This window comes from Myxococcus sp. MH1 (assembly GCF_059738865.1).
Window position 1 is genome coordinate 5,662,416 of sequence record NZ_AP026947.1, and the last position, 115,343, is coordinate 5,777,758.

90 protein-coding genes and 1 riboswitch (2 of these 91 cut by a window edge) are annotated in these 115,343 nt (G+C 69.8%); of the genes, 33 read left to right on the forward strand and 57 right to left on the reverse strand.

The features are described 5' to 3' along the window. The 8 genes from asd to AC6JA9_RS22230 form a co-directional block, all read right to left on the reverse strand. On the reverse strand, positions 1–574 hold the 5' portion of the coding sequence (asd, locus tag AC6JA9_RS22195; protein ID WP_141330837.1) for an archaetidylserine decarboxylase. The gene continues 269 nt to the left of window position 1, outside the view; the window shows 574 of its 843 coding nt (coding positions 1–574); the start codon lies at positions 572–574; the stop codon falls past the left edge of the window. A 13-nt stretch (positions 575–587) separates the two neighbouring features. Next, positions 588–1,283, reverse strand: coding sequence for a hypothetical protein (locus AC6JA9_RS22200; RefSeq protein WP_223749021.1), 696 nt, complete (start codon positions 1,281–1,283; stop codon positions 588–590). 77 nt (positions 1,284–1,360) lie between these two features. After that, positions 1,361–2,092: a metallophosphoesterase family protein gene (locus AC6JA9_RS22205; RefSeq protein ID WP_141330841.1), complete on the reverse strand. Its 732-nt coding sequence runs from the start codon at positions 2,090–2,092 to the stop codon at positions 1,361–1,363. 29 nt (positions 2,093–2,121) lie between these two features. After that, positions 2,122–2,475 carry a TIGR02266 family protein gene (locus AC6JA9_RS22210; protein WP_223749022.1) on the reverse strand — a complete coding sequence of 118 codons (354 nt, stop codon included), beginning with the start codon at positions 2,473–2,475 and terminating at the stop codon, positions 2,122–2,124. A gap of 105 nt (positions 2,476–2,580) precedes the next feature. Then, positions 2,581–3,507, reverse strand: a complete 927-nt coding sequence (locus AC6JA9_RS22215) for a PfkB family carbohydrate kinase (protein ID WP_223749023.1) — start codon at positions 3,505–3,507, stop codon at positions 2,581–2,583. 111 nt (positions 3,508–3,618) lie between these two features. Then, positions 3,619–5,148, reverse strand: a complete 1,530-nt coding sequence (locus AC6JA9_RS22220; RefSeq protein ID WP_046713871.1) for an MlaD family protein — start codon at positions 5,146–5,148, stop codon at positions 3,619–3,621. Positions 5,149–5,248: 100 nt separating this feature from the next. After that, positions 5,249–6,040: an ABC transporter ATP-binding protein gene (locus AC6JA9_RS22225; RefSeq protein ID WP_370640380.1), complete on the reverse strand. Its 792-nt coding sequence runs from the start codon at positions 6,038–6,040 to the stop codon at positions 5,249–5,251. Next, positions 6,040–6,855: an MlaE family ABC transporter permease gene (locus AC6JA9_RS22230; protein ID WP_223749024.1), complete on the reverse strand. Its 816-nt coding sequence runs from the start codon at positions 6,853–6,855 to the stop codon at positions 6,040–6,042. Before AC6JA9_RS22230 ends, AC6JA9_RS22225 begins: the two co-directional genes overlap by 1 nt. A 175-nt stretch (positions 6,856–7,030) precedes the next feature. On the opposite strand from AC6JA9_RS22230, the gene AC6JA9_RS22235 reads away from it, so the two are divergent. The 3 genes from AC6JA9_RS22235 to AC6JA9_RS22245 all read left to right on the forward strand — a co-directional run bounded on the left by AC6JA9_RS22235 (position 7,031) and on the right by AC6JA9_RS22245 (position 9,790). Continuing rightward, positions 7,031–7,594 (forward strand): hypothetical protein, encoded by a 564-nt coding sequence (locus AC6JA9_RS22235; RefSeq protein WP_426746343.1) that lies wholly within the window; start codon positions 7,031–7,033, stop codon positions 7,592–7,594. A 103-nt stretch (positions 7,595–7,697) separates the two neighbouring features. Beyond that, positions 7,698–9,020: a hypothetical protein gene (locus AC6JA9_RS22240; protein WP_267700908.1), complete on the forward strand. Its 1,323-nt coding sequence runs from the start codon at positions 7,698–7,700 to the stop codon at positions 9,018–9,020. Beyond that, on the forward strand, positions 9,017–9,790 hold the full coding sequence (locus tag AC6JA9_RS22245; RefSeq protein WP_497957785.1) for a hypothetical protein: 774 nt from the start codon (positions 9,017–9,019) through the stop codon (positions 9,788–9,790). The genes AC6JA9_RS22240 and AC6JA9_RS22245 overlap by 4 nt, the downstream gene beginning before the upstream one ends. 139 nt (positions 9,791–9,929) lie before the next feature. On the opposite strand, the gene AC6JA9_RS22250 is transcribed toward AC6JA9_RS22245, so the two are convergent. From AC6JA9_RS22250 to AC6JA9_RS22270, 5 genes are read right to left on the reverse strand one after another with little or no spacing between them, the layout of a single operon-like run. After that, positions 9,930–10,628 carry an RluA family pseudouridine synthase gene (locus AC6JA9_RS22250; protein ID WP_497957786.1) on the reverse strand — a complete coding sequence of 233 codons (699 nt, stop codon included), beginning with the start codon at positions 10,626–10,628 and terminating at the stop codon, positions 9,930–9,932. Further along, positions 10,625–12,076: a M16 family metallopeptidase gene (locus AC6JA9_RS22255; protein WP_223783336.1), complete on the reverse strand. Its 1,452-nt coding sequence runs from the start codon at positions 12,074–12,076 to the stop codon at positions 10,625–10,627. Before AC6JA9_RS22255 ends, AC6JA9_RS22250 begins: the two co-directional genes overlap by 4 nt. 26 nt (positions 12,077–12,102) lie before the next feature. Next, positions 12,103–13,419 (reverse strand): M16 family metallopeptidase, encoded by a 1,317-nt coding sequence (locus AC6JA9_RS22260; RefSeq protein WP_223749030.1) that lies wholly within the window; start codon positions 13,417–13,419, stop codon positions 12,103–12,105. 26 nt (positions 13,420–13,445) lie between these two features. After that, on the reverse strand, positions 13,446–14,111 hold the full coding sequence (locus AC6JA9_RS22265) for a response regulator (RefSeq protein WP_223749031.1): 666 nt from the start codon (positions 14,109–14,111) through the stop codon (positions 13,446–13,448). Between the two features lie 8 nt (positions 14,112–14,119). Then, positions 14,120–16,189, reverse strand: a complete 2,070-nt coding sequence (locus AC6JA9_RS22270) for a serine/threonine protein kinase (protein ID WP_497957787.1) — start codon at positions 16,187–16,189, stop codon at positions 14,120–14,122. Between the two features lie 383 nt (positions 16,190–16,572). On the opposite strand from AC6JA9_RS22270, the gene AC6JA9_RS22275 reads away from it, so the two are divergent. Beyond that, on the forward strand, positions 16,573–18,282 hold the full coding sequence (locus AC6JA9_RS22275; RefSeq protein ID WP_223749033.1) for an HAD-IG family 5'-nucleotidase: 1,710 nt from the start codon (positions 16,573–16,575) through the stop codon (positions 18,280–18,282). 3 nt (positions 18,283–18,285) lie between these two features. Here AC6JA9_RS22275 and AC6JA9_RS22280 read toward each other — a convergent pair whose 3' ends face one another. After that, positions 18,286–19,074 carry a class I SAM-dependent methyltransferase gene (locus AC6JA9_RS22280; protein ID WP_223749034.1) on the reverse strand — a complete coding sequence of 263 codons (789 nt, stop codon included), beginning with the start codon at positions 19,072–19,074 and terminating at the stop codon, positions 18,286–18,288. A gap of 229 nt (positions 19,075–19,303) precedes the next feature. Here AC6JA9_RS22280 and AC6JA9_RS22285 point away from each other — a divergent pair, with 229 nt between their 5' ends. After that, complete coding sequence (locus tag AC6JA9_RS22285) at positions 19,304–21,532, forward strand: di-heme oxidoreductase family protein (RefSeq protein ID WP_473565302.1); 2,229 nt, start codon at positions 19,304–19,306, stop codon at positions 21,530–21,532. 61 nt (positions 21,533–21,593) lie between these two features. Here the strand turns inward: AC6JA9_RS22285 and AC6JA9_RS22290 are convergent, their stop codons facing one another. The 4 genes from AC6JA9_RS22290 to AC6JA9_RS22305 form a co-directional block, all read right to left on the reverse strand. Continuing rightward, the gene (locus tag AC6JA9_RS22290) at positions 21,594–23,759 is read right to left on the reverse strand and encodes a sensor domain-containing diguanylate cyclase (protein WP_223749036.1); all 2,166 of its coding nucleotides are present in this window, start codon (positions 23,757–23,759) and stop codon (positions 21,594–21,596) included. Further along, entirely contained in the window at positions 23,756–24,037 is a 282-nt protein-coding gene (locus AC6JA9_RS22295; RefSeq protein ID WP_046718030.1) for an FtsB family cell division protein, read from the reverse strand. The genes AC6JA9_RS22290 and AC6JA9_RS22295 overlap by 4 nt, the downstream gene beginning before the upstream one ends. Before the next feature lie 113 nt (positions 24,038–24,150). After that, complete coding sequence (locus AC6JA9_RS22300; RefSeq protein ID WP_223749037.1) at positions 24,151–24,669, reverse strand: TlpA family protein disulfide reductase; 519 nt, start codon at positions 24,667–24,669, stop codon at positions 24,151–24,153. Position 24,670: 1 nt separating this feature from the next. Next, the gene (locus tag AC6JA9_RS22305; RefSeq protein ID WP_194869482.1) at positions 24,671–25,141 is read right to left on the reverse strand and encodes a Fur family transcriptional regulator; all 471 of its coding nucleotides are present in this window, start codon (positions 25,139–25,141) and stop codon (positions 24,671–24,673) included. 483 nt (positions 25,142–25,624) lie between these two features. Between AC6JA9_RS22305 and AC6JA9_RS22310 the strand changes: the two genes are divergently transcribed. From AC6JA9_RS22310 to AC6JA9_RS22320, 3 genes are all read left to right on the forward strand, one after another. Continuing rightward, positions 25,625–26,716: a hypothetical protein gene (locus AC6JA9_RS22310; protein ID WP_324289177.1), complete on the forward strand. Its 1,092-nt coding sequence runs from the start codon at positions 25,625–25,627 to the stop codon at positions 26,714–26,716. 15 nt (positions 26,717–26,731) lie between these two features. Then, the gene (locus AC6JA9_RS22315) at positions 26,732–27,079 is read left to right on the forward strand and encodes an FmdB family zinc ribbon protein (RefSeq protein WP_497957788.1); all 348 of its coding nucleotides are present in this window, start codon (positions 26,732–26,734) and stop codon (positions 27,077–27,079) included. 312 nt (positions 27,080–27,391) lie between these two features. Continuing rightward, entirely contained in the window at positions 27,392–28,141 is a 750-nt protein-coding gene (locus AC6JA9_RS22320) for a hypothetical protein (RefSeq protein WP_497957789.1), read from the forward strand. Positions 28,142–28,183: 42 nt separating this feature from the next. Here the strand turns inward: AC6JA9_RS22320 and AC6JA9_RS22325 are convergent, their stop codons facing one another. Further along, on the reverse strand, positions 28,184–28,921 hold the full coding sequence (locus tag AC6JA9_RS22325; protein WP_223749041.1) for a PHP-associated domain-containing protein: 738 nt from the start codon (positions 28,919–28,921) through the stop codon (positions 28,184–28,186). Between the two features lie 63 nt (positions 28,922–28,984). Continuing rightward, positions 28,985–29,260: a hypothetical protein gene (locus AC6JA9_RS22330; protein ID WP_046713894.1), complete on the reverse strand. Its 276-nt coding sequence runs from the start codon at positions 29,258–29,260 to the stop codon at positions 28,985–28,987. 225 nt (positions 29,261–29,485) lie between these two features. On the opposite strand from AC6JA9_RS22330, the gene AC6JA9_RS22335 reads away from it, so the two are divergent. After that, positions 29,486–29,692, forward strand: coding sequence for a hypothetical protein (locus AC6JA9_RS22335; RefSeq protein ID WP_141330411.1), 207 nt, complete (start codon positions 29,486–29,488; stop codon positions 29,690–29,692). A gap of 79 nt (positions 29,693–29,771) precedes the next feature. Here the strand turns inward: AC6JA9_RS22335 and AC6JA9_RS22340 are convergent, their stop codons facing one another. The 5 genes from AC6JA9_RS22340 to AC6JA9_RS22360 form a co-directional block, all read right to left on the reverse strand. Next, positions 29,772–31,928 (reverse strand): alpha-amylase family glycosyl hydrolase, encoded by a 2,157-nt coding sequence (locus AC6JA9_RS22340; protein WP_426746335.1) that lies wholly within the window; start codon positions 31,926–31,928, stop codon positions 29,772–29,774. Positions 31,929–32,049: 121 nt separating this feature from the next. After that, positions 32,050–34,596, reverse strand: coding sequence for a protein kinase domain-containing protein (locus AC6JA9_RS22345; protein ID WP_497957790.1), 2,547 nt, complete (start codon positions 34,594–34,596; stop codon positions 32,050–32,052). Between the two features lie 64 nt (positions 34,597–34,660). After that, positions 34,661–38,944, reverse strand: coding sequence for a serine/threonine-protein kinase (locus tag AC6JA9_RS22350; RefSeq protein ID WP_497957791.1), 4,284 nt, complete (start codon positions 38,942–38,944; stop codon positions 34,661–34,663). A 52-nt stretch (positions 38,945–38,996) separates the two neighbouring features. Continuing rightward, the gene (locus AC6JA9_RS22355) at positions 38,997–41,396 is read right to left on the reverse strand and encodes a protein kinase domain-containing protein (protein ID WP_497957792.1); all 2,400 of its coding nucleotides are present in this window, start codon (positions 41,394–41,396) and stop codon (positions 38,997–38,999) included. A 27-nt stretch (positions 41,397–41,423) separates the two neighbouring features. Then, positions 41,424–43,484 carry a serine/threonine protein kinase gene (locus AC6JA9_RS22360; protein ID WP_473565290.1) on the reverse strand — a complete coding sequence of 687 codons (2,061 nt, stop codon included), beginning with the start codon at positions 43,482–43,484 and terminating at the stop codon, positions 41,424–41,426. 62 nt (positions 43,485–43,546) lie between these two features. Between AC6JA9_RS22360 and AC6JA9_RS22365 the strand changes: the two genes are divergently transcribed. Continuing rightward, positions 43,547–44,944 carry a sigma 54-interacting transcriptional regulator gene (locus AC6JA9_RS22365; protein WP_497957793.1) on the forward strand — a complete coding sequence of 466 codons (1,398 nt, stop codon included), beginning with the start codon at positions 43,547–43,549 and terminating at the stop codon, positions 44,942–44,944. Positions 44,945–45,102: 158 nt separating this feature from the next. Next, positions 45,103–46,038, forward strand: coding sequence for a DUF4382 domain-containing protein (locus AC6JA9_RS22370; protein ID WP_223749047.1), 936 nt, complete (start codon positions 45,103–45,105; stop codon positions 46,036–46,038). A 241-nt stretch (positions 46,039–46,279) separates the two neighbouring features. Here AC6JA9_RS22370 and AC6JA9_RS22375 read toward each other — a convergent pair whose 3' ends face one another. The 3 genes from AC6JA9_RS22375 to AC6JA9_RS22385 all read right to left on the reverse strand — a co-directional run bounded on the left by AC6JA9_RS22375 (position 46,280) and on the right by AC6JA9_RS22385 (position 48,208). Next, positions 46,280–47,233, reverse strand: coding sequence for a hypothetical protein (locus tag AC6JA9_RS22375; protein ID WP_223749048.1), 954 nt, complete (start codon positions 47,231–47,233; stop codon positions 46,280–46,282). 11 nt (positions 47,234–47,244) lie between these two features. Further along, positions 47,245–47,925: a hypothetical protein gene (locus AC6JA9_RS22380; RefSeq protein WP_223783347.1), complete on the reverse strand. Its 681-nt coding sequence runs from the start codon at positions 47,923–47,925 to the stop codon at positions 47,245–47,247. Positions 47,926–48,049: 124 nt separating this feature from the next. Further along, on the reverse strand, positions 48,050–48,208 hold the full coding sequence (locus AC6JA9_RS22385; protein ID WP_223749049.1) for a hypothetical protein: 159 nt from the start codon (positions 48,206–48,208) through the stop codon (positions 48,050–48,052). 401 nt (positions 48,209–48,609) lie between these two features. On the opposite strand from AC6JA9_RS22385, the gene AC6JA9_RS22390 reads away from it, so the two are divergent. Beyond that, on the forward strand, positions 48,610–48,960 hold the full coding sequence (locus tag AC6JA9_RS22390) for a hypothetical protein (RefSeq protein WP_483577950.1): 351 nt from the start codon (positions 48,610–48,612) through the stop codon (positions 48,958–48,960). A gap of 72 nt (positions 48,961–49,032) precedes the next feature. Continuing rightward, positions 49,033–50,568, forward strand: a complete 1,536-nt coding sequence (locus AC6JA9_RS22395; protein ID WP_483577951.1) for an ankyrin repeat domain-containing protein — start codon at positions 49,033–49,035, stop codon at positions 50,566–50,568. 16 nt (positions 50,569–50,584) lie between these two features. On the opposite strand, the gene AC6JA9_RS22400 is transcribed toward AC6JA9_RS22395, so the two are convergent. The 3 genes from AC6JA9_RS22400 to AC6JA9_RS22410 form a co-directional block, all read right to left on the reverse strand. Further along, positions 50,585–51,709, reverse strand: coding sequence for a HAMP domain-containing sensor histidine kinase (locus AC6JA9_RS22400; protein WP_497957794.1), 1,125 nt, complete (start codon positions 51,707–51,709; stop codon positions 50,585–50,587). 752 nt (positions 51,710–52,461) lie between these two features. Beyond that, entirely contained in the window at positions 52,462–53,136 is a 675-nt protein-coding gene (locus tag AC6JA9_RS22405) for a response regulator transcription factor (RefSeq protein ID WP_223749053.1), read from the reverse strand. 106 nt (positions 53,137–53,242) lie between these two features. After that, the gene (locus tag AC6JA9_RS22410; RefSeq protein WP_223749054.1) at positions 53,243–53,833 is read right to left on the reverse strand and encodes an RNA polymerase sigma factor; all 591 of its coding nucleotides are present in this window, start codon (positions 53,831–53,833) and stop codon (positions 53,243–53,245) included. A 220-nt stretch (positions 53,834–54,053) separates the two neighbouring features. Between AC6JA9_RS22410 and AC6JA9_RS22415 the strand changes: the two genes are divergently transcribed. The 7 genes from AC6JA9_RS22415 to AC6JA9_RS22445 all read left to right on the forward strand — a co-directional run bounded on the left by AC6JA9_RS22415 (position 54,054) and on the right by AC6JA9_RS22445 (position 64,308). Beyond that, entirely contained in the window at positions 54,054–56,048 is a 1,995-nt protein-coding gene (locus AC6JA9_RS22415) for an alpha-1,4-glucan--maltose-1-phosphate maltosyltransferase (protein ID WP_497957795.1), read from the forward strand. 15 nt (positions 56,049–56,063) lie between these two features. After that, complete coding sequence (treS, locus tag AC6JA9_RS22420; RefSeq protein ID WP_141331174.1) at positions 56,064–57,719, forward strand: maltose alpha-D-glucosyltransferase; 1,656 nt, start codon at positions 56,064–56,066, stop codon at positions 57,717–57,719. Next, complete coding sequence (locus tag AC6JA9_RS22425; protein ID WP_483577954.1) at positions 57,716–59,050, forward strand: phosphotransferase; 1,335 nt, start codon at positions 57,716–57,718, stop codon at positions 59,048–59,050. Before treS ends, AC6JA9_RS22425 begins: the two co-directional genes overlap by 4 nt. After that, the gene (gene glgB / locus AC6JA9_RS22430; RefSeq protein ID WP_223783351.1) at positions 59,047–61,251 is read left to right on the forward strand and encodes a 1,4-alpha-glucan branching protein GlgB; all 2,205 of its coding nucleotides are present in this window, start codon (positions 59,047–59,049) and stop codon (positions 61,249–61,251) included. The genes AC6JA9_RS22425 and glgB overlap by 4 nt, the downstream gene beginning before the upstream one ends. A 602-nt stretch (positions 61,252–61,853) precedes the next feature. After that, positions 61,854–62,468 carry an NAD(P)H-dependent oxidoreductase gene (locus tag AC6JA9_RS22435; RefSeq protein ID WP_223783352.1) on the forward strand — a complete coding sequence of 205 codons (615 nt, stop codon included), beginning with the start codon at positions 61,854–61,856 and terminating at the stop codon, positions 62,466–62,468. Between the two features lie 137 nt (positions 62,469–62,605). Then, on the forward strand, positions 62,606–63,958 hold the full coding sequence (sitA5, locus tag AC6JA9_RS22440) for a SitA5 family polymorphic toxin (RefSeq protein ID WP_223783353.1): 1,353 nt from the start codon (positions 62,606–62,608) through the stop codon (positions 63,956–63,958). Beyond that, complete coding sequence (locus AC6JA9_RS22445) at positions 63,958–64,308, forward strand: DUF2019 domain-containing protein (protein WP_223749060.1); 351 nt, start codon at positions 63,958–63,960, stop codon at positions 64,306–64,308. Before sitA5 ends, AC6JA9_RS22445 begins: the two co-directional genes overlap by 1 nt. A gap of 91 nt (positions 64,309–64,399) precedes the next feature. Here the strand turns inward: AC6JA9_RS22445 and AC6JA9_RS22450 are convergent, their stop codons facing one another. Beyond that, the gene (locus AC6JA9_RS22450) at positions 64,400–65,596 is read right to left on the reverse strand and encodes a lanthionine synthetase C family protein (RefSeq protein ID WP_497957796.1); all 1,197 of its coding nucleotides are present in this window, start codon (positions 65,594–65,596) and stop codon (positions 64,400–64,402) included. A 190-nt stretch (positions 65,597–65,786) separates the two neighbouring features. Next, positions 65,787–65,993, reverse strand: coding sequence for a hypothetical protein (locus AC6JA9_RS22455; protein ID WP_223749062.1), 207 nt, complete (start codon positions 65,991–65,993; stop codon positions 65,787–65,789). A gap of 255 nt (positions 65,994–66,248) precedes the next feature. On the opposite strand from AC6JA9_RS22455, the gene AC6JA9_RS22460 reads away from it, so the two are divergent. From AC6JA9_RS22460 to AC6JA9_RS22475, 4 genes are read left to right on the forward strand one after another with little or no spacing between them, the layout of a single operon-like run. Then, entirely contained in the window at positions 66,249–69,455 is a 3,207-nt protein-coding gene (locus tag AC6JA9_RS22460) for a lantibiotic dehydratase (RefSeq protein WP_497957797.1), read from the forward strand. Next, positions 69,452–70,408, forward strand: coding sequence for an efflux RND transporter periplasmic adaptor subunit (locus tag AC6JA9_RS22465; RefSeq protein ID WP_223749064.1), 957 nt, complete (start codon positions 69,452–69,454; stop codon positions 70,406–70,408). The genes AC6JA9_RS22460 and AC6JA9_RS22465 overlap by 4 nt, the downstream gene beginning before the upstream one ends. Continuing rightward, entirely contained in the window at positions 70,401–72,620 is a 2,220-nt protein-coding gene (locus AC6JA9_RS22470) for a peptidase domain-containing ABC transporter (protein WP_223783357.1), read from the forward strand. Before AC6JA9_RS22465 ends, AC6JA9_RS22470 begins: the two co-directional genes overlap by 8 nt. A gap of 4 nt (positions 72,621–72,624) precedes the next feature. Beyond that, positions 72,625–74,019: an MBL fold metallo-hydrolase gene (locus tag AC6JA9_RS22475; RefSeq protein WP_497957798.1), complete on the forward strand. Its 1,395-nt coding sequence runs from the start codon at positions 72,625–72,627 to the stop codon at positions 74,017–74,019. A gap of 9 nt (positions 74,020–74,028) precedes the next feature. Here the strand turns inward: AC6JA9_RS22475 and AC6JA9_RS22480 are convergent, their stop codons facing one another. From AC6JA9_RS22480 to AC6JA9_RS22490, 3 genes are all read right to left on the reverse strand, one after another. After that, the gene (locus AC6JA9_RS22480; RefSeq protein WP_223749067.1) at positions 74,029–74,913 is read right to left on the reverse strand and encodes an efflux RND transporter periplasmic adaptor subunit; all 885 of its coding nucleotides are present in this window, start codon (positions 74,911–74,913) and stop codon (positions 74,029–74,031) included. A 76-nt stretch (positions 74,914–74,989) separates the two neighbouring features. Continuing rightward, a complete protein-coding gene (locus AC6JA9_RS22485) occupies positions 74,990–76,489 on the reverse strand; it encodes a methyl-accepting chemotaxis protein (RefSeq protein ID WP_426746316.1) in 1,500 nt (499 codons plus the stop codon). After that, on the reverse strand, positions 76,486–77,145 hold the full coding sequence (locus tag AC6JA9_RS22490; protein ID WP_223749069.1) for a thioredoxin domain-containing protein: 660 nt from the start codon (positions 77,143–77,145) through the stop codon (positions 76,486–76,488). The genes AC6JA9_RS22485 and AC6JA9_RS22490 overlap by 4 nt, the downstream gene beginning before the upstream one ends. A 437-nt stretch (positions 77,146–77,582) precedes the next feature. On the opposite strand from AC6JA9_RS22490, the gene AC6JA9_RS22495 reads away from it, so the two are divergent. Then, positions 77,583–78,344: a hypothetical protein gene (locus AC6JA9_RS22495; protein ID WP_497957799.1), complete on the forward strand. Its 762-nt coding sequence runs from the start codon at positions 77,583–77,585 to the stop codon at positions 78,342–78,344. A 184-nt stretch (positions 78,345–78,528) separates the two neighbouring features. Here AC6JA9_RS22495 and AC6JA9_RS22500 read toward each other — a convergent pair whose 3' ends face one another. From AC6JA9_RS22500 to AC6JA9_RS22510, 3 genes are read right to left on the reverse strand one after another with little or no spacing between them, the layout of a single operon-like run. Continuing rightward, the gene (locus tag AC6JA9_RS22500; protein WP_267700880.1) at positions 78,529–79,050 is read right to left on the reverse strand and encodes a gamma-glutamylcyclotransferase; all 522 of its coding nucleotides are present in this window, start codon (positions 79,048–79,050) and stop codon (positions 78,529–78,531) included. Between the two features lie 10 nt (positions 79,051–79,060). Further along, positions 79,061–79,651 carry a GbsR/MarR family transcriptional regulator gene (locus AC6JA9_RS22505; RefSeq protein WP_141332387.1) on the reverse strand — a complete coding sequence of 197 codons (591 nt, stop codon included), beginning with the start codon at positions 79,649–79,651 and terminating at the stop codon, positions 79,061–79,063. Further along, on the reverse strand, positions 79,648–80,646 hold the full coding sequence (locus tag AC6JA9_RS22510; protein ID WP_223783361.1) for a polyprenyl synthetase family protein: 999 nt from the start codon (positions 80,644–80,646) through the stop codon (positions 79,648–79,650). Before AC6JA9_RS22510 ends, AC6JA9_RS22505 begins: the two co-directional genes overlap by 4 nt. Positions 80,647–80,854: 208 nt before the next feature. Here AC6JA9_RS22510 and AC6JA9_RS22515 point away from each other — a divergent pair, with 208 nt between their 5' ends. Continuing rightward, the gene (locus AC6JA9_RS22515) at positions 80,855–82,357 is read left to right on the forward strand and encodes an MFS transporter (RefSeq protein ID WP_497957800.1); all 1,503 of its coding nucleotides are present in this window, start codon (positions 80,855–80,857) and stop codon (positions 82,355–82,357) included. Between the two features lie 24 nt (positions 82,358–82,381). Here AC6JA9_RS22515 and AC6JA9_RS22520 read toward each other — a convergent pair whose 3' ends face one another. From AC6JA9_RS22520 to AC6JA9_RS22530, 3 genes are all read right to left on the reverse strand, one after another. Continuing rightward, positions 82,382–82,735 (reverse strand): DUF2019 domain-containing protein, encoded by a 354-nt coding sequence (locus AC6JA9_RS22520; RefSeq protein ID WP_141330877.1) that lies wholly within the window; start codon positions 82,733–82,735, stop codon positions 82,382–82,384. Between the two features lie 34 nt (positions 82,736–82,769). Then, a complete protein-coding gene (locus AC6JA9_RS22525) occupies positions 82,770–83,525 on the reverse strand; it encodes a hypothetical protein (RefSeq protein ID WP_223749075.1) in 756 nt (251 codons plus the stop codon). Positions 83,526–84,062: 537 nt separating this feature from the next. Further along, complete coding sequence (locus AC6JA9_RS22530) at positions 84,063–85,595, reverse strand: methyl-accepting chemotaxis protein (RefSeq protein ID WP_497957801.1); 1,533 nt, start codon at positions 85,593–85,595, stop codon at positions 84,063–84,065. A gap of 269 nt (positions 85,596–85,864) precedes the next feature. Between AC6JA9_RS22530 and AC6JA9_RS22535 the strand changes: the two genes are divergently transcribed. After that, on the forward strand, positions 85,865–86,128 hold the full coding sequence (locus AC6JA9_RS22535; RefSeq protein ID WP_141330881.1) for a hypothetical protein: 264 nt from the start codon (positions 85,865–85,867) through the stop codon (positions 86,126–86,128). Between the two features lie 15 nt (positions 86,129–86,143). Here the strand turns inward: AC6JA9_RS22535 and AC6JA9_RS22540 are convergent, their stop codons facing one another. From AC6JA9_RS22540 to AC6JA9_RS22550, 3 genes are all read right to left on the reverse strand, one after another. After that, a complete protein-coding gene (locus AC6JA9_RS22540) occupies positions 86,144–86,914 on the reverse strand; it encodes an ATP-binding protein (RefSeq protein ID WP_267700877.1) in 771 nt (256 codons plus the stop codon). A 51-nt stretch (positions 86,915–86,965) separates the two neighbouring features. Next, the gene (locus AC6JA9_RS22545; protein ID WP_141330885.1) at positions 86,966–87,265 is read right to left on the reverse strand and encodes a hypothetical protein; all 300 of its coding nucleotides are present in this window, start codon (positions 87,263–87,265) and stop codon (positions 86,966–86,968) included. Between the two features lie 116 nt (positions 87,266–87,381). Next, positions 87,382–88,749 carry an amidohydrolase gene (locus AC6JA9_RS22550; protein ID WP_483577962.1) on the reverse strand — a complete coding sequence of 456 codons (1,368 nt, stop codon included), beginning with the start codon at positions 88,747–88,749 and terminating at the stop codon, positions 87,382–87,384. Between the two features lie 200 nt (positions 88,750–88,949). On the opposite strand from AC6JA9_RS22550, the gene AC6JA9_RS22555 reads away from it, so the two are divergent. Next, positions 88,950–90,011: a hypothetical protein gene (locus AC6JA9_RS22555; RefSeq protein WP_223749080.1), complete on the forward strand. Its 1,062-nt coding sequence runs from the start codon at positions 88,950–88,952 to the stop codon at positions 90,009–90,011. A gap of 6 nt (positions 90,012–90,017) precedes the next feature. On the opposite strand, the gene sugE is transcribed toward AC6JA9_RS22555, so the two are convergent. Together sugE and AC6JA9_RS22565 are read right to left on the reverse strand one after the other, a co-directional pair. Beyond that, complete coding sequence (gene sugE, locus AC6JA9_RS22560; RefSeq protein WP_223749081.1) at positions 90,018–90,344, reverse strand: quaternary ammonium compound efflux SMR transporter SugE; 327 nt, start codon at positions 90,342–90,344, stop codon at positions 90,018–90,020. An 18-nt stretch (positions 90,345–90,362) separates the two neighbouring features. Then, a riboswitch (guanidine-III (ykkC-III) riboswitch) is annotated at positions 90,363–90,422 on the reverse strand. 104 nt (positions 90,423–90,526) lie between these two features. Beyond that, positions 90,527–92,233 carry a SulP family inorganic anion transporter gene (locus AC6JA9_RS22565; RefSeq protein WP_497957802.1) on the reverse strand — a complete coding sequence of 569 codons (1,707 nt, stop codon included), beginning with the start codon at positions 92,231–92,233 and terminating at the stop codon, positions 90,527–90,529. Between the two features lie 179 nt (positions 92,234–92,412). On the opposite strand from AC6JA9_RS22565, the gene AC6JA9_RS22570 reads away from it, so the two are divergent. The 3 genes from AC6JA9_RS22570 to AC6JA9_RS22580 all read left to right on the forward strand — a co-directional run bounded on the left by AC6JA9_RS22570 (position 92,413) and on the right by AC6JA9_RS22580 (position 96,280). Next, entirely contained in the window at positions 92,413–93,132 is a 720-nt protein-coding gene (locus tag AC6JA9_RS22570; protein WP_223749082.1) for an outer membrane beta-barrel protein, read from the forward strand. 108 nt (positions 93,133–93,240) lie between these two features. After that, complete coding sequence (locus tag AC6JA9_RS22575) at positions 93,241–95,064, forward strand: aspartate:alanine exchanger family transporter (protein ID WP_497957803.1); 1,824 nt, start codon at positions 93,241–93,243, stop codon at positions 95,062–95,064. Between the two features lie 358 nt (positions 95,065–95,422). Continuing rightward, positions 95,423–96,280 (forward strand): SMI1/KNR4 family protein, encoded by an 858-nt coding sequence (locus tag AC6JA9_RS22580; RefSeq protein WP_223749084.1) that lies wholly within the window; start codon positions 95,423–95,425, stop codon positions 96,278–96,280. 218 nt (positions 96,281–96,498) lie between these two features. Here AC6JA9_RS22580 and AC6JA9_RS22585 read toward each other — a convergent pair whose 3' ends face one another. The 5 genes from AC6JA9_RS22585 to aspD all read right to left on the reverse strand — a co-directional run bounded on the left by AC6JA9_RS22585 (position 96,499) and on the right by aspD (position 102,974). Continuing rightward, the gene (locus AC6JA9_RS22585; RefSeq protein WP_426746306.1) at positions 96,499–97,827 is read right to left on the reverse strand and encodes a DUF1254 domain-containing protein; all 1,329 of its coding nucleotides are present in this window, start codon (positions 97,825–97,827) and stop codon (positions 96,499–96,501) included. A gap of 111 nt (positions 97,828–97,938) precedes the next feature. After that, positions 97,939–98,829 (reverse strand): hypothetical protein, encoded by an 891-nt coding sequence (locus tag AC6JA9_RS22590; protein ID WP_223749086.1) that lies wholly within the window; start codon positions 98,827–98,829, stop codon positions 97,939–97,941. 110 nt (positions 98,830–98,939) lie between these two features. Continuing rightward, on the reverse strand, positions 98,940–100,079 hold the full coding sequence (locus tag AC6JA9_RS22595; RefSeq protein ID WP_497957804.1) for a hypothetical protein: 1,140 nt from the start codon (positions 100,077–100,079) through the stop codon (positions 98,940–98,942). Positions 100,080–100,103: 24 nt separating this feature from the next. Then, positions 100,104–101,270 (reverse strand): type II asparaginase, encoded by a 1,167-nt coding sequence (locus AC6JA9_RS22600; RefSeq protein WP_223783367.1) that lies wholly within the window; start codon positions 101,268–101,270, stop codon positions 100,104–100,106. A gap of 36 nt (positions 101,271–101,306) precedes the next feature. Next, complete coding sequence (gene aspD, locus AC6JA9_RS22605; protein WP_223749089.1) at positions 101,307–102,974, reverse strand: aspartate 4-decarboxylase; 1,668 nt, start codon at positions 102,972–102,974, stop codon at positions 101,307–101,309. A gap of 236 nt (positions 102,975–103,210) precedes the next feature. On the opposite strand from aspD, the gene AC6JA9_RS22610 reads away from it, so the two are divergent. Next, positions 103,211–104,224, forward strand: a complete 1,014-nt coding sequence (locus AC6JA9_RS22610) for a formylglycine-generating enzyme family protein (protein ID WP_223749090.1) — start codon at positions 103,211–103,213, stop codon at positions 104,222–104,224. A gap of 202 nt (positions 104,225–104,426) precedes the next feature. After that, entirely contained in the window at positions 104,427–105,497 is a 1,071-nt protein-coding gene (locus AC6JA9_RS22615; protein WP_223749091.1) for an ornithine cyclodeaminase family protein, read from the forward strand. A gap of 10 nt (positions 105,498–105,507) precedes the next feature. Here the strand turns inward: AC6JA9_RS22615 and AC6JA9_RS22620 are convergent, their stop codons facing one another. The 5 genes in view from AC6JA9_RS22620 to AC6JA9_RS22640 are tightly spaced (at most 6 nt apart) and all read right to left on the reverse strand, a layout consistent with a single transcriptional unit that may run on beyond the window. Continuing rightward, a complete protein-coding gene (locus AC6JA9_RS22620; protein ID WP_497957805.1) occupies positions 105,508–106,506 on the reverse strand; it encodes an NAD(P)H-quinone oxidoreductase in 999 nt (332 codons plus the stop codon). Next, positions 106,493–107,020, reverse strand: coding sequence for a MaoC/PaaZ C-terminal domain-containing protein (locus AC6JA9_RS22625; protein WP_223749093.1), 528 nt, complete (start codon positions 107,018–107,020; stop codon positions 106,493–106,495). Before AC6JA9_RS22625 ends, AC6JA9_RS22620 begins: the two co-directional genes overlap by 14 nt. After that, positions 107,017–107,907 (reverse strand): aldolase/citrate lyase family protein, encoded by an 891-nt coding sequence (locus AC6JA9_RS22630; protein WP_141331190.1) that lies wholly within the window; start codon positions 107,905–107,907, stop codon positions 107,017–107,019. The genes AC6JA9_RS22625 and AC6JA9_RS22630 overlap by 4 nt, the downstream gene beginning before the upstream one ends. After that, on the reverse strand, positions 107,904–109,136 hold the full coding sequence (locus tag AC6JA9_RS22635; protein WP_141331188.1) for an aminotransferase class I/II-fold pyridoxal phosphate-dependent enzyme: 1,233 nt from the start codon (positions 109,134–109,136) through the stop codon (positions 107,904–107,906). The genes AC6JA9_RS22630 and AC6JA9_RS22635 overlap by 4 nt, the downstream gene beginning before the upstream one ends. A 6-nt stretch (positions 109,137–109,142) precedes the next feature. Further along, positions 109,143–115,343, reverse strand: the 3' portion of a protein-coding gene (locus AC6JA9_RS22640) for an amino acid adenylation domain-containing protein (RefSeq protein ID WP_497957806.1). 1,935 nt of this gene lie beyond the right edge of the window; the window shows 6,201 of its 8,136 coding nt (coding positions 1,936–8,136); its start codon lies beyond the right edge, outside the window; the stop codon is at positions 109,143–109,145.

The window sequence follows — 115,343 nt, forward strand, 5'->3', positions numbered from 1 at the left end:
CGGCCGTCTCCAGGTACGTCACCAGCCGCTCGTTGACGCAGAACAGGGACTGCTTGTTGAGCACCGACGCCGGGTTCACCGGCCAGAACTCACCGGGGATGTACGCGTAGCCGGTGATGGTGCCCGCCAGCGGCGAGTGGATGCGGTGATAGTCCCTGGGCGACAGGTAGATGGTCGTCCAGGCGCCACCGTGAAACGGCTTCGCCGCCTCCGCGTCCCCCAACAGCTCGTCCACCGTGTACTCGATGCCCTTGGCCTGCAGGCACCGCCCCAGGTCGGAGTAGCCCACCTGCGACACACGCCCGTCCACCGGCGACACCACGGACTTCGCGTCCGCGTCGATGGGACGCAGGCCCGTCTTCAGGCCGCGCGTGAAGAACTGGGCGAACGTCGGGTAGTGCTCGATGGGGTGCTCGGCCTCCGCCATGTCCACGTTGTAGGAGCGGGCGAACGCGCGCATGGCCGCCTGGTGCACGGGCGCGGGCAGCGGGGCTCGAGTGGCCATGCCCACCACCGTCGACAGGGCCGACTTGGGCAACAGGCGCATCAACTTCATGAAGGTCTGGTCGTTCATGGGGCGTCTTTGATTAACGGCCGGCGTCCGTCGCCGCGGGGGGCACGGTCCCGGCATCCAGCGTCCGCGTCACCGTCGTCACGGAGCTCTTGGGCAACAACATCAGGACCCGGCCTTGTTCGGTCAGCAGCACCGTGCCCACGTGGCCCGGGTACTCCAGGCGGCAGGCCGTGCTGTCGGTCATCTCCCACGCGTCCCGGATGCCCCGCCCCTCCACGTCGATGGGCGTGCCGCGCTTGAAGCAGCCGCGGAAGCCGGCCACCAGCTCGCTCGCCGGAGAACCGACCTGGGGACCGTTGACGGGGCCCGCGTCCGGAGGCCCCGCGTCCACGGGCTCGGCGCGAGGAGGCGGCGGCGGGGGCGCGAGCGTGGTGGAGGGCGCGCCGGGCGGAATCTCGCGGGCGCTGGCCACGGCCTTCTGGCGCGCGGCGAGCTCCGACTGCATGCGGGTGCGCTCGCGCTGGATGCGCTGGAGCAGCTCCTGCGCGGAAGGGGCATCCAGGCTGTCCTGCGGCACGCGCTGGAGCTGCGCCTCGATGGGGCCCATCTTCGGGTCCAGGTAGGCCTCATCCAGCTTCTGCGCGTACAGCTCGCGGAACTGGCGCGTGGCCTGCTGGTACTCCGGCGACGACGGTTGCGGCTCGCGGCGGCAGGCCGACAGCAGCAGCAACAGGGAGGACAGCAGGGCCGCGAAGGGCCGGAGGGACACTCGGAGGACCTGGGGGCGCACGGACCCGGTTTATTTCATGTCCCCCGGCCCGTGCACAGTTTTCCGAAGGCGGCGCGTCAAACCCCGAGGAACAGGCGCTTGCCGAAGTTGAGCGCCAGGTCCGCGTCGAAGATCTTCTGCGCCGCCGTCTCGATGTCGTACTCCACCCGCAGGTACTCCACCGTGCGAGCGTCCGTGTCGCAGATGACGAAGCAGGCCCGGTTGTCGTAGTCGCGCGGCTGGCCCACGCTGCCCACGGAGATGATGTACTTGTAGCCCCGGCGGATACCGAACTTCTGGGCCACCACGTCGTTCACCTCGCCATTGCCGATGGCGAACGCGCGGCACAGGTGGCTGTGCCCGATGAACGTCACCTCGGGCAGCTCCTCCACGTACGGCGTCAGCTCCCGCGCCTGCTCGAGCGCGAAGATGTACTCGTACGCCTTCGGGTCGATGGGCGAGCCGTGGCAGAAGCCCACCTCGCCGATGCGGTACGTGTACGGCAGGCTGCGCAGCCACGCCATGTTCTCGTCCGTGAGGACGTTGGCGGACCAGTCCAGCGCGTGCCGGGCGGCGTCGTAGTAGTACGAGTAGTCCATCCGCCCCGCCACCGCGGCGTCGTGGTTGCCCAAGAGCGTCACCTCCGCCACCGAGCGCACCAGCTCACAGCAGGGATTCGGCGACGCGCCGTACCCGACGATGTCACCCAGGGAGACGATGCGGTCCACCTTCTGCTGCTCGCAGACCCGCAGCACCTCGGTGAGCGCCTCGATGTTGGAGTGGATGTCGGAGATGACGGCGATGCGCATGGATGCCTCGGCTGGTGGGAGCCCGGCGCTCAGCCGGCCCAGACCGCCTTCACGGGGTTCTTCTGCTGCTGGGAGATAATCCGCCGGAGCCGCCCCAGGGTTTCCGCGTCCAGCGACTCGAACCGCAACCCCATCCCCGGCGGATAGGCCCGGTCCTCCTCCTCCCGCAGCCATACCACCGTGGCCGCGGTCTGCACCTCGGGATCATCCCCCGGGGTCAGCCGGAGCACCGCCTTCGCCCCTCGCTTCAGCGGCGTGCTCGTCCGCAGGAACAGGCCGCCCTCGCTCAGGTTGGTGATGCGCGCGTACAGGGTGACATTGTCGGTCTCGCACCAACAGCGAAGCAAGGTCGGCACCCGCGCGGACTTTCGGTTATCGCTCAACCCTCTTCCTTCCCCGAGCACCCAAAAGGAGGAAAGCCTAGGGACGGCCTGAATCCACCGTCAAGTTCATGGGTGGGGCCGGACCCCACCCTGCCCGCCCGGCACTCAGCGCTCCAGCGGCCCCAGGTCCTCGAAGTGGGTCAGCTTCTTGAATTCCGCGAAGCGGGCGTGGATCTCCGGGCGCGTCACCTCGCGCAGGCGCTCCAGGCTGAACTTCTCCACGGTGAAGGAGGCCATGACGCTGCCCATGACCATGGCGCGGCGCAGGACGGCCGAGTCCACCCCGGACGCCGCGGTGGCCACGGTGCCCATGAAGCCACCCGCGAAGGTATCTCCGGCGCCCGTGGGGTCGAAGACCTCGGCCAGGGGGAAGGCCGGGCAGGCGAAGATGTGGTCCTTCTCGAAGAGGAGCGCGCCGTACTCACCGCGCTTGACCACCACGCGCTGGGGCCCCATGCCGAGGATGGCGCGGGCGGCCTTCACCACGTTGTGCTCGCCGGCCAGCTGCCGCGCCTCCGCGTCGTTGACGAAGAGCAGGTTGACCCGCTGGAGCGTCTTGAGCAGCGCGTCGCGGCTGCCCTGGATCCAGAAGTTCATGGTGTCCGCGGCCACCAGCTTGGGGTTGCGGACCTGGTCCACCACGCGCGCCTGGAGCTCCGGGTGGATGTTGCCCAGGAAGACGTAGGGCGTGTCGCGGTAGGACGCGGGCAGGTCCGGCGAGAACGCCTGGAAGACGTTGAGCTGGGTGTCGAGCGTCTTCGCCTCGTTCAGCTCGTAGCCGTAGCGGCCCTTCCAGCGGAACGTGCGGCCGGACTCGCGGGTGAGGCCCTCCAGGTCGATGCCCCGGCCCTTCAGGAAGCTGACATGGGCCTCGGGGAAGTCCTCCCCCACCACGGCGACGACGCGCACGGGGGAGAAGAACGACGCCGACGTGGAGAAGAACGTGGCGGACCCGCCGAGGACGTCCTCCTTCTGTCCGAAGGGGGTTTCCACCGAGTCCAATGCGACGGAGCCGACGACGAGCAGGGACATGCGAGCTTCCTGGAAATGGCCGAGAAAGCACGGCTTCCTACCAGGACCCCGTGCCCGTGCCGGGTACGCGGTTTCACGGCCGGCGTCAAGCTCGCCGCGCTCCGGCGACGCTCAGGGCGAGGGGATGCCGGTGGCCGTGATGATGGCCTTGAGGTCGTCGTCGGTGAAGAACAGGCCGCCGCCCACGAAGAAGTCGCGGCCGGCGATGAGCCGCTGGGTGACGACGTCGCGCTGCTGCGCGTTGAGCATGTCGTCCATGCCCGCGACGACGAACAGGTGGTCGAAGGCCTGGGCCCGCAGCGTGGCGCGCAGCCGGGGGTAGCGCAGCTCGTCCGCGGCGAAGTTGAACGCGTCCATCTTCAGGGTCAGCGCGTCGTCGAACAGGTGCAGGTCCGCGCCCACGCCGCCGGTGGACTCGATGAGGCCCACGCGCAGGGTGGTGAAGTACCAGCGCTTGGCGAACTGCGCGCTGATCTTCAGGCTCTCCTTGGTCACCTTCTGCGTCTGGATGACCGGATCTCCCTCCGAGGGAGGGTTGGTCTGCACCACCTGGGTGGTGACGGTGCCGCGCGGGTCGTCGACGATCTCCAGCAGGTAGTACTTGTCCGGCCGGGGGATGAGGCGCAGGGACAGCATGTTCTTCGAGCGGCCCTGCGCGGCCAGGTAGGTGCTCTGGATGCCCACCTCCGTCTGGAGCTCCGTGAGGCGGGAGACCAGGCTGGACACGTCGCGCACCGTCTCGCGCACCTCGCGGCCCACGCTCTCGTCGGTGAGCAGCATGCCGGCGGTGCTCTCGCCGTCCTTCACCTTGCGGGTGATCTCCTCCAGGTTGCCCAGGGAGTTGTCCAGCTTGGTGAGCGTCTGCTTGAGGCTGGCGACGCTCTCCTTGAAGTCCCCTTCCCCGCTGCCGACGATGTTCTTGACGCTGGCGAGCACCTCGCGCACGTCGCGGGTGATGAACTCGATGTTGTCGACGATGCGGCCCACGTCGGCCTGGTTGCTCTGCGTAATCGTCCGCACGTCGGACGACACGCCCTCGAAGTTGGCCAGGATGACGTCCAGGCGGTCCGCGTTGCGGCGCACGGTGGCGTCCACCGAGTCCGACAGCCGCACCAGGTTCTCGACGATGCGCTGGAGCGAGCCCGCCCCGCGCTCGCCGCCGAGCACCTCTCGCAGCGCGCCCGTCACCTGCTGGATGTCGGAGGTGATCTGCGACAGCGACTCGAAGATGGCCTCCATGCCCTGGCTGTCGATGACGCGGCGGATCTGCCCGTTCGTCTCCAGCTTGGGGGCGTTCTCCGTGCCCGGGTTCAGGTCCAGCAGGTAGTCGCCCAGGAGCGACTCCGAGCGCTTGGTGAGGACCGCGTCCTCGCGCAGGTCCACGTCGTTGCGGATCTTCAGGAACACCCGCGCCCGCGTGCCCTCCAGGACGATGTCGTCGATCTCTCCCACCCGGATGCCGGCGATCTGCACCCGCCCGCGCACCGCCAGGCCGGACGCATCCCGGAAGTAGGCCCAGACACGCGTGGAGTCACTGTCGCTCAGGCCGCCCTCGCGCGCGAACAGCACGAAGCCGACGAAAAAGGCCCCCGCGGCGATGACCAGCAGGCCAACACGGAAAGGCGTAACGAGCTTCTTCACCTGATGTGACTCCGAGGGCTACCGGCCGGGCGCGACTCTAACGTTTTGCATCCGGAGTGCCACATTTTCCTGAAACCGGACCCGGCGGGCGCAGACCCTGTCAATTCTTCCCGAACCACGTCTCCAGGAACACCTTCACCGCGGGGTGCTGGGACATGCGCAGCTGCTCCGGGGTGCCGTTCTCCACGATGACGCCCTTGGACAGGAAGGCGATCTGGTCCGCCACGTTGAAGGCCGAGGAGATGTCGTGGCTGATGACCACGCTGGTGACCCCCAGCCCCTTTTGAGCCGCGAGGATCATCTCGTCCACGGAGTCCGTGGTGATGGGGTCCAGGCCGGTGGTCGGCTCGTCGTAGAGGACGATCTTCGGGTCCAGCACCACCGCCCGCGCCAGGCCCACGCGCTTGCGCATGCCGCCCGACAGGTCCGAGGGGAACTTCGACTCCACCTCCCGCTTCAGGTCCATCAGGTCCAGCTTGGCGCGGACCTTGGCGTACAGCTCGTCCTCCGACAGCTTCGTGTGCTCGCGCAGCGGGAAGGCCACGTTCTCGAACACCGTCATCGAGTCGAACAGGGCCGCGGCCTGGAACACCATGCCGAACTTGTTGCGCACCCGCTGCAGGTCCTCGACGCCCATGGGGACGATGTCCTCCCCATCGATGTTGACCTGGCCGCTGTCCGGGCGGAGCAGGCCGATCATGTGCTTCATCAGCACCGTCTTCCCGGAGCCGGAGCCCCCGAGGATGACGCACGTGCTGCCCTGGGGCACGGAGAGATTGATGCCGGTGAGCACCTTGTTCTCACCGAACGTCTTCTGCAGGTCCACGATTTGAATCATCGGCTTCGTGGACGCGCCGGCTTCGGGACGCGGAGGAGGACCGGAGGCAGCCATCAGTGCATCACGATGCCCACGAGGAAATCGAGGATGAAGATGGACAGCGCGCTGGCCACCATCGCCTCCGTCGTCGCCTGACCGACGCCCTTGGCGCCGCCCGAGGCGTTGAAGCCCTTGTAGCAGCAGATGAGCGCCACGGAGAGGCCGAAGACCGCGCCCTTGATGACGCCCTCGTAGACGTCCGCCGGCTCCAGCCACGCCTGGGTGCGCGTGAGGAACGTGCCCGGGGAGATGCCCAGCCCGCCCACCGCGACGAAGTAGGCGCCGGACATGCCCGTGGTGTTGAACAGCATGGTCAGCATGGGGACCATGAACAGGCCCGCCAGCACCCGGGGGACCAGCAGGTACTGCACCGGGTTGACGGCCATGGTCTCCAGGGCGTCCACCTGCTCGGTGACGCGCATGGTGCCCAGCTCCGTGCACATGGCGGAGCCCGCCCGCATGGTGACCATCAGCGCGGAGAACACCGCCGCCAGTTCCCGCGTCAGCGTCAGCGCCACCGTGGGGCCTACCAGGCTCTCCGCGTCGAACATGCGGAAGGCCTCGGAGGTCTGCAGGGCGAACACCATGCCCGTGAAGAGGCCGGTCAGCCCGACGATGAAGATGGAGCCCACCCCCACGAAGTCCAGCTGGGCGAACAGGTTGTGGAGCCGGTAGGGAGGTCGGACGCTCCACCGGGCCACGTCGAAGGCCAGCGTCACCACGCCACCAATGGAGCTGACGACGTCGATGAGGCCCTTGCCGAAGCTGCTCACCGTCTGGGTGAGCATCCCGGGCTCGCGAGCCGGCTTGCTGGGGGTCTGCGTGGTCATGCGTTCAGGCGCCTACTCTTACGTGGTGCGAAGGGGGGCACAAGCGAAGTGTTCCCGTGCGAGCGGACGACGAAGGGACTACCTCACTTCGAAGCGTTGCGTTTATGTTCCGCGCCCCTTTCCTTCATGCCCGGCTCCCCGTCACAGGCGCGCCGGGCCGAGAACTCAGACGAACATGGCAACTCAAAAGGTCGGCGGCGAGGTGGACGCGTACTGTACCCGCTGCAAGCTCACCCTCGCGCACACCATCCTGGCGATGGTGGGGACGAAGATTGCTCGGGTGCGCTGCAACACGTGCAACGGGGACCACGCCTACCGCGGGGCTCCTGGCACCACGGACCGCCCCACCTCCACCAGCAGCAGCAGCACCCCGCGCGCGAGCCGGGCGTCGTCCAGCGGCACCACCAAGGCGGAGAAGATCATCATCTCCTTCGAGGAGCAGCTGGCGGGCAAGGACGTGGCCAACGCGCCCCGCTACAGCCCGAAGGACACCTACGCAGTGGATCAGGTCCTCCAGCACCCGACGTTCGGCGTGGGCTTCGTGACGGCCGTGCGGGGCGACAAGTTCGACATCACCTTCCGCACCGACACCAAGACGCTGGTGCACGGTCGGGGCGGCGCTCCCACCGAGAAGCCCGCCTTCAGCCCGCCCGTCCGGCAGGCCACCGGCCCCGCGGACAAGCCGCAGGCCGCCGCGCTGGACACCCCCGCCGAGGACGCCCCCGTCAGCGAGGGTTGACCGGAAAGAGCCTGGAGGGCGAAGTTCGGCGGAATCGCTCGTGCGCACCCGCTTACCGCCCTTCCTGGTTTTTCTAGTCTTCGCCGTGGCCGCGTCGTCGGCCATGGCGGTCCCGGTTTCGGGAGGGCCCGGGTTGGAGGTGCTCGCCTCCCCCACCCGGGTCGTCCTCGGGAGGGACAAGACGGTGTCCCTCCAGGTCCGCGTGCCTCCGGAGACGGGGGCGCTGCGGGTGGCCGCCTCCTCCGGACACTTCGCCGAGGAGCGCCTGGCGCACGGCGCGGTGCGGACCTTCCAGTGGACGCCGCCGCCCGTCCGGCATCCGCTGGTGGCGGTGTTCCTGTTCTGGGTGGAGGCCGCCGACGGCCCGCCCGAGGTCACCGTGCTGCGGCTCGCCCTGCTGGGGCAGACGACGCTCGACGTGGCGACCTCGCCAGGGGCCTCCGTCACGGTGCTCGTGGGTGAGACGCACTTCGGTCCGGTCCAGGCGGATGGGAAGGGCAAGGCGCGTGTCCCTCTCGAGGTGCCTCCGGGGGTCGCTTCGGCGCGGGTGCTCGCCACGCGCGGGGAACTGCGCACGGATGCCTCCGCGCCGTTGGATGTCCCGAGGGTGAGTCCCCATGTCGCGGCCCTCACGCCCGCACCGCTGCCTGCCCGGGGCGGGTGGTTGCTCGTGGCGGGCGAGGGGCCGCTGGATGTGGCGCGGTTGAAATTGCACGTCGATGGGGGACGGGCCGAGCCCATCGAGGTCGGTGACATCGCCCGCTTCCGGGTGACGCCGGAGGAGGACGCGGCCTCGGTGACGGCCGTCGTCCAGGCCGACGGCGCTGGAGACGACGTGCGCGCGCACGCGGAGGTCTTCCGGGTCGTCGTCGTGACGAAGCCTCCCGCGGCCAAACCGCCCCCTGCCCTCGTGGGCGATGCACCGTGGCGCCCGGCGGTCCAGGTGCTCGCGGGGGGCGTGTTCGCGCGGGGCGACAACTCGGGTCCCTTCGGTGCGCTGGGGGTGGCGTTCACCACGCCCTGGTGGGAGCGACGATTGGCGGGGGAGCTGGAGGTGGGCGTGCGGGCCGCGTCCTTCCGGGGCACGGTGGGCGCGCTCGGCGCGGTGCGCTCGCAGGTGTTCGCGGTGCCGGTGCTCGTGTCGGCGCGCGTCGAGTTGTTGCGCGGCGCGGCGCTGTCCCTGTACGGCCGAGCAGGAGGAGGAGTGGCGCCTTTCCGTCACCGACTCCAGACCGACTTCCCGGCGGAGGTGAAAGAGAGCAAGCTTTCCGGCATGGGGTTGCTGGCCATCCAGGGCGCGTACCGATTCGGGCGCTGGAGCGCGTTGGGAGAGCTGCGCGGTGCGTGGGCTCCGGCGAGCACGCCGTGGTTGGACGCCCAGCTCGGCGGTGTTTCGGTGCTGCTGGGGATGAGGTTCGAGCCATGACCCGCGCGCTCGTGCTCCTGGCGATGGTGGTGTTGTCCGCCTGTGGCTCGAGCACATCGCTCCCCGCGCCACGCATCGTCTCCGTCCGGCCCGCCTCGGACACCGTCGGCCGCACCGACCCCATCCTCCTGGAGCTCGATGCGGCGTTCCCCGTCCGCCTGGACTACGCCGAGGGAGAGGCGCAGCTCCAAGGCCGCACGCGGGTGTGGATCGGAGATCAGGAGGCCAGGGTGATCGCGCTGAACGCGCAGAGCCTCTTCGCGGTGGACCTCCCCGCGAACCTCGGCGCCGCGGCCTATGACGTGCGCGTGGCGCTGGACGATGGGCGTGAGACCACGAGCCCCCAGGGATTCACGCTCTGGAATCAGGACGCGGGAACGCCGGACGCGGGGCCCGATGGCATCCCCGACGGAGGCGTCTACGTCGCGGATGGAGGCCCGGAGCCCGACGCGGGGCAGGATCCGACCCGACCGATGGGCGAGGGAGACATCACCGGCTACGAGTTCGAGCCCATCTCGGACCAGGACATCGGCCAGCCCTTCACCATCACGGTCCGCGCCGTGGGCCCGCGCGCCGCGGACTTCACGGACAAGGTCGACCTGTCCATCAGCAAGAACAACGGCAACGTGAGCCCCACCTCACTGGACAAGTTCGTCGGGGGCCTCTGCGTGCAGAACATCGCCATCGACGCGCAGGGCGCCAACGTGGTGCTGACCGTGACGGACCGCTTCGGCGTGCAGGCGTCGTCCAACGCCTTCAAGGTGAAGTAGCCCGTTCGGCTCGACAGGGCGCGGGCCGAAGCAGCATGCGTGCGCCATGTCGCCAGCAGCGGCGCAGGCACCTCACACGGCTTCACCGGCGCAGGCGCGCGCATCCTCCGGCAGTGACGCCCACCTCGGCGCCACCCGCTCAACCCAGCGTGCGCCGGAGCAGGTCACGCGCGCGCACCATGTCCTCCGGCAGCGGCGCATCCACCCCGCGAGCCTCCACGCCCGGCAGCGCGGGCCACTCGACGCGCGCGGCATGCAGGGGCGTGCGCTCGAGGACCACGCCGTCGCCCTGCCCTCCCAGGTCCTTCTCCGTCAACGCCGTGTCGCGGCCGTACTGGTGGTCCATCAGCAGCGGATGTCCCAGCGACAGCAGGTGCACGCGAATCTGGTGCGTGCGGCCCGTGAGCGGCTCGGCCTCCACGAGCGTGGCCTTGTCGAAGCTCTCCACCGGACGCACCCGCGTGCGTGACGGCTTCGCCTCCGCCTCGCCCGGCCTCGCCACCCGCATGCGGCCCTTTCGCGCGGCGATGAGCGGCACATCGACGAGCGACGGCGCGTCGATGCGGCCCTCCACCAGCGCGAGGTAGCGCTTGCGCACCTTGCCGGACTCGAACGCGATGGACAGCGCGCGGTGCACGGCCGCGTCGAGCGCGAACACGAGCGCCCCCGACGTGTCCCGATCCAACCGGTGCACCACGAAGATCTTCCGCCCGCGCTGCGTCTCCAAGGCATCGCGCAGCGAGGACCCGCCGTCCCGCCCGGGGATGACGGGCACCCCGGGCGGCTTGTCCACCACCAGCACCCCTCCCCCTTCGAAGAGGATGCGAGGCTCGGTCACTCGTACTCCGACGCCGGCACGACGGTGATGGGCCCCAGGCCCTTCAGCTGCTTCTTCACCGCGGCCGCGTTGCCCAGCACGACAATCGTGGGCGGCTCCGCGAAGCAGTACTTCTTCGCCACCGCCGCCACCTGCCGCGGCGTCACCGCCTTGAGCCTGTCTCGGAAGCGCAACACCCAGTCATCCCCCAACCCGTTCAACCGGATGTCGGAGATGGCGCTCGCGATGGACTCGTTCGTCTCCGTGCGCAGCGGATACAGCCCGCCCATGTACGCCTGCGCGTCGCGCAGCTCGGTCGGCTTGAGACCGGAGTCGCGCACCTTGGCGATCTCCCCGAGCGACACGTCGATGATCTCCCGCGTCGACTCCGTCTTCGTGAAGGTGGACAGCGCGAAGATGCCGGCCGCGTGCATCGCGTCGAACCAGCAGCCGATGCCATACGTGAGGCCCCGGTTGACGCGGACCTCGTTCATCAGGCGCGACGTGAAGCCGCCACCCAGCGCGGTGTTCATCACCGCCGCCGGGAAGTAGTCCTCGTGCCCCGTGCGATAGCCCGGGCCGCCCATGCGCACCTGCGACTGCGTCTGGTCCGGCTTGTCCACCACGATGACCCGCCCCGCCTTGGCCACCTTCTCCAGCGGAGGAATGACGGGCGCCTTGTCCGGCCCGCCCGTCCAACCGGCGAAGGCCTCCTCGGCCGCCGCGGCCACCCGGCCCGGGTCCACCGCGCCGACCACGACCAGCATGGCGACCTTGGGCCCCAGCCGCTCCTGGTGGAAGCGCACCACGTCGTCCCGGGTGAAGGTGCTCACCGTCTTCACCGAGCCGCTCACGTTGTGTCCGTAGGGGTGCTTGCCCCAGAGCGCACGCACCAGGGCGCGGTCGGCGATGACGGACGGCTCGTCCAAATCATTCGCGAACTGGGCCAGCGCGCGCTCGCGCGCATCGGCGACCTCGGACTCCGGGAACGTGGGCTCCATCACCAGCTGGCCCATGACGCCCAGCATCTGCGCGAAGTGCTCGGCCGGGGTGGTGATGGCGACGGACAGCGTGTCCTCGCCCACGCCCACGCCCAGGCTGGCGCCGACGAACTCCACGGCCTCGTCGATGGCCTGCGCGTTCAGCCTCCGCGTGCCCCGGCGCAGCAGCTGGCCCGCGAAGTCCGCGATGCCGTGCTTGCCCTCGGGGTCCGTGGAGCTGCCGGCGCGAATCACCAGCCGCATGGACACCAGCGGCAGCGGTCCACGCTCGGCGGCGATGACCTTCAGGCCGCTGGACGTGGTGCTCTCGTGCAGCGTGGGGAACACCAGCTCCCGGCTCGTCGTGGCGACGGCGGACGCGGTCTTCCGGGAGGAGGACTTCTTCTTCGCCGCCCGGGCCGGGGCCTTCTTCACGGCGCGGCGGGGGGCGGCGGACTTCTTCGAGGTTCGGCTCTTGCGAGAGGCCATGGAGTCTTTCTGGAGTCGGTCCGGGCTCACGCCTCGGAGGGCGCGGGCAGCAGCGTCACGACGGAGCGGCGCTCGGGGATGAGGTACTTCCTGACAGCGGCCTGCACCTGCTCGCGGGTGATGGACGCGTAGGCGGACGGCAGCGTGAGCACATGGCGCCAGTCACCCAGCAGCGCCTCGTAGTTGCCCATGGCGTGGGCGCGGCCGTTGTTCGTGCCCAGCTCGCGCAGGTGGTCCGAGCGCAGGTTGTTGAGGGCCTTCTGCAGCTCGCGCTCGGTGATTCCGTCGCGCGCCAGCTTCTCCAGCTCCGCGTACAGCGCGGCCTCCGCCTTCTGCGGATCGGAGTCCGGCATCAGCTCCAGGAAGAAGAGGATGGTGCCCGGGTCGATGCGCCAGGACCAGTCCAGGCCCACGCCCACCACCACCTTCTGCTCGTACAAGAGCGAGCGCGTCAGCCGGCTCCCCTCGCCCTTGGTGAGCACGTACTGCGCCACGTCCAGCGCCAGCGTGTCCTCGTCCCGGGCCGGGGGGCCCTTGTAGCCGATGACGACGGCGGGCGACTGCGCGGGGTGGCGCACCGTGGAGCGGCGCTCGCCGCGCTGCTCGGGCTCCGCGTTGATGACGGGCTGGGGCGCGGGGCCGCGAGGGATGTCGCCGTAGTAGCGGCGCACCAGCGCCAGCGTCTTCTTCGGGTCGATGTCCCCGGCGATGTAGAGGATGGCGTTGTTGGGCGCGTAGTAGGTGCGGAAGTAGTTCTGGCAGTCCTCGCGAGTGATCGCCTCGATGTCCGCCATCCAGCCGATGACGGGCCAGCGGTACGCGTGGGCCTTGTAGACGAGCGAGCCGAGCTCCTCGTCCATCATCCCGCCGATGTCGTTGTCCATGCGGACGCGGCGCTCCTCCTTCACCACCTCGCGCTCGCTGGTGAGCATCTCCTGGGAGATGCGCAGGGAGCGCATCCGGTCCGACTCCAGGTCCAGCACCGTCTCCAGCGCGTCCGACGAGAAGTCGTCGTAGTACACCGTCATGTCGTGGGACGTGTACGCGTTGGAGCTGCCGCCGTTGGACTCGAGCGTCTTGTCGAACATCTTGGGGCCGTACTTCTTGGCCCCGTTGAACATCATGTGCTCGAACAGGTGGCTGATGCCGGTGATGCCGGGGCGCTCGTTGCGGCTGCCCACGTTGAAGAAGGTGTAGAGGCTGACGACGGGGGCCAGGTGGTTGGCCAGCAGGCGCACCTGGAGGCCATTGGGCAGCGTGGCCTCATGCACGTCGAACAGCGACTGGAGGGAGGGGTCCGCGGCGCGGGCGGGAGCCGACGTCTTCGAGGGGGCCTTGCGCATAGACCCCCACCGTATACAGGGCGCGGCTACAGGTCCACGACCCCTTCACGCAGGGCCATCACCACCGCCTCCACGTGGGAGTTGACCCCCATCTTCCGGTAGATATGAGACAGGTGCGTGCGCACCGTGCGCCGCTCCAGCGTCATCACCTGCCCCACCTCCGCGTTGGACAGGCCCTTGGCCACGTAGCGCAGCACCTCGAACTCGGTGGGCGTCAGCTTCCAGGGGTTGTCCGCCTTCTTCTCCGGCGTGGCGGGCTTGCCCTGGATGGACTGGAAGTAGTTCCAGAAGCGCCGGGCGATGATGGGCTCCAGCACGGTGCCGCCGCCCATGACCTCGTGGATGCCGGAGCGGATCTTCTCCGGGCCCACGCGCTTGACCAGGTAGCCGGACGCGCCCGCCTGGATGGCCTCATAGACCTTCTGCTCGTCGTCGAAGGACGTGAGGATGAGGATCTCCACCTCGGGCGCCTGGCGCTTCACCTTCTGCGTCACCTGGATGCCGTTGATGCCCGGCAGCTCCAGGTCCAACAGGACCAGCTGTGGCCGGACGCGGACGATGTCCTCGACGGCGGCCTCCCCTTCCTGGCTGCTGCCCACCACCTCCAGCTCGTCGAAGGTGCTCAGCACCTTGAGCAGGTTCTTGAGCAGCTGCGGCTGGTCCTCGACGACGAAGATGCGGGTGCGGTCCATGGAGTCAGTCACCGTCGGGGAGCGGGGCGGAAGTCGACCACGATCGAGGAGGTCAACTTCCCTCGTCGGATCTGAACGGACAGGGGCATGCGCTCGCCGGTGGTGCGCGCGACCAGCTCCAGCTCGTGCGCGCCGACGCGCATGGGATAGCGCTTGAGGGGCGTGGTCCTGCTGATGAGCTTCCCGTCCAGATACACCTTGGCGGGCTCGTTGGTCGTGAGCGTCAGGTAGCCGCGCTGCGAGGCCGGAATCGCCTTCGCGGGGACGACCTCCTCCTCGGGCTCCTCCGCGCGCGGCTCCGGCTCCCGCTCCACCACCGCGGCCTTCGGCGCAGGCGCGGGCCGGGGGATGGGGATGGCGGGCGACGGGCCCGTGCCGAGGGGCTCGACCTCCTCCTCGGCGGACGCCTCGGAATCACCCAGCCGCCACGCGGCGACCAGGAACGTCGCGAACCCCACCAGCGCCAGCACGCCGGCGATGGCGAGCCAGCGGCCCCGACGCGCCTCCGTCGCGAGGATGAGCCGCGCGCGGGTGCTCGGGCGGGCGGGCGCCGCGGAGCTCACGGGGATGTCCTGGGAGGTCGACGCCGGCACCGCCATGTCGGCGCGATGGCCGGGGCGGACCACCGCGGGCATCGGGTCCGGCAGCGTCTGCGGGCCCTTCTCCACCGGCGGCGGCGGACGCTTCGCGCGGGCCGCGGCGCGACGGCCGGCGACGGAGAACTCCTCGTCGTCATCCGACAGCGGAGACGGCGCGGAGAAGTCCTCCACCACGCGCATGCGGGCGTTGCGCGCCGGCGGACGCGCACCGGGGGCCGCAATGCCCGTCCCCTGCTGTCCCTGCTGACGCCGCGGCTTGGGCGGCGCGGCGCCCGGAGGCGCATCCCAGTCCTGCTCGACCGCCGCGGTGTGCGTCCCCTCCGTCCAGTCCTCACCGTGAGCCGGGGCCTGGGGCGCGGGGGCGTCCTTCACGCGGGTCTGCGTGGAGGCGATGTCCTGCTCGTACTCCTCGGGCCGGTACTCGTCGAAGCCGGGGACGGACTCCTGGGTCTCCGCGCCGGCCTCCGCCTCCGTGAGCGCCCGACTGTAGGGAGCGCGCTGGACGATGGAGGCCTCGGGCTCCTCGGCGCCCAGGTCGTCCATCTCCGCGCCGGAGATGGGCTCCAACTGGAACGGCTCCTTGAACGGCGGGGCCGTGCTGGCGACGCTGACCTCGTTGGGGAACAGCTCGTTGACGAAGCGGCGCACGTCCTCGATGCCCGGCATGCCGCCGCTGGCCGAGAGGAAGTTGCGGAGCGCGTTGGAGAACTCGCCGCACGAGCGGAAGCGCCGCCCGGCGTTGGGCTCCAGCGCGCGGAGGATGAGCGGATCCAACCGGCTGTTGATGCGCCGGTCCAACCGGCTGGGCGGCGGCAGCGACTCGCTGCGCCGCGTGGAGACGCCGCCGCTGCCCGGCACCACCGGCTCGCGCTGGGTGAGCAGCTCGTAGGCGATGGCGCCCAGCGAATACACGTCCGCCACCTCGGTGGCGGCCTCCCCTCGCGTCACCTCGGGCGCGCGGTAGGTGCCTCGACCGCGGCCCGCGAAGGACTTGCGCAGCTGGGGCACCGCGAGCAGCGCGCGCATGGCGCCGAAGTCACAGACGGCGGGCGTGCCGTTGCGCCCCAGCACCACGTTGCCGGGCGTGAGCGCGCCGTGGACGACGCCCGCCTCGTGCGCCTTCTGCACCGCGTCCAGGAGCTGGATGACGATGTAGAGCGCCACCGTGTACGGGAGGACGACCTCCTTGGTGTGCAGCCGCTGGAGCGCGGTGCCCAGGAGGTAGCCGTCCATGTCCTCGCGCACCACGGCGAGCCGCTGGCGCACGACGCCCATGTCCACCACGTGGAGGATGCCCGGGTGGCGCACGGGCTGGAGCAGGCGCGTCGTCTCCGCCAGGTCCAGCGCGTAGGCGGGGTCCGACGTCTTGGGGTGGAAGAGCTTGACCACCACTTCGCCCGAGGGAGCCTGGACGGCCTCGTAGAGCTCCGCGAGCTCTCCGGACTCGATGCGTCCCGTCAGACGGTAGGTGGCGCTCATCGCTTCTTTCGTGCCGGGCGGCGCCGACTCACGGCGGAAAAGACGAAGCCACACCAGACGCACGACTCGCCGCGTCGGCCCGGGGGCAGCTCCAGGGTACAACCCGGACAGCGGGGACGCGCGCGCCGGGACGCGGGCGCCGAGGGCTCGGTCGCCCGTCGGGGCGACGCACGGGGCGCGGGCGGGGCGGACGCGGCGCGCAGGCGGGCCTCCAGCCGACGCACCCGGTCCTCGAGCGCGGCGACCCGGTAGGCCAGGCGCGCATGGAGGTCCTCGGGCGCTTTCGAGGGCTGACGTCGGGCGGGCGAACGCATCGCGGTCCGTCAGCGTGCCATGGCCCAGCGGTGCCCTCAAGGACCGAGCCGTGGGCCCGTACGCGTGTTATGTGTCGACGTCCCGTGGCTCCAACCCTGTCACCCTTCCGTCCGATCCCGGGCGGGCCCTCGCCGGACCCGCTTCACGGGAGCTTTCGTTCTCCACTCAACCGCGCGCGCGCCGAGGCCGCCGAGCGCCATGCCCAGCAGCTGCTCGAAGACGAGACGCTGACGCGGCTGCTCACCACCCGGCGCGAGCCGAGGGACTCGGTTCCGAGGGCGCGGGAGGTGTTCGTCAACCGCAACCTGCGCATGTCCGGCGTCGAGCTGATCGGCTTCGACATGGACTACACGCTGGCCATCTACCACATGCGCCGGCTCGAGCAGTTGTCGTTCGACATGACGCTCGCCAAGCTCATCTGCGAGTACCACTACCCCGCCGTCGTGGGGCACCTGCTCTACGACCATCACTTCGTGATGCGTGGGCTGGCGGTGGACCGGGTGAACGGCAACATCCTGAAGATGGACCGCTTCGGCCACGTGGGCCGCGCCTACCACGGGCTGCGCCCGCTCAAGTCGGAGGTCTCGCGGGAGCTATACCGCAACAAGCGCGTGCGGCTGCGCAACCCGCAGTTCGCGTGGAACGACACGCTCTTCGCGCTGCCGGAGACGTGCCTGTTCGCGGGCATCATCGAGCTGCTGGAGTCGCTGGGCCAGAAGGTGGACTACGGCAAGCTCTACGACGACATCCGCGAGGCCATCGACGCGGTGCACCGGGACAACTCGCTCAAGCGCGAGGTGCGCAAGGACCTGGGGCGCTACGTGTTCCTGGACCCGGAGCTGGGGCCCGCGCTGCACAAGCTGCGCTCGGGTGGGAAGCGGCTGTTCCTGCTGACGAACTCCGCGTGGGACTACACGGACGCGCTGATGAAGTACCTGCTGGACGGGCAGCTGCCGGAGTACCCGAGCTGGCGCAACTACTTCGACGTGGTGGTGACGGCGGCGGGCAAGCCGGGCTTCTTCACCGACGGGCGGCCGTTCCTCGAGCTGGATCCGTCCACCGAGGAGGGGCGCGTCATCGGCGAGGCCACGACCTTGGACCGCGGCAAGGTGTACTCGGGCGGCAACCTGGCGCGCTTCGAGGAGCTGACCGGTTACCGTGGGGAGAACATCCTCTACGTGGGCGACCACATCTACGGCGACATCCTCAAGTCGAAGAAGTCGTCGCTGTGGCGCACGTGCATGATCGTCCAGGAGATCGAGGACGAGATCACGTACACGGCCACGCGCCAGGAGGAGATCGGCACGCTCACGCAGATGGAGATCCTCCGCGAGCGCCTGGACGACGAGGTCAACCACCACAAGACGCTCCTGAACCTGCTGGAGCGTCGGTTGGATCGCGAGCCGCTGACGCCGGAGGAGCGCGAGGCGACGGAGGAGCAGCGCCGTCAGCTCAAGTCGGAGCTGGACAAGATGCGCCGCGCGCTGAAGGAGGCGACGGACATCGCGGACACGCTGGAGGAGGACGTCGAGGAGGGCTTCAACCCGTACTGGGGCCTGCTGTTCAAGGAGGGCAACGAGAACAGCCGCTTCGGCTACCAGGTGGAGCAGTACGCGTGTCTGTACACCAGCCGCGTGTCGAACTTCCTGCACCACTCACCCATGCAGTACTACCGCTCGCCCAGGGACCAGATGCCCCACGAGCAGGCCGGAGCGCTCTCCGCGCGCCTGTCGCCCATGGGCGGCGAAGGACCTCCGAAGGGCGCGGGGAAGGACTGACGCTCACGGTGCCTGGGGCAGCGCGGCCACCCTGCCCCAGGTGACGTCCGAGAAGCGCGAGGTCGGCTCCGGAGCAATCCCCAGCTTGCGCAGGTCATCCGAGTAGCGCGCGCCCTTCACCACCACCCAGCGGCGCGCCACGCGTCGGGCCTCCTGCAGCGCCTCCGCCGTCAGCGGCGCGTGCTCCGCGAAGAGCCGCAGCACCTCGAACGCGGCCTGCGCCTTCTTCGGCTTGCCGAACATCGGGTCGAAGAACACCACGTCGAACGACGCGGAAGCCAACCCCTTCAGATACGCGTGCGCGTCCGCGTGGTGCACCTCGATGGCGCACGAGTCCGGCCCGAGCTCGAAGTGCCGCAGGCCCTCCGACGCCACCGCGCACAACGGGAGGCTCTTCTCCACGCCCACCACGCGCCCGGCGGGCCCCACCGCCAGCGAGGCCACCAGCGCGTCCTGTGCCAGGCCCAGCGTGCAGTCCAGCACCGCGTCTCCGGCGCGCAGCTCCGCCACCCGGACGAAGGTGTCCGGCTCCCCCGCCGCCAGCCGCAGCCGCCTCAAGTGCGCCATGCCCGCATGGAACCCGAAGGAACCGCCTGGCGCCCACAGCGTCACGCCGTCATCCCCCACCACCAGCAGGGCCTCGGCCTTGATGCCCAGCCACGGGGCGATGCCCTCCTTCGGCTTGCGCGACATCCACGGCAGCCCCCAACGCGCGGCCACCGCCCGGGCCTCCTCTCGCTGGGCCTCGTCCGCCTTGCTGCTCGTCGTCACCGCCAAGGGCACCGGTTGCATGAACGCCGCGCATCCTGCCCCAGGCCCACCTCAACGCAACGCATCAGGACGCAAGTCCGTCCTCTCACGAATGTCGGGATTTAGACCCTAGTAGCTAAAATTTCCGAACATCATAGGAATTCTTGTCTGCCCGGCCTAAACCTCTACTTCCTTCGGATGGTGGAGAAAGCCGAGGCCACCATGCGGAGGTTCCCCCTGGAGAACGCGCATGCGTAACAGAGCAACAGGAATGGCCGTGGCATTGCTGTTGGCGGGCCTCGCGGCGAGCACCGCGAGCGCCGCCACCTATGGCGCTCAGCCGTCTGGCTCGTCCGCCATCTTCTTCATCGACACCACGTCGTGGGCCGACATCCACTACAAGGTGAACAACGGTGGGCAGCTCAACATCCGGATGGCCGTGACGAACGGCCGCAACCAGTACACGGTGAGCGGGCTGAACACCGGCGACGTCGTCGACTATTCGTTCACGTACTGGGACGTGGCGTGCAACTGCGCCTACGACACCGCCTGGGCGCGCTACACGCACTCTGGCACGCAGACGCCGGACGCGGGCTCCGGGACACCGGACGCGGGCCCCGGGCCTCAAGACGCCGGCCCTGCCCCCGACGTGGGCAACATCGTGCCGCTCTTCAACAGCGGCACCGCGCAGGAGCCCGCCACCACGCAGAACACGACGTCCGCGCTCATCACCCGTGTGGGAGATCGCGTCCGTGACAGGCACGCGCGCGAGTCGCAGTACCAGGCGTACGACCACTACCTGGCGCGCTACTTCGAGAACCGCACCTTCTGGCTCGAGATCATCGACGAGGTGGCCAAGGGCGGCAGTCAGATCAAGGTGAACCTGCACACCGTCTATCCCCATGACGGCACCAACTTCCGCGCCTTCTTCCGCGGCCTCAACACCGTGGCGGAGTACTTCCACAACGGCACCTTCGAGCGGGTGAACGACTACCTCTACACCGCCAGCGTCAACTTCAACGCCAAGGAGGGCCGCGCCATCCGCGTGGGCGACCGGATGGAGATCGAAGCCGGCGTCTTCCTTCGACAACCGGTGGAAGGCCGCTTCAACTACTACGGCCGCGCCCTGCTCTACATCGTCGGCACCGCCGGCATCGTCCCCTTCGAGGGCCAGGGCGCCATCCTGGACTCGTTCCCCCTGCCGGAGACGGCCTGGCTCGGCGGCCGCACCACGCTGAACTACCCGTACTCCAACGAGCCGCGAAACCGGTTCCTCCAGATGGCGCTGAACATCGCGCCGGTGAACGCGCAGCCCTTCGTCGAGGGCCGGCGCCTGCACCACACGGACTTCAGCGACGGCAGCCACTCGGAGCCGGGCAACCCGCTCTTCACCGCGCACGCGAACAAGCTGGGGCCGAACTACATCTCCCGCTCCTGCATCGCGTGCCACACCCAGAACGGCCGGGGCCTGCCGCCCGCGGTCAACACCACGCTGGGCAACTACGTGGTGAAGGTGGGGCGCGTCAGCGGCACCACGGTGACGGCGGACCCGTTCCTCGGCTTCCGCCTCCAGCCGCGCAGCACCAGCGGCACGCCCGAGGCGGACGTGCGCATCGCCAGCTGGACGACGAGCACCGGCACCTTCGCGGACGGCACGCCGTACGAGCTGCGCAAGCCCAACTACAGCTTCCTCAACGTCATCCCGACGAACCACTCGGCCCGCATCACCCCGCAGCTGGTGGGCCTGGGCTTGCTGGAGGCCATCCCGGAGACGTCCGTGGCCGCGCTCGCGGACCCGAACGACAGCAACGGCGATGGCATCTCCGGCCGAATGCAGGCCGTCGTCGACCCGGAGACGGGCCAGACGCGGCTGGGGCGCTTCGGCTGGAAGGCGGGCATCGCGCGGCTCAAGCACCAGGTGGCCGAGGCCCTCAATCGGGACATCGGCGTCACCAGCGCCGTGTTCCCCTCCCTGGACTGCGGCTCCTCGCAGCAGGGGTGCTCGGGCACAAGCCAGGAGCTGAACGCCACGGACCTGGACAAGATGGTCCGCTACGTGGCGCTGCTCGGCGTGCCCGCGCGGCGCGACCTGCGCGACACCCAGGCCCAGCGCGGCGAGACGCTCTTCCAGAACGCCGGCTGCGCGAAGTGCCACGCGACCAGCTTCACCACCAGCGCCTTCCACCCGAACGCGGAGCTGCGCGGCCAGACAATCCGCCCGTACACGGACCTGCTCCTGCACGACATGGGCGCGGGGCTCGCGGACAACCTGCCCGAGGGCATCGCCAGCGGCGCCGAGTGGCGCACGCCTCCGCTCTGGGGCATCGGCCTCACGGCGGGCGTCAGCGGCGGCGAGGCGTACCTGCACGACGGCCGCGCCCGCTCGCTCACCGAGGCCATCCTCTGGCACGGCGGTGAGGGTCAGGCCGCTCGCAACGCGTTCGCCGGCATGAACGCCGCGGACCGCGCCGCCCTGCTGCGCTTCCTCCAGACGCTGTAACCGAAGCCTCATCCCGGGCTCGGGGAGTCCGCCACACGCGGGCTCCCCGGGCTCGGAGGACTCAAGCCTCGTTGACGGCCTGCAGCTTCCGACCGCCCTGCATGATGGCCACGGTGACCGACTGGTTCCGGCCGTTGCGCTTGGAGTGGTAGAGGCACTGGTCGGCCAGGTCGATGAGCTGCTGCTTCTCCATCCCGTTGTCCGGGAAGGTGGCGATGCCCAGCGACATGGTGATGCGCAGCGGGCCCATCTCGGTCTGGAAGACCTCCGCCTTCACCGCCTCGCGGATGCGCTCGGAGATGGTGTACGCGCCCTTGGCGTCCGTCTCCGGCATGATGATGACGAACTCCTCGCCGCCGTAGCGGGCGACGATGTCCGTGTCGCGCGCCATGGACTTGATGATGCGCGCCACGCCCTTGAGCACCTGGTCTCCCGTCGGGTGGCCGTAGGTGTCGTTGACGCTCTTGAAGTGGTCCACGTCCGTGAGGATGACGGAGCACTTGCGCTGGTAGCGCCGCGCCTGTGCGAGGATCTCGTCCGCCTTCGTCTGGAAGGTGCGGTGGTTGAACAGGCCGGTGAGGCCGTCCGTGGTCGCCATCCGCTCCATCTGCTCGTAGAGCTGCGCGCGCAGCACCGCCTGCGCGGCCTGGATGGCGATGACCTCGATCATCCGCAGCACGTCCTGCTCGAAGTTCGCCTTCTTGCGCGAGCCCGCCACCAGCGTGCCCAGGATGCGGTCACCCGCCACCAGCGGGAAGATCTTCAGCGCGCCCAGGCCGCGAATCTGCGTCTCGTCGTCGAAGATGACCTGGCGGTCCATCGCCTTCAGGTCACGCCCCGGCAGCGGCGCGCCGTAGCGCACCACGTTGGCGACCAGGCCGTTGTTGTCCTGGAACGAGCGCCCCTCCAGCGCCTTGCCCTGCGCCGTGACGCCCGTCATCCGCGCCACGCGGTGCATGCGCTTGCCTTCCACTTCCGACACCAGCGTCACCGCGCAGAAGTCCAGGCCCGCCAGCTGCCGGGTGCTCTCCAGCACCGCGACGAAGACCTGCTCGGGGCTGCCCGCGCGGTTGAGCTCCTCGATGGCGCGGAAGAACCGGTCCTTCTCGTCGCGCGTCTTGCGGATGTAGCTCATCACCCGCTCGACCTCGATGGAGCGCAGCACCTCGCCGGCGATGGTGGACAAGAGCTTCTCGTCCTGGTCGCTGAACGGCTCGTTGCCCAGCCGGTCCGCCACGAGCACGCCGCGCACCAGTCCGCCGCCCTCGATGATGGGCACCGCCAACAGCGCCTGCACGCCCGGGCCACCGCCGTCGTAGTACGAGACGCCCTTCAGGCCCTGGGGCGAGTTCATCCGCACCGGCGCGCGGCGCTTGAGCACGCCGCCGATGATGCCCTCCCCTGCCCCGAAGCGATCCCGCTGCACCCGGTCCGAGCCGGAGCGGCAGTCATAGAGCTTCAGGCTCCGGTCATCCGACGTGAGCAGGAACGCCGCGCAGGTGTGCGTGCGCAGCCCCGTCTCGGCGATCTCCAGCGCGGCGTGCACCGCGCCTTCAATCTCCTTCACCGAGGCGACGAGCCACTTCTCGTCGGAGCTCATGCCGCTGAAGCTGTCCTGCGTGCCGGAGCTCACCAGGCGGAAGGTGCGCGCGCGCTCCTCCACCTCGCGGATACGCTTCTGCACCGCGTCGCTCTCCGCCCGGCGCGCCACCGCGATGCGCGAGGCGAGCACCAGGTGGTACAGGCCCGCGAAGAGCACGAGGAACGCCGAGTGCGTCGCGAAGCTGGCCGGGTTCGGCCACGGGCCGCCCAGCGTCACCAGCCCGTCGAACACCAGCGCCACGCCCAAGAGCGTCAGCCCCGCGTTGCGCGGCAGGAAGGCGACCAGGAACGCCATCAACAGATAGACGATGGGGAACAGCTCGCCGCCGCCGATGGCCACGACGATGAACGCCGCGGCGATCAACCCGCCGCCCAGCTCCAGGTCGTCGCGCAGGTCGATGACCGCGCCCACCGAGCCGCGCATGGCCCGGCGCCACGCCGCCACGGCGATGCCCACCAACAGGAACAGCACCAGCCCGGCCTCGGTCCACTCCAGGGTGTGCAGCCCCCGGAAGCCCCCGCGCGCCAGGTGCACGAAGGTGGACAGGCCCGCCGCGGCGGGGATGAGCCGCACGACGTGACGCAGCAACTTCCCGGGCGACGGAAACGTGCTCAGCGACGTCATGGGGACTCCAGGTGGAAGACGAGTTCGCCCGGCTTCACGTAGCCAAGCTCTTCACGGACGGCCCGCTCCAGCGCCGCGGGGTCCTTGCGCAGGGCGGCGATCTCCTGACGCAGCGCCTCGTTCTGCGCGTCCAGGGCGGCGTTGCGCTGCTGCAGCGCGCTCACGTCCTGACGCAGGGAGAGGTAGCGCCGGAAGCCCTTGGCGTCCGCCACCGACAGCAGGCTCAAGGCCCCCGCCACACCCACCGCCACACCCAGGAGCTTTCCGCGTGCCGTCATGAACGCCACGGACGGTACCAGCGAGCCTTGCCCCCGCAAGTAATCCGCTCCAGCCCTGTAGCAGTCGACGCGGCCTCACGCGCGCGCGACGCAAGCCGCGCGACTCGGAGCCGTCAGTCCTGCTTCAGGAGCTTCTCGATCGCCTTCGCCACGTCCGCGTGCCCCTCCACGCCCTGCCACCCGGCCACCGCGCGGCCACGCCTGTCGAGCAGCACCGTGGTGGGCAGCCCCTTGATGGGGCCGAAGGGACTGCGGCCGTCGATGATGCGCTCGGAGGCGAGCAGCACCGGGTACGGCGACGCGTAGTGGTCCGCGAAGGGCTGGAGCACGCGGGCGCCCTCCAGGTCCATGCCCACGGCCACCACCTGGAAGCCCTGGGCGCCGTACTCGCGCTGGAGCGCCTCCAGCGTCGGCATCTCCGCCAGGCACGGGAAGCACCACGTGGCGAAGAAGGAGACCAGGACGACCTTGCCGGACAGCTTGCCCACGTCGTGGCGCGTGGGCCCCACCGACGGCAGGGCCAGCGCGTGCAGGAAGGCCGGCCCCGCGTCCACCGGCCGCGACCCGGCGCAGCCCGCCGACGCGACGGTCAGCAGGACGGCACAGGCCGCGACCCGGAGGACGGCCCGCATGTCACGCTTCCGAGGGTGGGCCGCCACCGCGCTGGCAGTCACGACACAAGCCGTACAGCTCCATCTTGTGCGACGTCACCGTGAAGCCGTGCTTGCGGGCCACCGCGTCCTGGAGCGTCTCGATGCGGTCGTTCTCGAACTCGACGATGGTGCCGCAGCGGGTGCAGATGAGGTGGTCATGATGGTCCCTCCCCGCCGCCGCCTCGTAGCGCGTCTGGCCGTCACCGAAGTTGCGAGCGTGGGCCAGGCCGCACTCGTTGAGCAGCTTCATGGTCCGATACACGGTGGCCACGGAGACCTTCGCGTCCTGTGAGCGAACCTTGTTCCACAGCTCCTCCACCGACAGGTGGCCGCCGACGGCGAAGAAGGTGTCGATGATGAGGCTGCGCTGCCGCGTGCTCTTGAGGCCGTGTTGGGCCATGTAGCGGGCGAGCACCTCGTCCTTGTCCTTGATTTCTTCGTGGCCCTGCATGGAAATCCCTCGGTAGGAGGCCGGCCTTGCGGCGCCCCTCCTCATCCTTGTTGTAACCGCGCCGAGCGAATCGCGCGCTTCCCGCCCCGCCCCAGGCTCCGGTCATCCTCGAAGTAAAGCGTCAGCGACGACTGTTGGTCTCCGGACGTGGGGCATCTGATACCTCCAGCCCACCCCGCCGGCAACGTCCGGCAGCCGGTGCCAGCAAGCCCTCCCCCCTCCGCTCGCCCCCCATCGCGACTTGCAACCGCCACAGGCTGTTTAGAATGGAGTCGGACTGGCTCATTGACACCTGTCTGGCCGCGAAGATAGAGGCATCCGCCCTCGTAAACGAGCATTTTTCCGCACCTTTCCATGACCAGCCCCTGGCAGAGAAGACGACAGCCCGACGACGTTCCCACCCCCGTGGCGGTTGCCGTCTCGGATTTCTGCCGGCGCGCGAAGTCGCCGGCCCCCGCCCCGGAGGTCCGGGAAGCACTCGCCTTGTTGGCCGAGGACGACGACTTCCGGGTCCGAGCCCTCGCCGACGGTGAGCCGGAGACCTCCCCCCTCGGCCCCTTCGCCGTGGTGGACATCCTCCAGGGCACCGCCCCCGCCGTCGCCGCGCAGCGTCAGTCCTGCGGCTTCTACGACGTGGCGCGGGAGCTGGCCTACGTGCGCGAGCAGAAGACGCCCAAGCCCGCGCCCGCCGCCAGCCCGGCCATCCCCTCCTTCGCCACCCCGGCCCCCCAGCCCTCGGGCGACGGCGCCAGCAAGGCGGCGAAGAAGGGCGCCAAGGCCGAGGAGCCCTCCATCCTGGAGCGCATCGCCCCCAAGAAGCGCGTCGCCGTGGACGAGGAGACGACCTCGCCCATGGATCAGGACGAGGGGCACAGCTTCCTGCGCCGCGACCTGCCCCGCCCCCGCGGCCGGTTCACCCGCGTGGAGGCGCCTCGCAGCCCGTTCGTGGAGCTGACGCGCCAGAGCGGCAAGGACGTCCTGGAGGCCTCGCTGGAGGGCTCCGAGCACCGCTTCGCCCTGCTGCGAAACCTCTCGCACCGCTTCAATGGCTCGCGTGGAGACCTGTCCCTGGTGGATCTGGAGACGGTGCTGCGCGATCACGGCCTGCTGGAGGCGCTGCAGGAGAAGGAGCGACTCCAGCTCCTGGACGCCTACACGCAGCAGCGTGGCGCCACGGGCCGGGTGGGCTGGGCGCTGGGCGTGAGCCCGCCGGAGCTGCAGCGGCTGGTGTCCGCGGTGGGGCTGACCGAGGAGGTCGAGGCCCTGCGCGAGCGCTTCCGCCGCGAGGCGCTGGCCACGTCCCACCTGACGCACCGGCTGGATCTGCTGGGGCGCGAGAAGTACCTCGCGGACCTGGGCATCCAGCGCAAGTTCAACGACTCGCTCCGCAAGGAGCTGGAGCGGCTGCTGAAGGACGAGGTCCCCACCGCCTCGGACCTGCACGGCCTGGCCGAGGCCGTGGGCCGCAAGTATGGCTCGCCCGGTGAGCTGGTCTTCCGCGCCATCGAGCGCCTGGGGCTGGCGGAGGGGCTGCGCAAGCAGCTGCACTCCGGTGGCCCTTCCTCAACACCCTGAAGAGGCAAACCACCCATGCCCATCTACGAGTACGCCTGCCAGAGCTGTGGAAAGATCATCGACGTGCTGCAGAAGATCTCCGACCCGACGCCCGCGGCCTGCACGGCCTGCGGCGCGGAAGGCTCGCTGACCAAGGTGGTCAGCCGCTCCAGCTTCGTCCTCAAGGGCGGAGGCTGGTACTCGGACCTGTACAGCTCCACGAAGAAGGACGGCGACTCGTCGTCCTCCTCCAGCTCGTCGTCCAGCAGCTCGTCCTCGTCGAGCAGCGCGTCGTCCAGCAGCAGCTCGTCGTCGAGCAGCACGCCCGCCGCGTCGAGCCCCGCCTCCTCCACGCCGGCGGCGGCCTCCAGCGACAAGAAGTAGTCGCCCGGGCGGGAGGGGCTGAAAATTCGCGCGGGGTCCGGGAGCGACGCACACTCGCTCCCCGTGCCCTTCCCTCCCTCCAAGCGTCCTCCCCGTCGCTGCGCCCTGTGTGGCCATCCGGAGCTCACGGATACGCGCGGGCTCGGCCGCTTCCTGCTCGTTCCGGACCCGCATGGCCGAGGCCCCGTGTGTCCGTCGCAGCGCGGCTGCCGTGGCGGCAAACGGGACAGCGCGGCCGAGTCCACGCTGACGCAGGCCTCGCGCTGAGCTAAACCGGGACCTCCCGCGCGCCCTGTCGCGGAAGGTGCCCCGATGCTCGCTCGACGCCCCCACTCCCTCCTGACTGTCCTCGTGCTGACCGCGCTCGCGGCCGGCTGCGGCAACTACACCCGCATGGCGCCGGACGCCCGCACGTCCCTCCAGCGGACCCTCACCGGCCCCGACGCGGAGCAGTACCTGCGCCTGTCCGGCAACGTCACGCCCTTCTTCGGCGACGGCTCCAAGCGCCTGCTGACGCCCTACGCGCCCGAGGACGTGCGCCTCCTGGACGACAGCAGCGGCAAGCCCATCTCCCCCGGCGCGGTGGAGCGCACCCTGCCGGTGGGCACGAAGCTGCGCATCACCAAGGTGGAGTTCCCCACCGCGTGGGTGGTGGCCGAGCGCGTCCTCTACACCCCGCGCACCTGGCCCTGGGTGTACCTGGCCGAGGACGGCGCGAAGCCCGACGCCCCGCCCCTCATCCTCGTGCTGCCGCCCAACCTGGATCAGCCCAACGCCTTCCGCGCGGAGCTGGAGAAGTACCTCTCCCCGCAGAACCCCAAGGCCCTGATGGAGGCGTTCGCCGCCCCCGTGCGCGACGCCATCCGGAAGAAGCGCCTGGTCGCCAACATGTCGGCGGACGCGGTGCGCATGGCCTGGGGCCCGCCGGAGCTGGTGCGCCGCTCGCTGGAGGGCGCCGCCAAGAACGAAGAGTGGACCTACCCGGGCGGGCGCCGCAAGGCCTTCCTGTCGGACGGCCGGCTCGCTCGCGCCGAGGAGGCCGGGGCCTCCGTTCTGCCTTGAGACGAGGCCGGGGCCTGCGTGCCGCCCTGAGCCGCCGAGGCCCTACCGGCGACCGCCGCCACCACCGCGGCGGCGCTTGCCACCCCCACCGCCGCCCTGCTTGCGGGCCGCCTGGGCCTCCCCCGGGCGCGTCAGCCGGGGCAGCTCGCCGGCCATCACCGGCCAGAACTCGCCCTTGAGCAGCTCGGCGATGAGCTGGGCCTGCGACGTCACCGGGTTCTTGAAGAACGTGGCGCCCCGGCCCACCTCGTCCAGCGAGCCCCGCGCGTCGCTGCCACCGGTGCACGGCAGCTTGAGCGCCTCGGCGGCCTCCACTGCCAGATCATTGGACGTCTGCTTCACCCGGGCGTTGTAGCCCTCCACCGCGCACAGCACGTTGAGCGAGCGGACGTAATCCATGGCCGGGTTCGGAGAATCCCTGTCGAAGGGCCGGGCGGCGACAATGGCCGCACCCAGGGCCTTCACCTTGGGCAGACACTCCGCGGCGCTCCAGGGCTTCTCGCGGTTGCTGCCCCACATCTGCACGGGCTCCGGGGCCAGCTCCGGCTTCGGGAAGAAGCACAGGTATTGGCCTCGGTCCGTGACCAGCTCCAGCCCGACGAAGACCTTCACCTTCGCCTTCGCACCAATCTCGAACAGCTCGTCGCAGCCGTCCTGGGTGTTCGTCTCGGTGAAGGCCACCCCGTCCAGGCCGAACATCGCGGCCCGTTCCAGCACGGCGCGAGGGTCCAGCTCGCACCCCTTGGACAGGTGGGAATGGGCGTGCAGGTCGATGAGCATGGGCGCCGCTCCCTAACAGGCTCCCCCGGGGCTGTCGAGCCCGTGCTGCCCGCCCCGCCCCTCTCAGGCGAAGGCGTAGGACTGGAAGGTCCCCTGCTTGGCCTGCGTGTTCTTCTCCTCGTAGGTGCGGATGAGGTAGCCCATCAGCATCAGCGAGGACGTGTTCTCCAGCACCCGGGACGGGTCCTTCGAGATGAGATTGGCGCTGTAGTTGAGGAAGAACTGCGCCAGCTCCTCCCCCGCCTCCTTGACGATGAGCGCGTTCAGCGCGGTGGGCTCCATCGTCCGGATGGTGTTGATGAAATCAACCGCCAGATCCTTCTTGGTCTTCACGTCCACGGGCCTGCCCCCTTCCCCAACACGCCGCCACTCGTGGCCCCTGCCGCGAGCGCCCCCAACCGGGTGCGACCAGGACAATCTAGGCATGTCCCCCGCGCTGCAAACCCCCGCCACGAGGCCACCCCCACACCCCCCGCCAGGAAGCCGGGTTTTTGACACCTCTGAACACCCCGTGCGATAAAGCCCCCTTGTCCTGTGTCGGGACCGCACAAGGAGTGGCAGGCGATGTTCACGGGCGTGAAGGTCTTCTCCGCCACCAAGGCGAAGGAGCGCGAGGAGCTGGGTGAGAACGTCACCCGTTGGATGAAGAGCAACTCCGATCTGGAGATCGTGGATCGCGTGGTGTGCCAGTCGTCCGATAACGAATTCCACTGCTACACCCTCGTGCTCTTCTACCGGCACGGGAAGCAGCAGCAGCCGTCGCAGCCGTAGTCTCAGGCAGTCCCCGCGGCCCTTGCCGGGTCCGCGGTCCGGAAGGGGGCGGCCCCCCTCCTCCCTCATCCCGAGCGGCCTATTCGGCGCGAGGCACGTACACGGCGACGCTGCGCGCGGGGACGACCAGCTGGGTCTCCGTGCCGGCGAGCTGGAGCGTCCTTCCGCTGAAGACGTCCACGTACGTCGCGGCGCTGGCCGCCAGGCTCCCCAGGGGCTCCACCACCAGCGGGCGCTCCACGTCGCTCCGGTTGATGGCCACCACCGCGCCCTGCCCGTCCGGCAGCGAGCGCTGGTACACGTACAGGTCCTTCTCCACGCGCAGGGTGTTCCGCGAGCCCGTCTGCAGCGCCGGCGACGCCCGCCGCGCCTGCCCCAGCTTGCGCACGTGCTCGAGCAGGTCCGCCTCCAGCGCGGTGAGCGTGGAATCGAAGCGCATCAGCCGGCGGTTGTCCGGGTCTCCCGCGCCGGGCAGTCCCACCTCGTCGCCGTAGTAGATGAGCGGCACGCCGGGCTGGGTGAGCACGAAGGTGAAGCCGTACTTCGCCTTCTCGAACGCGGCCGCGTCCGTCACCGTGGCCGCCGGGCGCGCGCTGCTCCAGGGGTCTCCGCCCTCCCCGTCCAGCTGCTTCGCGGCCTGGGACATGAAGCGGGCCACGTCGTGGTTGCCCAGGAAGGGCGAGTTGAGCGTGCCGGGCGCGTAGTAGACCTCGTTCTCGCGCACGGCCTGGTCCACGCGCTCCAGGCTCTGGCCGTCCGCGAAGGCCTCGCGCACCGGCCAGTACAGCGGGAAGTCGAACTGGCCATCCAGCTCGCGGGGGCTGATGTAGCGGGCGATCTGCGAGCGGCCATCCGCTCCCACGAAGGTCTCACCCACCAGGTAGAACTCGGTGCCCGTCATCGCGGTGAGGTCGCGCAGGCGCCCGCGCAGGGTGCGGCCCGCCACCTGGTCCATGTGCTTCACCGCGTCCATGCGGAAGCCGTCGAAGTCCGCCTCCTCCAGCCACCACAGCGTGTCCGCGATGAACTGGTCCACCATGTTCGACGAGCGCCAGTTGAAGTCGGGCAGGTAGTCGGTGAACTTGCACGTCAGCCGCTTCTCCTCCCAATCGCAGTCCTGGCTGCCGCACACGCAGCTGGCGGAGGTGTTGAACCAGTCGTCCTCGCGGTGGGTGACCCAGTACGGGTGCTCCTGGTGGACGTGGTTGAGCACCAGGTCGGCGATGACGCGGATGCCCTTCTTGTGGGCCGCGGCGGTGAGCGCGCGCAGCTCCTCGAGCGAGCCGAAGCGGTGCTGCGTGGTGCGCGGCCGGGTGGGCCAGTAGCCGTGGTAGCCCGAGTAGTACTTGCCGCCCGTGCCGATGAAGCGGCCCTCGGGGTTCTGGTCCACCGGCGAGATCCACAGCACCTTGACGCCCAGCGAGTCGAAGTAGCCGTCCTCCAGCTTGCGGGTGATGCCGGCGAAGTCGCCGCCCTGGTAGTTGGCGATGGGGTCCACGTCCGCCACCGGCCCGTCATTGTCCGGGCGGGCGTTGAGGAAGCGGTCCGTGAACGCGAAGTACATCAGCCCGGACTCCCACCGGAACTTCTGGGGCTCCACCCAGAACGGCAGGTAGAGCGGCTCGGCCGAGCGGCCCGCCTTGTCCGTGGCCACCACCTTCACGTGGTGCTTGCCCTGCCCCAGCGCCTCCTCGCGCAGGGTGATGCGGCCCGTCTTCGCGTCGAACGCGTCGGGGCGCGGCTGGCCATCCAGCGTCACCACCACCTTGCCCGTGTCGGGGCCGGCCTCGTCGGTGCCGTCGACGTACGCGACCTCCACGTCCAGCACGCCCTCGGGTGTCGCGGTGAAGCGGCGCAGCTCCAGCATGGGCTGCCGGCAGTCGGGCACCGTCAGGCGCGAGTACTCCTCCGCGCGCACCCAGCGGGAGTACGGGTTCTGCGGGTCCATCACCTGCTGCTGGCCGATGACGAAGCGGTAGCCGTAGTCGCGCGGCTCCAGCCCCTCCAGGCGCGCGGTGTAGACCCCGTCACCCCGGTCCGCCATGCGCAGCGCGGAGGAGGAGAAGCCATTCCATTCCCCCGCGACCGACACCGCGCCCACGAGCGACTGCTGCGGCGCGTACGTCAGCACCACCTCGCAGGTCCGGACGGGGATGGAGTCTTCGGAGTCACCACAAGCCGCGGAGAGGAGCAACACCGGAAGCGCGAGCGAACGGACCATGCGGGAGTGCGTCATGCGAGCGCCTTTCTACGGGAGGCCCGCTCGGTTTTCCAAGCCCCCACCCGGCGCCTTTTTGACTCGCCGCATCACGCCCCGGGATTGACCGGCACCGGACACCCGGCCGTCTCGGGCCTTCCTATTGCTGGGAGGCGCCCGTCACGCCCTCGTACTCCTGCAGCGCGCGCAGCACCTTGCTCGCCTGGGGGTGGCTGCTGGGCGCCAGGTCCAGGAAGAGGCGGTAGTGCTTCGCCCCCTCCTCCTTGCGCCCGAGCCGGGCCTCCACCGAGCCCAGCAGCAGGTGGCACTCGTAGTTCCCAGACTCCACGGAGATGCACTCGCGGGCCTTCGCCCTGGCCGGCTCGTACTGCTTCGACCTGAGCAGCTCACGCACCTCGGTCAGCAGCTTCTGGCCCGGGGTCTCGGGCTCGGGCGTCTCGTCGATGACCAGCGAAGCCGCCGGCCGGGGTCCGGAGGGTGCCTTCGCGGTCCCCTGGCGCTGGGGCGACGGAGGGGGCTCCGTCGCGCGGGCCGAGTCGGCGAAGTCCTGGTCCAGCGCGCCCTTGGCGGACGTGATGCGGACCTCCACCTGGCCCTGGTTGTCCGAGGGGTCATCGTCCACGAAGCCGCAGTGGAGCCCGTGGACGCCGGTGAGCGGGACGTCCGCGCCCTGGGACAGGAGGAAGCGCCTGGCGCGGGCCGGAGGCGTCCCGGGGCCGTCGCGCTCCAGGGAGACCTGCTGGACACAGGCCACCGTCACCACCGGCCCCTGCTCCGGGCCGCGGGTGAAGGCGCCCGTGCCCACCGACGACAGCGACAGCGTGTAGCTGTCCGTGGGGTCCATCCCGTCGAGCAGGAAGCTGCGGCCCACGTCGGTGACCATCCACTCCGGGTGGATGAGCAGCTTGCGCTCCTGATGGGTGCGGGTGTTCACCACGGAGACGATGCGCTCGGGAAGGTCGTCCTGGGGCGTGGGCCCGCCCACCGTGAAGACCATCACCGACGCGGCGCCCGCCGGCGGCGTGTCGCGACCGACCATGCCCACCGCCGCGTCCGCCGCGACGTTCTTGCCCGTCAGCAGGTAGAAGAGGCTCGGCAGGGGCTTGGCCCGGTCCGCCGCGGTCAGCGACGTCGACTCCGTGACGCGGTAGGTGTGCGCCGGATCCATCGCGCCCAGCGCCGCGCGCCCGGAGGACACCGCGAACAGGTGCCGGGCCGCGTCCAGCCGGAACGAGGCGACGGGCATCCGGGCGGAGTCCACGCCCTCCTTCCTGGGCGTCACCACCGCCTGCTGCGCCGGCTTCACGACGGGCGGCCCCGGCGCCACGCGCGGCGCGTCCGCGTCCTTGAGCTGCGGGCCGGGCAGCGGGGGCCTCGCCGGCCCCGCGCTCGCGGGCTTTTCCGGCGGCATCCAGTCCGCCTTGAGCCGGTCGAAGGACGACCACAGGAGCGCCAGCAGGATGAGCAGCCCCGTGCCCACCACGACGTGGTGCGTGGAGATGCGGAAGCCGTTCTCGAAGAAGCCGCCCCGGTCCGGCGAGTTGCCGTCCGTGTCGTCCTCGTCCTCCGCCAGGCTCTGACCGCCGTCGGGCAGCTCGCTCGGGTGGCTCTCCTGCGTCGCGGGCTCGGTGCGCAACTCCGGGGCCGACAGCTCCGTGGGCCGGGGCAGCAGGTTGGTGGTGGCGCGCCAGACGGACAGCTCCTCCACGAACGAGGCGGGGACCTTGGTGTCCTTGCCCAGCTCCGTCATGTCGGGACGGAACAGCTCGCGCAGCAGGTAGGCGGCGGACATCGCGGAGAAGCGTGGCGCGGCCTTGAAGAGGAACCCCGCGAGCGCGTCGCCGAAGGCATGCGCGGACTCGAAGCGGTCCTCCTTCCGCACCGCGAGCGCCTTGTGGAGGATGGCGTCCAGGCGCACCGGCACGTCCGGCCGCACGTCCCGCGCGCGAGGCATCGGCTGGCGCGTGTGCAGCTTGTGCAGCACCGCGTACTCGGGCCCCTCCAGGGGCAGCCGGCCGCACACCATCTCGAACAACACCACCGCCGTGGCCCACACGTCCGTGCGCGCGTCCACCTCCTCGCCCCGGGCCTGCTCGGGGGAGAAGAACAGGTACTTGCCCTTCACCACGCCGGGCGCGGTGTCGAAGCTGCGCAGCGAGCGCGCCTTGGCGATGCCGAAGTCGACGATCTTGACCTGGCCCTCGTAGCTGATGAGCACGTTGTCCGGGGAGATGTCCCGGTGCACGATGTGCAGCAGCTCACCCTTGTCGTCCGTGCGCGTGTGCGCGTAGTGCAGCCCCCGGCACATCTCCAGGGCGATGTACGTGGCGATGGGCACCGGAAGGCTGGCGAACTGCGAGCGCAGCGCGCGCTTCATCACCTTGTTGAGCGGCTGCCCGTCCACGAACTCCATGGCCAGGAAGTACTCGCCATCCACCTGCCCGAAGTCGAAGACCTGGGCGATGGCGCCGTGCGACAGCGAGGCGGAGATGCGCGCCTCGCTGATGAACATGGAGACGAACGCCTCGTCGTTGGCGTACTCCGGCAACACCTTCTTGATGAGGACGGGCTTGGTGACCCCCGCGGCCCCCAACAGCTGGGCCCTCCAGGTCTCCGCCATCCCCCCGCGGCCGATTCGCGACTGGAGCTCGTACCGGCCAAACTGTTCGTGCTGCGCATTCGCCATTGCGGCGTAGGGTATCCCGGGGCATCCCGTTCAAAAAGGGTCGTCAGGGAATACCCGCGACCTCTCATCTCCCGAGGGGCGGGGGCGTTTTCCCTGAATTTGTCTGGCCATACGTCTGGAGGATGCCATTCACCGAGCGCGCCTCGGGGTGGTGGGGGTGGCGCTTGACGAAGGTCCGGTAGCGCTCGAGGGCGCCCTCGGTCCTCCCGAGCAAGAGCTGCATGGCGCCGGAGAGGACGAGGCAGTCGGGCTGCTCGGGAGCCATGCGCAGACAGTCCTCGGCGAGCAGGAAGGCGTCGTGGTGCTGACCGGAGCGCGCCAGCCGTTGCGCCTGGAGGGCCAGACGCTCGGCCTCCTCGTGATTCGGAGTGGAGGGCCGGCGCGCCTTCTCCCATGGGGTGACGTGGACCTCGGCCTCGCCCTCGTTGTCGAAGCTGGCGTCGTCGATGAAGGCGCAGCGCAGGCCCTGGATGCCGCGGACGCGGGCCTCTCGCCACTCGGAGATGAGGACCTGCAGGGGCTGCTCGGCATGGGCACCCGGCTCGCGGGGGCCCGGGGCGGACTCGTGGGGGGACCATTCGAGGCAGGCCACCTGGGCGGCCGGGCCGTGCGCGCGGCCTCGGAGGAACACGCCCTCCCCTCGGGGCACGAGTGAGAGGGCATAGGTCTGCCGGACGTCGAGCCCCTTGATGAGGAAGCCCTTGCGAGCGGAGAGGCGCATGGGCTCGGGGTGGAAGGTGAAGCGCTGTTGGTCCTCGGTGTTGACCTTGCGGAGGTAGACGGACTGGGGCGAGAGGTCCTCTCGCGTGGGCTCGCCGAGGGTGAACAGCGAGATGGCGCGGACGCCCTGGAGGGTGATGGGGTGGCGGGACACGATGCCCTCGCGGACCTCGGGACGGACCGCGTCTCCGGAGAGCAGGAAGAAGACGAGGGGCTCCCTGCGCGGCGTGGGCTCCTGGATGAGCGGGTCGGCCATCCACTTCGCCTGCGTCATCCCCCAGAAGCTGTAGCTGGCCGAGGCATCGAGGCGGGAGAAGGCGACCAGGTCGAGCGGCACGCGCAGGACGTGGCGCTTCGAGTCGAGCACGAAGGCCGTCTCCTTCGGGTACTCGCCCACGGACTCGGGCTCATCGGTGGGCTCGGTGCTGTCGGCTCCTGGCGAACCGTGGGGCGAGACGGCCGCGAGCGGCCGTGGGTCCGGTGACGCGGCGGTCGGGTCACCAGGGACAGGCTGGGGTCGCGCCTGCGGACGGAGGGAGGTCGCTCCACCGGGTTCCGTCGGAGCGGGGATGGGCTGGGTCGGGGAGATCTCCCCGGGCTCGGACCGCCTCGATACGAGGAAGGGGATGGCCACCGCGGAGAGCAGCAGCAGGGCGGCGCCCGCGGCGATGAGGGTTCGACGATGACGCCTCGGGATGGAGATGGAGGCGAGCCGGACCGTGGGCGCGCTCCCGGCGGGAACCGAGTTCAGCACCACGGTGGGCGCGTTCGCGGCGCGCGCCGAGGCCTCCTGATTCGACATGGGCGCCATCCCCGCGGGCAGCGTGCGACGCGGAGGCGGCGACGCGGGGAAAGGCGGGGTCGGCACGGCGTCCGAGCGAAGCACCTCCGTGGGCGCGCTCGCGGCGCGGGTCGCGGCCGCTGGAACCCCCATCGGCGCCGGGCCCAGGGGGTGCGTGCGACGTGGCGGCAGCGAGGTAACGGAGTCGGAGTGAAGCAACTCCGTGGGCGCGCTCGCCGCACGTGTGGAGGCTTCCGGGATGGCCCTGGGAGCTGAATCCAGGGTGTGGGTACGACGTGGCGCCCCCGGCGTCGCGGAGGTGGCCCCTGGGTGCGGTGACTCCACGGAGGCGCTCGCCGCACGCGCGGATGACTCCGGGACGACCGCGGGAATCGAGCCGAGGGTGCGAGTACGACGTGGCGACGAAGTGGAGGTCGCCACGGTTCCTGGCGCGGGAGCTGAGTGCCCCTCCGCGGGCGAGCTCGCCGCACGAGTCGACGCGTCCTGGGCGACCAGGGGAACCGGACCCGAGGTCTGGGTGCGACGTGGGGGCGGAGGGGCCGCCGCCGAGGTGGATGGGGCCGATCCGGGGTACCCCTCCGGATAGCTGGTCGCCGCGCGCGCCGACGGCACCTCCTGGAGGACCATGGGCATCGGACCCGAGGTCTGCGTGCGACGTGGAAGCGGAGGAGCCGCCCCCGAGGTTGTTTGGGCGGATCCGGGGTACCCCTCCGGATGGCTGTTCGCCGCGCGCGCCGACGACACCTCCTGGAGGTCGCTGGGCATCGAGCCCGAGGTCTGGGTGCGGTGTGGTGACGACGAGGAAGGCCCCTGGACCGAAGGGAACCGCACGGTGGGCGTGCTCACGGCCGACGAGGCGTCGTGAACCGCCGCGGGGAGCGAGCCCGCAGTCTGCGTACGGCGAGGTGACGAAACCGAGCCCCCCGACGAGCTCGAGGCGGAGACCGAGAACGCGGGCATCGTGTTCTCCGCCGCGTCATCGCTCGCCACGGAGAACAAGGTCGAGGTCTGCGTGCGACGCGGTGGCGTCGTCGACGAAGGTCCCGATGCGATCAACGCCGAGAGCGAGAACTCCGGCCTCGTGAACTCGGAAGCCTCGGGGACCACCGAGGGCAGCGAGCCTTCCGTGCGGGCGCGTCGGGGCGGCGACGATGAAGGTCCCGACGGGTTCGAAGCGGAGAGCGAGAACTCCGGCACCGTGGAGTCGGGAGCCTCGGGGACCACCGCGGCCAGCGAGCCCTCCGTGCGGGTGCGTCGAGGAGGCGGCGACACGGATGGCCCCGACGGAGCGGAAGCGGAGAATGCGAACGCGGGCACCGTGAGCTCAGGTGCCGCGGGCAACGAGCCCTCGGTGCGGGTACGACGTGCTGGAGACGCCGAGAACGACCGCGCCTCGGAGGTGCTGGCCGAGGACGCAGGCAGCTCCCCAGACGTCTGGGTTCGACGCGGTGATGAGGGGCCCGGAGTCGTCGGACTCGGGGCTCCACCGTTCGACGCCTCCACCGAGGACACCGCGCCGCCAGGCATGGCCCGGGGGCCGGAAGTCACCGCGGACCGAGGCGGCGTGGACCGGGTCGCTGACCCCGACGTCGAGGCGCGCGGCGGCGTTGCTGGCGAGGCGCCCCCGCCGGTCGAGCGCTCCCCTGCCCCGCCATCCCCTCTCACTGCCTTCGCGGGTCCAGGCGTCGTGGGCCGCGTGGACGCCAGCGGAGGACCGGATGGCGCGGGGCGAACCCCGGCCCCCACTCCGGGCGTCGTGGGTCGAGCATCCTCGGGCGTCACGTCCGGCAGCGGGGCTCGGGGACCGGAGCCTGGTGACTCCTGCTCGCGCCACGTCGACAGCTCCTCGACGAAGGCGGGAGGGACCTGGAGCTCACGGCCGTCCTTCTGCAAGTCCTCCCGGAACAGCTCACGAACCAGGTAGGCCAGGTTCATCGTCGAGAACCGGGGCGCGAACGAATAGAGGAACGCGGCCAGCGTGTCGCCGAAGGCATTGGCGGACTCGAAGCGCCGCGCCACGTCCACCGACAGCGCCTTGAGGATCAGCTCATTCAGCTCGGGCGGCAGCTCCTGGCGCAATTGGATGGGCGGCGGGAAGTCGCCCTGGGCCATGCGGGTGAGGACCACCGGCTCGGGGCCCACCACGGGAGGCTGTCCGCAGAGCATCTCGTACAGCACCAGTCCCGTGGCCCAGATATCCGTGCGAGCATCCACGTCGCGCCCCCGGGCCTGCTCGGGGGAGAAGTACAGGTACTTGCCGCGCACGACGCCGGGCTCCGTGTGGAAGCCGCGCAGCATGCGGGCCTTGGCGATGCCGAAGTCGACAATCTTGACCTGGCCCTCGTAGCTGATGAGGACATTGTCCGGAGAGATGTCGCGGTGGACGATGCCCAGCGGCACGCCCTTCTCGTTCGTGCGCGTGTGCGCGTAGTTCAATCCCCGACACATCTCCAGGGCGACATAGACGGCCAGGGGGATGGGCAGACGCGGCAGGCCCATCCGCGCGCCCCGCTTCAGGACGCGATTGAGCGGCTGTCCATCCACCAGCTCCATGGCCAGGAAGTACTGGCCATCCATCATCCCGAAGTCGAAGACCTGCGCGACGTTGCCGTGGGACAGCGAGGCCGAGATGCGCGCCTCGCTGATGAACATGGAGACGAAGGCGTCGTCGTCGGCGAACTCGGGCAGGACCTTCTTGATGAGGACGGGCTTGGTGACTCCGGCGGCGCCGAGCAGCCGCGCGCGCCACGTCTCCGCCATGCCGCCACGGCCGATGAGGAACTGGAGCTCGTAGCGTCCGAACTGCTCATGTGGATCATGCGCCATGAGTGCCCCCCCGGGCCTTGCGCGGAAGATACGACAGGTCACGAACGAACGCTCACCGCGGTGGATCCACCCCTTCCAGACCTGACAACAAGCCCTTCACGACCTCCGTCTGTGCATGCCGGGGATGCAGCTCCAGGAACCGTCTGTAGAGGCGCGCCGCCTCGTCCGGGCGCCCCTCCAGCGTCGACGCGGTCCCGGACATGAGCAGACATTCCGCGTGCTGGGGGGCCAAGGACAGACACTTCTCCCCGAGCGAGCGCGCGCCCCCGGCGTCACCGGCCTGCAGCCGTTGCCGCATCTGCAGGACCAGCGTCCCCACGTCCGCGCTCCGCGCCTTCTTCGGAGGCGGACGCTGGGAGGGCTCGGGCTCCTCGATGCGCAGCCGCAGCGCGCCCGAGTTGCCGTCCACGCTGTCGTCGATGAATGCACACCGCAGCCCGAGCACGCCTCGAACGCGACGCTCGGTACCGACGGAGAGGAGGAACTGGAGCAGGGCCCCTTCCCGCTCGGGCCTGGGGGCGTTGCGTGGCGCCGCATCGGCGTCGGGCACCCACTGCGCGCAGAGGACGGCGCGCGCGGGTCCTGCCTTGGGTCCGTGGAGGAACGCGTCGCGCTCGGTCGGCTCCAGCTTGAGGGAGTACAGGACCGCCGGATCCAGACCGGTGAGCGTGAGCGCTCGCTTCAGGAGGAGGCCTTCCGCGTCCGGGCGGAAGGTCGTGGTCTGGAACTCTTCGCGGCCACGGCCCGCGAGTCGGATGGTGCGTCCGGGGATGGCGCGAAGCCCCGGCGGTCCCAGCCTGAACAGCGAGGCGAAGCGGGCCCCCGAGAAGCGCGTCGGGGCGAGCGTCACCTGACCGAGACGGACGGCCTCGGGGAGTGTGTCCGCGTCCCCGGACAGCAGATGGAAGACCGGGGTCGGCCCGTCGACGTCGGGGGTGAGGACCTCGGGCTCGTCCTGAGCGGGGACCGTCGCGTCGCCGAGCGCATAGGTCCGCGAGGGGTCGAGCGACTCGAAGGTCCGGAACGTCCGCGGAACGATGAGGACATCGCGGTCCGCCTCGAGCATCAGCTCCTTCACGGGATACGCGATGACGGCGGGAGGGCGCAGCTCGCCGGTCACGGGCCGCGTGTCGTCCCCCGCTACCGGAGTGCCGGTGGAGTCCGAGGGGATGGCGCGGGCGATCAGGAGTCCGGTGAGCACCGTGCCGATCCCCCCGAGGGACACGAGTCCGGCCACACGCCATCTGCGGGAGAGCCACAGGCGCGACATGAGCCCGAACGCGCCGAGCAGCTGCGTGGGCGGCTCGCCGGACAGGCGCGCGGCATCGAGCACCGTGCGGTCCAGGTCCGGACTCCTGGCCAGGGGCATGGTGCCGGGGTGTGGAGCGGCGGGGAGCTCCAGGGTCTCCCGGGGGTGCGGCTTCGAGGGGGGCCTGGAGCGGGCCTCGGAGGTGCGCCAGGACGCGAACTCCTGCTCGAAGGAGCGAGGGACGTTGAGGGTGCGTCCCTCCTTCTGGAGGTCCTCGCGGAAGAGCAGCCGGAGTGCGTGCGCCAGGTCCTGGGACGAGAACGAGCGGTTCTGGGAGTAGAGGAACTCCGCGAGCCCTTCGGCGAAGGCATGCGCGGAGTGGAAGCGCGCGGACAGGTCCACCGAGAGGGCGGACATGATGAGCGCGTCCAGCTCGGCGGGGAGGCTGGGGCGAAGGTGTCGGGGTGGAGGGAACTCGCCGTAGGCCAGCCGCAGCATCACCGAGGCCTGGGTGCCGGTGACGGGAGGTTGTCCGCAGAGCATCTCGTAGAGCACGAGCCCCGTGGACCAGACGTCACTCTGGGCATCGACCTCCAGGCCCTTGGCCTGCTCGGGGGAGAAGTAGAGGTACTTGCCGCGCACGACGCCGGGCTGGGTCTCGAAGTCGCGGGCCATGCGGGCCTTGGCGATGCCGAAGTCGACGATCTTGACCTGGCCCTCGTAGCTGATGAGGACGTTGTCCGGAGAGATGTCGCGGTGGACGATGCCCAGCGGGGCGCCCTTCTCGTCGGTGCGCGTGTGCGCGTAGTGCAGGCCCCGACACATCTCCAGGGCGATGTACGCGGCGAGCGGAGGCGGCAGTCGCGGCAGGCCGAGCCTGGCGGCGCGCTTCAGGACGCGATGGAGGGGCTGGCCGTCGACCAGCTCCATGGCGAGGAAGTACTGGCCTTCGACGCGCCCGAACTCGAAGACCTGGGCGATGTTGCCGTGGGACAGCGTGGAGGAGATGCGCGCTTCACTGATGAACCGGGAGATGAAGTCCGAGTGGTTGGCGAACTCGGGCAGCACCATCTTGATGAGGACCGGCTTGGTGACGCCCGCGGCACCGACGAGCTTCGCGCGCCACGTCTCCGCCATCCCGCCCCGTCCCAGGAGGGACTGGAGCTCGTATCGGCCGAAGCGTTGGTTCCGTTCGGTGGACATGGGCGCGTGCCGTGGCGGAAGAATGGGTCAATAGCGGCTTGAGTCGTAGGCCTTGAGCAGGCTCGTCACTCCGCTGCGGCTCGGATGGTTTTTCGGAGCAAGCTCAAGGAAACGCCTGTAGCTCTTTGCCCCCTCATCGATCTTGTTGAGCCGGGCGTATGTGATTCCCAGGACCAGGTGGCAATCAGGATCTTCGGGAAACATCGCATGGCATTCCTGCGCGATATCCAGAGCCGCCGGGTATTTCTGTCGCTTGAGCAACTCCCGGGTCTTCTGAACCAAGTCGCGCGCCACGCTCTCAGGGGTGCTCGGGTTCGAAGATGTGGCGGAACCAGCTCCCGCTGGTGGATTCGCAGGGGCATCCTTGTCGTAGATGACCTTGTATCCGGGAGGAGCTTCCTTGGGTTGCGCGACCTTCGCCTCCGCGCTCTTCCTCGAGTACTCCTCCACCAGGGTCCGCGCGGTCTTCGCGAAATCATGCTCGGGGTGACGCTCGACGAACCGCTGATACCGAGCAGCGGCCTCCTCGAACCTCCCGTCTCGCGCATGGCTGGCCCCAGCAATCAACAGACACTGAGGATGGTCCGGTACGTTCTTGAGACATTGATCCGCGAAGTCCGCGGCGCTCCGATAGGCCCCGTCATCCCGAGCGCGTTGAGCCTTCTTCCGAGCCTCCTCGGCGAGCTCCGCGGCCGACATCCGGCGCGCGCCCTGTTCTTCGTCGAGCCGCCCCGGAATCGGGTACGCGGGATTCACCTGCGGGCGGGAGGACTGCGGCAGGGGCAGCTCCCGACTCCTCCCGAAGAGCCAATAGACGCCCCCCCACAGCGCGCCCACGACCGCCGCGGCGACCATCAGCATCCCCCATTTCGTCCCGCGTGCGAGGCTCCCCGTCGCGTGCGTCGGAACCTCGGGCGCATCATCCACGACCGGAGGCGGCGCCTCGCTCACCGCGGGCAACAGCTTCCGCGTCGCCCGCTGAAGCCGGGGCTTCAAGTCCGTCTCGACCTTGGACAGCACCTGCGAGACCACCGGCTTCGACCCACGTGAGGGCTGCGGCGGCTCCTCCGCCGGAGTCTCCGCTTGCTGCCGCCACAGCGTCAGCTCATCGATGAACGACGGAGGCACGGACAACTCCCGCCCCTCCTGTGCCATGTCCCCACGGAACAGCACCCGCGCCAGGTACGCCAGGTTCATCGCCGAGAAGCGCGGTGAATACGAGTACAGGAACCCCGCCAGCGCATCCGCGAACGCATTCGCCGACTCGTACCGCGCCGACAAATCCACCGACAGCGCCTTCATGACGATGTCGTCCAGCTCCTCCGGGATGCCCGCGTACACCTCCCGAGGCGAAGGAAACTCCCCGTTCGCCATCTTCATCATCACCGCCGCCTGCGAGCCCGACACCGGCGGCTGCCCGCACAACATCTCGTACAGCACCAGCCCCGTCGCCCACACATCCGTCCGCGCATCCACCTCCCGCCCTCGCGCCTGCTCCGGCGAGAAGAACAGGTACTTCCCCTTCACCACCCCCGGCTCCGTCTGGAAGTTGCGCGCCATCCGCGCCTTCGCGATGCCGAAGTCGACGATCTTCACCTGCCCCTCGTAGCTGACCAGCACGTTGTCCGGAGAGATGTCCCGGTGCACGATGCCCAGCGGCACACCCTTGTCATCCGTCCGCGTGTGCGCGTAGTGCAGCCCCCGGCAGATCTCCAACGTGATGTACGTCGCGATCGGAATGGGCAACCGCGGCAGGCCCGTCTTCACCGCCCGCTTCATGATGCGGTGCAGCGGCGGCCCGTCCACCAGCTCCATCGCCAGGTAGTACTGCCCATCCACCCGCCCGAAGTCGAAGACCTGCGCGATGTTCCCGTGGGACAGCGTGGCGGAGATTCTCGCCTCGTTGACGAACATCGACACGAACGCGTCGTCCGCCACGAACTCCGGGAGCACCTTCTTGATGAGGACGGACTTCGTCACGCCAGCGTCGCCCATCCACCGGGCACGCCACGTCTCCGCCATTCCCCCCCGACCGAGCCAGGACACCAACTCGTATCGGCCGAACCTGTCGCCGGGCTGCAAGGCCATATCAAGAACAGACCCTACCCCACTTTCCTGGGACCCCGAACTTCCCAGGTCTTCCCCGTGCTATGTTCCGGACCGTGGCAAGTATGGGAGACGAGGATGGGGATGACGCGCTGGTCCGGACCGATACCCTGCCGGCACTCCGGAGCGCGCGCGTCCGGGTGAAGCTGGCGGTGCTGTCCGGGCCGGATGCCGGACGGGTGTATCCGCTGGCGCCAGGGCGCTACCGGGTGGGCTCCGAGGCGTCGGCGGACATCGTCCTGCCGGATCGCGCCGTCTCCAGGCAGCACCTGCTGCTGGAGGTCCGGGACAATCTCGTGCGCGCCACGGATCCGGGCTCGCGCAATGGCTCCTTCTGCGAGGGCATGCGCTTCTCGGAATTGGAGGTTCGTCCAGGGGCCACGCTGACCCTTGGTACGACGGAGCTGCGGCTCGTCGCCGAAGGCGAGAAGTCCAAGGCTCCGCCCCTCTCCACCCGGACGAGCTTCGGGGGCCTGGTGGGCACCAGCCGCCGCATGCGGGAGGTCTTCACCCTCCTGGAGCGGATGACCCAGCAGGGCGAGTCCGACGTCCTCATCCAGGGCGAGACGGGCACCGGCAAGGAGCTGTGCGCGGAGGCCATCCACACGCACGGCTCGCGCGACAAGGGCCCCTTCGTCATCGCGGACCTCGCGGGCATCCCTCCCCAGCTCCTGGAGAGCGAGCTGTTCGGCCACGTGAAGGGCGCCTTCACCGGGGCCCAGGCGGATCGCGCGGGCGCCTTCGAGCGCGCCCACGGTGGCACCCTCTTCCTCGACGAGGTGGGCGAGCTCCCGCTCGAGGTCCAACCGCGCCTCCTGCGCGTGCTGGAGCGCCGGCAGGTCAAGCGCGTGGGCGCCAACGACTACCGCACCTTCGACGTGCGCGTCGTCGCCGCCACGCACCAGGACCTCGAGGGCGCGGTGAAGCAGGGCCGCTTCCGGGGCGACTTGTTCCACCGCCTCGCGGTGCTGCGCGTCGTGCTGCCGCCCCTGCGCGAGCGCCCCGAGGACATCCCCCTGCTCATCGACACCGTCCTCTCGCGCCTGGGCAAGCCTCCCAGCGCCCTCTCCGAGGTCACGCGCGCCCTGCTGACGCAGTACCCGTGGCCGGGCAACGTGCGCGAGCTGCGCAACGTGGTGGACCGCGTGGTCAGCATGGGCGAGGAGGCGCTCCCGGAGATGCCCGACCTGCCCGAGGCGCCCCCTCGCGCGCCCTCCTCCCAGGACGAGGAGGACGACGAGTCCACGCTGTCGCTGGCGCTCGACCTGCCCTTCAAGGAAGCCAAGGAGCGCCTCATCGAGGGCTTCGAGCGCGACTACCTGCGCAACCTCGTCGAGCGCTGCGAGGGCAACGTGTCCCGCGCGGCGCGTGAAGCGGGCATCGACCGCGTGTACCTGCGCAAGCTCCTGCGCAAGCACGGACTGGACTCGGGCGGGCCCTGAGTCGGACGGCGACACACGCTACCGGACACGCCCACCTCCACGCGGGGTGAGGCTGCGGACAGGTCCACCGCCTTTCTCGTGGCCGATGCGTCCGGTGGCGAGTCATTTCCGTCGAAACGGCCTCCACCCCGAGGCCCCTTCGCTGGAGAAAAGCCCTCATGTCGTTCATCGACTCGCTTCGCGCGAGCCTCGTCTCGAGGTTCGCCATGGTGTTGCTGTTGCCACTGCTCGGCTGTGGTGGTGGCGATGATGGAAAGGTCTCCATCCTGCTGACGGACGCGCCGGGTGACGGCATCGAGACGGCGGTGGTCACCATCTCGAGCATCTACCTGCAGGGCGGAGACTCCGAGGGCGGCCGCGTCGTCCTGCGCGACGAGCCCGTGACGGTGAGCCTGCTGGAGCTGGCCAACTCCACCTCGGAGCTCGTGTCCGAGGCCGTGGTGCCCAACGGCGACTACGACCAGCTGCGCTTCGTCATCACCGGCGGCTACCTGGAGGTGCGCAACGAGGACGGCACCACGTCCATCTTCGCCACCTCGGATGACTACGCGGGCCTGCCCGAGGGCGCCGAGGTGTCCGGTCGGCTGCACATGCCCAGCTACGGCTCCTCCGGCCTGAAGGTGAAGTTCACGGAGAAGCTCACCATCGAGGGTGAGCAGAAGATCCTCCTGGTCGACTTCGACGTGGCGCAGAGCTTCGGCAAGGAGGCCGGCAACTCCGGCCGCTGGGTGATGAGCCCCGTCATCAAGTCCGCGGAGCTGACCGCCTCCGCGAGCATCGACGTGGAGGTGACGCTCGGCGCCGGTGTCGTCCTGCCGACACTCGAGGGCCAGGTCCTCACGCTCGCGAACCTCAACGCGGTGCTCATCAACGCCGAGGGCAGCCGCGAGACGCTGCCGCTGACGGACGCCAACGCGGACGGCACCTTCGAGGCCACCTTCCGGTTCCTCATCCCCGGCACCTTCCAGGTGCAGGTGGAGGCCCCGGTGGGCGTGAGCCTGGGCACCACGCCGGCCCAGCCGGTGTCCGTGCGGCTCGAGTCCGGACGCGACAGCACCCAGGCCTTCGTCATCACGAGCGCCCAGCTCCCGTAGCCCGCTTCCCCACTCCGCCTCACAGCGCGCGATGTGCGTGCGCCACGGCGAGAGGAAAAATCCACGCAGCTCGTGGCCGGCCCCGAGCGCGAGGGGTCTCCTGGATGAGAGGCCGTTTTTTCCCGCGGAACTCTCGGAATCAGGTGGGGTTGGCGCGGGGCCAGCTCCCCAGACGAGGCGTCGGGACAGTCCCCGGCGCCTCGTTTTTTCTTGCGGGCCTGGGCCTCGCGACGGCGACGGCTCAGTAGACGACGAGCGCCTGCGGGGCGTGGTAGCTGACGATGGTCAGCACCGGGATGCGCGGCGCCTCGGCGTCATCGTCGTTGCCGCCCGACGTCAACCGCACCCCGTCGAAGCGCGCCAGGAAGACGTACTCGCGACGCGCCTCGAGGAAGGGGTCCGCGCCGGAGAGCCGCCCCAGCGCCTCCCGGCCCGTCTCGTCCGAGACATTGTCGAAGTGCTTGCGCGTGGTGGACGCGGTGCCGCGCTCGCGGGTGCTGAGGTTCCCACCCAGCCGCCCCGGCCCCGTGAGCTGCGTCTGCCCACCCAGGTCACCGTTCGTCGTCGTGGTGGTGTCGAACGTCTCCCCGTAGCCCACCGGGGCATCCGACTCCACCGAGGCCAGCGTGTGCTCCACCAGCCACACCGTGGGCTTCTCCCCTTCCGAGCGCTGGTCCGCCACGCGCGCGCGCAGCAGCACGTAGCGGCCCTTGTACGTGTCCGGCCGCTCCACCGCGGAGGCGAGGGAGAAGATGGGGATCTTGCGCTCCTGCAGGTACTGGAGCTCACCGGGCACGCTGCCCCCGCGCTGCGCCACCACGCGCGCGATGAGGTTCGCGGCCTCGGGACGCACCTTCAGGTCCTCCGCCCACGCGCCGCCGAGCAGCGCTCGAAGCTGGGTGAAGGGCGTCAGCTCGATGCAGGCCTTGAGGGCGGCCCAGCCCTCGTCGCGGGACTCGGCCTGGACCCGACGCGCGGCGGCCTCGCACAGGGCCGGATTCGGATAGCGCGCGACGAAGCCCTTGGGGTCCGCGGAGGCGCTGGGCGGCGGGGCCTCGCGGGCCTTCTCGACGACGGGCGCGTCCTCGCGGGGCGGCGACTCCGTCCAGGTGACATGGGAGTGCGACGCGCCGCAGCCGGCGGCGAGCGAGCCCAACAGGGCCCAGGTGGGGACAGTCCAGGGATGGTGGCGCATGGCGCAGACTCCTAGAGCGAAGCCGAACCGGAACGAGACGACCCCGCACGCTCGCGCGCGGTGGGCGCCGTGGACGTCGAGGGCAACACGACGGAGCACACGTCCTCGCAGCGCTCGCTCAGGCACGCGAGCGTCGCGGGGCTGGTCTGCTGCTGGGCGACGTCCGCGTAGCAGCGGTCGCCGGCGGCGGGACAGCCTCGGCGCGCGGCGCACTCACAGCAGGGCGCGGCCACGGTGGCCATCAACTGCGCCTCCTGGAGGACCGTGGACAGGCCGCGGTAGCACGTGCGCGCCGTCGCCGCGAAGCGGCCCTTCGAGTCCACGATGGACACGTTGCCCCCCAGCCCGCATTTGTCCGCGGCGGCGAGATAGCGCTTCTCGCACATCGCGACGAGCGTCGCGTCGGAGACGCCCTCGCGCGCATTGCCCACCGTCTCCGTGCACAGCGCGCGGGAGATGTCCTTGAGCAGCTTGCGGTTGGCGGCGTCCTGCTCGGGGCTCGGTGTGCCTGGCGTGGCCTCGGACTCGAAGACACACTCCTTGCCCTCGCGAAGCGTGTCGACGGTACAGGCCCACGCCGTCGGGGAATCATCCGAGACGGGCGGCGCCGAGAGTGCTTCCGGTGCCAGCGCCGGAGTCGCGGCGGGAGGAGCCGAACCCAACAAGAACAGGGAGACGATGAGCGCCTTCATGGACACGGCAGGTTAGCCGCCTCGCGGCGCGCCACACAAACCAGGCCCGGTGTCACTGTTCACCCCACACCTGGGCCTCCAGGACGATTCGCCGTGCACTTCCCCACGGCGCGCGCTCCCGGCGTCATGGACGTGGAAGGTCGCCGCGGTCCGAGATGAAGAGGTAGCCGAAGACCACGACGCTGATGACCACGCAGGTCAGCGCGACGACGAGCATCAAGGACAGCCGTCGGCCCACCAGGACGCTCACATAGATTTCGCCGGCCACGAGGAGCAGCAGCATGGCGAGGATGGACAGGGAGCGTCGCCAGGCCTGTCGCGACGTCGGAGGCCACCCTCGCGAGGAGCGCCCCGACGGGCGAGGACCACGTGGGCTGGACGGTTCGGCTGGCATGACGCGGGCCCCCTCGTCTCGACTCGACCAGGTGTCTCGCACCCCAACCCCTGGGCACGAGACCCGCCCCCTCCGGCGGCGCGGCGTCAGCCAGGGGAACCTGTCTGGAACGTGGAGCACCGCGCGGGGATGCGCAACGGGCCCGCACGTTGCCGGGCGCGAGCCCCGGGCCCACCGCGCGGCCTGCCTCGCGTCATCGAGGCGCTCCCCTGCCCCCATGTCGACGCCCGCGGGACACACGCGCGCACCAGCGCTTGCACCCTCACGGGGCTCGCTGGAATGGTGGGCCGATGCACGCCCCGCCGGTCGAATGGACCCCGTACGAAGCAGGAGCCTCGCTCGGCTGGGCGGGCTCGCAGGGGGGCACCATCGCTCGGGATGAGGAGCTCGCGGGGCAGTTGCGACTCACGTACGAGCGCGATGACAGCCGCTCGTTCCATGCCGTCACCTGCGCCGTGTCGGGCTGGTTGCTCCACCATCGCTTCTTCGACAACGCGGAGGCGGCGAGCGAGGCCTATGACGCGATGAAGCCGGCGCTCGAGGAGCTGCGCACCCGGCTGCGCGAGGGCGGGCCCGGCTCCCCCGAGGAGGCGCGACGAGGAGGCCCCCTGCTCGCGGCCTTCCTCGCGCACTTCCCCTGAAACCGGTCGGGTCGCGACATTTCCGCCGAGGCGACGTTCAGGAGAACGACCGTCCCCGCCGGAGCCCCCCTCATGTCGCCCAAGAAGAAGTTGTCCCCCCTGGACGCCAGGCTGCTCGCAGCCATCGAAGCCTCGAACGCCAAGGACGTCGCGAAGCAGCTCGCGGCGGGCGCCAACCCGAACACCGTCGACGCCAAGGGCTACCCCGCCCTGCACTCCGCGGCCAGCGAGGGCAGCCTGGAGCTGGTCCGACTGCTGCTCGACGCCGGCGCGGACGTCCACGCCCAGGACTCGGATGGGGCCATCGCGCTCTCGTTCGCCACGGCGCAGTCGGGTGACGAGGGGGTGGCGCTGGTGAGGCTGCTCATCGACAAGGGCTCCAACGTCAACCAGCGCTGGAACGACGAAGCGGGCTCCACGGTGCTCACGGACCTGTTCGGCGAGGACAACGAGGCGCCGTCGGAGGACATCCTCGCGGTGCTCCTGAAGGCGGGGGTGGACGTCAACGCTCCCAACGGGCAGGAGGAGACGCCCTTGATGCTGGCCGCGACGTTCAAGGACCAGCCGAAGCTGACGGAGCTGCTGCTGGAGCACGGCGCCTCGGTGGAGACCGTCAACGACCGCGGGTGGACGGCCCTGATGTGGGCCATCCGCGCCGGGAACGAGGGTGCCGTCGAGCGGCTCATCGCGAAGGGCGCCAACGTCAATCACCTCGCGACGGATGACGAGGGCGACACCGCGCTCACCCTCACCGTCAACGAGGACGAGCTGTTCAGCACTCCGTCGCCGCGAATCGTGAGCGCGCTGCTGCGCGCGGGGGCCAATCCGAACCAGCCCAATGCCCGAGGCTGGACGCCGCTGCACCTGGCGGCCTGCATCGAGGACGTGGCGCCGCTGGAGGCGCTGCTCGCGGCGCGCGCGGACCCGCACCTCGCCAACACCGTGGGCTACTACCCCATCGACCTGGCGACGCGCCGTGGCCACACGAAGGTCATCGAGCGGCTGCTCGCGGCCGGAAGCCCCACGCGGGAACAGGCCGCGCGCAAGCGCATGGACGGCATCTGGAAGCAGATTGGCGACTGGGCCGACAAGCACCACCCGGACCATGCCTCGCGGCTGACGGTCAACCGCCCCGCCACGCCCGAGCGGATCGCCGCGCTGGAGAAGCAGGTCGGCAAGGCGCTGCCCTCGGACTTCCGCGCGTTCCTCCAGAAGTTCGGCGGCGGCACCCCGACGTCCCGCGGTTTGTCCATCTCCGAGTACGACGTGTTGACCACGGAGCAGATCCAGGAGCTGTGGAAGGGCCTGCGGGAGCACGTCGACAATGGCGTCTTCAAGAAGGCCCGGCCCCACGAGCTGTCCAAGGACCAGCGGTTCGTGAAGTGGACGTGGTGGCACCCGGGCTGGGTGCCCTTCGCCTCGGACAGTGGCGGCAACCTGTACTGCGTGGACCTGGAGCCCGAGGAGCACGGCAGCGTCGGGCAGGTGATTCGCTGGGAGATCCACGGCGGTCCGCTTGGCCCGTTCGCCGACTCGATGGAGGACTTCTTCGAGGAGTATCTGCGGAAGCTGGAGAGCGGACGCTACGACGCCAGCGAGCTCGAGTGAGCTCGCGGCCCCGGCGTCACCCGCGAGACACCGGGGCATCATCGGCGAGCACCTCGCCGGAGAAGCACACCTCGAGCCCGCCGTACTCCGACGGGCTCAGGGTCAGGGTCCAGCCGTGGGCCTGGGCCACGTCGTGGGCGATGTGCAGCCCGAGCCCCTGCCCCTCCGGCGCGCGCGTGCGGGCCGCGTTGCCACGCGCACCCCGGGCGAGCAGCCGCGCGCGCTCGTCCTCGGGGATGCCGGGCCCGTCGTCGAGGACGCGCAGGTGGAAGCGACCTTCGCGGGTGCTCTCCAGCACCACCGCCACGTGGCCGTCCTCGCGGCCGTGGCGCACGCCATTGCCCACGACGTTGCTCACGGCCTGCTCGATGAGCGTCACGTCGCCGAGCACTCGCACGGGCACGGCGGGAACGCCGCTCTCCAGGGAGATGCGCTGCTGCCGGGCGATGGGCTGGTGACGACCGAGGACCCGGCCCACCACGTCATTGAGGTCCACGGGTACGCGCTGGACGTGGGGCGCGCCGGCCTCCAGCCGCGTCGCCGCGGCGAGGTTGTGGACGAGGGAGGTCAGATAGTGGGCCTCGCTCATCGCGGAGGCCACCTCTGTCGCGGACACGGGCTCGCCGCGCGACACGCGCTGCTGCATCGCGGACAGGTTGCCCTGCAACACCGTGAGCGGCGTCATCACGTCATGCGTGGTGTTGGCCAGGAAGTCACGCAGGCCCTGCTCGCGCGCCTCCTGGTGCGCCATCCGCGCTTGGATCTCCGCGCGAGCCTCCTGGAAGGCGCGCGCCAGGTCGGCGATCTCATCCTGTCCGCGAACGGCCACCGGCTGCGCATAGCCGCTGCGGGCCGAGGCGCGCACGTCCTCGGTGAGCATGCGGATCCTGCGGACCACCGGGCCCAGCGCGAGCACCACCGAGGCCACGACGGTGGAGACCAGCAGGCTCCAGTCCTTGAGCGGCGGCAGGGATAGCACGGAGGGAGGCGGCGGCTCCTCCCGGCGCGCGAGGATGAAGGCACACGGTCCCCCTTCCCACGGCATGCGCAGCAGCACTTCGAGCATGCGCCGTCCGTCCTGCTCGAAGCGGCGCACCACCGTCCCGTCACTCGCCGCGACCCGCATGTCCTCCGACAACACGGGGGCCCTCGGATTGCGTGAGACGAACTGGGCGTCATAGGGGAAGTGCTCGACTCGCGCGGGTGCACGCCCGCCATCACCGTCCGCCGGAGGCGGAGGGCGCCCGTTGTCGAAGAGAGACGGACCGAGGCCATTCGCCGTGGCAGCACCGGAGCGCCCGCGGCCGGCTGGATCATCCGCGAAGGCGGGAGGCCCCGTTCCATCGCCGCCACGAGCCCCGCCCTGACGCGGCGGGCGCCCCTCCGCGTCTTCATCCTGCGCGCGCGGTGGGGGTGGTCGGACAGCCTCGGCACCAAGCCCGCCCTGACGCGGCGGGCGCCCCTCCGCGCCTTCATCCTGCGCGCGCGGTGGGGGTGGTCGGACAGCCTCGGCACCAAGCCCGCCCTGACGCGGCGGGCGCAGCTCCGCGTCCTCATCCTGCGCGCGCGGTGGGGGTGGTCGGCCAACCTCGGCACCAAGCCCGCCCTGTCGCGGCGGGCGCCGCTCCGCCCCCTCATCAAGCGGACGCGGTGGTGGCGGCCGCCCATCCTCCCCACGCCGAGGCGGCGGCGCTCCTCGCTCCGAGGGACGCGGGCGCCACGTCTCCGGCGACGCCTCGCAGCGCGAGCGCTCCACCTGCACGCGCGCCAGCGTAGCGGCCTCGAGCACCTCCTCCTGCGAGCGCTCCCGCAGGGACTTCTGGAAGTACGCCATCGCCACCACGACCGGCAGCGCCGCCGCCATCGCCGTGAGCGCCAGGCGCAAGCGCAGCTTCACGAACCCTCTCCCTCGACCAGCCGGTACCCCACGCCCCACACCGTCTCCACGCACTGCGCCGGCGCCAGCTTCCTGCGCAGCCGCGACACGTGCACGTCCAGCGTCCGCTCCGTCCCCTCGCGCTCCGGATCCAACACGTGCTCCACCAGCCACTGCCGCGTCACCGCCTCACGAGGCCTGCGCGCCAGCGCCGCCAGCACGTCGAACTCCACCCGCGTCAACTCCACGACGCGCCCCTCCACGCGCACCTCGCGCCCCAGGAAGTCCACGCGCAGCGGCCCCAGCTCCAGCACCGACTCCGGCTTCTGCAACACCGGCCGGCGCAGCCGCGCGCGCACCCGCTCGATGAGCTCCTCCGGCCAGAACGGCTTCGTCAGGTAGTCATCCGCGCCCAGCTTCAGCGCCCGCACCTTGTCCAGCGTGTCGTTGCGCGCGCTCAGGATGAGCACCGGCACCTCCGAGAACCCCCGGAGCGCCTTGAGCATGTCCAGCCCGTACGTCCCCGGCAGCATCAGGTCCAGCACCACCAACCCCACGTCGGGGAGCTCGCCGGGCAGCAGCATCCGCCCCTCCGTCCACCACTCCGCCTCGAACCCAGCGCCCTTCAGGTGCTCGACGATCTGCGCGCCCAGCCGGGCGTCGTCCTCCACCAGCAGGATTCGCTCCCCCATCTCCCGCTCGCCTCCTCTCCCTCCCGGTCACCACGGTGCCGTCACGAATGGATGAATGAAGGCCGACAGTACCCGGAGGTTCTTAAGACTCCCTTAACGTGAGGCCTCAGCCGCCCCGCCCGAGCACGTCGGCGAGCTTCTCCAGCGCCAGCCGCGCCCGCGTCTTCACCGTGCCCAACGGATGCCCGGTGCGCTCGGCGATCTCTCGCTGCGACAGCCCCTCGAAGTAGGCCAGCTCCACCACCTCCCGCTGCTCGGGAGGCAGGGTCCGGATCGCCGCGCGCACCCTCACCCGGTCCTGCCCCATTCCCAACGCGTCGTCCGGGGCCAGCGGCGTGGCGCTCGTCGGAGGCGGATGGTGCACCACGCCCTCCGCCACGCGCGCCGCGGTGCCCAGCGAGCGCAGCCGATCGATGGCGCGCGTGCGAGCGATGGTCGTCACCCACGTCTCCAGCCCCCCGCGCTCCGGGTCGAAGTCGCGCGCGCGCCGCCACACCTCCAGGAACGCCTCCTGGAGCACCTCCTCCGCGTCCGCGCGGGAGGGCAGCAGGCGAAGACACGCCGCGAACGCCCGGGAGGCGCAGCGCGCATACACGTCCCGCATGGCGGAGGCGCTGCCCAGGGCCACCTGCTGGAGCAGGGCCCTGTCGGCCGCCGGGTCGCTCGCCCGCTGAGCAGTGGGTGAAGGAAGCGCCATGCCTTTCCCGGATACCGCAACCCGAGGTGCGGATCCCAGCTTCAAGTATGGGCAGCCGGGCACTCAGCCCCTTCGAGTCCACCGGGTGGGCGTCCTCGCCCCCCATCCCTAACGTTCACGAGCCAACGCGGCCGACGCGCCAGTCGTCCTTCATCAACGCACCCCGCGACACGCCGCCCGGCTTCACCCAACCTCAGACCTATAAGGGCCGCGAGCCGATATGAAAGAGCGAATCGGGAGCGTGTTCATCGAGGGAGTCCAGCCGCAGCTCGACGGAGGCCGTCACGCCGTCAAGCGCATCGCCGGGGATAGCCTCACCGTCCGCGCCGACATCTTCAAGGAGGGCCATGACGTCCTCGTCGCCGTCGTCCGCTGGCGCCAGGTCTCCCCTCAACAGGAGCAGACCGACTGGGGCGAGGTCCCCATGCGCCCCCTCGGCAACGACGCCTGGGAGGCCGAGTTCCCCCTGGCTCGCAATGGCCGCTACGAGTACACGATTGAAGCCTGGCCAGATCTCTTCCGGACGTGGACCTCCGAGCTGAAGCGCAAGGTGGACGCGGGCCGGGACGTGAAGAGCGAGCTCTTGGAGGGGGCCGCGCTGCTGGAGGGCGCCGCCGCGCGCGCGAAGCCGGTGGACGCGGACGACGCGCGGGTGCTCACCGAGGCCGCCGTGCGCCTGCGCCAGCCCGCGAGCCCGGACCTCATCGCGGTGGCGCTCGCGCCGGAGCTGGCCACGGTGGCGTCGACCTACCCCGACCGGACGCTGGCCAGGCGCCACGAGCCGATGCTCCAGGTCTTCGCGGACCGGGAGAAGGCGCGCTTCGGGGCCTGGTACGAGTTCTTCCCGCGCTCGGCCAGGCGCGACGGCCGCACGCACGCGACGTTCCAGGACGCGGAAGGCTGGCTGCCGTACATCCAGAAGCTGGGCTTCGACGTGGTGTACCTGCCGCCCATCCACCCCATCGGCCGCACCGCGCGCAAGGGGAAGAACAACAGCCTCAAGGCGGGCCCGGATGACGTGGGCAGCCCGTGGGCCATCGGCGCCGCGGAGGGCGGCCACAAGGCGGTGCACCCCAGCCTGGGCACGCTCGCGGACTTCCGTCACTTCCTGCAGGCCGCGCAGTCGCACGGCATCGAGGTGGCGCTGGACCTGGCCTACCAGTGCTCGCCGGACCACCCGTACGTGAAGGAGCATCCGGAGTGGTTCCAGCGCCGCCCGGACGGCACCATCAAGACGGCGGAGAACCCGCCCAAGCGCTACGAGGACATCGTCAACTTCGACTGGATGGGCCCCGCGCGCGAGTCGCTCTGGGTGGAGTTGGAGTCCGTCGTCCTCCACTGGGTGCAGCAGGGCGTGCGGACCTTCCGCGTGGACAACCCCCACACCAAGCCCATCCAGTTCTGGGAGTGGCTCATCCGCCGCGTGCAGGACCGCCACCCCGACGTGCTCTTCCTGTCGGAGGCCTTCACCCGCCCCAAGGTGATGAAGGCCCTGGGCAAGGTGGGCTTCACCCAGTCGTACACGTACTTCACCTGGCGCAACTTCAAGGGCGAGCTGCAGGACTACCTGGAGGAGATCACCCGCCCGCCCGTGTCCGACTTCTTCCGCGGCAACCTGTGGCCCAACACGCCGGACATCCTGCCGGAGCTGTTGCAGAACGCGGGGCCCGGTGCGTTCCGCCTGCGCGCGGCGCTTGCCGCCACGCTCTCCTCGGTCTACGGGATGTATTGCGGCTTCGAGCTGTGCGAAGGCCGCCCGCTGCCCGGCAAGGAGGAGTATCTGGACTCGGAGAAGTACCAGCTCGTCGCGTGGGACCTGGACCGGCCCGGCAACATCCGGGACTGGATAACGAAGCTCAACTCGGCGCGGCGCACCCAGCCCGCGCTGCACACGTACGACACGCTGCGCTTCTTCGACTCCGACAACGAGCGGGTCCTCTTCTACGGCAAGCGCACGAAGGACGGCACCAGCACGGTGCTGTGCGCGGTGAGCCTGGACCCGTACGCCGCCCAGGAGGCGCTGCTGCGGCTCCCCCTGGACTGGCTGGGCGCGAAGCCCGACGAGACGTATCAGGTGCACGAACTGATGACGGACCAGCGCTCGTTGTGGCAGGGCTCCGACGTCCAGGTGCGCCTGACACCCGAGCAGCCCGCGGCCGTCTGGGCCGTGTACCGCTTCCGTCGCACCGAGCACGCGTTCGACTACTACGAGTGACACCCTGAGAGGCGTATGGAACTGGATCCCCTCTGGTACAAGAAGGCCCTCATCTACGAGCTGCATCTAAGAGCGTTCCACGACTCCAACGGCGACGGCCACGGGGACATCCCGGGCCTCATCGAGAAGCTGCCCTACCTCCAGGACCTGGGGGTCGACTGTCTGTGGATCCTCCCGCACTACCCCTCCCCCCTGCGCGATGACGGCTACGACATCGCGGACTTCTACGGCGTGCATCCGGACTACGGCACGCTCGCGGACTTCCAGCGCATGGTGGACGAGGCGCACAAGCGCGGCATCCGCATCATCACCGAGCTGGTCGTCAACCACACCAGCGACCAGCACCCCTGGTTCCAGGAGGCCCGGAGCGATCCGAAGAGCCCCAAGCGCGACTGGTACGTCTGGAGCGACACCGAGGACAAGTACAAGGGCGCGCGCATCATCTTCACCGACACGGAGCGCTCCAACTGGACGTGGGACCCGGTGGCCAAGCAGTACTTCTGGCACCGCTTCTTCAGCCACCAGCCGGACCTGAACTACGACAACCCCCAGGTGCAGGAAGCCATGCTGGACATCATGCGCTTCTGGCTGAACATGGGCGTGGACGGCTTCCGGTGCGACGCGGTGCCCTACCTCTTCGAGCGCGAGGGCACCAACTGCGAGAACCTCCCGGAGACGCACGCCTTCCTCAAGCGCCTGCGCAAGACGATTGATTCGGAGTACCCGGGGAAGATGCTGCTCGCGGAGGCCAACCAGTGGCCCGCCGACGTGCGCGTCTATTTCGGCGAGGGCGACGAGTTCAACATGGGCTTCCACTTCCCGGTGATGCCGCGCCTGTTCATGGGCGTGCGCCGGGAGGACCGCACCCCCATCGTCGAAATCATGCAGCAGACGCCGGACATCCCGGAGTCGTGTCAGTGGGCCATCTTCCTGCGCAACCACGACGAGCTGACGCTGGAGATGGTGACGGACGAGGACCGGGACTACATGTACCGGGAGTACGCCACCGACCCGCGCATGCGCATCAACCTGGGCATCCGCCGCAGGCTCGCGCCGCTGATGGACAACGGCCGCCGGCGCATCGAGCTGATGCACAGCCTGCTGTTCACCCTGCCCGGCACGCCGGTGATGTACTACGGCGACGAGATCGGCATGGGGGACAACATCTACCTGGGCGACCGCAACGGCGTGCGCACGCCCATGCAGTGGACGGGAGACCGCAACGCGGGCTTCAGCCGGGCGGACTACGCCCGCCTCTACGCGCCCGTCATCGCGGACCCCGTCTACGGCTATCAGTCCATCAACGTCGAATCGCAGGAGCGCGTGAAGTCCAGCCTCCTGCATTGGGTGAAGCGGATGATTCGCATCCGCCAGCGCTACCCGGTGTTCTCGCTGGGGAAGCTGCGGTTCATCTCCCTGGAGAACCGCAAGGTGCTGGCGTTCGTGCGGGAATGGGAGGGCCAGACGGTGCTCGTGGTGTGCAACCTGTCGCGCTTCTCGCAGCCAGCGGTGCTGGACCTGCGCGAGTGGCAGGGCATGGTGCCCGTGGAGTTGATTGGCGACACACCGTTCCCGCGTATCAGTGACCTGCCCTATCAGCTGTCGATGGGGCCCTTCATGTTCCTGTGGTTTCGGCTGGACCAGCCGGTGCCCGGAGGGAGCCGAGCATGACGACCTTGGACCTGACGAAACTGCCCGAACACCTCAAGAGCCAGCGCTGGTTCTCCGGCAAGGCGTGGCCCATCAAGCAGGTCAGCGTGGTGGACCACGCCAACCTGGACGCCACCCCGTGCAACCTGTCGCTCGCCGTGGTGGAGGTCGTCTACGAGTTGGGGCAGCCGGAGCGCTATCTGCTGCCGGTGAAGCCCTCGACGGACGGCATCAAGGACGCGCTCGAGGACGACGGGTGCCTGCGCGCGCTGTTCGACCTCATCCGCGACGGCGCGCAGATTCCCTCCGCCTCCGGCCGCGTGGTGGGCGAGTGGATTGGCGGCCCCGAGGGCCTGCTGGGCCTGCCCTCCCCCCTCCCCGTGCGGCGGCTGCTGGTGGAGCAGAGCAACACGTCGGTGGTGCTCGGAGAGAAGGTCATCGTGAAGATCATCCGCAAGCTCGAGGCGGGCGTGAATCCCGAGTACGAGGTGGGGCGCTTCCTCGCCACGCGCACCTCGTTCCGCGCCACGCCCGTGCTCCTGGGCGCGCTGCGGCTGGAGGGCGCCGCCGGGGCCACGCTCGCGCTGGTGCACCGGTTCGTGCCCGACTCGGTGGACGGCTGGAAGTACACGCTGGAGCGGATGCGCCAGGCGCGGCCGGTGGGCGACCGGTTCCTGAGCGAGATGGAGGAGCTGGGGGCGCGGCTGGGAGACCTGCACCAGGCCTTCGGCTCGGCGCCGCTGGACGACACGGCGTTCGCGCCGGAACCGCTGCTCCAGGAGGACCTGCAGCGCTGGAGCGCGTCCATCGTGGGCGAGCTGGGCGTGACGCTGGCGGAGGCCGGTCGGCTGCATGCGGACCTGGAGAAGCGGCGGGAGCGGCTCATCGAGCACGCGAAGCGGCTCGCGCAGGTGACGCCGTCCGGACAGAAGATCCGCATCCACGGAGATCTGCACCTGGGTCAGGTGCTGCGGGCCAATGACCAGTGGCTCATCTTCGACTTCGAGGGGGAGCCGGCGCGCAGCTTCACGTCCAGGCGGGAGAAGTACAGCCCGCTGCGCGACGTGGCGGGGATGATCCGCTCGTTCGACTACGCGGAGGCCACGGTGGCGCTCGAGGGTGGGACGCCTCGGGGACGGGTGGGCCCCAGCCGCGATGCCTTCCTGTCGGGCTATCGCAAGGCGACCCAGGGAGCGGCCTTCCTGCCCTCGGACGACGCGGCATTCGACACGATGCTGCGCGCGTTCGAGCTGGAGAAGCTCCTGTACGAAGTGAGGTATGAGATGGCGAACCGGCCCGACTGGGTGCGCATCCCCGTCGAGGCCCTCATGCGGATGGAGGAAGGCCAGTGAGGAAGCCCGCGGACAAGGCGCAGGTCGACGCGGAGTTGCAGCGCGTGGTGGAGCTGCGGCACCCGGAGCCCCACTCCGTGCTCGGCATCCATCCGGACGGTGACGGCGTGGTGATTCGTGCCTTCCGCCCGGAGGCCGTGGCCATCCACGTGCTCCCGGAGTTCGGCGGGCGCGTGCCGATGAGCCACCGGCTGGGTGGCGTCTTCGAGGCGCGCGTGAATGGCCGCGACAAGACCTTCGGCTACCTGCTGGAGGTGGAGTACCCCGGCAAGCGTGTCTTCACGCTGAGAGACCCCTACAGCTTCCTGCCCACGCTCGGGGAGATGGACCTGTACTACGCGGGCGAGGGGCGCCACGAGCGGCTCTGGGAGCGGATGGGCGCGCACCTGAGCCACCACAACGGCACGCGCGGCGTGGCCTTCGCGGTGTGGGCGCCCACGGCGGCGGGCGTGTCCGTGGTGGGCGACTTCAACAGCTGGGACGGGCGGCTGCACGCCATGCGGCGCATGGGGGCCTCCGGCATCTGGGAGCTGTTCGTCCCCGAGGTGGGCGAAGGCGCGCGCTACAAGTTCGAGATCCGTCCGGGCCAGGGTGGGCCCCGGGTGTTGAAGTCGGACCCGTTCGCGTTCCGCACGGAGGTGCCGCCGGCGACGGCGTCGGTGGTGCACGACCTGGGGCGGTACGACTGGGGGGACACGCCGTGGTTGGAGACGCGCGCGAAGCACGAGGACGTCGCGCACCAGCCGTGGAGCGTCTACGAGGTGCACCTGGGGAGCTGGCGCCGCGTCGTGGAGGATGGCGACCGGCCGATGACGTACCGGGAGCTGGCGCCCGCGCTGGCGGAGTACGTGAAGTACATGGGCTTCACCCACGTGGAGCTGTTGCCCGTGTCGGAGCATCCGTACGGTGGCTCGTGGGGGTATCAGGTCAGCGGCTACTACGCGCCCACGGCGCGCTTCGGACATCCGGATGACTTCCGGTTCCTGGTGGACCACCTGCACCAGGAGGGCATCGGCGTCATCGTGGACTGGGTGCCGGGGCACTTCCCCCGGGACGCGCATGCGCTGGGCGAGTTCGACGGCACCGCGCTGTACGAGCACGCGGACCCTCGCAAGGGGGCGCAACCGGATTGGGGGACGCTGGTCTTCAACTTCGGCCGCAACGAGGTGCGCAACTTCCTCATCGCGAACGCGCTGTTCTGGATCGAGGAGTACCACATCGACGGACTGCGCGTGGACGCGGTGGCGTCGATGCTCTACCTCGACTACAGCCGCAAGCAGGGCGAGTGGATCCCCAACCGTTGGGGTGGCCGGGAGAACGAGGAGGCCATCCAGTTCCTGCGCGAGCTCAACGACACCGTGCGCCGCAAGCACCCGGGCGTGGTGGTCATCGCCGAGGAGTCCACGGCATGGCCCAAGGTCTCCGCGCCGACGAGCGAGGGCGGCCTGGGCTTCCACTTCAAGTGGAACATGGGGTGGATGCACGACACGCTGTCGTACTTCTCGAAGGACCCCATCTACCGGCAGTACCACCACAACCAGCTGACGTTCGGGCTGCTGTATGCGTTCAGCGAGCACTTCATGTTGCCGCTGAGCCATGACGAGGTGGTGCACGGCAAGGGCAGCCTGTACGGGCGCATGCCGGGAGACCCTTGGCAGAAGCGGGCGAACCTGCGCGCGCTGTTCGCGTGGATGTGGGCGCACCCCGGCAAGAAGCTGCTCTTCATGGGCGGAGAGTTCGGCCAGCCGGCGGAGTGGAACCACGACAAGAGCCTGGACTGGCACCTGACGCAGGACCCGGGGCACGGCGGCATCATGCGTCTGGTGGCGACGCTGAACCGCGTGTACCGGGAGCTGCCGGCGCTGCACGACGCGGACAGCGAGCCGGTGGGGTTCCAGTGGCTGCAGCCGGACTCGGCGGCGTCGAACGTGCTGGCGTTCGTGAGGCGATCACGGCAGCCAGGGCGTCATGTGGTGTGCGTGGCGAATCTGTCGCCCGCGGTGCGTGAGAACTACCGCGTGGGCTTCCCGCTGCACACGAGCTACGCGGAGATCGTCAACTCCGACGCGGGCGAGTTCGGCGGCTCCAACGTGGGGAACCTGGGACAGCTCCACACGGAGCCCACGCCCTGGGATGGGCAGCCGGCGTCCGCGCTGATCACCCTGCCCCCGTTGTCCGTGCTGTGGTTCACGCCGGGCTGAGACTTCCGCGGGCGGCGTGAAGTCCGCGCCGCCCATGAGATGTCTGTGTATTCAACAAATCAATCACAGACAACAAATTTGTGTTTGTGATTAATTTGTCGCGGCCGGAAAACCACTGAACATCGGACCATGTAGGCATTGCCCTCATTCCGGGCGACCTGGGGCCCTCGAAAACCACTAAACATCAGAGCATGTAGGCATTGCCCTTGAAATGGCGTGATTTTCAGGCCACGCCAGGGCACTGATAAAGCGTGCATGTAGGCATGGCGATCAGGATCGCAGGTGATCGCGATCGCAGCCGCACGAGTGCCAGGGACAGGGGTGGAAGACCCACCTGCACTGAGACTCAGTGGGTCGGGATCTTGAGTGATTTCAGGCGGATGTCATTCAACACATGAGAATTGCTGAACAAATCGAGCAGCCCCTGTTACCGCAAGAGCCTGCATGTTTGTTCATGTAGGTACGGCAATTCTGATCCGCGAGTTATCGTGCTCCATCCGCCTTCGCGATCCTCGAACTTCGGGTTGAAAACGAACCTACCAAACGTAAGTTACCAAGAGTACGCAGCGGTCCGCAGGTGACCGTCGTCTGGAGCTTCCGCCATGCATGCCCTCATCGTCGTCGCGCATCCTGAAGAGAAGTCGCTCACCCACGGCATCGCCGCCCGGATAGGGGCTGCTGTGGAGGGTGCGGGGCATACGTTCGAGCTCGCAGACCTGTCAGCGGAGGGGTTTGATCCGCGGTTCAGCGAGGCGGACCTGGCGGTGCATCGCAGACAGGAGACGCCGCCGCAGGATGTCCTGGTCGAGCAGGCGCGAATCGACCGCGCGGACACGTTGGTGTTGGTCTACCCCGTGTATTGGTGGTCGATGCCGGCGTTGTTGAAGGGGTGGATCGATCGGGTGTTCTCGAACGGGTGGGCGTTCGACTTCGGGTTGAACACGGGGTTGGAGAAGAAGTTGAGGCACCTGAAGGTGCACCTGGTCGCCATCGCCGGCGCGGACCTGCGGACCTATGCGCGGCACGGGTACTTCGGGGCGATGAAGACGCAGATCGACCACGGCATCTTCGACTACTGCGGAGCGAAGGTCGTCACCTCGGAGCTGCTGGTCGACTCGGAGACCCAGGACCCCAAGGTCCACCTGAAGACCGCGCATGCACTGGGGACGAAGCTCTTCGGCGCCACGGAGCAGGCACGCGGCGCGGATGCCGCCTGAATGAGCGTGGGTCGACAGCAGCCCTTCGACCCAGCAACAAGTCCAGTGGGAGACAATTTCATGACTAGCTAGTATTTCACGATCCCTGGCGACGACGCACGCTCTCGAATGGGGAGCCTTCGCCAAGAGGACTTTGGATGCTGCCACGATGGTCGATCCCCCTAATCCTCGTGCTGTTGTCTGCATGCAGCGGCACCACGAGGTCCGTTCGACTCCAGACGGGCCGTGATGCCCCCATCCTCCTGACGCCACGCGGCGCCGGGGCCGCGCCGGTTGAAGTGGATGAGGACGACTTCGTTGACGCCATGAAGAGGCTGTCGCGCGGCGTGCGGCTGCCAAGTCATCCCCAGGAAGCAGCTCGGCGATTGTTCGAGATGGATGCGCGCAGCGGCACGTACCTGTACGAGCCACGTGGGCACCGCGTCATCCCGCTGGGACCAAGCGAGCATCTGGAGAGCGAACAACCCGCCCCAGAAGTCGCGCTGACACGCGCCTACCTGCGCTGGTGCGAACGTACGAACAAACCCAGCGATTGCCTGAGCATCCTGACAGAGAACCCCACCGTCACTGGAGATGGTCGTTACGCCCTTGCCATGGCGCAGGCCCAGGGGGCCGTGTGGGACGAGATGATGGACGCCTTCGAGGACATGGCCGATCCCCAGGCCGTGATGTCGGCGGTCCTTTGGACATGGACCACGTACTGCATCCTGCTCACGGTTCCCGAGCCCTTCTCGAAGGGTGTGGCCGCGGTGATGACTGCCTCGCTCATTGCCTACGTAGGGCTCGACACGTTCTGGAGTCTCATCGTCGGTTTCAAGCAATTGATGGCGGAGGCGGAGCGAGCGACCACGTTCGACGAACTCCGCGAGGCGGGAATGCGATACGGCCAGGTCATGGGCCGCAACGCGGCGCGCGCGTTCGCCATGCTGGCCATGGCGGCCATCGGAAACACGGCGGCGGGTCTGGGCTCGAAGGTGTCAGGGCTCCCAGCCGCCGCGCAGGCAGCGGTGCAGGCCGAAGCACAGGTGGGAATCCGGCTCGCTGCGGTCGCTGAAGTCAGCGCGGTGGCGGTGAGCGCCGAAACCGTCACCATCGCCCTCGCCCCCGGCGCCGTGGCCATGGCGGTGAGTGGCACTAGCGCAGGCACGGCCACCAAGGTCCAGCCGGCGGGCTACAGGGCCTGGGGGTCGTACAGCGGCTTCAAGAAGGCCATGGGCCCGGCGGGAAAAGACAAGGAGTGGCACCACATCGTCGAGCAGACCCCAGGAAACGTGAATCGCTTCGGGCCCCAGGCGCTTCACAACACCGAGAACGTCATCCCGATGGACAAGCTCCTGCACACGGACGTCAGCGCGTTCTTCTCTTCGATTCGACGCGATATTACGGGCTCGCCATTGACCGTACGGCAATGGTTGAGCACACAGTCGTACGGGGCCCAGCGTGATTTTGGACTGCTGGCCATCGAGAACGTGGCGAAGGGGCTCTGGTGATGGACCTGGAAAAGCTCGTCGAGGAATTCGCGCTGAACGTGGCGGCGCAGAACGAAGCCATCTTCCGGGGAGACGCCAAGACGGGGAACAAGCACGCCAGGAAGTACGGTGCTGCCGTCGATACGTTGCTGTCTCACGGAGATAAAGGGCGCGATGCGCTTCTCGTCCTGCTCAAGCACGAACGAATGGATGTGCGAGTGATGGCTGCTGCCCATTTGCTCCGCTATCGAACGGCCGAGGCCAAAGCGGTCTTGGAAGAGGCCGCCAAGGGAAAGGGGCTTGTCCCCTTCGGAGCGCAGCAGGCCTTGAAGCGATGGGAAGAAGGAACCTGGGCGCTCGACCCGGGGTAGCCACCTACCGTCATGAACGGTGAGGCGAGGGCCCTGTAGCCCCCGCCCCCATGCCCCGAGGTGCGATGCCTCCGACGGCTCTCGTTCAGACTCACGCCGATTCACGAAGCGACATCAGCAGCACCCGATCCCAACTCGGCTCCACGCTCGAAGCCGCCGCGAGCAGCGCGAGCGCGATGCCCGCCGTTCCCTCCAACAGCCCAGGGCGATCCACCCACGAGGGCACACCCCGCGCATCCTGCCCCCAGAAGGCAAAGCCCCCGACTCCCCTCCCCGGCTGCCCGAAGCGCAGCGCATGCTCCAGCCACCGCCGCGCCGTGCTCGCGAAGAGCTCCTCCCCCGTGGCCTGATGAAACCGGTTGTAGATGTGGAGAAGCCCCGCCGCGCCATGGCACAACGGCGCATCCTTCACCCCGGAGTCCTCCAGCGGGCGCCTCGCGGCCTCACGCGCCATGTCCAGCGCCTCGGCCGCCCAGCCAGGCTCCCCCACGGCACTCGCCGCCGTGAACAGCACCAGCGACACGCCCGGATCTCCGTAGCACCACGCGGCGCGAGTGGGTTGCGGCGTCTTGCCAGCAACAACCCCGTGCGGAAATCGTCGCCCCACGAGTGGCAGTCGCTGCGCCATCACCCAGGACCACACACCGTCCAACAATCCCCGGGCCTCTGACTCCGCCACCCCAGCCCTCACGGCCCCCGCCAACACCGCGATGACGCCCGGCACACCATGTGCCACGCCCAGGTCGTGCCCCCCCTCGGGCGACTCGCGCCGCCAGGTCTCTCCCAGTCGAGCGACCACACCCTCCAGGCAACGCCGTGCATCCGCCCGGGGCAAACGTTCCAACGCATACACCCCCAACCCCACCAACCCCGAGAGCAGCTCCACGGGCCCCGTCCAGGGAGCCACGGCCAGCCGCTGGGCCAGCGCCGCGTCCACCTCCTCCAACGCGTCGCCGCCCTCCCCCAGGTGCTCCAACGCCCACGCCACCCCGCTCACACCCGAATGCAGCGACATCCCCATGGGACGTGACGCCACCGCCTCCATCGCGTCATCCAGCAGCCCCCGCGCCAACCCCGCGTGATGCGCGGACGCGGCCACCTTGTCCATCCAGGCGAACAGCAGCGCCAGGCCCGAGTCTCCAGACGCCAGCGATGCATCCGGAACACGCTGCGAGAGGGACTCCTCGATCGCCCGAGCCAACCCCTGAACGACCTGGAGCACCTCTTCCTGAAGCGCCCCTGCCACCAGGGGCCGCCAACTCGCGGAGCAGTCCATGTCTCCGTTCATGTTTCATGTCTCAAGACGTCACGCGCCACAAAACCCATCACAGACAGGCGCGCCGAGTCTGAAACACCCCAGACCTGATACATTCTCGACCCAGCTCGCGCGACAGGGTGCCCAGCCAACCACGGGCTGACCGGGCACCCCAGGCCTTCGACTCCCGCGTCACGGTGAGCACCGCGACACGGAAAGACGACTACGGATCGACCTGACCAGCCACCTCGGGAGAGGTCTCGATCACACCGCACTTGCCCGAGGGGAAGTTGGTGTAGGGGTTGGTGGTGCCGGTGCCACCGACAACGCCATCCAGCATCTGGAGCGCACCCTCGTCCATGGAGCGCAGCGTCTCGCGGTGAAGGGTGAGCTTGCGCTTCGCGACGACCGTCTTCTTCGGCTCGTTCACAAGAACTCCTGATCAGTGAGGGGGATGACGACACGGGTTTCACGTCACGAAACATGACGCGGTGCAGAATCCGTCACGACAACCTTCCGTGGCGGACAGCTTGACTCCTAACTCAAACAATCAAGTCAAGAAAAGGTGGGTCATAAAGAAATGGGCGGATTGACGGATGACGCGCACATCCATTATCCGGAGACTCGCGACACAGTCCGTCACCTTGAGACATCCTTGACCGCCGCCGATGCTCGCTCCCCCTCCGTGCGGAGGGCTCCCTTCCGACACGACGGCTTCCTGGCCATCCGCACGCCCCTGCTTCCGCTGGACGTGCTGGTGGAGTGGGCGCGCGGACTCGAGGCGCCGGGAGCCCGACCCGAGGACCTCGAAGCGGCGCTGGCACGGGATCGCGTGCTGCTGCGCCAACGCCTGCGCGCGCACGTGGAGGATCCGCTGGTGCGCGAGGCGCTGTTCATCGCCTCGCCCTCGTTGATGGACAGCCTGTCGACATGGCTGGAGTCACCCGGGTCCGAAGCGGGCCAGAAGGTGGAGCACACCCTGGTGCGCTACCTGGCGCGCATGGCCGGTCGCGCCACCCCGTTCGGCCTGTTCGCGGGCCACGCCGTGGGCGACCTGGGTGAGACCGCGTCGCTGCGCATCCAGGGGCGCACCGGTGTGCGCCGTCACACGCGGCTGGACATGGACTACGTGAGCGCCCTGGTGTCTCACGTATCGCGGGAGCCGGAGGTTCGACGCGCGCTCCGCTACGTCCCCAACTCCAGCCTGTATCGTGCCGGTGGCCAGCTTCGCTACATGGAGTCCCGGCTGAACGGCCGCGAGCGCTCGTATCACCTGGTCGCGGTGGAGCCCGAACCCCACCTGGAGACCACCCTGGAGAAGGCCCGCGGTGGCGCGCCACTCGCGACGTTGGCCAACGCGCTGGTCTCGACCGAGGGTGTCTCCGAGGAGGAGGCCCTCGAGTATCTGGAGAGCCTGGTGCAGGCGCAGCTGCTGGTGAGCACGTGGGCGCCCGTCGTCACCGGCCCCGAGCCCCTGCCTTCGCTGCTGGAGTCCGCGCGGGACCTCCCCGCGCTGTCGACCGTGAGCGAGCGACTCACGCAGGTCACCACCACGCTGACCGACCTGGACTCGAGGCCTCCGGGCCTGCCGCCGGAGACCTACCGCGAAGTCGCCAGGACGCTCGAGGCATTGCCGGTCCCCGTGGAGCTGTCGCGCCTGTTCCAGGTGGACATGTTCCGCCCCGCGCACGAGGTGCGTCTGCCGCGTCGCGTGTTGGACGAGGTGGTGCGAGGCGTGACGCTGCTCCAGCGCATCTCTCCCGCGGCGGGAGAAGGAACCGCCCTGGGCCGTTTCCGCCAGCGCCTGCTGGAACGCTACGAGGGACGTCCAGTGCCGCTGCTGGAGGCCCTGGATGAAGAGAGCGGCGTCGGCTTCATGACGTCACGAGGTCCGGGCGCGGGCACCGGCCCGCTGCTCGCGGGCTTCTTCTTCCCCGGCAAGGGTGGACAGGAGGGCCCCCGGTGGGAGCCGCGCTGGACACACCTGCTCCACCGGCTGGAGTCCGTACGCCGCTCGGGTGCGGTGGAGCTGGTGCTGGACGAGTCGGACCTCCAGGCCCTGGAAGCCCGCCGCCCTGCGCGGCTGCCGGAGTCCTTCGGCGTGGTGGGCACGGTGCTGGCGGATTCACCGGAGGCCGTGGAGGCGGGGCGCTTCCGCTTCCTGCTGGAGAACGTGCATGGCCCCTCGGGAGCGCTCTACCTGGGGCGCTTCTGCCATGGGGACAAGGAGCTGGAAGCCGCGGTGCGGCGCTACCTGCAGGCCGAGGAGGCCCTGCGACCCGACGCCCTGTTCGCGGAGGTGGTGCACATGCCCGAGGGCCGCGTGGGCAACATCCTCTGCCGCCCCGCGCTGCGAGAGCACGACCTGGTCTTCCTCGGCCGCTCCGGTCTGCCGGAGTCGTCGCAGCTCCCGATGACGGACCTGTGGGTGTCGGTGGAGGGCCACCGCATCGTGCTGCGCTCGGGCCGAGAGGGCCGCGAGGTCGTGCCGCGCTTGACGAACGCGCACAACTTCGGTGCTCGCGGCCTGGGGGCCTACCGCTTCCTGGGCGCGCTGCAATCCCAGGACGTCGACGCGCTCCGATTCGAGTGGGGGCCCTTGTCGGATGCGCCCTTCCTTCCGCGAGTGGCGCACGGACGACTGGTGCTGTCGCCCGCAACGTGGCGCGTGCGCGGCGACACGCTGAAGGCCTGGGGCGCGGCGCGAGGCGTGGCGCGCTTCGAGGCCGTGCAGCGCCATCGCGACGAGGCGCGCCTGCCGCGCTGGGTCTGCCTGAGTGACGCGGACAACCAGCTCCCCGTGGACCTGGACAACGTGCTGAGCGTCGAGTCCCTGGTGCAGGTGGTGAAGGCCCGCCCGTACGCGACGCTGGAGGAGCTGCTGCCCGGCCCCGGAGACGTGTGCATCGAGGGCGAGACCGGCCGCTATTCACACGAGGTGGTCATCCCCTTCCTCCGTCACGCGGCGGAGCCCCCTCGGCCCGCCACGAGGAGCACCGTCGAGTCGTCCGGGATGCGCACCTTCCCGCCCGGCTCGGAGTGGCTGTACGTGAAGCTGTACGGCGGCACCGGCACGCTGGACCGACTGCTGCGCACCACGTTGGGCGAGGCGATCCGCGCGGCGGTGGCCAGCGGCGCGTCGGACCGGTGGTTCTTCATCCGCTATCACGACCCCGAGCCCCACGTGCGGCTGCGCTTCCACGGCGCACCGCGGCGACTGGACACCGAGGTGTGGCCCCTGCTGCGCGACGCCTGTGCGCGGGCGCTCGCCTCGGGTGAAGCGTGGCGGCTGCAAATCGACACCTATGAGCGCGAGGTGGAGCGCTACGGAGGCCCGGCCGGAATGGAGGCTTGCGAGGCGGCATTCCAGGCGGACAGCGAGGCGGTCCTCGCCATGCTGGAGGCATACCCCGGCGACGCGGGCGCGGAGACGCGGTGGCGTCTGGGCGTGAAGGGCCTGGATGCGCTGCTCGAGGACCTGGGGATGGACCTCGACGCGAAGCTGGAGGTGATGCAGCGACTTCGCCGGAGCTTCGGCGCCGAGTTCAAGGTGGAGCGACACTTCGAGGCGCAGCTGAGCACCCGGTTCCGCAAGGAGGCTCGCGCGTTGGAGGCGCTGCTCCAGACGCCCCACGATACGGAGGGCCCCTGGCGGCCAGGGCTGCGCGCCCTCCAGCGCCGGAGCGAAGCGATGCGTCCCGTGGTCGAGCACCTGCGACACGCCCAATCGGAAGGCCGGCTCTCCGGGAAGGTGGAGGCGCTGGCGGAGAGCCTCCTGCACATGCACGTCAACCGGCTGTTGCCCGCGGACCAGCGCGCGCAGGAGCTCATCCTTTATGACTTCCTGACGCGCCTGTATCGTTCGCGCCGGGCACGGACGATGAAGACATGAGCGACGTACAGCCGCCCCCGCAGAAGCTCTTCCGACAAGAGGCGCTGGAGCATCACGCCCGGCCCGAGGCCCGAGGCGCGCTCCTGCGCATCACGCCAGGGTGGACCCACGCCGTCTGGTGGCTGGTGGTCGCGCTCGTCGTGGTGGGCGGCGTGGGCCTCGCGTTGGTGGACATCAACGACTACGCGCGGGGTCCGGTGCTGGTACGCATCAAGGGCATGGAGGAGGTCACCTCCACCGCCGGTGGCCGCGTCAGTCGGGTCCTGGTGCGCCGGGGCGAACAAGTGCGCGCGGGCCAGCCCCTGGTGGAGCTGTACGCGGGGGGCGAGACGGCGGACCGGGAGCGGATGAAGGAGGAGTTCCGCTCGCGTCTCGCCATGTGGCTGCTGGAGCCACTCAATGTCGACTCCAGGCAGGCCCTGACCACGCTCCGGGCCCAGCTCGAGCTGACCGAGGCCCGGATGGGTGAGCGCGTGCTGAAGGCCCCTTGTGATGGACAGGTGGGCGAGGTGCGCGTGCGCGAGCAGCAGTTCCTCACCGCGGGCGAGATCGTCGTGTCGCTGGTGCGCGGCGGCGCGGAGGCCTGGGCCGTGGCCCTGGTGCCCGGACAGTACCGTCCCATGCTGCGCCCCGGACAGCCGCTGCGCATGGAGCTCACCGGCTTTCCGTACGCGTGGCAGTCGCTCCAGGTCGCCTCCGTCAGCGACGAGCTGGTGGGCCCCGCCGAGGTGCGCCGCTACCTGGGGCCCGGCGTCGGGGACGCCATCACCGTGGACGACGGCCCCGTGGTGCTGGTGGAGGCCCGGCTGCCCCGGGAGACCTTCGAGTCGGATGGCGAGACCTACGCGTACCACCCCGGCATGGCCGGAGAAGCCTGGGTGAAGGTGCGCGCGCGCAATGGTTGGCTGACGCTGCTGCCGGTGCTGGAGCTGCTCGGGAAGCAACGTGACTGAGCCCACCCCACCCCCCTCGTTCCTCGAGCGCTTCCCCGCGCTGCAGCGGCTGGGCGCGCGCTTCAGCCGGCGCCGCATCCCCGTCGTCACGCAGATGGCGTCCACGGACTGCGGCGCGGCGTGCCTCGCCATGGTGCTGGGCTACTGGGGCCGCCACGTGAAGCTGGATGAGGTGCACGCGGCCGCGGGCCTCTCCATCCGGGGCATCTCCGCCCGCGCCATCCTGGAGGCCGGCCGGCGCTTCGACCTGGTGGGCCGCGCGGCCCAGGTCGACATGGACCAGCTCGACCTGCTGGAGCCGGGCGCGGTGCTGCACTGGGAGTTCCGTCACTTCATCGTCTTCGAGCGCCTGACGCGCGCGGGCGTGGAGGTGGTGGACCCGGCCTTCGGTCGGCGCCGTGTTCCGCTGGAGCAGTTCCGCAAGTCCTTCACCGGCGTGGCGCTGCTCTTCGAGCCCTCGGAGACCTTCGAGACGGCGGCGCCGCGTCGAGGACCCAATCGATACCTGCACCTGCTGCTGGAGGAGCGCCCCGCGTTGCTGCGCGTGGCGGTGATGTCGCTGCTGCTCCAGCTGTTCGCCCTGGCGCTGCCGTCGCTGACGGGCGCGGTGGTGGACCGGGTGGTGCCGGCCGGAGACGTGCCGCTGCTCGCCACGCTGGGCGCGGGGATGGCCGCGCTGGTGGGCTTCCAGTTCCTCTCGTCGCTCGTGCGCGCGCACCTGCTCCTGCAACTGCGCACGCACCTGGATGCGCGGCTGACGCTGGGCTTCCTGGACCACCTGGTGCACCTGCCGTTCTCGTTCTTCCAGCTGCGCTCGGCGGGCGACCTGATGAACCGCCTGAACAGCAACACCACGGTGCGCGAGCTGCTCACCGCGGGCACGCTGTCCGGGCTGTTGGATGGCAGCCTGGTGCTGCTCTACCTGGGGCTCCTGTTCGCCGGCAGCGCGAAGATGGGCGCGCTGGTGACGGTGCTCGCCCTGTTGCAAGGCGCGGTGTTCCTCTTCTCCAGCCGACGTCAGCGCGAGCTGATGGCGCAGAACCTGGAGGTGAGCGCGTCGGCGCAGAACTACGAGGTGGAGCTGTTCACGGGCGTGCAGACGCTGAAGGCGATGGGGCTGGAGGACCGCGCGGTGCAGCACTGGTCCAACCTCTACGTGGACGTGCTCAATGTGTCGCTGGAGCGCGGCCGGGTGTCGGCGCTCACGGACTCGCTGACCGCGACGCTGCGGATGGCGTCGCCGCTGATGGTGATGGGGTTGGGGGCGCTGCTGGTGATGGAGGGGCAGCTCACGCTCGGACAGATGCTGGCGCTCAACGCCCTGGCGGCGGGCTTCCTGCTGCCCGTCTCGAACCTGGTGACGACGGCGTTCCAGCTCCAGCTCGTGGGCAGCTATCTGGCACGCGTGGACGACGTGCTGGAGTCACCCGCCGAGCAGCTCCCGGGAGAGCGTCGCCGCAGCCACGAGGTGGCGGGGTGCATCCAGGTGGAGGGCGTGTCGTTCCGCTACGGGCCCCACTCGCCGCTGGTGGTGCGGGACGTGTCGGTCACCATCGAGCCGGGACAGTTCGTGGCCATCGTCGGCGCGTCGGGCGCGGGCAAGTCCAGCCTCGCGCACCTGCTGCTGGGGTTGTACCTGCCCAGCTCGGGCACCATCCGCTACGACGGCGTGCCCCTCCAGGACCTGGACCTCAAGGAGCTGCGGCGGCAGCTGGGAGTGGTGCTGCAGAACCCCTCGCTGTTCCGAGGCGACGTGCGTCGCAACATCGCCTATTCGGACCCGCAGCTGCCAATGGAGACCGTGCAGGAGGCGGCGCGCCGCGCGCAGGTGCATGCCGACATCGTCGCCATGCCCATGGGCTACGAGACGGTGCTGAGCGAGATGGGCTCCTCGCTGTCCGGAGGCCAGCGGCAGCGACTGGCGCTTGCGCGCGCGCTGGCTGCCAACCCCTCCATCCTCCTGCTGGACGAGGCGACGAATGCCCTGGATGCCCGGACGGAGCGGGCGGTACAGGACGCGCTGGCGGAGCTGCGCTGCACGCGGGTGGTCATCGCCCATCGGCTGAGCACCGTGCGCGAGGCGGACCTCATCCTGGTGATGAAGAACGGCCAGCTGGTGGAACAGGGAACGCATGCCGCGCTGATGGAGAAGCGCGGAGATTACTTCGAGCTGGTGTCCTCGCAGGACCGTCCCCACCAGGCCGCGGGGTAGCCGCATGCGCTTCGCGCCGGACGTCATCCTGGACCTCACGCCGCTGCCGGACAGGGTGGGCGCAGTGCCGTTCACCGAGCTGTTGGACGGGCTGCTGCGTGAGGGCTTCGACCCCGAGGGCTCGCGGCGGGTGCTGGAAGCGGCGCAAGCGAGACTGGGGCCGAGGCTGCTGCGTCCCCAGGGCGTGGACGACGGTGGCTTCCTGGTGGAGTCACCGGTGCTCTTCCCCGAGCAGGGTGCCTGGTGGTGGGTGCTCCAGCAGGGCGAGGAGCGCTGGCGCACGCGGCTGGCCGTGGAGGACGTGCCGGCGGTAGCCGGGTTCCTGCGCGCCACGGCGCTCGCCTCGACCTTGGAGGAGGTGCGCGAGGCGTGGCCCTTCGATGAGGCGGGCTGGCGTGACTCGCTCTTCGCCGCGGGGCCGCACCCCGCGCCCTGGGTGGAGCCCTCCGGTCCGGGCATCTACCGACGCGAGCATGCGAGTGTGCTCATCCGCTCGCGGACGACGTCGGTGCTGGTGGACCCGATTCCGCTCCAGCGGCGGATGAATCACGTCGGACTGGCACCGGGAAACCTGGCCCACGGGCCCCCCGACGCGTTGGCCATCACCCATGGGCATGTGGACCACTGGCACGTGCCGTCGATGCTGTCGCACCTGACGGACGCGAGCGTGCCGGTGCTGGTGCCGCGCGTGCCTCGCCCCAACCTGCTGACGATGCAGGACTTCGCCCAGGTGCTGGGCACGTGTGGCCAGCGCGCCCTGGCGCCCCAGTGGGGTGAGACGGTGCACGTGGGGGACATCCGCGTGGACGTGCTGCCCTTCTACGGCGAGCAGCCGTCGTCGGACGGTCCGCCGCTCGCCGAGGGGTTGCGGAGCTGGGGCAACTGCTACCGCTTCACCACCGAGGACTTCAGCTGCCTGTTGCTGGTGGACAGCGGGACGGACCCGGAGGGACGGATGGAGGCGGTGGTCGAGCGCTCGCGCCGGGAGCTGGGGCCGGTCGACGCGGTGCTCTCGTGCCAGCGTGAGTTCCTCTCGCCTTTCTTCGGAGGACTGAGTCACTACTGGGCCGCGCTGCCCTGGACGAGGCTGCGCGAGCTGTACGCGGACCACCTGGCCGGACGGCTGCGCAGTGCCACGGCCGGGCCCGCGGGAGTGGCCCAGGTGTGCGCCGCCGCCGGAGCACGTTGGTTCCTGCCCTACGCGAACGGCTTCGAGGGCGTGGGCCGAGCCATCCAGGACGTCGGCTGGGGACTGGGCGAGCCGTCCGAGGCCGCCTGCGGCGCGGCGGTGCGCGACCACCTGAAGGTCTTGGGCGTCGGCACGAAGGTGTTGGACTGGAGCCCCGGGGACGTGGCGCGCTTCGAGCGCGGCGAGCTGCGGTTGGACGCCGCGCGCTGACGCCCGGGCTCAAGGCGTGGTCACGACACGGCCTCGCGCACGGGGGCCGGGCTGGAGGTACACCTCCGCGACCAGTCCACTGGCCAGCTGGCTGCGCAGCGCCTCGGACACCTGGAGCAAGGCCTCGGCCTTCTGATGGCGCGAGGAGAGGTCCACCTCGGGCGACAACCGGTCAACGACGGCGGTCAGCTCCAGATTCACCGCGGGCAGGCGCACCCGCACGGTGTCACCGGGACGCACGCTTGGAGCCAGCTGCTCCGGGATGGCGAAGCGCAATCGCATCTGTTCGCTCACCAGCCTGAGCACGGGCATGCCCATGCTCACGCGCATGCCCGGTGTGAGGTACTGCTCGGTGACCGTCCCGGTGAAGGGGGCCTTCAACCGGGCCACGTTCACGTCGCGCTCGGCCTGCGCCGCGCGGGCCGTGGTCGAGGCCAGCTGGGCCTGCGCCAGTTGGAGGTCCGCCTCCGCCAGCGCCACGTCGTTCTGCGCCGTCTCCTCGGCCTGAGCGGCGGAGAAGTCCCGGATGCGCTGCTCGCGCGCGAGTCGTTGCTTGGCCTGGGCAACGACCAGCACGGCCCGGTGCACGACGGCCTCCGACGCGCGCATGTTGGCCTGACGCGTGCCCAGCTCCAGCCGGAGGGGCTCCGCGTCCAGCGCGGCGACGACCTCGCCCGCTTGCACGCGCTGCCCCAGGTGGGCCTTGACCTCGCTCAGCTGGCCTTCCACCGCGAACACCAGGTCCAGCACCTGACTGGCCACCACGACGCCCAGCAGCGGACGCGGCGCGGAGAGCACCTGCTCCTTGGGGCCCGGCTCCGAAGTCTGCGCCAGGGCACTCGCGCAGGACAGCCACAACAGTCCCGCCAGCGCCCTTCCCTGTCCGAACCTCATCGAATGCCTGGAGCCCATGCCGTTCGCCCAGTGTAGTCCATGCGGCGGGCTTGGGCAGTGGGGCAGGCGTGACGCCTCAGCTCTTGGCCTGATACAGCGCGATGATGTCGTGGATCTGGTCCGTGACGTGCCGCAGCCCGTCCGCGGCCGCGTGCGTGGTCTCCAGGCGGGCCATCGAGGTCCGCATCAGCTCCGTCTGGTCCGACACCGCGTTGAAGATCTGCGCGACGCCCGCGGACTGCTGACTCACCACCGCGGAGATCTGCCGGACCGAGTCCGCGTTGTTCTTCACCAGCGCGGACAACGTCTTCAGCTGCTCGCCGGAGTCACGGATGCTCTCGATGCCTCGACTCATGCGCTCGCCGCCCTGTCGGGTGATCTCCACCACGCCCTGGATGCGCGTGCGCGTCTCCCCGAGCACCACCCTCACCTGCTGCGTCGCCGCCACCGACTGCCCGGCCAGCCCGCGAATCTCCCGCGCCACCACCGAGAACCCCCGCCCCGCTTCGCCCGAGCGGGCCGCCTCGATGGCCGCGTTGATGGCCAGCACATTCGACTGGTCCGCCAGGTCCTGCACCGAGCGGGTGATGCCCGCGATGCGGTCCGTGTGCGCCCCCAGCGACCGGACGCGCTCGGTGAGGTCCTCGGTCTGCTCGCGCAGCGCGGCCAGCCCCTCCACGCTCTTGCCGATGGCGGCCTCCACCGCCTCGCCCATGTTCCCGGCCTCCGCCGTGGTCTCCATCATCCGCGTCGCCTGCTGCGAGGCCACCAGCGACGTCTGGCGGATCTCCTCCGCCGTCACCCGCGTCTCCTCCAGCGCCCCCGCCTGTCGGGCCAGCTCCCGGCGCTGCTCCGCCGTCGCCTGCGTCAGGGTCCGCATGGAGTCCCGCAGCGCATCCGCCGACTCCATCAGCGGCCGCACCACCCGCTCCTCCACCGCGCGCCGCGACAACTCCAGCAGCGCCTCCCGCCGCGCCGCGTCCCGCATCTCCCGCTGCCCCTGCACACAGGACGCGATGAGGAAGAGGTCCTCGAACACCACCCACGCCGTGTGCTCCAGCCAGCGCCAGGACTCCAGCGCGTGAATCCCGAAGAGCGACTCCGGCCAGAACGCCCCGCGCAGGAAGTGGTCCGCCGCCACCACGCCGCTGAACGTCAGCAGCACCCGCCAGTCGCGGTAGATGGCCAGCAGCGCCAGGGAGCCGAAGATGTGGAAGTGGGTCTCGATGCGGCCGCCCATCAGGTGGATGAGCAAGCCGGACATCAACGCCTGTCCCACCGCGATGACATGGCGCGTGGAGGCCCGCCCCGACCGCGTCAGCGCCAGGGTGACGGGCAGTGCGCCGAAGAGCAGGCCCAGCCAGACGGCGGCCTCGACATGGAAGTGGACCGAGCTCTCGAGCCCCGCCCAGGCCCTGGGGGAGATGGTCAGCGCCGCGACGATACTGCCCAGCCACTGCAAGACCATCAACGCCGCGAACGTCCGGTCCGTGCGGCGGCTCAATGCCAGACTTTGTTTCGCGTGGAGCTGTTGAGACAGCGTGGCGAGCTCCGCCTCGGAAACCTGGATCCTCATCGTGGCGAAGCCCCCGTGACCTGTGAAGGTGTTCTCAACGCACAGCCGAAGACCGGCGACTCGGAGCGCTCGGCCTCTCCCGATGACACCAACGCGCGCAGGGCCAGTCCCCCAGGACTGTCCCCCTCATGTCCGCGCGCGGAGGTGATGCCACCGCTGAAGCGCTCCGTGCCATCCGGCGCGTAGAGCACCACGTGGCCGGAGGTCACCGCGCCCAGCTCCCGCGCCACCTGCCCGTCCACGTCCGCCAGCACCTCCACGCCCGGCAAGGCCCGCGAGCGCTCCCACAGCTCCGACTGGACGAAGCCCTCGGGCGCCTCGCGGGGCGCCCAGATGTAGACCCGCGTCACCAGCCGCGCCCCCGCGAAGTGCACCAGCTTCCCCAGCTCCGTCAGCGTCGCGCGCGAGCACGCGCACTGCGGGTGGAGGAAGACGAGCAGCGCCCAGTCGCCTGGGCCACGCGCGAGCCCCAGCGACTCCGGCAGCCTCGCGGGCGGCAGGGAACGCTCACCCGCGGCGTTCGCGTAGCGCCACAGCAGGCCCATTCCCGCGATACAGGCCACGAGCCACGCGCCCACCAGACATGCCAGGACACCCGGCCGCCCCACACGATGTCTCAACCCGACCTGGGTGGAGTCCCGGGCTGATACAGCCACGGCGGGGGGTGGGTCATCCTGGACGGCCATTCTTGGCCATGCTGGAGAAATCCCGTGGATGTGGCAACCGTATTTCAGAGGAAGCAGGCATTGAGCCGCAAGGCCTGCGCATTCTCATTAATACATGTAAATCTGTATCAACCCGCCAGTGTCGTCGCCCGCCGCGACGCCTCGCTCGGCCATCGCGGGACACCGACACCCACGCACATCCAGGGCCGCCCTACTTCACGCGTGGTATGGGGACGCAGCCGCGTCTGGACGAAACGCACGCCTCGGAGCCGCCCTGGGTTCGCCTTCGGGTCCCCGTACTGGCCACGCGCTTGCAGCCATTCACTGCCTGTGTCGCCAGGCACTGCGCGGCGGGGGCGCACGCGACCCGTCATCTCCCCTGGGATCAGGACCGTGAACCCATGCGAAATGAACCGTCCATCTCGGACATGATTCAGCAGAACGCCATCAGTCATCGACTGATGAACCAAAGCCGCTACGGAGGCGGCAGGATATGTTTTGCCTTCTCGTGTCGCTGGGCCCGGGAAATCATGGCATCGGCCGTCTGGATGAACTGGTCGCTCAAGCAGACCCCGGATCAACGCATCACAGCCATCCTCCTCGACCTCGCCGAGATTACAAAACAACACAAGCTGTACGGCGAGCAGCTGGACCGGGACCAGGCCACCGTCGACGAGTTGAAGTTGACGCGGCTCTTCGCGCAACAGAGCCGGCGCATCGATGACGAGGAGGTCCCCCCCGACCAGGACCCCACCACCCTCGAAATCAGGAGGCTCACCCGAGGCCAGGAGTACGGCAATGGCGCCTATCTGACCTCCACGGAGTCAGGGCTCGCCCTCGCCTTCGGCCTCCATCTCGCCGGGCTGGGCCACTGGGCCCTGGCTCCCGGCAACATGGACAGCCTCCAGACCTCGTTCGACGCCCTCATGGCGCTGGTTCCCAAGCAGTCCACCTGCCTGCTCTTCTTCAACAAGCAGGGGACCTCCAGGGCGCACGCCATCGGCGTCTACCGCTCCCATGGGATGACCTGGCAGGACTGGTACGTCTTCGACCCGAACTTCGGCGAGTTCAAGTTCAACGCCTACAGGTACGCCCGGTTCGCGCTGATGGCCATCGCCACCTCGCTGGGAATGGACTCCGTCCGCCTGATGGGGGTGACCTTGAGCACCGGGCGCGCCATCGAGGTCTGAGCCCCCACGCTCACGCGCGCATGAACAGGAAGTACAGCAGCAGGCTCAGCGCCACCGAGACGAGGATGCTGCCCGCGCAGCCCAGCTTGTTGGAGAAGAAGAGGAACATGGCCGTGGAGGCAACCTAGGCATCGCCGCGCGCATCCGCACGGCGCCCCCGAAGGTTGCCTCCACCGCGAGCCCGTTAGGCCCCGCGCTTGAGCCGCTCCACGTACTCGGCCGGCAGGCCCGCCGCCTGGGCGCCTCGCACCAGGGCCTCCACGAAGCGAGGGCTCACCGGGCCGTCCTGCGACGCGCGCCGGGGATTGGTGACGAACGCGGTGGCCTCCACCTCCTGCCCGTCCACGCGCACCTTCACCGCGCGCTCCACGCACATCCCCGTCACGAAGCCTTCCTTGTGCTGGACGATGGGCCAGTCCTGCCCGCGAATCTCGAACAGCCGCCCGAAGATGCGGCCCCCCGGTGCATCCGCCAGCCCCGCCACCCGTCCACCCCACCAGCGCGACGGGAAGTCGTAGACCAGGTCCACGTCCACCGCCTCCGCCAGCCGCCCCTCCGGCAGATCGAAGAAGCCGTATGAGTGCTGCTGCCGCCACTCCTCGAACGCCGCCCGGTCCAGGATGGTGGAGTACGCGAAGTACAGCCGCGTCGCCTTCGGGTCCGCGCCCTCGCGCGCCTTCATCACCATGTCGTAGTGCGAATCCATCAGCCCTCCCCTACCGGTCCCCGCGCCGCGAGGCCCCGTCCCGAAACACCGCCAGCACCCCGGACACGTCCAGGCGCGACGTCTTGATGAACAGCCGCAGCGCCCGCTCCACGTGCTCGGCCAGCGTGGCCATCTTCTCCAGCCGCTCCAGCCGCTCCAGCGGCACCCCGCCCGTCGTCTCCGCCAGCCTGCGCGCCTCCGCCAGGTCCGCGCGGATGCGCGCCACGAAGCCCGCCTCGCGCTCCTCGATGACGTGGCGGACCATCCGCACCAGGTCCGTCTCCGCGCCATAGCGCCAGACGGTGTCCTGCGGCAGCCGCACCCGCTGGATGACGCCCCAGCGCTCCAGGTCCCGGAGCAGCATGGAGACCCCGCCCTTCGACAGGTCCAGCTCGCGCTCGATCTCCCCCGCCGTCAGCGGCTCGCCGCGCAGGTACAGGAGCGCCCACACCCGGCCCTGGTTGCGTTTGAAGCCCCAGAACTCGATGACGTTGCCCACCGCGTCCACCGCGATGGCTTCCCATGGCGCGAGCCGGCCCTCGACGACCGGCGGCTCACCGCCCGCGCTCCCGTGTCCCCCCGTCCACAGGTAGCCTTTCATGCGGCGCGTCCTTGCACTTGCTCGGCGATCCCCGCCGACAGCTTGCGAGCCCAGCCCACCAGCTCCGCCCCCGCCGGGTCCGTCGCGAAGTGCCCCAGCTTGTCCAGCGCCGCTTCGATCTCCACGTTCATCCGCGCCATGGACGCATCCACCGCGCCCGTGGCCTCGATGGCCGCGCCAATCTCCTTCGTGCGCTCGGGCGTGATGGTGGAGAAGGCCCACGCGTCCTTCAGCTTGCGGCGCAGGCTCTCATCCTTGGCCACCGCCAGCAGGATGGGCATCGACGGGGTGCGCGAGTGCACGTCCGCGTACCGCGGCTTGCCCGCGTCCGTGCCCAGGATGTCCCGGATGTCGTCGGCGATCTGGAACGCCACGCCCAGGTGACGGCCGAACCCGTCGAAGCGCTCCACCGCGTCGGGCTGGTTCGCCAGCGTCGCCGCCGCGTGTCCGCACCAGCCGAACAGCGAGCCCGTCTTGCCCTCGGCGATGAAGCGCAGCCGGTTGAGCGGCAGGTCCAGGTCTCCGCGCGCCTCCACCTCCGCGATGGCCGCGCGGGTCATCTCGGAGACCACCGACAGCGCCGACAGCGTCAGCCGCGAGTCGAGCAGCGCCAGCTGGTGCAGGCCCGTCGACAGGATGAGGTCTCCGCTCATCACCGCCACGATGTTGCCCCAGCGCGCGTTCACCGTGGGCCGGCCCCGGCGGAACATGCCCGCGTCCACCACGTCGTCGTGCAGCAGGCTGGCCGAGTGGATGAACTCCGACGCCACCGCCACGTCCACCAGCCGCTCCGGAGCCACCCCCACCGCGCCGCCGAACAGCCGCACCAGCATGGGCCGGGCCCGCTTGCCGCCCGTCCCCAGGCACAGGTGCCGGGCCGCCTCCATCAGCGTGTCGCCCTTCACGTCCGGACCGGCGTTGCCATCCACCAGCATGCCGCTGAGCCGCTCTTCCACCGCCGCCAGAAAGTCCGTGAGCTCCCGAGCCAGTTCCATGTGCGCCGTTCTCCTCGAACGTTCATATAGTTCAAGACCGCTTGAACTGCACCTGATTCCAGCGTCCCCCTCCGGACGGGGGAGCAGGCGGCCTGGGGAGGCAGGGCTCCAGGCGGGCGGCCGAGGGGGGTGGGAGGTCGGATTGAGGCCCCTGCCGCGGGCGTGAGACAGACGTGGGACGCCCCGCTTCCTCGTCGCAAGGACCGCGTTGAGCCCCGCCGCCTTCCGTCGTTACGTCCTGAGCAGCTTCGCCTCGCTCGCCTCCGCCGTCCCCCTCTTCCGTCCGGGCTCGTCGCTGCCCGGCTCGTCCGCGCCGCTGCTCGGGGCGCCTCCGGTGGACGGGCCGGACGCGCACCTGACGCCCACCCGGCGCCTGCGCGCGACCCTGGGCCTGTCCGTGGCGGAGGGCATGTTCGCGGAGGTGTTCACCGCGTGCGCCGGGGCCACGGTGCTCACCGCGTGGGCGATGGCGCTGGGGCTGGGACCGCTGCTGGTGGGGGTGATGACGGCGCTGCCGTTCTGCGCGCAGTTCATCCAGTTCCCCGCGGCGTGGTTGACGTCGACGTTCGGACACCGGCGCGTCGCGCTGACGGCCATCTGCCTGTCGCGACTGGTGATGTTCCCGTTGGCGGTGTTGCCGTGGTGGGATTTGGACCTGACGGCGCGCCAGCACGTGCTGCTGGGGGTGGCGGGGGCGTCGGCGGTGTTGGGGGTGGTGGGCAACAACGCGTGGGTGGCGTGGATGGGGGAATTGGTGCCGCGCGCGGTGCGAGGCCGGTTCTTCGGGCGGCGCACCGCGCTCACCACGCTGGCGGGCACGCTGGCGTCGCTGGCGGCGGGGCTGTTGTTGGACCGGCTGCGTCCGGCGGACGGGGTGGGACTGGCGCTGCCGCTGCTGGCGCTCGGGGCCTGCGTGATGGGCGTGGTGACGACGCTGCTCATGGCCAGTCAGCATGACCCGGCGCCGCCGGGGACCACGCCTCGGCTGGAGATCAAGGGCGCGCTGGGGCCGCTGAAGGACCCGCTCGCGCGGCGGGTGCTCACGTATCAGGTGGCCTGGAACGCGGCGGTGGGGGTGTCCGCGCCGTTCTTCGCGCTGCACAGCATCCAGAACCTGAAGATGACGTTCGTCATCCTGGCGCTGCATGCCGCGGCCGTGGCGGGGGTGCGCATCCTGACCGCGCCCCTGTGGGGGAAGATGATCGACCGCGTGGGGGCGCAGCCGGTGTTGATGGCGTGCTCACTGGGAATCGGCGTCATCCCGGCGCTGTGGCTCCTGCCTTCCGCGGGGACGCTCTGGCCGTTGCTGTTCGACGTGGTGCTCGCGGGGGCGCTGTGGAGCGGGCACGGCCTGGCCATCTTCGCGCTGCCGCTCACGGTGGCGCCGCGCAAGGGGCGGCCGTTCTATCTGGCCGCGTTCGCGACGGCGGGTGGATTGGCGTACGCGCTCGCCGCGGCGCTCGGGGGCGCCATCGCCTCCGCGCTGCCGGAGAACTTCGTGCTCGGAGGACAGCCCTGGGTGAACCTGCACGTGCTGTTCGTGCTGTCGTCGGTGGCGAGGCTCGGCGCGGCCCTGCTCGCGTCGCGGCTCCCGGAGCCCGGGGCACACCCGGTGACGTCGGTGAGCGCGCTCGTGTCGCGGCTCATGCCCCGGCCGCACGCGGCGAGGATGCTGGCGCGGGAGAGCACCGGGAGTCACCGCCCGAGCTGAAGCGCCGACATGGGCGGGGGCCGGCTACTCCAGGGGGTCCAACGCCCAGGTGCCGTTCTCCCAGTTCTTGAGCGTCTGCTGAGCCCCGAGCGCGGAGATCCCCTCGCCTCGTGCCGCCTCTTCGAGCACCCCCCTGGCCTCCTTGGGTTTGTGCCTCAACAGGAAGGCCGCGGCGGTGACTCGCACGTCGACCCGAGGCGACGAGAACAATGATGCGAGGGCATCGCGGCCTGCATCGCCGAGGGAACGCAACTTCGTGAACGCGGCATAGGCCTTGTCCGCATGCTTGTTTCCGCGCTTCGCATCCCCACTCCGGATACAATCCGTCTGCGCCGCGATATTCTCAGCGAACTGCGCGACGAGCGACTCCAGGTCCATCACCAACTCCCCTTGCGGACGTTCTCGACAGCCCTCAGCCCGAAGTCTCGCTGCGCCCACCGCCCAGCACCGCAGCCGCACGCCCCACAGGCGCCGCCACCAAACGCAGCGCCACCGTGCCGTCTGCGGCCAATGTGAGGGCTGGAATTCTCGCAGTGGCGAGGGCTGTCCCCTCCAAGGTGCGTGTCGCGGCGGATACTGTTCCCCACGTGGCGATGAGACTCGTCACCAGTTTGGAGACAGCCTGCACCTGCTCGCCCCGGGGCATGTATCGGAAGCGTTCCAGGTATTCCGGAGAGGACTCCATCAACGCCACAACGGAGGCAGGCATCTGCCGAAGGGCTGCGAAGTTGTCTGCTGGTGACGTCGAGAAGAACTTCCCCACAGCCAGCGCGAGCCCGATGAACGCCTCTTCGGCCCCGTCCAGGGTGCGACTGATGACATCGGCATCGTCATGGACGTCAGCCAGGGGGAAGCCGGTTTCCTCCCGCAGCTCATCGTTGAGGAGTCGGAAGACGCCCGTTCGCCCATCGTAGAAGCGGCCCAGTTCGAAGCCGTGCGCGCGAAAGGCTCCGCCCTTCCATTCAACGGGCGACACCCGTTGCTGAGTCCTTCCGGTGAGCACCCACGCAAGGCATCCGTCAGGTCGGAGTACCGCCAGATGATTGAAGCGCCCGACCCGGCGCACCAACTCGACCCGCGACACTTCGCCCGTGACCAAGATCTCCCGCAGCAAGAAGCCCACCGCAACCCGCGCTGGGAACTGCCCCAGCGTGACCTCCCTCTTCAACAACGTTTCGAGGAGTCTCGCTGCGTGAATCGGGGTGAGAGCGCTTCCCCCGACTGGCTGCGCGTCGCGATCTTCGAGTCCCGCCTTCTGAAGCAGGGCAACAAACGAATCCTGAGGTCTCCTGCCCGTACCAAGGGACACGGAGTCCCGGAACAAATGGCGTCGGTGGAGCCGTTGACCGGAGGGAGCGTCGACCGCGTCGCCATCCACTTCGCGTTCGGGAGTCTCGCTCGAAGAATCCCATCGCTCTCCTGGTGTCGCCGCTCGCTGCTGGAACATGTCCCCGCGTGTCGAGGAGTCCACTCCAGCGCAGCCCATGAAAAGAAGGGCGACACTCACCACCCAAAGACCAGCACGCATTCGTCACCCGACGCCTTCCTTATGTGAAGGCCCATGGCAAAATGCTGGCATTGAGGTCTGACAAACCTTCGGGAAACAGGGCATTCGGCGGATGCCTACACACATCCCGCCGACTCGCCCGAGGCTCACGCTGAAAACAAGCCCATCATAGAATTCGCTGTTCGAGGTGGCGTGACTTCACACCCGATACGCCCGGACCACCTCCGCCACCCGCTCGGAGAGCATCTTCAACGACACGGCCGACTCGTTCGTGGAGGAGATGCGCTTCACCGTGTCGCCCATCAGCGCGTTCAGCTCGTTGACGGCGGTGAAGATCTGCTCGATGCCGGTGGCCTGCTGGTTCACCGTCTGCGCAATCTGCCGCGCGGACGCCGTGCTGTCCTGGACGATGGTCGTCAGCTCGCGCAGCGTGTCCCCGGACGCGCGGGCCTGCGCGAGCCCCGCCTCCATCCGCTGGGTCCCCTCCGCGGTGATCTGCACCGTCCCCGCAATCGCCTCGCCGATGTCGTTGAGGATCTTCCGCACCTGATTGGTCGCGCGGATGGACTGGTCCGCCAGCGCGCGAATCTCCCGCGCCACCACCGCGAACCCCTTGCCGTGCTCGCCCGAGCGGGCCGCCTCGATGGCCGCGTTCACCGCGAGCAGATGCGACTGGTCCGCCAGGTCCTTCACCGTCTCCGTGATTCCACCAATCTGCTGCGTCCTCTCCCCCAGCGACATGATGCGCTCGGTGATCTGCTCCACCTGGGAGCGCAGGTCCACCAGCCCATCGATGCTGGCGGCCACCGCCTCCTCCCCCGTCCTGCCCAGCGCCTCGGCGCGCTCGGCCACCTCGATGACCGACTGCGCGGAGCTGGACGCGAGCAGCGCCGTCTGGCGGATCTCCTGCGCCGTCACCTGCGTCTCCTGCACGGCGGCGGCCTGCCGGGAGACCATCTGGTTCTGCTCGCTGGCGGACTCGTTGAGCCCCTGCACGGAGTCACTCAAGAGCTCCGTGGACGAGTGGAGCTGGTGCAAAAGGTCCTTCAGCTTCCCCACCAGGATGCCCACCGCGAGCGCCAGCTCCCCCACCTCGTCCTGCGTCGAGATGTGCACCGGCTCACGCAAGTCCCCGTGCTCGGCGATGCGGCGCACGGCCCCCGTGAGCGAGACGAGCGGCGCCACCATCCGGCGGCTCAGCGTCCACGCCGCGCCCATCAACACCACGAGCACGGCGATCAGGATGAGCTGCATGTTGCCGAGGACGCTCTCGATACGGCCCCGAGCCTCCGTGCGGTTGAAGCCCACGTGCACGGCCCCCAGTCCACCCGGGACCGGAGCGGCCATGTCGAGCAGCTCCATGCCCTGCGCCTCGAGCGGCGTGCCCTCCTTCGAGATGGCCAGCCCCTCCACGTGCTCGCGGAGGACCGACGCGTGGGTCCCGGACACGGCGACCAGCGAGCCCCGCGCGTCCACCAGCGCGACGTAGGCGAGCGCGCCCTCCCGAGCCACGGCGTCCAGCGTGGGCTGGACCTCCTGCTGCTCGCGGTTGCGCAGCAGGTCCGCCATCGCGGAGGCGAGCGCCGTCGGCACCGCCATGCTCATCTCGTGGCCCTGCTCCTCGAAGGCCTGGCGCAGACGCGGAATGGTGTAGCCCATGGACAGCAGGGCGAAGAACAGCGCCACGACCACGGGCGCCACGGTGATTTTATGGACGAGGGAGAGTCGCATCCGAGCACGAGGGTATGCAGAGCGAACGCGACGAATTGTGGACGCGTGACTGCCAATAGCGCAACCCCACCCCGCCGAGCGATTCCTCTCATCCTCGCGAGGGTCCGTCGGCACCCCAATCCCAGCACACCCCTGCGAGAGCGAAGACGTCTGGCTTTCGCATCCCCAGGAGAAAATTGCACCCGGAGGCGCCGCATGTGAGTCCCCTGGCCTCGACATGCGCCACGAAGGCCGCGCTACGCTCGCGAGTCTTCACCCCTGGAGGTCGCATGCGAGAGCTTCTCGGAGTCGCGCTGACGACGTGCTTGCTGCTGGGCTGTGGTGGCGTGGAGGAGCCCTCCCAGGAGCCACCACCGTTGGCTGAACAGGAGCAGAAGGCGGAGGTCTGCATCGACGGCTTCCGCCATGTCTTCACCTATTGGACCTGTCAGGACGGCTGCAACGTCGAGGTGCAGGAGTGCTGTTCCAACGTCGTCTTCAACCTCTGCTACGACTCCGTCTCCCAGCAGTCGTGCGATCCCGGCTGCACCTGAGCGCCTCGCCCGGGCTCACGGCTTCCCGCCCTGACGCAGGTCCCTGTTCCCACAGTCCGCCAGGTGGAACGTCCCCTGGCGGCTCATGCGCTGGACCACGCGGGCCCCCACGGACTCGGCGAAGCGCGAGGGCCCACCCTCGCGCCGCTGCACCGACAGACGCGTCGTATACGCCGTCACCAGGTCCGGACTGTCCCGCTGCTCCACGAGCGACTCCAACAGCTCCCGCCGCCGCGGGCCCGACGCCTCCCCCCCGATATCGTCCAGCACCAGGACCCGCACCTGGGCCGCCCGCTGGAGCAACCGCCGCCGCGCCTCGGAGTCCTCCTCGCGCGACAGGCGCGCCCAGTCGATGAAGAGCCCCGCCGACGAATCCCACGCCGACAGCCCCCGGTCGCCGCGCACGGCGGCCCGGAAGAGGTAGCACGCCCCCGTCGTCTTCCCCGTGCCAGGGCCTCCCGACAACAGCAGGCTGCGCAGCCGCTCCCTCAGGACATGCCGAGCCGCGCGGAGCGCCGCCGTCTCGAGCGGCGTCTCTCCTCGAAGGCCCGCCACGGCCTCGGCCGGCGCGCCGCACTGCTCCAGGTGCGAGGGCCACGCGTGCACCTGGGCGGACGCATGCCGGGCCTTCGCCTCCTCCGCGGCCCGCTGCCGCTCCAGCTCCCGCTGCTTCCAGTCCGCCTCCAGTTGGGCCAGGCCCGCCGAGGGCTGCTGCTTCGCCTGGGACATGCCCCGACGCAGCAGGTCCGCCAGCCGCCGAGGCTCCCGCTTGTCGTCCTGGCTCATGCCCCGTCCACCACCCGTGTCATGCCCCCAGGCGTAGCACACCGCCCCGACTCAGAGGCCCGGGGCCTTGGGCGCCGTGGACCGCCCCGCCGCCTTCATCACCCCCGCCTTGTCCCGGGTGATGTCCACCAGCGTCACCAGCCGGCGCCGCGCATCCACCGCGTAGTGGACGTGCAGCTCGTCCACCTGGAACGTCGCCGAGACCTCCGTCTGCGCGCCGAGCGAGGCCACGCGCTCCAGGTGGGCCTGGATGGCGCGATAGCGCTCCTGGGAGAGCCGGGCGACCTGGCTCCAGGCTCCCGCCGAAATCTCGACGGTGTACGGGCGGTGCGTGTTCCTGGGTGACTTCATGACGGTCGCTGCACAAAGCAGTCCGCGTGCCATCCGCCCTTTGAAGAAAATCGGACGGTTGGCGCACGGACCGCTTGAATCCCTGTAGAAATGTCAGCGTCGGCCGCCGAGGCTTTTCAGTGCAGCCGCTTGCCTGCCTCCGGCGCCTGCTCCGCCTTGGGCTCCTCATCCAGACACGCCAGCGCGGCCATCAGCAGCGACTCGCAGCCGAAGCGCAGACAGTCCGGTGACGGGTTGAAGTACGGTGAGTGGTTCGACGGCAGGCTCTGCAGCTTCTCCCAGAGCGTCTTGCCTGGAGCGCGCTTCCACGCGTCGTGGGACGTGCCGCCGAAGTACCAGTAGACGAGCGGGACCTTCGCCTTCGACGCGTCGTTGGACGTGCGCCCGTCGAAGTACGGGAAGTCCTCGCTGCCGCTCACCATGCCCGTGTCGACCAGGTGGCCTTCGCCGAACCACGCGGCGTGCGCGGCGCGCACCCGGCGGGAGTACGAGTCGTCGTTCACCATCACCCGCGTGCGGCTGATCACCTCGATGTCCGGAGGCCGAGGCGTGCGCCCCGCCTCGCACTCCGCGCGGGCCATCCGGGAGATGGCCTCGATGAGCTGGTCCTGGAGCGCGTCGGTCGGCGTGCGCACCGACATCTCCAGCACCGCCTCGTCCGGGATGACGTTCGCGCGACTCCCCGCGTGCAGGCTCCCCACCGAGATCACCGCGCCACCCTGGGTGAGGTCCAGCTCGCGCGAGACGATGGTCTGCAGCCGCGTCACCAGGTAGGCCGCGATGACCACCGGGTCCACCGTGGACTGCGGCCGCGAGGCATGCCCACCCTTGCCGTGGATGCGCACCCGCACGCTCGCGGACGCCATCATCGAAGCGCCCTGGTGGTACCCCACCAGTCCCACGGGCATCGGCCCCACGTGCTGCGCGAGCGCCACGGTCGGCGTGCCGAAGCGCGCATACAGCCCGTCGTCCATCATCGCCCGAGCGCCCTGGAGCGTCTCCTCCGCGGGCTGGGCCACCATCATCAGCGTGCCCCGCCAGTGGTTGCGAGACGACGCGAGCAGCTCCGCCACGCCCACCAGACACGTCAGGTGCACGTCATGCCCGCAGGCATGCATCACCGGCACCGTGTGCCCCTGTGCGTCCTTCACCGTGACATGGCTTGCGTCGGGCCGGCCCGTCTTCTCCTCCACGGGGAGCCCATCCATGTCCGCGCGCAGGAGCACCGTGGGCCCCGGCCCGTTGCGCAAGATGCCGACGACGCCGGTCCCCCCCACGCCCGAGGTCACCTCGTAGCCGATGTCCTCCAACCACTTCGCCACCTTCGCGGCCGTCCGATGCTCCTGCATGGACAACTCCGGGTGCTCATGCAGGTCCCGATAGAACGCCTCCAACCTGGGCGCGAGCTGCTCGTGCGCCGTCGTCAGCTGAGGGCGCCAGGCATGCGCGGGCTCGGTGCGTTGCAAGGTCTCCGTCACTTCCATTCCACGTCTCCTCCCCGAAAAGCGCGCGCAAGATGCCCCTCCCCGGGCCCACGCAGAGCACCGAGCTCGAACTCCCCGCCCATCAATGTCCGTGGAACGACGGCGCTCGCGTCGTCCACCCGTGGGCTGTCTTCGTCGCGACGCTGACCGCGCGCGCGGGGCAATGGTCCGCAGTGGCCACGTTCCCCACGTTCCCCGAGATGAAGACCCTTCTTCGAAGCCTCGGCGTGGGCCTGTTGCTCGGTGCGGGAGTCGCGGCGGGTGCGCCCTCGGGCGCGGAGTCCTGCCAGGAGCCCTGCGGCGCGCGCACCCGCCAACTCGCGGGACACACCTACGTGTTCCCCATCCTCCAGCAGAGCGCGTTCGTCACCTCGCACGTCGGCATCCGCGAGGGCCTGGCGCTCTATGACATCCCCGATGTGCCGGTGAATGACCTGCAGCCCCTGGACGTGACGCTCACCGGTGTCCAGCAGACGCTGGACTTGAGCCTGAGCATCACCGACTGGCTGGGCATCGCGGGCTTCGGCCGGGCCACCATCATCACCGGCACCAACGCGGACGGCCTGCTGTCCTCCGGCGCCACGGTGGACCTGCTGGGCCAGGTGGGCGGCGTGGTGCGGCTGTTCCGCAGCGAGCACAGCGGGACGCAGGTCTCCGTCCGGGCGAACTTCGGCTATGACAAGGGGCGCGAAATCACCCTGCTGCCCCTCATCAACGCCATCGTCGAGACGCCCCAGGTCACGGTGGAGCAGATCATCAACGGCAGCCTGGGACAGTTCCTGTTCGTCCCCAGCGAGGAGACGACGGCGAACGGCGGCGTCTACGCGGCGCAGACGCTGGGGCGGATGTTCTCGCTGCAGGGCTCGGCGCTGGCGGAGTACGCCTGGCAGAAGCGCAGGCCGTTCGACCGCATCCTCGGGGACCGCCTGGAGCAGAAGACCCACGCGGTGCGCTTCTTCTTCTCGCTCGCGGCGGCCCTGGACCTCTACCCCACCACGTCGGTGCCGGTGGCGGTGATGGGCGAGTACCTGTTCCGCACCGGCCGCCAGGAGGAGCTCGGGCGCTCGGACCGGACGTTGAAGAACAGCTCGCTGGGGCTCGGCGTCTACTACTCGGGCCGAGCCAACCTCCAGCTCGGCCTGGGCGCGGTGGTGATGCTGAATGGCGAGCCCCAGCGGGGCTACGGCGACGAGGGCTCGCAGCAGAGCTCCGGAGACCCGACGCTGTCCTATGGACAGCTCATCCTGCGCTACGTCTGGTGAGCCCCGTCAGGGGTCCGCGCCGCTCGTCGCCTTCAGACCGATGATGGCGACCAGCAGCATCGACAGGAACACGATGCGCATCGGGGTGAGCGGCTCATGGAAGAGCACCACGCCCAGCACCGCGGCGCCGAGCGCCCCGATGCCCACCCACACCGCGTAGGCCGTGCCGATGGGCAGCGTCTTCGCCGCCGTGGACAGCAGGAACATGCTGGCCACGATGGCCGTGCCCGTGAGGATGCTGGGAACAAGACGGGTGAAGCCCTCGGTGTACTTGAGGCCGATGGCCCAGCACACCTCGAGCAGACCCGCGATGACGAGAATGATCCACGCCATGACGTACGACTCCAGAGATGAGCGTCGTCTTGTCGTGACCGGGTACGGCGCACCTCGTCCGGGCCCGCCGAACCCACCCTGGGAACGACGGACGGCGAGGTCTATAGCGCCTCGCCCCTCTGTCTTCAACGTCCTCGAATCCCCCTTCATTCCCCAGGCGGGCGGCCGGCCGGGGCCCCACGTCAATGCGAGGCCTGGAACCGCGCCACGGCGGCCTCCACGGTGAGGTAGACGTTCTGTTCCCCCAGTCGCTCCATCATCCCCGTGCGCCGCAGCATGCCTCGCAGCGGCGCGTTCGCGTCCGCGATGACCAGGACGATGCCCTCGTCCTCCAGTTCCTGGCGCAGCTTCTCCAGCCCCTCCGCCGCCGTGACGTCCAGGTCGAACACGGCGCTCGCGTCCAGCACCACCTCGCGCACGGGAGGGGACGCCCGGGCCACCAGGACGCGCACCTGCTCGCGCAGGTGCCGCGCGTTGGCGAAGAACATCGGCGCATCGAAGCGATACACCAGGAGCCCCGGAACGGTGCGCGTGCCCTCGTGCCGTGTCACGTCGTGCCACCCGGACACGCCCTCGCGCTCGCCGAGCACCGCGTCGTGGGGATGCGCGGCACGTCGGATGAGGTCCCCCAGCGCGAGCGCGACGGCGACGAGGATGCCCTGGAGGATGCCGAGCACCAGCACCGCCACCGTCGTCACCACCGCCAGCACCGCCTCCACGCGCCGCATCCGCCACAGGGCCACGAGCGAGGACACGTCCACCAGGTACACCGCCGCGACGATGACGATGGCCCCCAGCGTCACCAGCGGCAGGCTCTGGAGCAGCGGCGTGAAGAAGAGCGCGAACACGGCGACCAGCACCGCGGCCACCACGCCCACCAGCTGCGACCTCCCGCCCATCGCGTCGTTGACCGCCGTGCGCGAGTCACTTCCCGTCACCGGGAACCCTTGCGTGAAGGCACACGCCACGTTCGCCGCGGCCTGCCCGAGCAGCTCCTGGTTCCCGTCCAGCCGGTAGTGGTGCTTGTCGGCATACAGCCGCCCCGCGAGCACCGAACTCGCGTAGTTCACCAGCGCCAGGCTGAGCGCCGCGGGCAGCAAGGCCCGCACATCCGAGAAGCCCACCCGGGGCAACCCGAACGACGGCGGCGCCGAGGCGATGGGCCCCACCACCTTCACCCCCGCGTGGTGGAGCTGGAACACGCTCGCCGCCACGGTGGTGAGCACCACCAGGATGAGCGGCCCGGGCAGCCTCGGGAGCCACTGCCTCAGCAGGACCAGACACCCGATGATGCCCACCCCCAACAGCACCGTGGGCAGGTGCATGCCGTGCAGGTTGCGGCCGACCTCCAGCACCTGCCCCGGGAAGTCCTCGGCCCGCCGCTCCAGGCCGAACATCCGCGCCAGCTGGCTGCCGATGATGATGAGCGCGGCCCCGTTCGTATAGCCGATGAGGATGGGCTTGGAGAGGAAGTCCGCCAGCGCTCCCGTCTTGAGCAGGCCCGCCGCCAGGCTCAACAGCCCCACCATCAGCGCCAGCAGCGCCGCGAGCGACGCATACCGCGCGGGGTCGTCTCCCGGCACGACGCCGCCCAGGGCGCTCGCGGCGATGATGGCCGCGCCCGCCTCCGGCCCGAGCATCAGGTGCCGCGAGGGACCGAAGAGCGCGTAGGCCAGCATGGCCGCCACGCCCGCGTACAGGCCGGTGACCGGGCGCACGCCGACAATCTGCGCGTACGCCAGTCCCTGCGGCACCAGCATCGCGCCAATCGTCAGCGCGGAGAGCAGGTCCGGGCGCAGCCAGGCCCGCGAGTAGGTGGACATCCACCCCAGCCCCGGCACGTACCGTCGGGCCCGTCGCCAGCCTGCTGTCGCCGTGAGCCTCGTCACGCCTCGACGATGTGTCCTCGGGCCCGCCGCGGCACGGGCCCCGGGGGAGGGGCAGCCGGGCGACGCTGTCCAACACGCCACGACGACCCGGCGCGAGAGGGAGCCACGAGCCCGCGCCGCGCGCGGCCCCCAGGGCACCACGTCCCCAGCTTCAGCGAGCCATGTCGTGAGGAGGTCGCATGCCTCGGTGCATCGCCAGGCTCGTGCTGTTGTCCTCGCTGCTCGTCCCCTGGGTCGCGCGAGGAGGTCCGCTGAGACAAGTCGCGGAGGACCCCGCCGCGGGCTTCGTGGAGGACTCGCCGCCGATGGCCGGGCGCTTCACCTTCAACCTGGGGGTCGGCCTCGTCTTCCCCGTCGGCGAATCACACAGTCGCTTCAAGGCGGGCTGGGGCTTCCTGCTCGGCGGCGGCTACCACTTCACCGAGCACTTCGGCCTCCGCGCCGAATACCAGTACAGCGACTACAACCTGAAGAGCGACGTCCTGCCCGACGAGCGCGTCTCCGGCGATCACATCATGCAGTACGGAGACCTCAACCTCTTCCTCGGCCTGCTGTCGGGCAGGCGTCTCGGGCTCTACGTGACGGCGGGACCGGGCCTCTACTACCGCAAGGTGGAGCTCACCCAGTTCGCCGGCACGGGGCTCGTCCCCGTGTGTGATCCCTATTTCTTCACCTGCTACACGGAGGTCGTCCCGGTGGACGTCATCCTCGACTCGCGCAGCTCCACGGACATCGGCGTGAATGGCGGCGTGGGCCTCACGTACCGGCTCTACGGCACGGTGCGCGTGTATCTGGAGGCGCGCTACCACCACATCTTCGGCCCCGAGTACCAGACGGCCACGGGCGCGCGCCGAGCGAACGGCCAGTACCTGCCCATCAACCTGGGGCTGCGCTTCTGACGACGGGCCGACGCGTCGGCCGCCTCTCCCCGTGGGGCACGTCCGGCGAGGAGCCTGGCGCCCTACCCTGACCGGAAACGCTGGAGGGATGCACGCATGAGAAGCCAGATGCGCCATACCGCCCTGCTCGCGGGCGCCGCCGTCGTGGGCCTCGCGGTCATCGCCTTCGCACAGGGTCAGCCGGCGCCCGCCGTGCAACCCCACCCCCACGGCGTCTTCGGCGTGGTGCTGGACTACATGCGCCGGCAGCCCTTCATCCTGCTCTTCCTCGTGGTGGCCGTCGGCTACGCGCTCGGCGAGCTGAAGGTGAAGGGCGTGGGCATGGGCTCCACGGCGGCCACGCTGCTGCTGGCCCTCATCGTCAGCTTCTGGGCCTTCGACGCCTACCAGATCGAATACGCCCTGCCGGAGTTCACCAGCACGGTGTTCTTCAACCTCTTCATCTTCGCCATCGGCATGAAGGTGGGTCCCCAGTTCCTCGGCGGCATCCATCGCGAGGGCAAGCACCTCATCCTCCTGTCCCTGCTGGTGCCGCTGCTGTCGGCCGCGCTGGTCTACGCCTCGCGGTACTTCACGCACCTGGCGCCCGGTCTGCTCGCGGGCATCCTCTCCGGCGCGAACACGGCGACGCCAGGCTTCGGCGCGGCGCAGGCGGCGCTGGCGAGCGGCCCGGCGGCGCTGACGGGGGACGCCGCGCGGCAGGCGCCCGGGAACCTGACGACGTCCTACGCGTTCCTCTACTGCATCAGCATGGTGCTCTTCACCGTGATGATGTCGGTGATGCCGAAGATGTTCGGCCGCGACGCGGTGGCGGACGGCAAGAAGATGGAGAAGGAGCTGGCGGGCGAGGACTCCGCGCCGCTGCCGGGCACGGCGGACTCGTTCATCCGGGGCTACATGCCGTTGGACCTGCGGGTGTTCCGCGTGGAGAACCCCGCGCTCGAGGGGCGCACCGTGGCGGACCTGGACCATGCGCACCCTCGCGTGGCCATCGAGCGCGTCTACCACGACGGCCGCGTCTACAACCCGCCGCCGGACCTGGTGCTGAGCCGGGGCGACGAGGTGGCGATGCTCGGCCCCGTGTCGCTGCTGCTGGCGGGTGGGCCGCACATCGGCCCGGAGGTGGACGACTCCAAGCTGCGCAACGTGAAGTTCGACACGGTGGAGTTCATCGTCCACGACAAGCAGGTCGTCGGAAAGACGCTGGGAGAGCTCGCGCTGCGCATGGGCCACGGCATCTACCTCAACGCCCTGTTCCGCGCGGGTGACCAGCTGCCGGTCAGCCGTGAGCAGGTGGTGAACAAGGGCGACGTGTTGCGCATCACCGGCAGCCCCAAGCGGGTGGCGGACCTGCGCAAGGTGCTCGGTCCGCCCGTGAAGCCGAGCCTCTCCACGGACATCATCACCCTGGGCCTGGGGCTCGCGGCGGGCGCGCTGCTCGGCGCGATCACGGTTCCGCTCTACGGCATCAAGTTCAGCCTGGGCTCGGCGGTGGGCCTGCTCATCGTCAGCATCGGCCTGAGCATCCTGCGCACGCACAACCCCGCGCTCGGCGGCCCGTTCCCGGAGTCCGCGCGTCAGCTGCTCGAGGATGTGGGGCTGAATGTCTTCATCGCCATCCTCGGACTGAACTCCGGCGCGGGCGTGGCGCACGCCATCGAGGGCGGCCTCCTGGGGCCCACGCTCATCATCGGCTCCATCGCCGCCTTCATCCCGCCCATCATCGGTTGGGTGGTGGGCCAGTACATCTTCAAGATGAACAGCGCGGTGCTGATGGGCGCCATCGCGGGAGCCCGGTGCAACAGCGCCGGTATGCGGGCGGCGCAGGAGGCGTCGAAGAGCATCGTCCCCGCCATCGGCTACCCGGTGACGTTCGCCATCTCCAACCTGCTGCTGACCCTCATCTGCTACCTGTTCGCCCTGATGGGCTGAGTGAGGACGCCATGAGCAAGCCCCTTCCCTCGTGGAACGACGGCGCCGCCCGACAGGCGCTGCTGGACTTCGCTGGACGAGTTGCTGCCGCACCGCTGGCAGCCGTCCTCCTCCTTCGCGCCGGACTCCTCCTGAAGTCAGGCAAGCATCGGCGCCCCTGACCTCCACGCGCGGCTTCCATGCGGTGCGAGTGGACGAGTGCATCCGTCGGACGTCTCCCATCGGTCGGTTACCGACCCCGAGCGCTGAGCCGCCTGCACACCCGACGGCCCGCGGTGATCGAGAGGTCGCCGCGGGCTCTCGCGTCTGATTCGCGGAGATCTTTGACGCAGCATCCCTCCGGTGGTGATGTCGTTCGATGCCGCAGCCTCCCAAGGAGCTCGTCCGCGCTCTCGAACGTCTCGATGTGGCCATCCGCCGCGCCGACCCCGGGGGGCACGCCTCGTTCCTACCGCCGGCTGCGCCCGAGCAGCTGGCCGGGCTCGAGGCCGAGCTCGGGACGGCACTGCCAGGCGACCTTCGCGCCCTGTTCAGCTGGCACGATGGGACCGCGCTGGTGTCGTTCGATGGCTCGAGCGTTTACTCGATGATGGGCTGCGTCGAGGCGATCTCGACTCGTCGGTTTCTCCTCGGGTTCGACAGTGACGGTGCGCGGTTCTCCGAACATTGGGTTCCCGTGCTCACAAAGGGCAACGGCGACCACGTCGCGTATGTGCTGTCGGGAACCGAGGCCGGCCAGCTGGTCGAGTACCGACACGACGACGCCTCGCGCCCCATTTGGGCGCCCTCGCTCGCGGCACTCGTGGCCAGCGCACTGCGTACCTGGGAGAGCAAGCCCGTTCGAGAGCAGGGGGCGCTGATGCGGATCGGCGGGTGGAGCAGGGAGAGCGCGGTCCATGTGGGGGCGCTGGGGATCGGCGACGCCATCGTCGTGTGCACCCTCGGCGCGGCGATGCGCCCATTCTGGAACCTCTATGTTCAGGTCGACGCCAATCGGTGGGTGTGGGGATTCTCAGGAGCAGAAGATTGGGAGCCGGAGGCGCTCGCGGTGGCCTCGCGGGCCATCGGCGGCCCGCTGAAAGACACGAGCACCGTCGCATCCAGCGTGGACGGCCTCTTGCTCGACAACGCATGGACGTTCGAGGACCGCCCGCCGCGCGCCCCCGACGACTTGAGCATGCTGGGCGTGTACCGAGGCCGCGTCGTTCGCGCCTGACGTCGGCGGCTCGAGGTCAACCACCACGGCTCACGGGTAGCCTCGGTCCATGGGCCTTCGCACCTGTGCTGGTTGCCAACGTCACATCACGCCCCGTCGCTGACCGGACGGATACGAGGGCCGACAATCCGCCCCACCCCGCGGGGCGGACATCCCGGCCGCCAGGGACGGCGCGAGCGTCAACGGACGACACTCGCGTCGTCCCGCGGAGCCGGGGCTCAGTCGTTCAGCGCCTCGACGGCTGGAGGCACATAACGCCCCCGGAGCGCGGCCTCGGTGGGACCATAGAGCCGCAGCAGGAGATAGAACGGCCCTGTGGGCACCGGCAGCCAGTTGGACTGACGCGCGGCCTCCGGGGGCGTGCTCTGGAGGAAGAACGAGATGGAGCCATCCTCGGACCGCCTCAACGTGCGCGAGCGATCTCCCAGCGAGTACCGGTGGATGTCGTTCTCCACCAGCATGTGGCTCTTCGCGTCGTACGCGGTGAGGGACCAGAAGAAGCGCACCGGAGGAATCGCCTCCTTCGGGAAGCGCAGCACGTAGCGGGCACGCGCCCCATCGAGCGGACGGCCGGCGCCATCCAGGTGGGTGATGGGATAGACGGCCTCGGCCGCTGAGTTCGCGTAGAGGTAGTTCCACGCCACGCGGGCGCGCAGCGCGTAGTCGTCGCCGAAGTCACCCACCTTCGGGTCCGGCAGCTCCCACCCCTGATGCAGCATCGGCCGCTGCTGGATGGACTCGCGGGCCTCGCGGACTCCCGCCAGCATCGCGTCACGGAGGTCCGGTGGCAGCGACTTCGCGTCGAAGGACTCCCCGGGGCGCACCCCGACGCGCGCGAGCCTTGCCAGCAGCGGTCGCTCCGCATCGGAGAAGCGGTGCCACCGCATCATGAAGTTGATGTACTCGAACGCCTTCAGCGACGCGTCCGCCTTGTCATCGAAGTACGGAGGCCACGACACCTCGGGGAGCTTCGGCGCCGGCTGCCCGGAGAACACGTGGAGCGGCGTCGCCTTGAACTCCCGCTGGAGCGGGACCGCGGCCGCCAGGTCCTTCGGACCGTCCACGCCGACGCGCAGCAGCGCCGCCACGAACCAGGAGTCGGAGCGGATGATGCTCGCGTCCTTCAGCGGCTCGGGCAGCGGCCCCGTCCAGTCAGGCCCCGAGACGACGAACCGCCCGGGGGCCGTGCCCGTGGCCCGCGTGCCGATGTACGGCAGGTTGTTCGTCGTGATGTCGACCAGCTGGATGCAGAAGTAGCGCCCGTTCAGCTCCGGCGTCTCCACCACCACGGGCCCGCCTCGCAGGTCCAACACCGCCACCGAGTAGAGCGTGTCGTTGTTCGGGGAGACGACCTCCCGGTCCTCGGAGGTGAACAGCCGGGAGAAGTGCAGGAACTGGTTGGCGGGCCGGAGCTGTGGCGACTCCGGACGGAAGTTCAGCGCGAACAGCCGGTAGTGCTCCACCAGGGGCAGGCCGAAGACATACGCCTCACGCGCGATGTCTCGCGCCTCCTGGGGCGACAGCCCCGTGGTCGATTGCTCCAACATGACTCACCTCGATGGCGTGGGTGCCGGGTCCGAAGCCCGGCTCATGCCCGCAAGCTGAGCCGCCACTTCCACCCGGGCAACACCGTCGCCGGACGACAGGAGGTGAGCCCGCTACGCCGGCACGCCACCCGGAGGAACCCGCTTCGAGCCCTCGGACTCTCCATGGCGCTTCACCCACAGCTTGTACGGGGTCAGCGCCAGGACGCGGATGACGACGTACGCGCCCACCACGCCCGCCACCTCGAGCGCCCGGTAGTTCGGATAGCTCTGGGTGATGATGGTCATCGACAACACCGGGTGCGCGAAGGCCGCGGCCAGCACCACCGCCTTGCGGTCCTCCATTCGCGGCGCCCCCGCCCAGTGTCCCAGCACGGCCGAGATCGTCACCAGCAACACCAACGCCACCACCGCGAGCCACGCGGTGTGGATGAGCTTCGGACCGACGATGAAGAGCACGCCCACCGACACGGCGATGAGCAGCACGTTGAACACCCGACCACACCAGCGCGCGAGCGTCCGGGCCAGGCTCGGGAAGTAGTGCCCCACCGCGACTCCCACCATGAGCGGAGGGACGATCTTCACCAGCAGCAGCCGGAAGACCAGGCTCGGCGCCGCCCTGAACTCGACGCCCAGGAGCCGGTCCACGCCCCGCACCCAGAGCGGCACCGTCACCAGCGCGCAGAGGCTGAGCAGCAACAACAGGTTGAGGGACGTGGTGCTGCTGGCGCCCAGGGAGCGGGCCTGGTTCACCTGGAGCGGCGCGCCCGGACAGACGGCCATGAGCAGCACGGCGCTGGCCACCACCGTCGGCAGCCGGAAGACATGGACCAACGCGATGGCCACCAACGGCACCAGCAGGAGCACCACCAGCAGCGAGCGCGCATACAGCGCCGGGCGCTCCAGGACGTGCCGGATGTCACCGGGCCTTCGCTCCAGGCCCTGGGTGAACATGAACAGGGTGACGATGTTGCCCAGCACGAACACGGCCAGGGTCCTGAGCATGCCCGCCTCCTTCCAAGCGGCATGCACACCGGCCGCCGTCGTTGGATATCCTCACGTCCGCCCCCTGCCGACAGTCCTCGGCGGACAGGCACCCGAGCGCAGGCCGCCGCTCAGCTCATGCTCTGGCGCAGCTGGTTCACCACCGCCAGGAACTGCCGGTCCACCATCAGCAGGATGACGAGCGGCGCCAGCCCGGCCCCTCCCACCGCCAGCAGCCCGCGCTGGTCCCACGGGAACAGCTTCATCTTGCGAGCCACCATGAAGGACGAGCCCAGGTCCGCCAGCGACGAGAAGTCCGGCGCGCCGAGCGCGGGGAGCTCGGGCTTCTTCTGGAACCATCGGTCCTCGAACTCGCGCGAGTGGTGCGCCGCGACGGCGGAGAACCACGGGTCCCCTCGCCGCTTCGCCGCCACCAGCGGCCGGAAGAAGCACGCCAGTGGCGCGAAGACGGCCAGGCAGGCCAGCACGGCGTAGAGGACCTGGGGCATGATGTAGACCAGCGGGGACTCGGTGATGGCGGCGGCGTTCGTCCGGAACGAGTATGACGCCACCGGCACGGACACCGCGAACACCACCGGCGCGAAGCTGGCCTGACAGACGGCCAGGAACCCCAGGCCGCCCGACTGGTCCGGGTGCGTGAAGGCCAGGCGAAGCGGAAGCCGCGAGACGCGCAGCAGGAAGACCGCCCACACGATTCCGCGCCACAGCCACCGCAGCACCAGGAAGCGCACCAGCGGCTGGGCCACGCAGAGGTACCAGCCGCCCGCGAGCGACGGCTGGCCCCAGGACGACACCTGCCACGCCCGCGACGGGTCCGGCGAGGTGAGCCACGCGAACGCGATGACCAGCCCCAGCAGCAGCAGCTCCACGCCCGCCGAGTCACACCACCGCGTGCACCTCCGGGCCAGCGCCTCCAGCGCGCCCCGTCCCCCCTCGCCCACCAGGTCCGCCCGGAGGAACTGACGCGCCGCCGCGCCCAGGCGGCTGTCGATGTAGGGCCCCGACGCCACGAGCACCGGCAGCGACAGCAGCAGCTCGCCATGGACCTGGAGATCCCGAAGCAGCAGGCGCGGGGCGTCGCCCCCCTGCATCCACGTCATCAGGACGAGCGGCCCCCAGCACCCCAACGCGAGCACGAGCGCGAAGAGGCCGGAGCGGCGCGGCTCGACACCGCGCAGCCGCCGTCCCAGCGTCTGGAATGGACCGCCCCTCACCAGCGAGAAGTCCGACAGCGTCTGCGAGCCCACCATGGGAGCACCGCGAGGCGGAGGGCCTCAGTACTCCTCGAACATCCGCTGGACGCGCGTGGGGTCCTTCGTCTCCAGCAGCGCCAGTTGGAGCAGCACGCGCGACTTCGCGGGGTTCAGCTCGCCCGAGGCCACGAAGCCCTTCTGGTCGTCGTCGATTTCGTTGTTGCGCAGCACCAGGCCGCTCGGCAGGCGCGTGCTGCGCACCACCACCACGCCCTTCTTCACGTGCTTCGCCAGCGTGTCGAGCGCGGGCTGGGTCATGTTCCCATCCCCCACCCCCGCGATGACCAGCCCCTTGGCGCCGTTCTTCACCGCCGAGTCGATGAGGTCCGGGCTCATGTTCGCGTGTGCGTAGAGGATGTCCACGCGCGGCAGCGCGCTCTCGCCCGCGATGGAGAACTCGGAGTCCACCGTGTGCCGCTTGTCCATCTTCTCGAACCAGTGGATGTCACCCGTGTTGACCACGCCCGCGGGCCCGCGGTTCAGGCTGCGAAAGGTCTCCACGTTGGTGGTGTTCGTCTTCGTCACGTTCCGGGCCGCGTGGATTTCGTCGTTGATGACGATGAGCACGCCCCGCCCCTTCGCCTCCGGCGACGCCGCCACGGCCACCGCGTTGTAGAGGTTGCCCGGCCCGTCCGCGCTGGTGGCGGTGGCGGGCCGCATGGAGCCCACCAGGACCACCGGCTTGTCGCTCTTGACCACCAGGTCCAGGAAGTACGCCGTCTCCTCCAGCGTGTCCGTGCCGTGCGTGACGACGACGGCGTCCACGTCCGGCGAGGCCAGCAGCTCGTTGGTCCGCTTCGCCAGCTTCAGCCACACCGCGTCGTTCATGTCCTGGCTGCCGATGTTCACCACCTGCTCACCGGATAGCCGCGCCAGCTTGTCCAGGTTCGGCACGCTCTTGATGAGGTCCGCCACCTTGAAGGCCCCCGCCTTGTAGCCATACCCCTGGGGGTTGCCCTGCGAGCCGGCGATGGTGCCGCCCGTCGCCAGGATGCGCACCGACTGCAGCGGCGCCGCGTCCTTGCCGTCCTTCGCCTTCGTGTCCGCCGGGGCCCCGCGGGTCGACGACGCCTCCGCGCCTGGGGACGTGGGCCGCGCCGAGCCCTCCTGCGCGGCGATGCCCGCGCCCGTCAGCAGCAGGCCGACCGCGCACAACAGTCCTCGCATCGAGTTCTTCGAGCCATTCATGATGGGCCTCCGTCGAAGGTGGGAATCTTCGCGCGCTCACGAGTCCAGCTCGCGCCCCTTCCACTCCTGGATGGCGCGGATGACGATGTCCTTCAGGCCCTGGCCGATGCGCGGGTAGGCCTCGTCGTCCAGGTTCGCCAGCGACACGCGGGCCGACCACTCCGGCCCCTCGAAGCCGCTGCCGTTGAGCAGCACCACGCCATGCCTGCGCGCCAGCGCGAGCACGATGTCGAGCGGGTCATGCCGCGCCTCCTCGTACTCCACGAAGTCCTTCCCCACGTGCTTGCGCCCCCACGCCTCCAGGTCGAGCGTCTGGTAGTACGCCGAGCGCAGCGGGTCCTCCGGCAGGTCCACGCCCAGGCCCTGGTACAGCGCGGCCAGCCGCTCGCGGCAGATGCGCCGGCAGCGCTTCTTGTACGCGTCGTCCTTGTCCAGGAGCGCGAACAGCGAGAACAGCGACATCTGGAGCTGCTGCGGCAGGGACAGGCCCGCGGTGTGGTTCAACGCCACCGCGCGGCTGTCCGCCACCATCCGGTCGATGAACTTCAGCCGCTCGGGCTCGAGGGTGATGGAGCCGTAGCGCTCCTCGAGCATCTCGCGCTGGGCGGCCGGAAGGCGCGCGATCATGTCGTCGAGGATGTTGTCCTCGTGGAGCGCGACCACGCCCAGGCGCCAGCCGGTGCACCCGAAGTGCTTCGAGTACGAGTAGACGAGCAGCGTGTTGTGGGGCAGCTCCGCCGCGAGCGAGCGGAAGCCGTCCACGAACGTGCCGTACACGTCATCCGTCAGCAGCAGCAGGTCCGGCCGCTTCTTCCGGACGATGTCCACCAGCAGGTCCAGCGACTCACGCCGCATCGCCGTCGCGCCCGGGTTGCCGGGGTGGACCACGAAGAAGGCCTTGATGCGCGGGTCCTCCAGCTTGCGCAGCTCCGACTCCGGATACTGCCATGAGTGCCGCCCCTCCTCGGTCATCTCGCTCTGCCGGATGTCCACCGTGCGCAGGTCGAACTCCTCCAGGCGCGGAATCTCCAGGTAGGGCGTGAAGATGGGCGTGCCCAGGGCGATGGTGTCCCCCTTCTGGAGCAGGCCGTTCACCATCAGCGAGCGGAAGATGTACGTCATCGCCGCGGTGCCGCCCTCGACGGCGAACAGGTCGAAGCGCCCCGGCGGCGGACGGCCATCACACATCTCCTTCGCCAGATAGGACTGAACGATTCGCTCCGCGTGGACGAGCATCCGGTCCGGCACCGGATAGTTGTCGCCGATGGCCGCGTCGGTGAGCTCCCAGACGAACGCGTCCTCGTCGAAGCCCAGCTCGCGCACGCCGTGCTCCAGCGAGTCGCGCAGGAGCCTCACTGCCGCGCTGTCCTCCTGTGCGTCCAGGAAGCCGCGCAGCCGCCGGGCGATGCCCGGTGACTTCGGCATGCCCGCCAGCCCCACCTCGGGCTCGTTCCAGGTGCGGCGGCTCTCGCTCAGCGCGAACTGCCCCATCAGGAAGAACGCCTCGCGCGGCGTGGTGGCAATCCAGTTGGGGTTGCCCCGCCCCGCGTTGAGCATCACCGCCGCGCGCGTCTTCGCGGACTCGTCCGCCATCTCGATGAGCGTGTCCTTCAGCTCGAAGGGGCTGAGCTTGTGGAGCTCGCGGGGCGTGGTGGTGTCCGTCTGCTCCCTCACGCGCGTCTCCGTCTCGGTCCTCGTCTCCATGAGCCCCTCCTGCACGTTGGCGACAGGACGTTGTCCACGCGTGCACACGCCGCCAATCCGAAGGCGGACACGCCGCGGGCGCTCGCAGGTCCGGGTGCCTCCGAGCGCCCGGGGCCCCTCGGTCGCCCCGCCCCGCGGGGCCCGGTTGTCCCGCGCGACGAAGCCACCCAGCTTGCCGCCTGGGGCCACGAGCGTGCCCCTCCACCGGTGTGGACAGACGAAGAGCGAGGCGGCGGATGAGCGTGGATGTCGTCGGTGAAACCCAGGGCCTGCAGTCCCCCGTCTCGCGCAACGAGGTGGCGGAGAAGGACGCACCCGCCATGGACCTGGTGTGGATTCCGGGCGGCACCTACTGGATGGGCTCCGACCATCACTATCCCGAGGAGAAGCCCGCGCACCAGGTGACGGTCAGCGGCTTCTGGATGGACCGCCACACGGTGACCAACGCCGACTTCGCGCGCTTCGTCGAGGCCACCGGCTACGTCACCGTCGCCGAGCGTCCGCTGAATCCGGACGACTTCCCCGGCGCCACGCCGGAGCTGCTCGTGCCCGGCTCACTCGTCTTCCGCAAGACGGCCCGGCGCGTGAGCCTGAAGGACCTGACGCAGTGGTGGGCCTATACCCCCGGCGCCTGCTGGAAGACCCCGGAAGGGCCCGGCAGCACGTGGCTCGGCCGCGAGCGCCACCCGGTGGTCCACGTCGCCTATGAGGACGCGGAGGCCTACGCCACCTGGGCCGGCAAGGCCCTGCCCACCGAGGCCGAGTGGGAGCGCGCGGCCCGCGGCGGCCTGGACCGCAAGGTGTACGTCTGGGGCGACGAGTTCTCTCCGGGAGGCCAGCAGATGGCCAACATCTGGCAAGGAGAGTTCCCCTGGCAGAACCTGAACACCGATGGGTTCGAGGGGACCTCGCCAGTCGGGAGCTTCCCACCCAACGGGTATGGGCTCTTCGACATGGCGGGCAACGTGTGGGAGTGGACCTGCGACTGGTATCAGGAGCGCCACCAGGGCAACGGCGGCAAGGCGTGCTGCATCCCCGTCAACCCGCGCGGCCCCGCCTCCAGCGGCAAGAGCCTGGACCCGAGCCTTCCGCACGTGAGCATCCCCCGCCGCGTCCTCAAGGGCGGCAGCCACCTTTGCGCATCCAACTACTGCCTGCGCTACCGCCCCGCCGCGCGCTCGCCGCAGTCCATCGACAGCGGAACCTCGCACATCGGATTCCGATGTGTCGTCCATGTCTCGGACGCGTGAGACGCCAACGTTCCGCCCGGAAAAAACGACCGGGTTCCGCTGGGTTGGGCCCCCCCTGTCGTGAACACGAAAGCCCTGCTAGTTTGCGCTCCCATTACAGAGCTGTGTTATCAGCAGATCCTGTTTCGCGAGTCAGCGACTGAAACAGCGGATTGGCCCAGGGGACACTCGAGTGAAGAGCGACGCGACACGGACACTGTTGGTGACTCGGGCGGACCTGCGCTGCATCGTGGAGGCAGTGGGTGCGGACGCGCTGATGGACGAGCTCATCCGCGCGCTCACCGACGCGCTGCGCACGTTCGACGGAGAGCTCACCGAGGTGCGCAAGCGGGATGGCTTCCTGACGGAGCATCCGCGCCAGCCCGGGTGTCTCGAGTGGATGCCGGTGATGCAGAAGGGCGGCGCCGTCACCGTGAAGATGGTGAGCTACAGCCCGTTCAACCCCGAGGAGCAGGGGCTGCCCACCATCATCGCGACCAACAGCCTGTATGACTCCAGGACGGGCCACCTGGTCGCGCTGATGGACGGCGTGTTCGCCACGGCGCTGCGCACGGGCGCGGCCTCCGCGGTGGCCACACGCTGCCTGGCCTCGCCGGACAGCCGCGTGCTGGGCCTGGTGGGCTGCGGCGCGCAGGCGGTGACGCAGCTGCACGCCATCAGCCGCGTGTTCCCGCTCACGGAGGTGCTCGCGTACGACACGAACCCGGAGGCGCAGGCGTCGCTCGCGCGTCGCACGGCGTTCCTCGGGCTGGACGTGAAGCAGGTGTCGCTTTCGGAGCTGGAGGAGCGCTCGGACATCATCTGCACCGCGACCTCCATCGCCGTGGGCGCCGGCCCCGTCATCTCCGGCAAGGCGCTCAAGCCGCACGTGCACGTCAACGCCGTGGGCTCGGACCTGCCGGGCAAGACGGAGCTGCCGCGCGCGCTCCTGGAGAAGAGCCTGGTGTGCCCGGACTTCACCGTGCAGGCGCTGGTGGAGGGCGAGTGCCAGCAGTTGAAGCCCGAGCAGGTGGGCCCGGACCTCGTCACCCTGGTGAAGAACCCGGACCGCTACGAGTCCTGGCGCCAGAAGGCCACCGTGTTCGACTCCACCGGGTACGCGCTGGAGGACCAGGTCGTCACCGCGCTGTTCCTGCGTCACGCGGAGCGGCTGGGGCTGGGCACGTCGGTGGGGCTGGAGACGGTGGGGGGCGACGCGCTGGATCCCTACTCGCTCCTGCACGAGCCGGGGGCCGCGGCCCGCGGCAACCTGCGCCGCGCCACGGGGAGCTGAAGCCACCGCCTCAGAGCTCCAGGAGGATCTTCCCGAAGCTCGCGTTGGATTCCATGTACCGGTGCGCGTCCGCCACGCGCGCCAGCGGGAAGGTGGTGTCGATGACCGCGCGCACGCGGCCGTCGACGAGCCGGGGCAGCCAGCGCTCGCGGAAGCGCTGGACGACGGCGACCTTGGCGGCCAAGGGCAACGGACGCAGCGCCATGCCCTTGAGCTGGAGGCGGCGCAGCACCACCTGCTTCAGGTCCAGGTCGCCGCGGATTCCGTCCATCAGCCCCACGAGCATCAGCGTGCCTCCGAAGCGCAGCGCGCGCAGGTTGCGGCCCAGCGCCGCGCCTCCGACGAAGTCCTCCACCACGTCCAGGCCGCGTCCCTTCGTCCACTCGGGCACCGCGTCCGCGAAGTTCTCGCGCGTGCGCACCACGCCCGCCGAGGCGCCCAGCGCCAGACACCGGCGCAGCTTCTCGTCGCTGCCCACGGTGACGAAGACGGTGGCGCCCACCTCGCGCGCCACCTGGATGCACGCGGTGCCGATGCCGCTGCCCGCGGCGTGGATGAGCACGGACTGACCGGGCCCCAGTCCGCCCAGCTCGACGAGCGACTCGTGCGCGGTGCAGTACGCCTCGGGCGCGGCCGCGGCCTCGACGAAGGACCAGCCCTCCGGAATCGGGAGGGCCATCCCCTCCTCCATCAGGCACGCCTCCGCGTAGCCGCCGCCGTCCACCAGCCCGAAGACGCGCGCGCCGGGCTGGAAGGCGCGCACCTCGTGGCCCACGGCCTCCACCTCGCCCGCGACCTCGATGCCGAGCAAGGGACTGGTGACGCCGGGAGGCAGCGTGTAGCCGCCGGCGCGCTGGCTGGTGTCTCCGCGGTTGAGGGCGGAGGCGCGCACGCGCACGAGGAGCTGACGGGGGCCGGGGACGGGCCGGGGTCGGGTCTCCAGGTGGAGCTGCTCCGGACCGCCTGGAGCCCGCACGACGACCGCGGTCATCACCTCAGTAGTTCGCATCCACGTCCACGCCATGGCGCCGCAAGGGCACGAGGAAGGAGCGCTCGAAGGTCATCACGACGGTGCCGTCCGCCTTGAGGCCCCTGGTCTCCACGGTGACCACTCCCTGTTTCGCGCGAGAGCGGGACCTCCTCTTGGCCAGCACCCGGCTCTCCGCGTAGAGGGTGTCCCCCACGAAGACGGGGGCCGTCAACCGGATGCGGTCCCACCCGAGGTTCGCCACGCCCTTGGCGCTGGTGCTGTTCAGACTCATCCCCCCGACGATGGCCAGGGTGACGAGGCTGGACATCAGCGGCCGCTTCCACTCGGTCTTGCTGGCGTAGACGGCGTCGATGTGGAGCGGGTGGGTGTTGAGGCTGAGCAGCGACTGCCACATGTTGTCCACGTCGGTGAGGGTGCGGCCGGGGCGGTGCTCGAAGACGTCGCCCACCTCGAAGTCCTCGTAGAACAGCCCGTGTGTCTCGCGGTAGCGCTGCTTGCCCACCTTCTTGTGGGCGGCCACCATCTTCTTCATGAGTCCCCGCTCCCGGAGCCCGCGCGAAGGTGGACGGGCGCCATGGCCTCGTCATGCTGGACGCTCGCCAGCACCCGCCGCGCCACCGTCACGAGCGGGGGGCCAATCATGCTCCCTCCGACCACGTGGATGCCGCCCTTTCCGTCACCCGCCTGCGCGAGCACCCGGCGCGCGTGGGCCACCATCTGCGGCGTGGGCCGCAGCGCCGCGTGCACCACGCCCACCTGGTCCGGGTGGATGACGATCTTCCCGGTGTAGCCCAGCGCCCCCACCTTGCGCGTCTCCTCCTCCAGCCCCGACAGGTCTCCCAGGCCGAAGTACGGCGAGTCGATGGCGTTGAGCCCCGCGATGGCCGCCGCCATGGCGATGCGCGAGCGCGCATAGAGCATGGGCTCCCAGGACAGGGACACGCCCATCTGCGCGGAGAGGTCCGCGGCGCCGAAGATGAGGCCGCGCAGGCGGGGCGCGGACAGGGCGATGGCGTCCACGGCCTCCACACCGCGCGCCGTCTCGATGATGGCCAGGAGCGACAGCTCCGGGAAGCGGTCTCCCAGGAGCGCGTCCAGCTGCTGGATTTCGGCGGGCGACTCCACCTTGGGCAGCAGCAGGGCATCCAGTCGCGCGTTGGAGTCCAGCAGCGCGAGCACGTCGCGCAGGCCCGCCTCCGTGCGCAGGCTGTTGATGCGCAGGCACAGCGGCCCGCGTGGGCGGGAGGAGGACAGATAGGACAGCGCCAGCCGGCGAGCCTCCGACTTCAGGGCGTGGGGGACACCGTCCTCCAGGTCGAGCAGTCCCATGTCCGCGCCCACCTCCACCGCCTTGTCGAAGCGGGAGGGGTCGATGGCGGGCGTCACCAGGAAGGACCTGCACTGCAAGGGCATGGTCATGATGCGAGTGGCTCCGAGGTCCCGGGCGCCGCCAGCTCCAGCACGGCGTCACACAGCCGCTGGAGGTCCTCGGTGGACAGGTTGGAGCGCAGCATGATGCGAAGCCCCGCACGCCCCTTGGGGACGATGGGGAAGAACACGGCGGAGGAGTAGAAGCCCGCGGCCATCAACCGCCGCGAGCGCTCCACCGCCAGGGGCTCGGGCCCCACGTCGATGATCTTGATGGGGAAGTCCTCGCCCGCGGTCCGCGTGGGCACGCGCTCGTCGAAGTAGCGCACGTTGGCCCGGAGGGCGCGCTGTCGCTCGGCCAGGTCGGCGCCCCCGTGCAGCCGCGCCGAGGCCAGGCTCGCGCCGATGGCCGGAATCGACAGGCTCTGGGACCAGCCCAGCGGACCCGCGAAGCGGCCCACCAGGTCCGCGTGCTGCTGGGGCCCCAGCATGACGGCGCCGCCCGCCGTGCCGAAGCCCTTGCCCAGCGAGCCGATGATGATGGTGCGCGAGTTGACCTCGCCGCCCATCGTCGCGCGCACGTAGCCCTCGCCCGACGCGCCGTAGATGGAGAGCGAGTGCGAGTCGTCGAAGTAGAGGAACAGCCCGTACTTGTCCTGCAGGTGGAACAGGTCCTTCACGATGGCCACGCCGCCCATGGAGTAGAAGCCGTCCGCCACGTACGCGACGCGCGCGTGCTTGCGGCAGAGGTCCTCCAGGAAGTCCAGGTCGTTGTGCGGCGCGGTGATGACGTGCGTCTCATCCGCGCAGATGGGCTTGATGAGGTTCATCGAGAAGTGCGCGGACTTGTCGAAGACCAGGATGGGCTTGTGCCCGTCGGGCAGCAGGTGGCCGGACGCGATGAGGGGCAGGAGGCCCGCGCTGGCGGAGCTGGCGGAGTTGGTGACGATGGTCTTCGCGCGCCAGCGGTGGCTCAATTCCTCCTCGAGCGCGTCCAGGTCCGCCAGCCGGATTCGCAGCCGGGAGATGGACATGCACAGGGTGCGCTCGCGCTGGAGCACGTCGATGGCGCCCTGGAGCACGTCCGGGTGCGAGTCCAGCCCCAGGTACGAGCACGAGCACATGTTGATGAACTCACGGCCATCCGGCAGTGCCAGCGTGCCGCGTCCGGTGTTGTGCACGGACAGGTCCAGCAGCCCCGCTTCCTTCGCCGACGTGAACGACGGGTTGCCGTGGCCGATCATCGACTCCGTGTTGCGATAGCGATTCTTGAGTTCCATGACGGCTCACTCCTGCCCTTCGAATCCTGGGATGACCGCGTCGATTCCGACCCGCATGTCCGGCGTCGCCAGCGCCGCGTCGAGGAGCGCGGAGAAGGCGTCACACAGTCGTCGTGCGGTGTCGGGCTCGAACAGGTCGGTGTTGAACTCCAGCAGCCCGGAGAACCCGTCCTCCTGCTCCTGGAGCGAGAGCGTCAGCTCGTAGATGGAGGCACCGCGATCCGACGGCATCGGCATCAAGGTCAGCTCCGGCAGTTCCAGCGATTCTGCGGGAGTGTTCTGGAGCACGAACATCACCTGGAAGAGCGGCGCCCGGTTCTGCTGTCGCTGGGGGACGAGGGTGTCCACCACCTGGTCGATCGGCACCTCCTGGTGCGCGTAGGCGCCGAGGGTGACGTCGCGCACCCGGGCCAACAGCTGCCGGAAGGAGGGATTGCCGCGCACATCCACGTTCAGCGCGACGGTGTTGACGAACAGGCCGATGAGCGACTCCACCTCCGGGAGCGCGCGGTTCGCGATGGGAGAGCCGATGACCAGCTCCTCCTGTCGAGCCCGGCGGCAGAGCAAGGTGCCGAACAGGGACAGCAGCGCCATGAACGGCGTCACGCGCTCGCGCTGGCACAGCAGGTTGAGCGCGTCACTGCGCGCGCGGCCCAGCGACACGGGAATCCAGGTGCCGTTGAACGTGCGAGTGGGAGGACGGGGCTTGTCGAGAGGCAGCTCCAGCAGCTTCGGCGCCTTCGCCAGGGCGTTGCGCCAGTAGGACAGCCGGGACTCCAGCTCGACACCGGACAGCCAGCGGCGCTGCCAGGCCGCGTAGTCGGGGTATTGAATCACCAGCGGAGGCAGCGACGGCGCCGAGCCGCGCGCGAAGGCGGTGTAGAGGTGGACCACCTCGCGGGTGATGACGCTCTCGGACCAGCCATCCGAGAGGATGTGGTGCTTGCTGAAGATGAACAGGTACTCGTCGTCCGCCAGGCGGATCAGACCGCCGCGCACCAGGGGCCCCTGCGTGAGGTCGAAGGGCTTGCGCGCGTCCTCGGCGATGCGACGGAGGACTTCTTCTTCCCGGTCCTCGCGGGCCCGGAAGTCCTCCAGCGGCAGGTCGATTCGCAACGTCGCGGCGACCTTCTGGACGGGCTGACCGGCTTCCTCGGTGAAGGTGGTGCGCAGGGACTCGTGTCGGTCCACCAGGGCCTGGACCGCGGCCCGGAGCGCATCCGGATTCAGCGCGCCCTTGAAGCGGTACGCCGCGGGCTGGTTGTAGGCCGTGGACTGGGGGTTGGCCTTGAACAGCTTCCACAGGCGCTCCTGCGAATAGGACAGCGGCACCGGCTTGTCGCGTGATGCGGGGACGATGGGGGGCAGGGTCGCCAGCGGCGCGCGCGGCGCGGCCTCGATGCGTCGGGCCAGCGCGGCCACGGACGGTGCCTCGAAGAGCGTCGTCAGGTGGATGTCCGCCTTGAGCCGATTGCGGATGCGCGCCACCACCTGTGTCGCCAGCAGCGAGTGACCGCCGAGGCTGAAGAAGCTGTCGGTGACGCTGACCCTCGGCAGCTTCAGCACCGACGCGAAGGCCTCCGCCAGCTGCGTCTCCAGCGTGTCCCTCGGCGCCACGAAGGGCGCCACGCCCCTCAGGCTCGCCAGGTCCGGCGCCGGCAGCTTCGCCCTCGCCACCTTCCCGCTCGGCGTCAGCGGCAGCGCCTCCAGTCTCACCAGCGCCGGCGGCACCATGTACTCCGGCAGCTTGCGCCCCAGCGCTTCCTTCAGCCCCTCCGGCTCCCACGCCGCCCCCGCCCTCGGCACCACGTACCCCACCAGCCTCCTGTCCCCCGGCGTCTCCTCGTGCACCCCCACCGCCGCGTCCTTCACTCCCTCCAACTCACGCAGCGCCGCCTCCACCTCCGCCAGCTCAATCCGGTATCCGCGCACCTTCACCTGCGCGTCCAACCGCCCCAGGAACTCCACCACCCCGTCGCTCCTCCACCTCGCCCTGTCTCCCGTCCGGTACAGCCTCGCCCCTACCTCCCGCGCATACCCGTCCGGCACGAAGCGCTTCGCCGTCAGCTCCGCCCTCTCGTGGTACCCCTGCGCCAGCTGCGCTCCTCCAATGTGCAGCTCTCCGGCCACCCCCACCGGACACAGCCTCCCCTTCTCATCCAGCACCAGCAGCTTCGTGTCCGGCAGCGGCACCCCAATCGGCGGCAGCCTCGGCCAGCTCCCCGCCGGCCCCTTCAGCCGGTACGCACTCACCACGTGCGTCTCCGACGGGCCGTACTGGTTCTCCAGCACGCACCCCGGCAGCTTCTCGAAGAAGGCCACCACCGCCGGCGTCACCTGCAGCTGCTCTCCCGCCGTCACCACCTCGCGCAGCGACTCCGGCACCCTCGCCCCGTGCGCCACCGCGTCCGCCAGCGCCTGCAGCGCCACGAAGGGCACGAAGAGTCTCTCCACCCCCTGGCTCGCCATGAAGTCCAGCAGCGCAGGCACGTCCTGCCTCAGCGCCGCGGGCGGCACCACCAGCGTCCCTCCCGCGCTCCACGTCGCGAAAATCTCCTGGAATGACACGTCGAAGCTCAGCGACGCGAACTGCAGCGTCCTCGCCTCCGCCTTCACCGAGTGCGCCCTCTGCCACAGCAGCAGGTTGCACAGCGCCGCGTGCGACAGCGCCACCCCCTTCGGCTTCCCCGTGCTTCCAGACGTGTACACCACGTAGCACGTGCCACCCGGTGGCACCGCCCTCGGCGGCGCAATCTCCGGCCTGCGCGCCACCTCCCCCGCCTCCTCGTCCACGCACAGCGCCTTCTTCTTCACCCCCGCCGGCAGTGCCCCCAGCTGACGCTTCGTCGTCAGCACCCGCGCCACCCCCGCATCCTCCACCATGTACCCCAGCCGCTCCGCCGGGTACTTCGCGTCCAGCGGCACGTACGCCGCCCCCGCCTTCAATATCCCCAACAGCCCCACCAGCTGCTCCAACGAGCGCTCCATGCACAACCCCACCCGCTCCCCCGCCCCCACTCCCAGCGCACCCAGGTGCCACGCCAGCTGATTCGCCCGACGCTCCAGCTCCGCGTACGTCAGCGCCTCCCCTCCCCACACCACCGCCACCGCCTCCGGCGTCCTCCTCGCCTGTGCCTCCACCAGCTCGTGCGCGCAGACCTCCCAGCGAGGCCCCGTGCTCGTCGCGTTCCAGTCCTCCAGCACCAGACGGCGATCCGCGTCGGACACCAGCGGGAGCTCGGAGACGCGGTGGAGCGGATTGGCGACAGCGCCCTCGAGCAGTCGCTCCAGGTGCACGACGAATCGCTCGGCCGACGCGGGCTCGTACAAGTCCGTGCGGTACTCCAGCGTGCCCGTCAGGCCCGTGGGCGTCTCCCGGAGCATCAGCGTGAAGTCGAACTTGGACGTGCCGCTGTCCACGTCCATCGCCTCGAAGGAGAGCCCCGGCGTGGACAGCTCCATGGGTGGGGTGTTGAGCAACACCATCGCCACCTGGAAGAACGGCGTGTGTCCGGGCTGTCGCTCCGGCTGGAGCACCTCGACCAGCTTCTCGAAGGGCACGTCCTGGTGCGAGTACGCGCCCAGCGTCGTCTCCCGCACCCGCCCCAGCAGCTCGCGGAACGTCGGGTCTCCGTCCAGCCTCGTGCGCAGCACCAGCGTGTTCACGAAGAAGCCGATCAACCCCTCGGTCTCCATCTGCTGGCGCCCGGCGATGGGAGCCCCCACGCAGATGTCGTCCTGTCCCGAGTAGCGCGACAGCAGCGCCTGCAACCCCGCGAGCAGGCCCATGAACAGCGTCGCCCCTTCGCGCTGGCACAGGCTGACGAGGGAGCGGGTGAGCTCACGCGAGAGGTCCACCTTGAGCACCGCGCCCGGGTTGCGAGCCTCCACGGGGCGCGGCCGGTCCGTCGGCAGCTCCAACATGGCGGGAACCCCGTCGAGCTGTTTGCGCCACCAGTTCAGCTGCCGCTCGAGCACGTCGCCCTGGAGCCACTCGCGCTGCTGGACAGCGTAGTCCGCGTACTGGATCGCCAACTCGGGCAAGGGGGACCGCCGGCCTTCACTGAAGGCCTCGTAGAGCGTGACCACCTCGCGGATGAGCACGGCGATGGACCACGCGTCCGCGATGATGTGATGCAGCGTCACAAGGAGCAGATGCTCACGCGCCCCCAACCGGAGCAGCGCCGTGCGCAGCAACGGCCCGCGCGTCAGGTCGAAGGGGCGACGGGCCTCGGCCCACGCCCGGCGGTGTGCTTCAGTCTCTCGCTCCGACTCGGAGAGCGGGGCCAGGTCCTGCACCGAGAGCAGGATTCGCGGGGGCGCGCTCCGGGAGATGACCTGCATGGGCCTGCCCTCGCGCGACTGGAAGACGGTGCGCAGGGACTGGTGACGCCGCACCAGCTCCGTGAAGGCCTGCTCCAGCGCGGGCACATCCAGCGCGCCCTTGAGCCGCAGCGCCGCGGGGATGTTGTAGAGGGGGCTGCCGGGCCTGTACTGGTCCAGGAACCACAGTCGCTGCTGGGCAAAAGAGAGCATCTCTTCCTCCGTGTCGCCCTGCTCGTTCTCGTTTCGGAATCTCGTCCGCGCCCGCATCGGCGTCGGTGCGCGGCTCTCCAGCGGAGGCATCTCGGCCTCGATGCGTCGGGCCAGCGCGGCCACGGACGGCGCCTCGAAGAGCATGCGCAACGGGAGCTCCCTGCGCAGGTGATGACGGATGCGAGCCATCGCCTGTGTCGCCAGCAGCGAGTGGCCGCCGAGGCTGAAGAAGCTGTCGGTGACGCTGACCCTCGGCAGCTTCAGCACCGACGCGAAGGCCTCCGCCAGCTGCGTCTCCAGCGTGTCCCTCGGCGCCACGAAGGGCGCCACGCCTCTCAGGCTCGCCAGGTCCGGCGCCGGCAGCTTCGCCCTCGCCACCTTCCCGCTCGGCGTCAGCGGCAGCGCCTCCAGCCTCACCAGCGCCGGCGGCACCATGTACTCCGGCAGCTTGCGCCCCAGTGCCTCCTTCAGCCCCTCCGGCTCCCACGCCGCCCCCGCCCTCGGCACCACATACCCCACCAGCCTCCTGTCCCCCGGCGTCTCCTCGTGCACCCCCACCGCCGCGTCCTTCACCCCCTCCAACTCACGCAGCGCCGCCTCCACCTCCGCCAACTCAATCCGGTAGCCACGCACCTTCACCTGCGCGTCCAACCGCCCCAGGAACTCCACCACCCCGTCGCCCCTCCACCTCGCCCTGTCCCCCGTCCGGTACAGCCTCGCCCCCACCTCCCTCGCGTACCCGTCCGGCACGAAGCGCTTCGCCGTCAGCTCCGCCCTCTCGTGGTACCCCTGCGCCAGCTGCGCCCCTCCAATGTGCAGCTCTCCGGCCACCCCCACCGGGCACAGCCTCCCCTTCTCATCCAGCACCAGCAGCTTCGTGTCCGGCAGCGGCACCCCAATCGGCGGCAGCCTCGGCCAGCTCCCCGCCGGCCCCTTCAGCCGGTACGCACTCACCACGTGCGTCTCCGACGGGCCGTACTGGTTCTCCAGCACGCACCCCGGCAGCTTCTCGAAGAAGGCCACCACCGCCGGCGTCACCTGCAGCTGCTCTCCCGCCGTCACCACCTCGCGCAGCGACTCCGGCACCCTCGCCCCGTGCGCCACCGCGTCCGCCAGCGCCTGCAGCGCCACGAAGGGCACGAAGAGTCTCTCCACCCCCTGGCTCGCCATGAAGTCCAGCAGCGCAGGCACGTCCTGCCTCAGCGCCGCGGGCGGCACCACCAGCGTCCCTCCCGCGCTCCACGTCGCGAAAATCTCCTGGAATGACACGTCGAAGCTCAGCGACGCGAACTGCAGCGTCCTCGCCTCCGCCTTCACCGAGTGCGCCCTCTGCCACAGCAGCAGGTTGCACAGCGCCGCGTGCGACAGCGCCACCCCCTTCGGCTTCCCCGTGCTTCCAGACGTGTACACCACGTAGCACGTGCCACCCGGTGGCACCGCCCTCGGCGGCGCAATCTCCGGCCTGCGCGCCACCTCCCCCGCCTCCTCGTCCACGCACAGCGCCTTCTTCTTCACCCCCGCCGGCAGTGCCCCCAGCTGACGCTTCGTCGTCAGCACCCGCGCCACCCCCGCATCCTCCACCATGTACTCCAGCCGCTCCGCCGGGTACTTCGCGTCCAGCGGCACGTACGCCGCCCCCGCCTTCAATATCCCCAGCAGCCCCACCAGCTG

Excerpts from the sequence above, each read along its gene's own strand:
- AC6JA9_RS22205 (WP_141330841.1), bottom strand. The coding sequence starts at position 2,092 with ATGCGCATCGCCGTCATCTCCGACATCCACTCCAACATCGAGGCGCTC.
- AC6JA9_RS22215 (WP_223749023.1), bottom strand. The coding sequence starts at position 3,507 with ATGTCCCTGCTCGTCGTCGGCTCCGTCGCATTGGACTCGGTGGAAACC.
- AC6JA9_RS22225 (WP_370640380.1), bottom strand. The coding sequence starts at position 6,040 with ATGGCTGCCTCCGGTCCTCCTCCGCGTCCCGAAGCCGGCGCGTCCACG.
- AC6JA9_RS22230 (WP_223749024.1), bottom strand. The coding sequence starts at position 6,855 with ATGACCACGCAGACCCCCAGCAAGCCGGCTCGCGAGCCCGGGATGCTC.
- AC6JA9_RS22235 (WP_426746343.1), top strand. The coding sequence starts at position 7,031 with ATGGCAACTCAAAAGGTCGGCGGCGAGGTGGACGCGTACTGTACCCGC.
- AC6JA9_RS22240 (WP_267700908.1), top strand. The coding sequence starts at position 7,698 with ATGGCGGTCCCGGTTTCGGGAGGGCCCGGGTTGGAGGTGCTCGCCTCC.
- AC6JA9_RS22245 (WP_497957785.1), top strand. The coding sequence starts at position 9,017 with ATGACCCGCGCGCTCGTGCTCCTGGCGATGGTGGTGTTGTCCGCCTGT.
- AC6JA9_RS22255 (WP_223783336.1), bottom strand. The coding sequence starts at position 12,076 with ATGGCCTCTCGCAAGAGCCGAACCTCGAAGAAGTCCGCCGCCCCCCGC.
- AC6JA9_RS22260 (WP_223749030.1), bottom strand. The coding sequence starts at position 13,419 with ATGCGCAAGGCCCCCTCGAAGACGTCGGCTCCCGCCCGCGCCGCGGAC.
- AC6JA9_RS22265 (WP_223749031.1), bottom strand. The coding sequence starts at position 14,111 with ATGGACCGCACCCGCATCTTCGTCGTCGAGGACCAGCCGCAGCTGCTC.
- AC6JA9_RS22270 (WP_497957787.1), bottom strand. The coding sequence starts at position 16,189 with ATGAGCGCCACCTACCGTCTGACGGGACGCATCGAGTCCGGAGAGCTC.
- AC6JA9_RS22275 (WP_223749033.1), top strand. The coding sequence starts at position 16,573 with ATGTGTCGACGTCCCGTGGCTCCAACCCTGTCACCCTTCCGTCCGATC.
- AC6JA9_RS22280 (WP_223749034.1), bottom strand. The coding sequence starts at position 19,074 with ATGCAACCGGTGCCCTTGGCGGTGACGACGAGCAGCAAGGCGGACGAG.
- AC6JA9_RS22285 (WP_473565302.1), top strand. The coding sequence starts at position 19,304 with ATGGCCGTGGCATTGCTGTTGGCGGGCCTCGCGGCGAGCACCGCGAGC.
- AC6JA9_RS22290 (WP_223749036.1), bottom strand. The coding sequence starts at position 23,759 with ATGACGTCGCTGAGCACGTTTCCGTCGCCCGGGAAGTTGCTGCGTCAC.
- AC6JA9_RS22295 (WP_046718030.1), bottom strand. The coding sequence starts at position 24,037 with ATGACGGCACGCGGAAAGCTCCTGGGTGTGGCGGTGGGTGTGGCGGGG.
- AC6JA9_RS22300 (WP_223749037.1), bottom strand. The coding sequence starts at position 24,669 with ATGCGGGCCGTCCTCCGGGTCGCGGCCTGTGCCGTCCTGCTGACCGTC.
- AC6JA9_RS22305 (WP_194869482.1), bottom strand. The coding sequence starts at position 25,141 with ATGCAGGGCCACGAAGAAATCAAGGACAAGGACGAGGTGCTCGCCCGC.
- AC6JA9_RS22315 (WP_497957788.1), top strand. The coding sequence starts at position 26,732 with ATGCCCATCTACGAGTACGCCTGCCAGAGCTGTGGAAAGATCATCGAC.
- AC6JA9_RS22320 (WP_497957789.1), top strand. The coding sequence starts at position 27,392 with ATGCTCGCTCGACGCCCCCACTCCCTCCTGACTGTCCTCGTGCTGACC.
- AC6JA9_RS22325 (WP_223749041.1), bottom strand. The coding sequence starts at position 28,921 with ATGCTCATCGACCTGCACGCCCATTCCCACCTGTCCAAGGGGTGCGAG.
- AC6JA9_RS22335 (WP_141330411.1), top strand. The coding sequence starts at position 29,486 with ATGTTCACGGGCGTGAAGGTCTTCTCCGCCACCAAGGCGAAGGAGCGC.
- AC6JA9_RS22340 (WP_426746335.1), bottom strand. The coding sequence starts at position 31,928 with ATGACGCACTCCCGCATGGTCCGTTCGCTCGCGCTTCCGGTGTTGCTC.
- AC6JA9_RS22345 (WP_497957790.1), bottom strand. The coding sequence starts at position 34,596 with ATGGCGAATGCGCAGCACGAACAGTTTGGCCGGTACGAGCTCCAGTCG.
- AC6JA9_RS22350 (WP_497957791.1), bottom strand. The coding sequence starts at position 38,944 with ATGGCGCATGATCCACATGAGCAGTTCGGACGCTACGAGCTCCAGTTC.
- AC6JA9_RS22355 (WP_497957792.1), bottom strand. The coding sequence starts at position 41,396 with ATGTCCACCGAACGGAACCAACGCTTCGGCCGATACGAGCTCCAGTCC.
- AC6JA9_RS22360 (WP_473565290.1), bottom strand. The coding sequence starts at position 43,484 with ATGGCCTTGCAGCCCGGCGACAGGTTCGGCCGATACGAGTTGGTGTCC.
- AC6JA9_RS22365 (WP_497957793.1), top strand. The coding sequence starts at position 43,547 with ATGTTCCGGACCGTGGCAAGTATGGGAGACGAGGATGGGGATGACGCG.
- AC6JA9_RS22370 (WP_223749047.1), top strand. The coding sequence starts at position 45,103 with ATGTCGTTCATCGACTCGCTTCGCGCGAGCCTCGTCTCGAGGTTCGCC.
- AC6JA9_RS22375 (WP_223749048.1), bottom strand. The coding sequence starts at position 47,233 with ATGCGCCACCATCCCTGGACTGTCCCCACCTGGGCCCTGTTGGGCTCG.
- AC6JA9_RS22380 (WP_223783347.1), bottom strand. The coding sequence starts at position 47,925 with ATGAAGGCGCTCATCGTCTCCCTGTTCTTGTTGGGTTCGGCTCCTCCC.
- AC6JA9_RS22385 (WP_223749049.1), bottom strand. The coding sequence starts at position 48,208 with ATGCTGCTGCTCCTCGTGGCCGGCGAAATCTATGTGAGCGTCCTGGTG.
- AC6JA9_RS22390 (WP_483577950.1), top strand. The coding sequence starts at position 48,610 with ATGCACGCCCCGCCGGTCGAATGGACCCCGTACGAAGCAGGAGCCTCG.
- AC6JA9_RS22395 (WP_483577951.1), top strand. The coding sequence starts at position 49,033 with ATGTCGCCCAAGAAGAAGTTGTCCCCCCTGGACGCCAGGCTGCTCGCA.
- AC6JA9_RS22405 (WP_223749053.1), bottom strand. The coding sequence starts at position 53,136 with ATGGGGGAGCGAATCCTGCTGGTGGAGGACGACGCCCGGCTGGGCGCG.
- AC6JA9_RS22410 (WP_223749054.1), bottom strand. The coding sequence starts at position 53,833 with ATGGCGCTTCCTTCACCCACTGCTCAGCGGGCGAGCGACCCGGCGGCC.
- AC6JA9_RS22415 (WP_497957795.1), top strand. The coding sequence starts at position 54,054 with ATGAAAGAGCGAATCGGGAGCGTGTTCATCGAGGGAGTCCAGCCGCAG.
- treS (WP_141331174.1), top strand. The coding sequence starts at position 56,064 with ATGGAACTGGATCCCCTCTGGTACAAGAAGGCCCTCATCTACGAGCTG.
- AC6JA9_RS22425 (WP_483577954.1), top strand. The coding sequence starts at position 57,716 with ATGACGACCTTGGACCTGACGAAACTGCCCGAACACCTCAAGAGCCAG.
- AC6JA9_RS22435 (WP_223783352.1), top strand. The coding sequence starts at position 61,854 with ATGCATGCCCTCATCGTCGTCGCGCATCCTGAAGAGAAGTCGCTCACC.
- sitA5 (WP_223783353.1), top strand. The coding sequence starts at position 62,606 with ATGCTGCCACGATGGTCGATCCCCCTAATCCTCGTGCTGTTGTCTGCA.
- AC6JA9_RS22445 (WP_223749060.1), top strand. The coding sequence starts at position 63,958 with ATGGACCTGGAAAAGCTCGTCGAGGAATTCGCGCTGAACGTGGCGGCG.
- AC6JA9_RS22450 (WP_497957796.1), bottom strand. The coding sequence starts at position 65,596 with ATGAACGGAGACATGGACTGCTCCGCGAGTTGGCGGCCCCTGGTGGCA.
- AC6JA9_RS22465 (WP_223749064.1), top strand. The coding sequence starts at position 69,452 with ATGAGCGACGTACAGCCGCCCCCGCAGAAGCTCTTCCGACAAGAGGCG.
- AC6JA9_RS22475 (WP_497957798.1), top strand. The coding sequence starts at position 72,625 with ATGCGCTTCGCGCCGGACGTCATCCTGGACCTCACGCCGCTGCCGGAC.
- AC6JA9_RS22480 (WP_223749067.1), bottom strand. The coding sequence starts at position 74,913 with ATGAGGTTCGGACAGGGAAGGGCGCTGGCGGGACTGTTGTGGCTGTCC.
- AC6JA9_RS22485 (WP_426746316.1), bottom strand. The coding sequence starts at position 76,489 with ATGAGGATCCAGGTTTCCGAGGCGGAGCTCGCCACGCTGTCTCAACAG.
- AC6JA9_RS22495 (WP_497957799.1), top strand. The coding sequence starts at position 77,583 with ATGATTCAGCAGAACGCCATCAGTCATCGACTGATGAACCAAAGCCGC.
- AC6JA9_RS22500 (WP_267700880.1), bottom strand. The coding sequence starts at position 79,050 with ATGGATTCGCACTACGACATGGTGATGAAGGCGCGCGAGGGCGCGGAC.
- AC6JA9_RS22505 (WP_141332387.1), bottom strand. The coding sequence starts at position 79,651 with ATGAAAGGCTACCTGTGGACGGGGGGACACGGGAGCGCGGGCGGTGAG.
- AC6JA9_RS22510 (WP_223783361.1), bottom strand. The coding sequence starts at position 80,646 with ATGGAACTGGCTCGGGAGCTCACGGACTTTCTGGCGGCGGTGGAAGAG.
- AC6JA9_RS22520 (WP_141330877.1), bottom strand. The coding sequence starts at position 82,735 with ATGGACCTGGAGTCGCTCGTCGCGCAGTTCGCTGAGAATATCGCGGCG.
- AC6JA9_RS22530 (WP_497957801.1), bottom strand. The coding sequence starts at position 85,595 with ATGCGACTCTCCCTCGTCCATAAAATCACCGTGGCGCCCGTGGTCGTG.
- AC6JA9_RS22535 (WP_141330881.1), top strand. The coding sequence starts at position 85,865 with ATGCGAGAGCTTCTCGGAGTCGCGCTGACGACGTGCTTGCTGCTGGGC.
- AC6JA9_RS22540 (WP_267700877.1), bottom strand. The coding sequence starts at position 86,914 with ATGAGCCAGGACGACAAGCGGGAGCCTCGGCGGCTGGCGGACCTGCTG.
- AC6JA9_RS22545 (WP_141330885.1), bottom strand. The coding sequence starts at position 87,265 with ATGAAGTCACCCAGGAACACGCACCGCCCGTACACCGTCGAGATTTCG.
- AC6JA9_RS22550 (WP_483577962.1), bottom strand. The coding sequence starts at position 88,749 with ATGGAAGTGACGGAGACCTTGCAACGCACCGAGCCCGCGCATGCCTGG.
- AC6JA9_RS22555 (WP_223749080.1), top strand. The coding sequence starts at position 88,950 with ATGAAGACCCTTCTTCGAAGCCTCGGCGTGGGCCTGTTGCTCGGTGCG.
- sugE (WP_223749081.1), bottom strand. The coding sequence starts at position 90,344 with ATGGCGTGGATCATTCTCGTCATCGCGGGTCTGCTCGAGGTGTGCTGG.
- AC6JA9_RS22570 (WP_223749082.1), top strand. The coding sequence starts at position 92,413 with ATGCCTCGGTGCATCGCCAGGCTCGTGCTGTTGTCCTCGCTGCTCGTC.
- AC6JA9_RS22575 (WP_497957803.1), top strand. The coding sequence starts at position 93,241 with ATGCGCCATACCGCCCTGCTCGCGGGCGCCGCCGTCGTGGGCCTCGCG.
- AC6JA9_RS22580 (WP_223749084.1), top strand. The coding sequence starts at position 95,423 with ATGCCGCAGCCTCCCAAGGAGCTCGTCCGCGCTCTCGAACGTCTCGAT.
- AC6JA9_RS22585 (WP_426746306.1), bottom strand. The coding sequence starts at position 97,827 with ATGTTGGAGCAATCGACCACGGGGCTGTCGCCCCAGGAGGCGCGAGAC.
- AC6JA9_RS22590 (WP_223749086.1), bottom strand. The coding sequence starts at position 98,829 with ATGCTCAGGACCCTGGCCGTGTTCGTGCTGGGCAACATCGTCACCCTG.
- AC6JA9_RS22595 (WP_497957804.1), bottom strand. The coding sequence starts at position 100,079 with ATGGTGGGCTCGCAGACGCTGTCGGACTTCTCGCTGGTGAGGGGCGGT.
- AC6JA9_RS22600 (WP_223783367.1), bottom strand. The coding sequence starts at position 101,270 with ATGAATGGCTCGAAGAACTCGATGCGAGGACTGTTGTGCGCGGTCGGC.
- aspD (WP_223749089.1), bottom strand. The coding sequence starts at position 102,974 with ATGGAGACGAGGACCGAGACGGAGACGCGCGTGAGGGAGCAGACGGAC.
- AC6JA9_RS22610 (WP_223749090.1), top strand. The coding sequence starts at position 103,211 with ATGAGCGTGGATGTCGTCGGTGAAACCCAGGGCCTGCAGTCCCCCGTC.
- AC6JA9_RS22620 (WP_497957805.1), bottom strand. The coding sequence starts at position 106,506 with ATGCGAACTACTGAGGTGATGACCGCGGTCGTCGTGCGGGCTCCAGGC.
- AC6JA9_RS22625 (WP_223749093.1), bottom strand. The coding sequence starts at position 107,020 with ATGAAGAAGATGGTGGCCGCCCACAAGAAGGTGGGCAAGCAGCGCTAC.
- AC6JA9_RS22630 (WP_141331190.1), bottom strand. The coding sequence starts at position 107,907 with ATGACCATGCCCTTGCAGTGCAGGTCCTTCCTGGTGACGCCCGCCATC.
- AC6JA9_RS22635 (WP_141331188.1), bottom strand. The coding sequence starts at position 109,136 with ATGGAACTCAAGAATCGCTATCGCAACACGGAGTCGATGATCGGCCAC.